This is a genomic window from Pseudomonas sp. Z2-11 (assembly GCF_054161305.1).
Window position 1 is genome coordinate 5,560,001 of record NZ_CP096395.1, and the last position, 115,343, is coordinate 5,675,343.

General features: G+C 60.9%; 101 protein-coding genes and 1 tRNA gene (2 of these 102 running past the window's edge). 57 read left to right on the forward strand and 45 right to left on the reverse strand.

Annotated elements, in window-relative coordinates:
* Nucleotides 1–302: the beginning of a tyrosine--tRNA ligase gene (tyrS, locus tag M1E16_RS24795; protein WP_305498438.1), read on the reverse strand. Its footprint begins 898 nt before the window's first position; the window shows 302 of its 1,200 coding nt (coding positions 1–302); it begins with the start codon at nucleotides 300–302; its stop codon lies off the left edge, out of view.
* Nucleotides 303–513: 211 nt separating this feature from the next.
* On the opposite strand from tyrS, the gene M1E16_RS24800 reads away from it, so the two are divergent.
* Together M1E16_RS24800 and M1E16_RS24805 are read left to right on the forward strand one after the other, a co-directional pair.
* Nucleotides 514–1,932: a peptidoglycan DD-metalloendopeptidase family protein gene (locus M1E16_RS24800; RefSeq protein WP_434658078.1), complete on the forward strand. Its 1,419-nt coding sequence runs from the start codon at nucleotides 514–516 to the stop codon at nucleotides 1,930–1,932.
* 3 nt (nucleotides 1,933–1,935) lie between these two features.
* A complete protein-coding gene (locus tag M1E16_RS24805; RefSeq protein WP_458128608.1) occupies nucleotides 1,936–3,027 on the forward strand; it encodes an anhydro-N-acetylmuramic acid kinase in 1,092 nt (363 codons plus the stop codon).
* Nucleotides 3,028–3,094: 67 nt separating this feature from the next.
* Here M1E16_RS24805 and erpA read toward each other — a convergent pair whose 3' ends face one another.
* Both erpA and argC read right to left on the reverse strand, forming a co-directional pair.
* Nucleotides 3,095–3,445 (reverse strand): iron-sulfur cluster insertion protein ErpA, encoded by a 351-nt coding sequence (erpA, locus tag M1E16_RS24810; protein ID WP_003177727.1) that lies wholly within the window; start codon nucleotides 3,443–3,445, stop codon nucleotides 3,095–3,097.
* A 149-nt stretch (nucleotides 3,446–3,594) separates the two neighbouring features.
* Nucleotides 3,595–4,629 carry an N-acetyl-gamma-glutamyl-phosphate reductase gene (gene argC / locus M1E16_RS24815; protein WP_305498436.1) on the reverse strand — a complete coding sequence of 345 codons (1,035 nt, stop codon included), beginning with the start codon at nucleotides 4,627–4,629 and terminating at the stop codon, nucleotides 3,595–3,597.
* Nucleotides 4,630–4,763: 134 nt separating this feature from the next.
* Between argC and hemJ the strand changes: the two genes are divergently transcribed.
* From hemJ to coq7, 6 genes are all read left to right on the forward strand, one after another.
* Nucleotides 4,764–5,195 (forward strand): protoporphyrinogen oxidase HemJ, encoded by a 432-nt coding sequence (hemJ, locus tag M1E16_RS24820; RefSeq protein WP_305498435.1) that lies wholly within the window; start codon nucleotides 4,764–4,766, stop codon nucleotides 5,193–5,195.
* Nucleotides 5,196–5,229: 34 nt separating this feature from the next.
* The gene (locus tag M1E16_RS24825; RefSeq protein ID WP_458128609.1) at nucleotides 5,230–6,198 is read left to right on the forward strand and encodes an NAD(P)H-dependent flavin oxidoreductase; all 969 of its coding nucleotides are present in this window, start codon (nucleotides 5,230–5,232) and stop codon (nucleotides 6,196–6,198) included.
* 39 nt (nucleotides 6,199–6,237) lie between these two features.
* On the forward strand, nucleotides 6,238–7,194 hold the full coding sequence (locus M1E16_RS24830; protein WP_458128610.1) for a DUF805 domain-containing protein: 957 nt from the start codon (nucleotides 6,238–6,240) through the stop codon (nucleotides 7,192–7,194).
* A gap of 62 nt (nucleotides 7,195–7,256) precedes the next feature.
* Nucleotides 7,257–8,042, forward strand: a complete 786-nt coding sequence (locus tag M1E16_RS24835; RefSeq protein WP_434696648.1) for an SDR family NAD(P)-dependent oxidoreductase — start codon at nucleotides 7,257–7,259, stop codon at nucleotides 8,040–8,042.
* Nucleotides 8,043–8,121: 79 nt separating this feature from the next.
* Entirely contained in the window at nucleotides 8,122–8,460 is a 339-nt protein-coding gene (locus M1E16_RS24840; RefSeq protein WP_458128611.1) for a histidine triad nucleotide-binding protein, read from the forward strand.
* 75 nt (nucleotides 8,461–8,535) lie between these two features.
* Nucleotides 8,536–9,183 carry a 2-polyprenyl-3-methyl-6-methoxy-1,4-benzoquinone monooxygenase gene (gene coq7, locus M1E16_RS24845; protein ID WP_458128612.1) on the forward strand — a complete coding sequence of 216 codons (648 nt, stop codon included), beginning with the start codon at nucleotides 8,536–8,538 and terminating at the stop codon, nucleotides 9,181–9,183.
* A 98-nt stretch (nucleotides 9,184–9,281) separates the two neighbouring features.
* Here coq7 and speD read toward each other — a convergent pair whose 3' ends face one another.
* The gene (gene speD, locus M1E16_RS24850; RefSeq protein WP_434571448.1) at nucleotides 9,282–10,076 is read right to left on the reverse strand and encodes an adenosylmethionine decarboxylase; all 795 of its coding nucleotides are present in this window, start codon (nucleotides 10,074–10,076) and stop codon (nucleotides 9,282–9,284) included.
* Between the two features lie 239 nt (nucleotides 10,077–10,315).
* Nucleotides 10,316–10,738 carry an OsmC family protein gene (locus tag M1E16_RS24855; protein WP_008061600.1) on the reverse strand — a complete coding sequence of 141 codons (423 nt, stop codon included), beginning with the start codon at nucleotides 10,736–10,738 and terminating at the stop codon, nucleotides 10,316–10,318.
* Nucleotides 10,739–10,975: 237 nt separating this feature from the next.
* Between M1E16_RS24855 and crp the strand changes: the two genes are divergently transcribed.
* On the forward strand, nucleotides 10,976–11,620 hold the full coding sequence (crp, locus tag M1E16_RS24860) for a cAMP-activated global transcriptional regulator CRP (RefSeq protein ID WP_434627751.1): 645 nt from the start codon (nucleotides 10,976–10,978) through the stop codon (nucleotides 11,618–11,620).
* Here the strand turns inward: crp and M1E16_RS24865 are convergent.
* The 4 genes from M1E16_RS24865 to M1E16_RS24880 are packed head-to-tail and all read right to left on the reverse strand — an operon-like array spanning nucleotide 11,617 to nucleotide 14,799.
* Nucleotides 11,617–12,309 (reverse strand): lipoate--protein ligase family protein, encoded by a 693-nt coding sequence (locus tag M1E16_RS24865; protein ID WP_458128613.1) that lies wholly within the window; start codon nucleotides 12,307–12,309, stop codon nucleotides 11,617–11,619. The genes crp and M1E16_RS24865 overlap by 4 nt on opposite strands.
* A 4-nt stretch (nucleotides 12,310–12,313) precedes the next feature.
* Nucleotides 12,314–13,150 carry an indole-3-glycerol phosphate synthase TrpC gene (trpC, locus tag M1E16_RS24870; protein WP_458128614.1) on the reverse strand — a complete coding sequence of 279 codons (837 nt, stop codon included), beginning with the start codon at nucleotides 13,148–13,150 and terminating at the stop codon, nucleotides 12,314–12,316.
* Nucleotides 13,147–14,196, reverse strand: a complete 1,050-nt coding sequence (gene trpD, locus M1E16_RS24875) for an anthranilate phosphoribosyltransferase (protein ID WP_434571441.1) — start codon at nucleotides 14,194–14,196, stop codon at nucleotides 13,147–13,149. The genes trpC and trpD overlap by 4 nt, the downstream gene beginning before the upstream one ends.
* Before the next feature lie 9 nt (nucleotides 14,197–14,205).
* On the reverse strand, nucleotides 14,206–14,799 hold the full coding sequence (locus M1E16_RS24880; protein ID WP_018928869.1) for an aminodeoxychorismate/anthranilate synthase component II: 594 nt from the start codon (nucleotides 14,797–14,799) through the stop codon (nucleotides 14,206–14,208).
* 413 nt (nucleotides 14,800–15,212) lie between these two features.
* Between M1E16_RS24880 and estP the strand changes: the two genes are divergently transcribed.
* Entirely contained in the window at nucleotides 15,213–17,120 is a 1,908-nt protein-coding gene (gene estP / locus M1E16_RS24885) for an esterase EstP (protein ID WP_458128615.1), read from the forward strand.
* Between the two features lie 140 nt (nucleotides 17,121–17,260).
* On the opposite strand, the gene trpE is transcribed toward estP, so the two are convergent.
* The 10 genes from trpE to M1E16_RS24935 form a co-directional block, all read right to left on the reverse strand.
* On the reverse strand, nucleotides 17,261–18,742 hold the full coding sequence (gene trpE, locus M1E16_RS24890) for an anthranilate synthase component I (RefSeq protein WP_458128616.1): 1,482 nt from the start codon (nucleotides 18,740–18,742) through the stop codon (nucleotides 17,261–17,263).
* Nucleotides 18,743–18,812: 70 nt separating this feature from the next.
* Complete coding sequence (locus M1E16_RS24895; RefSeq protein ID WP_458128617.1) at nucleotides 18,813–19,631, reverse strand: phosphoglycolate phosphatase; 819 nt, start codon at nucleotides 19,629–19,631, stop codon at nucleotides 18,813–18,815.
* On the reverse strand, nucleotides 19,628–20,302 hold the full coding sequence (gene rpe / locus M1E16_RS24900) for a ribulose-phosphate 3-epimerase (RefSeq protein ID WP_458128618.1): 675 nt from the start codon (nucleotides 20,300–20,302) through the stop codon (nucleotides 19,628–19,630). The genes M1E16_RS24895 and rpe overlap by 4 nt, the downstream gene beginning before the upstream one ends.
* 78 nt (nucleotides 20,303–20,380) lie before the next feature.
* Nucleotides 20,381–21,529 (reverse strand): iron-containing alcohol dehydrogenase, encoded by a 1,149-nt coding sequence (locus tag M1E16_RS24905; RefSeq protein ID WP_434627729.1) that lies wholly within the window; start codon nucleotides 21,527–21,529, stop codon nucleotides 20,381–20,383.
* Nucleotides 21,530–21,733: 204 nt separating this feature from the next.
* A complete protein-coding gene (locus M1E16_RS24910) occupies nucleotides 21,734–22,558 on the reverse strand; it encodes an ABC transporter permease (protein WP_305498415.1) in 825 nt (274 codons plus the stop codon).
* Between the two features lie 12 nt (nucleotides 22,559–22,570).
* Nucleotides 22,571–23,821, reverse strand: coding sequence for an ABC transporter permease (locus M1E16_RS24915; RefSeq protein ID WP_434655234.1), 1,251 nt, complete (start codon nucleotides 23,819–23,821; stop codon nucleotides 22,571–22,573).
* Between the two features lie 226 nt (nucleotides 23,822–24,047).
* Complete coding sequence (locus tag M1E16_RS24920) at nucleotides 24,048–25,091, reverse strand: ABC transporter substrate-binding protein (protein WP_003206153.1); 1,044 nt, start codon at nucleotides 25,089–25,091, stop codon at nucleotides 24,048–24,050.
* 50 nt (nucleotides 25,092–25,141) lie between these two features.
* Complete coding sequence (locus M1E16_RS24925; RefSeq protein WP_305498413.1) at nucleotides 25,142–26,266, reverse strand: ABC transporter ATP-binding protein; 1,125 nt, start codon at nucleotides 26,264–26,266, stop codon at nucleotides 25,142–25,144.
* Nucleotides 26,267–26,626: 360 nt separating this feature from the next.
* The gene (locus M1E16_RS24930; RefSeq protein WP_003206156.1) at nucleotides 26,627–27,256 is read right to left on the reverse strand and encodes a response regulator; all 630 of its coding nucleotides are present in this window, start codon (nucleotides 27,254–27,256) and stop codon (nucleotides 26,627–26,629) included.
* A 123-nt stretch (nucleotides 27,257–27,379) separates the two neighbouring features.
* Nucleotides 27,380–29,773: a PAS domain-containing sensor histidine kinase gene (locus M1E16_RS24935; protein WP_458128619.1), complete on the reverse strand. Its 2,394-nt coding sequence runs from the start codon at nucleotides 29,771–29,773 to the stop codon at nucleotides 27,380–27,382.
* 74 nt (nucleotides 29,774–29,847) lie between these two features.
* On the opposite strand from M1E16_RS24935, the gene M1E16_RS24940 reads away from it, so the two are divergent.
* Nucleotides 29,848–30,843: an alpha/beta hydrolase family protein gene (locus M1E16_RS24940; RefSeq protein WP_458128620.1), complete on the forward strand. Its 996-nt coding sequence runs from the start codon at nucleotides 29,848–29,850 to the stop codon at nucleotides 30,841–30,843.
* Between the two features lie 153 nt (nucleotides 30,844–30,996).
* Here M1E16_RS24940 and M1E16_RS24945 read toward each other — a convergent pair whose 3' ends face one another.
* Genes M1E16_RS24945 through M1E16_RS24955 form a run of 3 tightly spaced genes read right to left on the reverse strand, consistent with a single transcriptional unit; the run spans nucleotide 30,997 to nucleotide 33,459 of the window.
* Nucleotides 30,997–31,764, reverse strand: coding sequence for a DnaJ domain-containing protein (locus tag M1E16_RS24945; protein ID WP_458128621.1), 768 nt, complete (start codon nucleotides 31,762–31,764; stop codon nucleotides 30,997–30,999).
* Between the two features lies 1 nt (nucleotide 31,765).
* Nucleotides 31,766–32,437, reverse strand: coding sequence for an N-acetylmuramate alpha-1-phosphate uridylyltransferase MurU (murU, locus tag M1E16_RS24950; RefSeq protein WP_458128622.1), 672 nt, complete (start codon nucleotides 32,435–32,437; stop codon nucleotides 31,766–31,768).
* A complete protein-coding gene (locus M1E16_RS24955; RefSeq protein WP_434627709.1) occupies nucleotides 32,434–33,459 on the reverse strand; it encodes an aminoglycoside phosphotransferase family protein in 1,026 nt (341 codons plus the stop codon). Before M1E16_RS24955 ends, murU begins: the two co-directional genes overlap by 4 nt.
* Nucleotides 33,460–33,589: 130 nt before the next feature.
* Between M1E16_RS24955 and M1E16_RS24960 the strand changes: the two genes are divergently transcribed.
* The 11 genes from M1E16_RS24960 (at nucleotide 33,590) to M1E16_RS25010 (ending at nucleotide 47,681) form a co-directional block, all read left to right on the forward strand.
* Entirely contained in the window at nucleotides 33,590–36,388 is a 2,799-nt protein-coding gene (locus M1E16_RS24960; protein ID WP_458128623.1) for an LPS-assembly protein LptD, read from the forward strand.
* Nucleotides 36,369–37,685, forward strand: coding sequence for a peptidylprolyl isomerase SurA (gene surA, locus M1E16_RS24965; RefSeq protein WP_305498405.1), 1,317 nt, complete (start codon nucleotides 36,369–36,371; stop codon nucleotides 37,683–37,685). Before M1E16_RS24960 ends, surA begins: the two co-directional genes overlap by 20 nt.
* Nucleotides 37,682–38,671: a 4-hydroxythreonine-4-phosphate dehydrogenase PdxA gene (pdxA, locus tag M1E16_RS24970; RefSeq protein ID WP_458128624.1), complete on the forward strand. Its 990-nt coding sequence runs from the start codon at nucleotides 37,682–37,684 to the stop codon at nucleotides 38,669–38,671. Before surA ends, pdxA begins: the two co-directional genes overlap by 4 nt.
* Nucleotides 38,668–39,486 (forward strand): 16S rRNA (adenine(1518)-N(6)/adenine(1519)-N(6))-dimethyltransferase RsmA, encoded by an 819-nt coding sequence (gene rsmA, locus M1E16_RS24975; protein ID WP_434627699.1) that lies wholly within the window; start codon nucleotides 38,668–38,670, stop codon nucleotides 39,484–39,486. Before pdxA ends, rsmA begins: the two co-directional genes overlap by 4 nt.
* A gap of 109 nt (nucleotides 39,487–39,595) precedes the next feature.
* On the forward strand, nucleotides 39,596–39,976 hold the full coding sequence (gene apaG, locus M1E16_RS24980; protein WP_305498400.1) for a Co2+/Mg2+ efflux protein ApaG: 381 nt from the start codon (nucleotides 39,596–39,598) through the stop codon (nucleotides 39,974–39,976).
* On the forward strand, nucleotides 39,976–40,851 hold the full coding sequence (locus M1E16_RS24985; protein WP_458128625.1) for a symmetrical bis(5'-nucleosyl)-tetraphosphatase: 876 nt from the start codon (nucleotides 39,976–39,978) through the stop codon (nucleotides 40,849–40,851). Before apaG ends, M1E16_RS24985 begins: the two co-directional genes overlap by 1 nt.
* Before the next feature lie 33 nt (nucleotides 40,852–40,884).
* Nucleotides 40,885–41,214, forward strand: coding sequence for a thiosulfate sulfurtransferase GlpE (gene glpE / locus M1E16_RS24990; protein ID WP_458128626.1), 330 nt, complete (start codon nucleotides 40,885–40,887; stop codon nucleotides 41,212–41,214).
* Nucleotides 41,215–41,513: 299 nt separating this feature from the next.
* Nucleotides 41,514–43,436: a PrkA family serine protein kinase gene (locus tag M1E16_RS24995; protein ID WP_305498395.1), complete on the forward strand. Its 1,923-nt coding sequence runs from the start codon at nucleotides 41,514–41,516 to the stop codon at nucleotides 43,434–43,436.
* Nucleotides 43,437–43,556: 120 nt separating this feature from the next.
* Nucleotides 43,557–44,828 carry a YeaH/YhbH family protein gene (locus tag M1E16_RS25000; protein ID WP_305498393.1) on the forward strand — a complete coding sequence of 424 codons (1,272 nt, stop codon included), beginning with the start codon at nucleotides 43,557–43,559 and terminating at the stop codon, nucleotides 44,826–44,828.
* A complete protein-coding gene (locus tag M1E16_RS25005) occupies nucleotides 44,825–46,390 on the forward strand; it encodes a SpoVR family protein (protein WP_434696629.1) in 1,566 nt (521 codons plus the stop codon). The genes M1E16_RS25000 and M1E16_RS25005 overlap by 4 nt, the downstream gene beginning before the upstream one ends.
* Before the next feature lie 64 nt (nucleotides 46,391–46,454).
* Nucleotides 46,455–47,681 carry a multifunctional CCA addition/repair protein gene (locus tag M1E16_RS25010; RefSeq protein ID WP_458128627.1) on the forward strand — a complete coding sequence of 409 codons (1,227 nt, stop codon included), beginning with the start codon at nucleotides 46,455–46,457 and terminating at the stop codon, nucleotides 47,679–47,681.
* Nucleotides 47,682–47,821: 140 nt separating this feature from the next.
* On the opposite strand, the gene folK is transcribed toward M1E16_RS25010, so the two are convergent.
* Entirely contained in the window at nucleotides 47,822–48,340 is a 519-nt protein-coding gene (gene folK / locus M1E16_RS25015) for a 2-amino-4-hydroxy-6-hydroxymethyldihydropteridine diphosphokinase (protein WP_458128628.1), read from the reverse strand.
* Nucleotides 48,331–48,684 (reverse strand): dihydroneopterin aldolase, encoded by a 354-nt coding sequence (gene folB, locus M1E16_RS25020; protein WP_434602017.1) that lies wholly within the window; start codon nucleotides 48,682–48,684, stop codon nucleotides 48,331–48,333. Before folB ends, folK begins: the two co-directional genes overlap by 10 nt.
* Before the next feature lie 75 nt (nucleotides 48,685–48,759).
* Between folB and plsY the strand changes: the two genes are divergently transcribed.
* Entirely contained in the window at nucleotides 48,760–49,329 is a 570-nt protein-coding gene (plsY, locus tag M1E16_RS25025; RefSeq protein WP_305498384.1) for a glycerol-3-phosphate 1-O-acyltransferase PlsY, read from the forward strand.
* Between the two features lie 7 nt (nucleotides 49,330–49,336).
* On the opposite strand, the gene tsaD is transcribed toward plsY, so the two are convergent.
* A complete protein-coding gene (gene tsaD, locus M1E16_RS25030) occupies nucleotides 49,337–50,362 on the reverse strand; it encodes a tRNA (adenosine(37)-N6)-threonylcarbamoyltransferase complex transferase subunit TsaD (protein ID WP_434631142.1) in 1,026 nt (341 codons plus the stop codon).
* Between the two features lie 198 nt (nucleotides 50,363–50,560).
* Here tsaD and rpsU point away from each other — a divergent pair, with 198 nt between their 5' ends.
* From rpsU to M1E16_RS25055, 5 genes are all read left to right on the forward strand, one after another.
* On the forward strand, nucleotides 50,561–50,776 hold the full coding sequence (rpsU, locus tag M1E16_RS25035) for a 30S ribosomal protein S21 (RefSeq protein WP_002551877.1): 216 nt from the start codon (nucleotides 50,561–50,563) through the stop codon (nucleotides 50,774–50,776).
* A gap of 477 nt (nucleotides 50,777–51,253) precedes the next feature.
* Nucleotides 51,254–53,212, forward strand: coding sequence for a DNA primase (gene dnaG, locus M1E16_RS25040; RefSeq protein ID WP_434602018.1), 1,959 nt, complete (start codon nucleotides 51,254–51,256; stop codon nucleotides 53,210–53,212).
* 67 nt (nucleotides 53,213–53,279) lie between these two features.
* Nucleotides 53,280–55,127, forward strand: coding sequence for an RNA polymerase sigma factor RpoD (gene rpoD / locus M1E16_RS25045; protein ID WP_434571396.1), 1,848 nt, complete (start codon nucleotides 53,280–53,282; stop codon nucleotides 55,125–55,127).
* Between the two features lie 121 nt (nucleotides 55,128–55,248).
* Nucleotides 55,249–58,992: a bifunctional diguanylate cyclase/phosphodiesterase gene (locus M1E16_RS25050; protein WP_458128629.1), complete on the forward strand. Its 3,744-nt coding sequence runs from the start codon at nucleotides 55,249–55,251 to the stop codon at nucleotides 58,990–58,992.
* A gap of 15 nt (nucleotides 58,993–59,007) precedes the next feature.
* Nucleotides 59,008–59,084 (forward strand) — tRNA-Ile (locus M1E16_RS25055).
* A 54-nt stretch (nucleotides 59,085–59,138) separates the two neighbouring features.
* Here the strand turns inward: M1E16_RS25055 and M1E16_RS25060 are convergent.
* Nucleotides 59,139–60,335, reverse strand: coding sequence for a type II toxin-antitoxin system HipA family toxin (locus tag M1E16_RS25060; protein ID WP_458128630.1), 1,197 nt, complete (start codon nucleotides 60,333–60,335; stop codon nucleotides 59,139–59,141).
* Nucleotides 60,335–60,586 (reverse strand): helix-turn-helix transcriptional regulator, encoded by a 252-nt coding sequence (locus M1E16_RS25065; RefSeq protein WP_458128631.1) that lies wholly within the window; start codon nucleotides 60,584–60,586, stop codon nucleotides 60,335–60,337. The genes M1E16_RS25060 and M1E16_RS25065 overlap by 1 nt, the downstream gene beginning before the upstream one ends.
* A gap of 140 nt (nucleotides 60,587–60,726) precedes the next feature.
* Here M1E16_RS25065 and M1E16_RS25070 point away from each other — a divergent pair, with 140 nt between their 5' ends.
* From M1E16_RS25070 to M1E16_RS25120, 11 genes are all read left to right on the forward strand, one after another.
* On the forward strand, nucleotides 60,727–63,162 hold the full coding sequence (locus M1E16_RS25070; protein WP_458130365.1) for a hypothetical protein: 2,436 nt from the start codon (nucleotides 60,727–60,729) through the stop codon (nucleotides 63,160–63,162).
* Nucleotides 63,163–63,197: 35 nt separating this feature from the next.
* Nucleotides 63,198–63,659: an Lrp/AsnC family transcriptional regulator gene (locus M1E16_RS25075; protein WP_434571390.1), complete on the forward strand. Its 462-nt coding sequence runs from the start codon at nucleotides 63,198–63,200 to the stop codon at nucleotides 63,657–63,659.
* Between the two features lie 272 nt (nucleotides 63,660–63,931).
* Nucleotides 63,932–65,614 carry a flavin monoamine oxidase family protein gene (locus tag M1E16_RS25080; RefSeq protein ID WP_434627676.1) on the forward strand — a complete coding sequence of 561 codons (1,683 nt, stop codon included), beginning with the start codon at nucleotides 63,932–63,934 and terminating at the stop codon, nucleotides 65,612–65,614.
* Between the two features lie 12 nt (nucleotides 65,615–65,626).
* Nucleotides 65,627–66,421 (forward strand): carbon-nitrogen hydrolase family protein, encoded by a 795-nt coding sequence (locus M1E16_RS25085; RefSeq protein WP_458128632.1) that lies wholly within the window; start codon nucleotides 65,627–65,629, stop codon nucleotides 66,419–66,421.
* Between the two features lie 48 nt (nucleotides 66,422–66,469).
* A complete protein-coding gene (gene pqqF, locus M1E16_RS25090) occupies nucleotides 66,470–68,908 on the forward strand; it encodes a pyrroloquinoline quinone biosynthesis protein PqqF (RefSeq protein WP_458128633.1) in 2,439 nt (812 codons plus the stop codon).
* Between the two features lie 157 nt (nucleotides 68,909–69,065).
* Entirely contained in the window at nucleotides 69,066–69,140 is a 75-nt protein-coding gene (gene pqqA / locus M1E16_RS25095) for a pyrroloquinoline quinone precursor peptide PqqA (RefSeq protein WP_003177660.1), read from the forward strand.
* Nucleotides 69,141–69,219: 79 nt separating this feature from the next.
* Nucleotides 69,220–70,131 (forward strand): pyrroloquinoline quinone biosynthesis protein PqqB, encoded by a 912-nt coding sequence (pqqB, locus tag M1E16_RS25100; RefSeq protein WP_434627667.1) that lies wholly within the window; start codon nucleotides 69,220–69,222, stop codon nucleotides 70,129–70,131.
* Nucleotides 70,132–70,324: 193 nt separating this feature from the next.
* On the forward strand, nucleotides 70,325–71,077 hold the full coding sequence (gene pqqC / locus M1E16_RS25105) for a pyrroloquinoline-quinone synthase PqqC (protein WP_458128634.1): 753 nt from the start codon (nucleotides 70,325–70,327) through the stop codon (nucleotides 71,075–71,077).
* The gene (gene pqqD, locus M1E16_RS25110; protein ID WP_458128635.1) at nucleotides 71,074–71,349 is read left to right on the forward strand and encodes a pyrroloquinoline quinone biosynthesis peptide chaperone PqqD; all 276 of its coding nucleotides are present in this window, start codon (nucleotides 71,074–71,076) and stop codon (nucleotides 71,347–71,349) included. The genes pqqC and pqqD overlap by 4 nt, the downstream gene beginning before the upstream one ends.
* Nucleotides 71,342–72,472, forward strand: coding sequence for a pyrroloquinoline quinone biosynthesis protein PqqE (pqqE, locus tag M1E16_RS25115; protein ID WP_370871052.1), 1,131 nt, complete (start codon nucleotides 71,342–71,344; stop codon nucleotides 72,470–72,472). Before pqqD ends, pqqE begins: the two co-directional genes overlap by 8 nt.
* Complete coding sequence (locus M1E16_RS25120; RefSeq protein ID WP_458128636.1) at nucleotides 72,438–74,264, forward strand: alpha/beta hydrolase family protein; 1,827 nt, start codon at nucleotides 72,438–72,440, stop codon at nucleotides 74,262–74,264. Before pqqE ends, M1E16_RS25120 begins: the two co-directional genes overlap by 35 nt.
* Nucleotides 74,265–74,396: 132 nt before the next feature.
* On the opposite strand, the gene M1E16_RS25125 is transcribed toward M1E16_RS25120, so the two are convergent.
* From M1E16_RS25125 to M1E16_RS25145, 5 genes are all read right to left on the reverse strand, one after another.
* Entirely contained in the window at nucleotides 74,397–74,555 is a 159-nt protein-coding gene (locus M1E16_RS25125) for a YqaE/Pmp3 family membrane protein (RefSeq protein WP_038436734.1), read from the reverse strand.
* Nucleotides 74,556–74,895: 340 nt separating this feature from the next.
* Complete coding sequence (locus M1E16_RS25130; protein ID WP_458128637.1) at nucleotides 74,896–76,674, reverse strand: acyl-CoA dehydrogenase C-terminal domain-containing protein; 1,779 nt, start codon at nucleotides 76,672–76,674, stop codon at nucleotides 74,896–74,898.
* 255 nt (nucleotides 76,675–76,929) lie between these two features.
* The gene (locus M1E16_RS25135; RefSeq protein WP_458128638.1) at nucleotides 76,930–78,726 is read right to left on the reverse strand and encodes an acyl-CoA dehydrogenase C-terminal domain-containing protein; all 1,797 of its coding nucleotides are present in this window, start codon (nucleotides 78,724–78,726) and stop codon (nucleotides 76,930–76,932) included.
* A gap of 91 nt (nucleotides 78,727–78,817) precedes the next feature.
* Nucleotides 78,818–80,107 (reverse strand): GGDEF domain-containing protein, encoded by a 1,290-nt coding sequence (locus tag M1E16_RS25140; RefSeq protein ID WP_305498358.1) that lies wholly within the window; start codon nucleotides 80,105–80,107, stop codon nucleotides 78,818–78,820.
* A gap of 391 nt (nucleotides 80,108–80,498) precedes the next feature.
* Entirely contained in the window at nucleotides 80,499–82,304 is a 1,806-nt protein-coding gene (locus tag M1E16_RS25145; protein ID WP_458128639.1) for a phenylacyl-CoA dehydrogenase, read from the reverse strand.
* A 53-nt stretch (nucleotides 82,305–82,357) separates the two neighbouring features.
* Between M1E16_RS25145 and M1E16_RS25150 the strand changes: the two genes are divergently transcribed.
* Entirely contained in the window at nucleotides 82,358–82,570 is a 213-nt protein-coding gene (locus M1E16_RS25150; RefSeq protein ID WP_458128640.1) for a hypothetical protein, read from the forward strand.
* 9 nt (nucleotides 82,571–82,579) lie between these two features.
* On the opposite strand, the gene M1E16_RS25155 is transcribed toward M1E16_RS25150, so the two are convergent.
* The 6 genes from M1E16_RS25155 to bioB form a co-directional block, all read right to left on the reverse strand.
* Nucleotides 82,580–82,876 (reverse strand): pyrroloquinoline quinone biosynthesis protein PqqE, encoded by a 297-nt coding sequence (locus M1E16_RS25155; RefSeq protein WP_458128641.1) that lies wholly within the window; start codon nucleotides 82,874–82,876, stop codon nucleotides 82,580–82,582.
* Between the two features lie 118 nt (nucleotides 82,877–82,994).
* The gene (gene bioD / locus M1E16_RS25160) at nucleotides 82,995–83,675 is read right to left on the reverse strand and encodes a dethiobiotin synthase (protein ID WP_434571368.1); all 681 of its coding nucleotides are present in this window, start codon (nucleotides 83,673–83,675) and stop codon (nucleotides 82,995–82,997) included.
* On the reverse strand, nucleotides 83,672–84,484 hold the full coding sequence (gene bioC / locus M1E16_RS25165; RefSeq protein WP_458128642.1) for a malonyl-ACP O-methyltransferase BioC: 813 nt from the start codon (nucleotides 84,482–84,484) through the stop codon (nucleotides 83,672–83,674). The genes bioD and bioC overlap by 4 nt, the downstream gene beginning before the upstream one ends.
* Complete coding sequence (locus M1E16_RS25170; RefSeq protein WP_434602029.1) at nucleotides 84,477–85,208, reverse strand: alpha/beta fold hydrolase; 732 nt, start codon at nucleotides 85,206–85,208, stop codon at nucleotides 84,477–84,479. The genes bioC and M1E16_RS25170 overlap by 8 nt, the downstream gene beginning before the upstream one ends.
* Nucleotides 85,201–86,379 (reverse strand): 8-amino-7-oxononanoate synthase, encoded by a 1,179-nt coding sequence (gene bioF, locus M1E16_RS25175; RefSeq protein WP_458128643.1) that lies wholly within the window; start codon nucleotides 86,377–86,379, stop codon nucleotides 85,201–85,203. The genes M1E16_RS25170 and bioF overlap by 8 nt, the downstream gene beginning before the upstream one ends.
* 161 nt (nucleotides 86,380–86,540) lie before the next feature.
* Nucleotides 86,541–87,596, reverse strand: a complete 1,056-nt coding sequence (bioB, locus tag M1E16_RS25180) for a biotin synthase BioB (RefSeq protein WP_039590691.1) — start codon at nucleotides 87,594–87,596, stop codon at nucleotides 86,541–86,543.
* A gap of 90 nt (nucleotides 87,597–87,686) precedes the next feature.
* Here bioB and M1E16_RS25185 point away from each other — a divergent pair, with 90 nt between their 5' ends.
* From M1E16_RS25185 to rarD, 5 genes are all read left to right on the forward strand, one after another.
* Nucleotides 87,687–88,427, forward strand: a complete 741-nt coding sequence (locus M1E16_RS25185) for a double zinc ribbon domain-containing protein (protein ID WP_458128644.1) — start codon at nucleotides 87,687–87,689, stop codon at nucleotides 88,425–88,427.
* Nucleotides 88,428–88,483: 56 nt separating this feature from the next.
* The gene (locus tag M1E16_RS25190) at nucleotides 88,484–89,248 is read left to right on the forward strand and encodes a TOBE domain-containing protein (protein ID WP_434696608.1); all 765 of its coding nucleotides are present in this window, start codon (nucleotides 88,484–88,486) and stop codon (nucleotides 89,246–89,248) included.
* 67 nt (nucleotides 89,249–89,315) lie between these two features.
* Entirely contained in the window at nucleotides 89,316–91,217 is a 1,902-nt protein-coding gene (locus M1E16_RS25195; protein WP_458128645.1) for a PhoX family protein, read from the forward strand.
* A gap of 230 nt (nucleotides 91,218–91,447) precedes the next feature.
* Complete coding sequence (locus tag M1E16_RS25200) at nucleotides 91,448–92,422, forward strand: serine/threonine protein kinase (RefSeq protein WP_305498345.1); 975 nt, start codon at nucleotides 91,448–91,450, stop codon at nucleotides 92,420–92,422.
* Between the two features lie 223 nt (nucleotides 92,423–92,645).
* The gene (gene rarD, locus M1E16_RS25205) at nucleotides 92,646–93,533 is read left to right on the forward strand and encodes an EamA family transporter RarD (protein WP_434696606.1); all 888 of its coding nucleotides are present in this window, start codon (nucleotides 92,646–92,648) and stop codon (nucleotides 93,531–93,533) included.
* 217 nt (nucleotides 93,534–93,750) lie between these two features.
* On the opposite strand, the gene M1E16_RS25210 is transcribed toward rarD, so the two are convergent.
* Nucleotides 93,751–94,269 (reverse strand): glycine cleavage system transcriptional repressor, encoded by a 519-nt coding sequence (locus M1E16_RS25210; protein WP_434571355.1) that lies wholly within the window; start codon nucleotides 94,267–94,269, stop codon nucleotides 93,751–93,753.
* 524 nt (nucleotides 94,270–94,793) lie between these two features.
* On the opposite strand from M1E16_RS25210, the gene M1E16_RS25215 reads away from it, so the two are divergent.
* Entirely contained in the window at nucleotides 94,794–96,971 is a 2,178-nt protein-coding gene (locus tag M1E16_RS25215; protein ID WP_458128646.1) for a malate synthase G, read from the forward strand.
* 221 nt (nucleotides 96,972–97,192) lie between these two features.
* Here the strand turns inward: M1E16_RS25215 and M1E16_RS25220 are convergent, their stop codons facing one another.
* The gene (locus M1E16_RS25220) at nucleotides 97,193–97,639 is read right to left on the reverse strand and encodes a response regulator (RefSeq protein ID WP_434571351.1); all 447 of its coding nucleotides are present in this window, start codon (nucleotides 97,637–97,639) and stop codon (nucleotides 97,193–97,195) included.
* A 252-nt stretch (nucleotides 97,640–97,891) separates the two neighbouring features.
* Here M1E16_RS25220 and M1E16_RS25225 point away from each other — a divergent pair, with 252 nt between their 5' ends.
* The 8 genes from M1E16_RS25225 to M1E16_RS25260 all read left to right on the forward strand — a co-directional run bounded on the left by M1E16_RS25225 (nucleotide 97,892) and on the right by M1E16_RS25260 (nucleotide 107,255).
* Entirely contained in the window at nucleotides 97,892–99,832 is a 1,941-nt protein-coding gene (locus M1E16_RS25225) for a putative nucleotidyltransferase substrate binding domain-containing protein (protein WP_434627617.1), read from the forward strand.
* A complete protein-coding gene (locus tag M1E16_RS25230) occupies nucleotides 99,829–100,536 on the forward strand; it encodes a 3'-5' exonuclease (RefSeq protein ID WP_458128647.1) in 708 nt (235 codons plus the stop codon). Before M1E16_RS25225 ends, M1E16_RS25230 begins: the two co-directional genes overlap by 4 nt.
* A gap of 209 nt (nucleotides 100,537–100,745) precedes the next feature.
* The gene (locus M1E16_RS25235) at nucleotides 100,746–101,264 is read left to right on the forward strand and encodes an RNA polymerase sigma factor (RefSeq protein WP_458128648.1); all 519 of its coding nucleotides are present in this window, start codon (nucleotides 100,746–100,748) and stop codon (nucleotides 101,262–101,264) included.
* On the forward strand, nucleotides 101,261–102,241 hold the full coding sequence (locus M1E16_RS25240; protein WP_458128649.1) for a FecR domain-containing protein: 981 nt from the start codon (nucleotides 101,261–101,263) through the stop codon (nucleotides 102,239–102,241). The genes M1E16_RS25235 and M1E16_RS25240 overlap by 4 nt, the downstream gene beginning before the upstream one ends.
* Before the next feature lie 218 nt (nucleotides 102,242–102,459).
* Complete coding sequence (locus tag M1E16_RS25245; protein WP_458128650.1) at nucleotides 102,460–104,898, forward strand: TonB-dependent siderophore receptor; 2,439 nt, start codon at nucleotides 102,460–102,462, stop codon at nucleotides 104,896–104,898.
* Nucleotides 104,899–105,122: 224 nt separating this feature from the next.
* Entirely contained in the window at nucleotides 105,123–106,253 is a 1,131-nt protein-coding gene (locus M1E16_RS25250; protein WP_458128651.1) for a PepSY-associated TM helix domain-containing protein, read from the forward strand.
* Complete coding sequence (locus M1E16_RS25255; protein ID WP_434655136.1) at nucleotides 106,250–106,429, forward strand: hypothetical protein; 180 nt, start codon at nucleotides 106,250–106,252, stop codon at nucleotides 106,427–106,429. Before M1E16_RS25250 ends, M1E16_RS25255 begins: the two co-directional genes overlap by 4 nt.
* Before the next feature lie 196 nt (nucleotides 106,430–106,625).
* Nucleotides 106,626–107,255 carry a glutathione S-transferase gene (locus tag M1E16_RS25260; RefSeq protein WP_458128652.1) on the forward strand — a complete coding sequence of 210 codons (630 nt, stop codon included), beginning with the start codon at nucleotides 106,626–106,628 and terminating at the stop codon, nucleotides 107,253–107,255.
* A gap of 197 nt (nucleotides 107,256–107,452) precedes the next feature.
* Here the strand turns inward: M1E16_RS25260 and creD are convergent, their stop codons facing one another.
* The 3 genes from creD to creB all read right to left on the reverse strand — a co-directional run bounded on the left by creD (nucleotide 107,453) and on the right by creB (nucleotide 111,151).
* Nucleotides 107,453–108,826 (reverse strand): cell envelope integrity protein CreD, encoded by a 1,374-nt coding sequence (gene creD / locus M1E16_RS25265; RefSeq protein WP_434696597.1) that lies wholly within the window; start codon nucleotides 108,824–108,826, stop codon nucleotides 107,453–107,455.
* Between the two features lie 226 nt (nucleotides 108,827–109,052).
* Nucleotides 109,053–110,471 carry a two-component system sensor histidine kinase CreC gene (creC, locus tag M1E16_RS25270; protein WP_458128653.1) on the reverse strand — a complete coding sequence of 473 codons (1,419 nt, stop codon included), beginning with the start codon at nucleotides 110,469–110,471 and terminating at the stop codon, nucleotides 109,053–109,055.
* A complete protein-coding gene (gene creB, locus M1E16_RS25275; RefSeq protein WP_434696594.1) occupies nucleotides 110,471–111,151 on the reverse strand; it encodes a two-component system response regulator CreB in 681 nt (226 codons plus the stop codon). The genes creC and creB overlap by 1 nt, the downstream gene beginning before the upstream one ends.
* Nucleotides 111,152–111,330: 179 nt before the next feature.
* Here creB and M1E16_RS25280 point away from each other — a divergent pair, with 179 nt between their 5' ends.
* Nucleotides 111,331–112,368 carry an RHS repeat-associated core domain-containing protein gene (locus M1E16_RS25280; RefSeq protein ID WP_458128654.1) on the forward strand — a complete coding sequence of 346 codons (1,038 nt, stop codon included), beginning with the start codon at nucleotides 111,331–111,333 and terminating at the stop codon, nucleotides 112,366–112,368.
* Nucleotides 112,369–112,483: 115 nt separating this feature from the next.
* On the opposite strand, the gene rloA2 is transcribed toward M1E16_RS25280, so the two are convergent.
* Complete coding sequence (gene rloA2 / locus M1E16_RS25285; protein WP_434602050.1) at nucleotides 112,484–112,990, reverse strand: retropepsin-like aspartic peptidase RloA2; 507 nt, start codon at nucleotides 112,988–112,990, stop codon at nucleotides 112,484–112,486.
* Nucleotides 112,991–113,187: 197 nt separating this feature from the next.
* Here rloA2 and M1E16_RS25290 point away from each other — a divergent pair, with 197 nt between their 5' ends.
* Complete coding sequence (locus M1E16_RS25290; protein ID WP_458128655.1) at nucleotides 113,188–114,075, forward strand: acyltransferase; 888 nt, start codon at nucleotides 113,188–113,190, stop codon at nucleotides 114,073–114,075.
* Here the strand turns inward: M1E16_RS25290 and M1E16_RS25295 are convergent, their stop codons facing one another.
* Nucleotides 114,076–114,645, reverse strand: a complete 570-nt coding sequence (locus M1E16_RS25295; RefSeq protein ID WP_458128656.1) for a DUF2780 domain-containing protein — start codon at nucleotides 114,643–114,645, stop codon at nucleotides 114,076–114,078.
* 159 nt (nucleotides 114,646–114,804) lie between these two features.
* On the opposite strand from M1E16_RS25295, the gene M1E16_RS25300 reads away from it, so the two are divergent.
* Nucleotides 114,805–115,343, forward strand: partial view of a hypothetical protein gene (locus tag M1E16_RS25300; RefSeq protein WP_458128657.1) — the 5' portion only. The gene runs 40 nt beyond the window's last position; only the first 539 of its 579 coding nucleotides appear in the window; it begins with the start codon at nucleotides 114,805–114,807; its stop codon lies off the right edge, out of view.

Consider the following 115,343-nt stretch of genomic DNA (forward strand, 5'->3'; position numbering starts at 1 on the left):
GCGTTGTCGAGAACCTGCTCACGAGTCAGCGGAGGACGCGTGGCACTTTTGCCGCTCGGATCACCGATCATGCCGGTGAAGTCGCCTATAAGGAAGATAACCTGATGCCCCAGGTCCTGGAACTGACGCAGCTTATTAATAAGCACGGTATGCCCCAGGTGCAGATCGGGCGCCGTCGGATCGAAACCGGCCTTGATACGCAGCGGCTGCCCGCGCTTGAGCTTTTCGATCAGCTCGGACTCGACCAACAGTTCTTCCGCACCACGTTTGATCAGCGCTAGCTGCTCTTCAACCGACTTCATAACAGACCCGCAAGGCTCAGATTCAAAGGGCCCCAACCATACAAGATCACGCACCAAATACAAGGTTTGCCAGGTGCACGAACGCCAATCCCATAGACAGAGCGTCCGCGGGCTTGCTTCGCAGGGGTTTTGGTTATATTTTATACAGTTATTTCATCTTCATCATGTCATTCATCTTTTCCAATTCATCTTTTCAAAAGTCAAATTACCTATGACCACCGAACCGTCTAAAGCGCCGCCGCTTTACCCAAAGACCCACCTGCTCGCCGCAAGTGGTATCGCCGCCCTCCTTAGCCTGGCGCTCCTGGTATTTCCTTCCAGCGATGTCGAAGCCAAAAAGACGACTCTGAGTCTTGAACTGGAAAGTCCCGCTGAACAACTGACACAAGAACAAGACGCCGCCGAAGCCGTTCAAGCCACAAACGAACCGGCCGCCTCGCCTTTTGCGCAGATTGAAGAAAGCGCGAAAGACACTGCAAACGCCACTGCACAGGTAGAAGCTCCTGTTGCAGAAGAGAAGAAAGGACCGGATCACCGTGAAGTGATTGTTGCCAAGGGCGACACACTCTCCACCCTCTTCGAAAAGGTGGGCCTGCCCTCAACCTCAGTCCATGAAATCCTGGCCAGCGACAAGCAAGCCAAACAGTTCACTCAACTGCAACGTGGCCAGAAACTCGAATTCGAACTCAATCCAGACGGGCAGTTGACCAACCTGCACACCAAGCTGAGCGATCTGGAAAGCATCACCCTGACCAAAAACGAAAAGGGTTATGTATTCAACCGCGTCACCACCAAACCTACCGTGCGCTCCGCCTATGTTCACGGCGTCATCAATAGTTCGCTGTCCCAGTCGGCCGCCCGCGCCGGCCTTTCCCACAGCCTGACCATGGACATGGCCAGCGTGTTTGGTTATGACATCGACTTCGCGCAGGATATTCGCCAGGGCGACGAGTTCGACGTCATCTACGAACAGAAAGTGGTCAATGGGAAAAGCGTCGGCAACGGACCGATCCTTTCCGCGCGCTTCACCAACCGCGGCAAGACCTATACGGCGGTGCGCTACACCAACAAGCAGGGCAACAGCAGCTACTACACCGCTGACGGCAACAGCATGCGCAAGGCGTTTATCCGTACTCCAGTCGACTTCGCCCGCATCAGCTCCAGGTTTTCCGCAGGCCGCAAGCATCCTATCCTGAACAAGATCCGCGCCCACAAAGGCGTCGACTACGCAGCTCCGCGCGGCACGCCCATCAAGGCTGCCGGCGATGGCAAGGTACTGCTGGCCGGCCGTCGTGGCGGTTATGGCAATACCGTGATCATCCAGCACGGCAACACCTACCGCACGCTGTACGGCCACATGCAAGGTTTCGCCAAGGGCGTGAAGACCGGCGGCTCCGTCAAGCAAGGCCAGGTTATTGGCTACATCGGCACGACTGGCCTGTCCACCGGCCCGCACTTGCACTATGAATTCCAGGTCAACGGCGTTCACGTCGATCCGCTCGGCCAGAAGCTGCCGATGGCCGATCCGATTGCGAAATCCGAGCGCACCCGTTTCCTGGCTCAGAGCCAGCCTCTGATGGCTCGCATGGATCAAGAGAAAGCCACCCTGCTGGCTTCGAGCAAGCGCTAAGCCATGGCGCTCTATATCGGTGTGATGTCCGGGACCAGCCTGGATGGCCTGGATATCGCGCTGATCGAACTTGCCCCGGCGATCAAATTGATCGCCACGCATTACATACCCATGCCCACGCCCCTGCGCACCGAGTTGCTTGCACTGTGCAGCAGTGGGCCCGATGAGATCGCCCGCTCCGCCATCGCCCAGCAGAACTGGGTAAAGCTGGCCGCGCAGGGTATCCATACCTTACTCGACGAACAAAAGCTCAAGCCTGAAGACGTCACCGCGGTTGGCAGCCACGGCCAAACCATTCGCCATGAACCGGCCCGCGGATTTACCGTGCAGATCGGTAACCCGGCACTCTTGAGCGAATTGACCGGCATCACCGTTGTCAGCGATTTCCGCAGCCGTGATGTCGCCGCCGGAGGACAGGGGGCGCCTCTGGTTCCGGCATTTCACGAAGCACTGTTCGAAGAACGAGTCGGTCCTCGTGCAGTGCTGAATGTCGGCGGCTTCAGCAATCTCAGCCTGATAGAGCTGGCAAAACCCGTATCAGGTTTCGATTGTGGCCCAGGCAACGTATTGCTCGATGCATGGATACACCAGGAGCGAGGCGAGCCTTTTGATCGTGACGGCCAATGGGCAGCCAGCGGAAAAGTAGAGCCGACTTTGCTCAAGACGTTGCTTGGAGACCCCTTCTTTGTAACCAAGGGCCCGAAAAGTACCGGACGAGAAGTATTCAACCTGTCCTGGCTGACCCGTCATCTATCGCAATTGCCAGCCTTCACCCCTGAAGATGTGCAGGCGACACTACTTGAACTGACTGCCCTGACCATCGTCGAATCACTCCAGCATGCCCAGCCGAACACGCAGGAGTTGCTGGTCTGCGGCGGTGGCGCACACAACCAGACACTGATGAAGCGCCTGGCTGACTTGCTACCAGCTACCAAAGTCAGCAGTACGGCAGCGTACGGCGTGGACCCGGATTGGGTTGAAGCAATGGCCTTTGCCTGGCTCGCCCATTGCTGTCTTGAGGGTATTCCAGGCAACCGTCCAAGTGTCACTGGGGCCCGTGGCCCGCGCGTACTCGGCGCCATTTATCCGGCCTGAGATCAATAATCGCGGACAAAAAAACGCCGCAGGGCCGTAAGGCTCTGCGGCGTTTTTATTGAAGCGATCAGATCGAAAACGAAGAACCGCACCCACAAGTTGTGGTGGCGTTAGGATTCTTGATCACGAAGCGCGATCCTTCCAGGCCTTCCTGATAATCCACTTCGGCACCCGCCAGGTACTGGAAGCTCATCGGATCGACCACCAGGCTGACGCCTTCGCGCTCGACGATGGTGTCATCCTCGGCCACTTCCTCATCGAAAGTGAAGCCGTACTGAAAACCTGAACAACCGCCGCCCGTCACGAACACGCGCAGCTTCAAACGATCATTGCCCTCTTCATCGACCAGGCTCTTCACCTTGTGCGCGGCACCGTGGGTGAATTGCAAAGCCGTGGGGGTGAAGGTTTCGACGCTCATGCTGAATATCTCCCGGCGCTTACGCCGCCATAATGCGTGATGGCGGGCATTATCCGCTTCTCCGACAAAATTGGTCAACTATTTGCGCAGCAGCTGTAAGCCGCAAGCTATAAGCCACGGGCTCGTAGCTTACAGCCTGCATCTCTTAATCAAGGCAGCATCCCAGCGTGGGACAGGCCCAGCCGCTCATCGAGCCCGAAGAGGATGTTGAGGTTCTGTACTGCTTGGCCGGAAGCGCCCTTGACCAGGTTGTCGATTACCGACAAGACCACGACCAGGTCGCCATCCTGCGGGCGATGCACAGCGATCCGGCATACGTTCGCGCCGCGGACACTGCGGGTTTCCGGATGGCTGCCAGCCGGCATCACGTCGACAAACGGCTCATCGGCATAACGCTTCTCGAACAGCGCCTGCAGATCCACGGAGCGATCGGTCACGGTGGCGTAGAGGGTGGAATGGATACCACGGATCATGGGCGTCAGGTGCGGCACGAAAGTCAGGCCGACGTCCTTGCCTGCCGCGCGACGCAACCCTTGGCGAATCTCCGGCAAATGACGATGCCCCTTGACCGCGTAGGCCTTCATGCTCTCCGATGTTTCGGAGTACAACGAGCCAACGCTGGCACCTCGACCGGCGCCGCTGACGCCCGACTTGCAGTCGGCGATCAAGCGCGACGCATCGGCGAGACCGGCCTCCAGCAAAGGCAGGAATCCCAACTGCGTCGCGGTCGGATAGCAACCCGGCACCGCGATCAGCCGTGCCTGCCTGATTTTTTCACGATTGACTTCCGGCAAGCCGTAGACCGCCTCGTCCAGCAGTTCCGGTGCGCCGTGAGGCTGACCGTACCACTTGGCCCATTCGTCTGCGTCCTGCAGACGGAAGTCTGCCGACAGGTCAATGACCTTGGTTCCCGCGGCCAGCAGCTCACCCGCCAGAGCGTGGGCGACACCATGGGGGGTGGCGAAAAATACTACGTCGCAGGCCCCGAGGGTCTTGACGTCAGGGACGCTGAACGCCAGGCCGTCGTAATGGCCACGCAAGTTCGGATACATGTCGGCGACGGCCAGGCCGGCCTCGGATCGGGAGGTAATGACCACCACCTCAGCTTGCGGATGCTGTGCCAACAGACGCAGCAGTTCGACACCGGTGTAACCCGTGCCGCCGACGATACCGACCTTGACCATGAACCTGCCCTCAACGAACCACTGGAAAGCCGTCGATGATAGGGCGCCCGCAGCGCTGCGACAACCGCCAAGGTGACGTGTGGCCGCGCTAACCTCTACTATCGAAGCTACCGTGAACCTGGGAATAATCAAAAATGCTCTATCTATGGCTCAAAGCGCTTCACATTGTCAGCATGGTCTGCTGGTTTGCCGGCCTGTTCTACCTGCCTAGACTGTTCGTCTACCACGCTCAAAGCGAAGACAGCGTCAGCAAGGAACGCTTCTCCATCATGGAACGCAAGTTGTATCGCGGCATCATGGGCCCGGCGATGATCGCCACGCTGGTGTTCGGCATCGGCTTGCTCAGCCTCAATGCCAGCGCCTACTTCACCCAAGGCGGCTGGATGCACGCAAAGCTGACTCTGGTCGTCCTGCTGATCGGCTATCACCATATGTGCGGTGCCCAGGTTAAGCGCTTCGCCCGTGGCGAAAACACCCGCAGTCATGTCTTTTATCGCTGGTTCAATGAAGTGCCGGTCGTGATATTGCTGGCTATTGTAATTCTGGTCGTGGTCCGGCCGTTCTAATTCCAACCGCATCCATTGATGAGAGGGACCTCCAATGTCGCTGCCCGCTCTGCTTGAACAACGTCTGCGGCTGCCTGTCGTGGTCGCACCGATGTTCCTCATTTCCAATCCGCAGCTGGTACTGGCCTGCTGCCGCAACGGTGTCGTCGGGAGTTTCCCGGCGTTGAACCAACGTGAAAGCAGGGGCTTCAAGGCGTGGCTGGAGGAAATCGAAGCGGGCTTGGCGACTCTGGAAAAGCCGGCGCCCTACGCAGTCAATCTGATCGTCCATCACAGCAACCCGCGACTCCAGGCCGACCTGGCAATCTGTATCGAGCACAAGGTGCCGATCGTCATCACCAGCCTGGGGGCGGTGAAGGAATTGGTGGACGCGGTTCATGGCTATGGCGGCCTGGTATTTCACGACGTGACCACTCGCCGCCATGCCGAAAAAGCCGCCGAAGCGGGCGTCGACGGTTTGATTGCCGTTGCGGCCGGTGCGGGTGGGCACGCAGGAACCTGGAGCCCATTCGCACTGATTGCTGAAATCCGGCAGTTCTTCGATAAAACCCTGTTGCTTGCAGGATGCCTTAACCACGGCCATCAGATTCTGGCTGCGCAACTGCTTGGCGCGGATCTGGCCTACTTCGGAACGCGTTTTATCGGCACGACGGAAAGTCACGCGTCCGACGCTTATAAAGAGATGTTGCTCACATCCAGAGCCGCGGACATCGTGCATACTCCCGCAGTGTCCGGGGTGCCGGCCAGTTTCATGCGTCAGAGCCTGGAAAGTGCCGGCTTCGACCTGGCTGCTCTGCAAGGCAAGGGCGTGGCGGATGCGGGGGCGAAACTCAAACCGCTCAATGATGAAGCCAAGGCCTGGAAGACCGTATGGTCCGCCGGCCAGGGTGTAGGTGACATCAATGATTTGCCCGGTGTCGATCAATTGATCGCGCGCCTGGATGAAGAATACCGGCAGGCGCAAGCCCTAGCGACACAACTTGGCGGCCATTGGCCGCGCTGAACCCACAATAAACCAACCAGAAAGACAAGGATGCCAGGCATGAGCGAAAACCGTTTCAACATTGTATTCGACGGGGCCCTGCTGCCAGGCGTAGATACCACTACCGCCAAGCTCAACCTCGCCGAACTGTTCAAAAGTGATGTGAGCGCCATTGAACGACTGTTCAGCGGTCGCAAGGTGTCCCTCAAGAACAACCTGTCCCAGAATGAAGCGCAACAGTACCTGGACGCGCTTCATAAAAGCGGCATCGATGCACGAATCGAAGCCGAACCGTCCATCCAGCTCAATCTCGGCGAAATCCAAGAGCAGCCGGGCGGCCGCCAGCCGGACTCTGTGATCGATCCTGTTTCTCCTTATGCGCCTCCACGGGCAGCAGTGGGTGAAACGTTCGCCGAGTACGGCACGCTCAAACCCTTCAGCTTCGAGGGACGTATCGGACGCCTGCGTTACCTGGCCTGGACCATGGTCCTGACCCTGGCCATGCTGCCGTTGGTAGGCCTGGGCTTCTGGGTCGCCACGAACTGGCTGCTCGCTTCCGACTCGATAGCAGGGTTGGTCGTCGGTGGTCTGATCGCTGTAGTCGTCGTGCTTGCCTTCGCGTTCGTGAGCATCCAGTTCAACGTCCAGCGTCTGCATGACCTCGGCTGGTCGGGGTGGTTGTGGCTGATCAACCTCGTGCCATTCGTAGGCAGCATCTTCCCGTTCATTCTCATCATCGCCCCAGGCAATACCGGCGCCAACCAGTACGGCCCACCACCGCCGCGCAATACCACGGCGGTCAAGCTGCTGGCGTCGCTGTGGCTGGTGATGATCGTCCTGATTTTCGTGGCCACCTTCGCCGGCATCTTCGGTGCTCTCCAAGAGGACTTCGATAGCGGTGCCTCGAGCAGCTACGAAAGCAGCGAATACAGTGACCAGACCAGCGAAGAACCAGCCGCTGATGCAGCCGAGCCCGCCTCGCCTTCTGTAGACTACGAAGAAGAAGAGGAACAATAGGCCCGCTTCATGCCAGTGACAGCCCAGTCCACTGGCGACGGGCTGTTGCGATGGAGAACTGCATGACCCGTTACGCCCTGATCACTGGCGCTTCCAGCGGAATCGGCCTGGCCCTGGCTGAAGCACTGGCCCGGCGCGGGCGCAACCTGATACTCGTGGCGCGACAGCGTGATCGACTGGAAAGTATTGCGATCGAACTGACCCAGCGATTTGGCGTGGAAGTATTGTTCCGGGCTTGCGACCTGAGCGAGCCCTTGCGGCTTTCAGGTTTCCTGCTGGAACTGGAAGAAGGCGAACGCCAGATCGACCTGCTGGTCAACTGCGCCGGCATCGGCACCTTCGGCCCGTTCCTGGGCCAGGACTGGATGACCGAGCAGGACCTCATCGAAGTGAATATCCTGGCCCTGACCCGCCTCTGTCACGCCGTGGGCAACAGCATGGCGCTGCATGGAGGCGGCCAGATCCTGAACGTCGCGTCGACTGCCGCATTCCAGCCGGGCCCCTGGATGAGCACCTACCACGCCAGCAAAGCGTACGTATTGCACTTTTCCGAAGCCCTGCGAATCGAGCTGAAGAAATGTGCGATCAAAGTCTCGGTACTTTGCCCTGGCCCGACCCGCACCGGTTTTTTTGCCGAGTGGCAACGGGACGAGAAGCCCAGCGACGATAAGAAGCTGATGAGCCCTGAAGAGGTTGCGCTGTACGCTGTCCGCGCGCTGGACAGGGACCGGGCCATTATCATTCCCGGACGCCGCAATCGCTGGATCGCCGCCCTGCCCCGACTCGGGCCGCGCTGGCTGGTGCGAATTCTTAGCGGCATGTCCAATAAAGCCTACTGTCCACGCTAGATTTGCGGATGGTTAACCCGGGCTTGCCAACCGAGCCTTCAATACACTCGACCTCAAACAACCCAACGGAGCAGCAGCCGTGGACACTCTGTTTACCAAGATCATCAACCGGGAAATTCCGGCCAGGATCATTTATGAAGACGATCAGGTTCTGGCTTTTCACGACATCGCCCCCCAGGCTCCAGTGCATTTCCTGGTGATTCCGAAAAAACCGATCCGCACCCTCAATGACCTGACCGAGGAAGACAAAGGGTTGGCCGGACATATCCTGTTTACCGCCCAGCGCCTGGCGCTTGAGCTGGGCTGTGAGGAAGGCTTCCGCGCGGTGATGAACTGCAATGAACTTGGCGGGCAGACCGTCTATCACATTCATATGCACGTGCTGGGGCAGCGCCAGATGAACTGGCCACCGGGTTGATACCGCTGACCCAGCGCAAATCTTCAGCGGCCGATTGGGTTAAACTGGCTGCCGTGATTTTTTCCGGAGGTAAGCATGACTACCCAACGTCACTACTCGCCCATTGACCGCCTGCTGCTGCAAGCCGATACCGCGATGCGCACGCTACTGCCCTTCAGTGGCCAGCCGTACCGTCCGTCGCCGGCAATCGTGCAGCCGGACGTACAGATGAGTGACGAAGAGACTCGCCATGTCGCGGGCCTGATGCGCATCAACCATACCGGTGAGGTTTGCGCCCAGGCTATGTACCAGGGCCAGGCGCTGACGGCGAGATTGCCGCAGGTACGCGAGGCGATGGAGCATGCCGCCGAAGAAGAAGTCGACCATCTGGTCTGGTGCGAGCAGCGCATTCGCCAGTTGGGTAGCCATACCAGCGTCCTGAATCCGTTGTTCTACGGGATGTCATTCGGCATCGGCGCGGTGGCCGGACTGATCAGCGACAAGGTCAGCCTGGGTTTCGTCGCGGCAACCGAACATCAAGTGTGCAAGCATCTGAATGAGCACCTGGAGCAGCTGCCGGCCGAAGATGAAAAGTCCCGGGCGATTCTTGAGCAGATGCGCAAGGATGAACAACAGCATGCCGAAAGCGCTCTCGATGCGGGGGGTTTTCGTTTCCCGGCTCCGGTGAAATTCGGCATGAGCCTGTTGGCGAAGGTCATGACCAAGAGCACCTATCGGATCTGACCGCGATACGGAGCCTGTCCCACAGACATATCGGGTTTCCCAGAACTGAAAAAGGCGACTACCGCACAGGTAGTCGCCTTTTTTTGTAGCCTTGATCTTCAGCGCGGCATGTTGCGCGCGTAGAAAATCTCCAGCATCTCGTGCTTCACACGCTCTTCCACCTGGCCACGCTGCTCAACGGACAGGTTGCTGGTGGCATCACCGAACAGGTAGTTGTCCAGTTCGAAGTCCTTGAGCAGCATCTTGGTGTGGAACAGGTTTTCCTGGTACACGTTCACGTCGGTCATCTGATACGCGTCGCGAGTGTCTTCGGAGAGATAGTTCTGGATCGAATTGATCTCGTGATCAATGAAGTGCTTGTGGCCCTCCACGTCCCGTGTGAAGCCACGCACACGGTAATCCACGGTCACGATGTCGGAATCGAATTGGTGAATCAGGAAGTTGAGTGCCTTGAGCGGTGAAATGACGCCACAGGTCGACACATCGATGTCCACTCGGAACGTTGCAATACCGTCCACCGGATGGATCTCCGGATAGGTATGTACCGTGATGTGGCTCTTGTCGAGGTGGGCCAGGATAATTTCAGGCAACGGGCCCGGGGACTCTTCGATCTGGCTTTCGGTCGGTGTCACCGGCTCTTCCGAGATCAGAATGGTCACGCTGGCGCCTTGGGGTTCATAGTCCTGACTGGCGATGTTCAGGATGTTGGCACCAATGATATCGACAACTTCCGTGAGGATCTGCGTGAGGCGCTTGGCGTTGTACTCTTTATTGATGTACTCGACGTAGGCCTGCTGGTCTTGCGGGGTTTCCGCATAGCAGATGTCATAGATGTTGAAGCTCAAGGTCTTTGTCAGGTTATTGAACCCATGGAGCTTGAGTTTGCTTTTCACCGTTTGAAAACTCTCTGTGTATTGCGGCCCGGCCGCGTGATCAAGCATGCCCGTCAGATGCGAACGACGCACCTGCGTAGGACGGTTAACACCTCTTCGCGATGGCGATTTTGGTTGTCTGTCCAGGCAATGGATCAGCCCGCGAGCCGATCATTGCCCTGAAAAAAGTGGCGCATTATGCAGATGTCGGCTTCTGACCGCCAGAGCTTGCACTGCATTTGTGATGGTTGGATGTCGATTCAACCCAACTCGATGATTTCATAATCGTGAGTGATTTCAACACCGGCAGCACCGAGCATGATCGAGGCCGAGCAGTATTTCTCGGCGGACAGCTCAATGGCGCGCTTGACCTGGGCTTCCTTCAGTCCACGGCCTTTGACCACGAAGTGCATGTGGATCTTGGTAAACACTTTCGGATCCTCTGTCGCGCGCTCGGCTTCAAGGAACGCTTCGCAACTTTCGACGGCCTGGCGTGACTTCTTGAGAATGCTGACCACATCGAAGTTGCTGCAGCCGCCGACACCGAGCAAGAGCATTTCCATTGGCCGGACACCCAGGTTCCGACCGCCGGCATCCGGTGGGCCGTCCATGACGACCACATGACCACTGCCTGATTCACCGAGGAACATGGCTTCGCCAGCCCATTGGATGCGTGCCTTCATCGCCAAGACTCCACTGTTCAAAAAAAGGGGGCGCCAGCTTAGCACAGCGCCCGTTGATGGCAGCGGGATGCCTGATGCCTCTTACGCCAGCGCCTGTAGGTAAATTCTCGAATCTATTACGAATGCCTCTGTTAAGCTGCGCCATCTCGCTGGCGTATGGCCAGCTTTTGGCGATAACCATTCGCCCTCACCCAAAAAACCAAACCACCACACCGCGCAGTCTTTCGGGATACAACCATGGTTGCCATTACTCCCACGTCCAAGATCAAGAACCTCGACAAACTCTTGATGCATTGCCAGCGTCGCCGCTACCCCGCCAAGCACAACATCATTTGCGCAGGCGACCGCTCCGATACGCTGTTTTTCATCATCAAGGGCTCCGTCACTATCCTGATCGAGGACGATGACGGCCGGGAAATGATCATCGCCTACCTCAACTCCGGGGATTTTTTCGGCGAACTGGGGTTGTTCGAGCAGGCGGGCAAGGAGCAGGAGCGCAGTGCCTGGGTGCGAGCCAAGGTCGAATGTGAAGTGGCGGAAATCAGCTATGGCAAATTCCGAGAGCTGTCGCAGCAGGATCCGGACATTCTTTACGCCCTCAGCGGACAAATCGCGCAGCGTCTGCGCAATACCACCCGCAAAGTCGGTGACCTGGCGTTCTTCGACGTGACCGGTCGCGTCGCCCGCTGCCTGCTGGAACTGTGCAAGCAGCCCGACGCCATGACCCATCCGGATGGTATGCAGATCAAAGTGACCCGTCAGGAAATCGGCCGCATCGTTGGCTGCTCCCGAGAGATGGTCGGACGCGTGCTCAAGGACCTGGAAGAGCGCGATCTGGTCAGCGTCAAAGGCAAGACCATGGTCGTGTTCGGGACGCGCTAAAAGCTGCTCAACAGTTCCCGGTAGAGCGCCTCGAGCCGTTCCAGCGCATGAGGCGCCGGGAATTTCTCATGCAGGGCAATGTGGCTCTCGGCACGCACACGCTGCTCCAGGCCACACGTCTCGTTGAACCGATTGACCGCCGCAACCATGGGATCGCGCTCGTCATCCAGCAATAGGGCGCCATGCACCAGACCCACCGGCCTCTGGCCACCCTTGCTTTGCCGCCAGCGCTGGGCGGTACCGACCATTTTTCGGCCGTCCAGATTGACGTTGAAGCGCCCATCACAAAACGCGCCCTCCACTTCGCCAAGGGAAGCCACCCCGCCCAGCTCATCGAGCAACTGGCAGATCGGATCGCACAGACGCCGATAAGCAGTCTCGATCCGGCCATGGTCACCTTCACTTCGCGGTGGCGCATAGACCAGCGCGATATTGACCGTAGCGCCCGATTGAGGCACTGGCTCGCCACCGGTTTCACGCAGCAGCACCGGCCAGCCGCTTGCGGCCGATACCTCACAGGCAAGTTCAAAACCTGGCAGGCGACTCAAGCGACGCGGCATGACCAGGGCACGATCGCTGGGTTGCCAGAACAGCAAGCCGGATTCAGCGTCACCGGCGCAAACGCTGGCCAGCAGATCCTGTTCGGCCTGCAGGCCGCTTTCAACCGTGAAGGCAATGGCTGAAGGCATCGATTCAGTCCAGCGTCGAGCCGGTTACCGGAACGCCGCGCTCGGGGAAAAACAAGCGCTGCAGTTCTGTACCCGGGCTTTCGGCCCGCATGAAAGCCTCGCCAACCAGGAATGAATACACATCGCTGACTTCCATCAACTCGACATCGGCTCGGTTGAGAATGCCGCTCTCGGTGATGACCAGGCGATCACGTGGAATTCGCGGCAACAGGTCAAGAGTGGTTTCCAGGCTGACTTCAAACGTATGCAGGTTGCGGTTATTCACGCCGACCAGCTTGGTATCCAGAGTTTTCAGGGCGCGCTCCAGCTCGTCGCCGTCGTGGACTTCCACCAACACATCCAGGCCCACCTCTTTAGCGACTGCTGCCAGCTCGGCCATTTTCACGTCATCCAGGGCGGAAACGATCAACAGCACGCAATCGGCACCCAAGGCCCGCGCCTCGACGATCTGGTACGGATCGATCATGAAATCCTTGCGGATCACCGGCAGCTTGCACGCCGCCCGCGCCTGTTTTAGATAGTCATCGGCGCCTTGGAAAAAATCGACGTCGGTGAGCACCGAAAGGCAGGTCGCACCGCCCTTCTCGTAGCTCCTGGCGATGTCGGCGGGGACGAAGTCCTCACGGATCACACCTTTGCTGGGGGACGCCTTCTTGATTTCGGCGATGACTGCAGGCTGCTTTTTCTTCGCCTGATCGATCAGCGCCTGGGCAAAGCCGCGAGGCGCGTCTGCTGAACGTGCAAGACTTTCCAACTCGGCGAGGCTGACCCGGGCCCGGCGCTCGGCCACTTCTTCAGCCTTGCGAGCCAGAATGTTTTCCAGAACCGTTGGCACGCTCATCCTTCATTCTCCACTTTGAATACGGCGGTAAACGCGCCCAATTCTTCCAGTTTTTCCCGGGCCAGGCCGGTGTGCAACGCATCATGCGCGAGCTCGACACCTTGCTTGAGGCTGCTGGCGTGATCGGCGGCATACAACGCGGCGCCCGCGTTGAGCATGATCATTTCCGCAGCCTTCTGGCCATTCTCGGTTTTACGCCGCCCCAAGGCATCGCGGATCAACTCAAGTGACTGGGCTGGCCCATCCACCGCCAGTCCATGCAGGCTCTGGCTCTTCATGCCGAGATCTTCAGGTTCGACCCAATATTCGGTGATCTGATCATTTTTTAGCTCGGCCACGAAAGTAGGCGCCGCCAGGCTGAATTCATCCAGGCCGTCTTTTGAATGGACGACCAGCACGTGCTTGCTACCTAAACGTTGCAGGACCTCTGCCAATGGCCGGCACAGCGCCTGGCTGAACACGCCGACCACTTGATGCTTCACACCGGCCGGATTCGTAAGCGGGCCGAGCATGTTGAACAGCGTACGCAAGCCCAGCTCGCGACGCGGCGCCGCGGCATATTTCATGGCGCTGTGGTGGGTCTGGGCAAACATGAAGCCGATGCCGACGCTATCGATGCAACGAGCCACCTGGACCGACGTCAGGTTGAGGTAGATACCGGCGGCTTCGAGCAGATCGGCGCTGCCGCTCTTGCCCGACACCGCACGATTGCCATGCTTGGCGACCGTGCAGCCGGCCGCCGCAACGACAAATGCCGAGGCGGTGGAAACGTTGAAGATATTGGCACCATCACCACCGGTCCCGACGACATCCACTACACCGTCGAGGGTCTTGAGTTCGACCTTGTCCGCCAACTCGCGCATGGTCGTGACCGCACCGACTATCTCGTCGATGCTCTCGCTCTTCATGCGCATGGCCATCATGAACGCGCCAATCTGCGCGTCCGTGCACTGGCCAGTCATGATCTCCCGCATCACGTCGCGCATCTCGTCGGTGCTCAGGTCGAGCTGGCCGACGATACGGTTCAGGGCTGTCTTGATGTCCATGGAGAGTCCTTAGCGCGTGCCGCCGGTTTGTTTGAGGAAGTTGGCGAACAGTTCGTGGCCCTGCTCGGTGAGGATAGACTCGGGGTGAAATTGCACACCCTCGATGTTTAACGTCTTGTGACGCAGACCCATGATTTCGTCCACCGAGCCGTCTTCGAGCTGGGTCCAGGCGGTCAGCTCAAGGCAGTCGGGCAGGGTTTCGCGCTTGACGATCAACGAGTGGTAGCGGGTGACGGTAAGCGGGCGATTCAAGCCTTCGAACACGCCCTTGTCTTCATGGAATACCGGGCTGGTCTTGCCGTGCATCACCTGGCGGGCCCGCACGACATCGCCACCGAACGCCTGGCCGATCGACTGGTGCCCCAGGCAGACGCCGAGAATCGGCAGCTTGCCGGCAAAATATTTGATGGCTTCGATGGAGATGCCCGCTTCGGTCGGCGTGCAAGGGCCGGGCGAGACGACGATGCGTTCGGGCTTGAGGGCCTCGATTTCGGCAATGGTCAGCTCATCGTTGCGCACGACCTTGACCTCGGAGCCCAGCTCGCCGAGGTACTGCACAACGTTGTAAGTAAAAGAGTCGTAGTTATCGATCATCAGCAACATGGCGTAAACAACCTATTGAATACACTGACTTGGAATACAGCCTTCGAAGAGTGACCCGCACGGTGCTGCGCTGGACAGGCGAATGATGCGCCTGCGAAGCGGTTTCCAAACGGGTAAAGAAGGCAAATCGGTACAGGTCCGGCGAGGCCGGCATGGAGCGTTCAGGCGCGCCAACGCCAACGGGCGTGAGCCTTGATCAATTGATTCAGAAGTTTGCTGACAATCGACACGGGGGAAGTCTCGTTCATACGTTCCGGCACAGTAACTTAGCTGGGCGGAGCACGCAATAAGACGGACCCGAAGGGCCCGCAAACAATCTCTACGCTCCGGGATTGGGTGGCAGACCGCCGGAAGCTTTTGGTACTGTCGTTTCGTTTCTTCCGATAAAAAACAAGATTGAAAAGGACCTTCTCATGATCAAGCCGACGTTGTTCATCCCCATCGCCAGCTGCCTGCTGACCATGGCCTGCGCTCAGGCGATTGCCGCCCCCAATCCCTACTCCAATTTCATCGTGTTCGGCGACAGTCTAAGCGACGCCGGTCAGTTCACCGATCCCGACGGCCCGCCCGGCTCAACCTTGCGTTTTACCAACCGCACCGGCCCGGTCTACCTGGATGGCAGCGGCGAAGCCTATTCTGCAAACGCGACCCAACTGCTCGGTGGGCGGTTGGGCTTTTCCGCCGATGAAACCGCCGCGTCCACTTCGGCAGTGCGTGCCCGCGAAGGGCTGGCGGACGGCAACAACTGGGCTGTAGGCGGTTATCGTACCGATCAGATACTGGAATCGATCACCAATATTTCCGCCACTGGCGAGCGCAGCCGGGCCGGTTATCTGCCCGCCAATGGCCTGCGTGCCGACCCGAATGCGCTGTATTACTTCTCCGGTGGCGGCAATGATTTTCTTCAAGGCAGAGTGTTGAGCATCGCCCAGGCGGATGCCGCCGCGGACCGCCTGGCTGACAGCGTGCAAGTGCTGCAAACCGCCGGAGCCCGCTATGCGATGGTCTGGTTGCTGCCGGACCTGGGCCTGACGCCGGCCCTCAATAGCACCCCCTTGCAGGGAACGGTCTCGCTGCTCAGCAATCGGTTCAACCAGCAACTGGTCACACGGCTGCAGGGCATCGATGCCGAAATCATTCCGCTGAACGTTCCGCTATTGCTGCAGGAAACCTTTGCCGATCCTGGACGATTCGGCCTTGCCACCGGCGAGAACCTTACTGCCACTTGCTTCAGCGGCAACAGCTGTACGGAAAACCCTACCTACGGCATCAACAGCGCCACGCCTGATCCGAGCAAGCTGATCTACAACGATGCGGTTCACCCCACCGAAACCGGGCAGAAGCTGATTGCCGACTATGCCTATTCCCTGCTCGCAGCGCCGTGGGAACTGACCTTGCTGCCGGAAATGGCCCACTCGACCTTGCGCGCCCACCAAGATGAATTGCGCAGCCAATGGCAATCGGACTGGGAGGATTGGCAGGCGGTAGGTCAATGGCGGGCGATTGTTGCCGGCGGCGGCCAGCATCTGGACATTGATAGCCAAGGCAGCGGTGCAAGCGCCGACGGCAGTGGCTACAACCTGAACATCGGCGGCAGTTACCGCCTCAACGAAGCCTGGCGCATCGGCGTGGCCGCCGGTCTGTACCGCCAGGACATGGACGCAGGCCGCAACGATTCGAACTACAAGCTCAACAGCTACCTCGCCACCGCGTTCGCCCAGTTCCAGCAGAACCGCTGGTGGGCCGATGCCGCGCTGACCGGCGGCAAGCTCGACTACGACAACCTGGAGCGCAAATTCGACCTGGGCGTCAGCCAGGCGCAGGAAAAAGGCGATACCGACGGCCATCTCTGGGCATTCAGCACGCGCGTAGGCTACGACATTGCCCAGCCGGGCAGCCAATGGCACCTGTCACCGTTTGTCAGCGCCGATTATGCGAAGGTCGAGGTCGATGGTTACTCGGAACAGGGCAGCCGCTCCACGGCGCTGACTTTCGACGACCAGACCCGCGATTCAAAACGTCTGGGCATCGGCTTGCAGGGCAAATACAACTTTACCCGCCAGACCCAGGTGTATGGGGAGTATGCCCACGAGCGCGAGTATGAGGACGATACGCAAAAGGTGAACATCGCCCTCAACAGCTTGCCGGTCAATGACTTCACGCTGGAGGGCTACACCCCACAAAGCCACCTCAATCGCCTGAGCCTGGGGATCAGCCACAAGTTGACCAGCGATCTGGCGTTGCGGGGCGGTTATACGTTGCGCAAGGATGATGATTTCACCCAGCAAGGGGTGAGCCTGGGGGTCAGCCTGGACTTTTGACGCGGCCTCTGTGGGAGCGAGCTTGCTCGCGATGGCGGACTGTCAGTCAACCTATTGGTTGAGCCTTAGGGCCTCATCGCGAGCAAGCTCGCTCCCACATGGACCAAGTTGCCCTCGCCACAGTTGTTCGGCAAAAGCCTTCAGTCGTTCGAGGTCTGCTCGGCCAGGGCTACGGCACGGAACATTGCCCGACGCTTGTTCAGGGTTTCCTCCCATTCCAGCGCGGGCACCGAGTCGGCGACGATGCCGCCGCCAGCCTGCACGTGCAGTTCACCGTTCTTGATCACGGCGGTGCGGATGGCGATGGCCGTGTCCATGTTGCCGTTCCAGGCGAAGTAGCCGACGGCTCCGCCGTACACACCGCGCTTGACCGGCTCCAGCTCGTCGATGATTTCCATGGCGCGGATCTTCGGCGCGCCAGACAAAGTGCCCGCCGGCAGGATCGCTCGCAAGGCGTCCATCGCCGTCAACCCGGCCTTCAATTGCCCGGTGACGTTGGACACGATGTGCATCACGTTGGAGTAGCGCTCGATGACCATTTTCTCGGTGAGCTTTACCGAGCCCACTTCGGAAACCCGGCCAGTGTCGTTGCGCCCCAGATCGATCAGCATCAGGTGCTCGGCGATTTCCTTGGCATCTGACAACAGGTCCTCTTCCAGCGCCCGGTCCGCTTCCTCCGTGGCGCCGCGTGGCCGTGTGCCGGCGATCGGCCGCACGGTGATCAGGTTTTCCTCGACCCTCACCAGCACCTCGGGCGAACTGCCCACGACATGGAAGTCACCGAAGTTGAAGAAATACATGTAAGGCGTCGGGTTGAAACAGCGCAGCGCCCGGTACAGATCGATCGGCGCAGCCTTGAAGTCGATCGACATCCGTTGCGACGGCACGACCTGCATGCAATCGCCGGCCAGGATGTATTCCTTGATGGTGTCGACGGCTTTTTCGTAGTCACCCTGGGTGAAACTGGAACGGAACACCGGGTCGGCAGCCGACTGCTTGCTGAAGTCCAGGCCGGGACGCGGGGTGATCGGCTGGCGGAGTTTTTCCAGCAACGTCTGAAGGCTTTGTTGACCTTGCTCGTAGGCATCTTCACGGGACGGATCGGCCAGGACGATGGCGTGCATCTTGCCGGCGAGATTGTCGAAGACCACCACCGCATCGGAGACCATCAGCAGAATGTCCGGCACACCCAGCGGATCGGGGTTCGGACAGGTGCCCAGGCGTTTTTCCACATAGCGCACGCAGTCGTAGCCGAAATAACCCACCAGGCCGCCGTTGAAACGTGGCAGGCCGGGGATGGTCGGGACGTTGTAGCGGGCCTTGAAGGATTCAACGAACGCGAGCGGATCCTCGACTTCGTGGCTTTCGATTTCGACGCCATCGTAGGTCACGCTGATGCGATGGTCATGGACTCGCAGCACGGTGCGGCACGGCAGGCCGATCATGGAATAGCGACCCCATTTTTCCCCACCTTGCACCGATTCGAGCAAGTAGGAATTGGGTTGGTCGGCCAACTTGAGGTAGATCGACAGCGGCGTGTCGAAGTCGGCCAGGGTTTCGCAGGCAAGCGGGATGCGGTTGTAGCCGGCAGCGGCTAGACGCAGAAATTCTTCGCGGATCATGGGGTGCCTCGTGGCAAGAGGAGCTGACAGTCAGGTATGCAAACGCGCCGGATAACCGGCCAGGATCACGTCAGGCGCGCCAACGCCAGCGGGCCAGGGCCTTCATGACTTTCATCCAGAGTTTGCGAGTGACCACCACGATGGCGTTTCCAGAAGAGGATTGAACAGCGTCGGGCAACGTTATCTCAGCGGCCGGGTCCAGGCAACCGGGAATTAGCAGGCGCAGATCATCAATCACCAATGTCGGAAATTCCTCGGCTATCGGTCGGCCATGATTGTAGCCGTAGCTCAGGGCAACACATTTGACCCCCGCGGCTTTCGCCGCCAGCACGTCGCTGCGCGAGTCGCCGACAAACAACGATTGGGACGCCGGGACGTTGGCCATTTTCATGACAAAGAACAGCGCGGCCGGGTCGGGCTTTTTCTGTGGCAAGGTGTCGCCGCCGATGATCCAGCGGAAATAACGGCCGATCTTCATCTGATCCAGCAGCGGCGCGACAAAACGCTCCGGCTTGTTGGTGATCAGCGCCATTTCCACGCCCTGCTTGTGCAACCATTTGAGGGTGGAGCGCACGCCCGGATAAACCACGGTCAGTTCGTGGTTGCCTTCATAGGCTTCGTTGAACAGCTCCAGTGCCCGCTCGGCCTCGACCTCATCAACGCCCTGGGCATCAATGTGATTGGCCAGGGCCCGGCGCACCAGCATCGGCGCGCCGTTGCCGACCCACTGGCGCACAGCGTCGATGCCCGCAGGCGGACGCCCGAGTTGGAGCAGCATATTGTCCACGGCGGCCGCCAGGTCCGGGACCGAGTCGACGAGCGTGCCGTCGAGATCGAACATCACCAGACGCGGCAGGCTGCCGGGAAACAGCTGCTCGAAGCCGCTCATGGACGTGCCAGGGCCAGTTCGGCGCGCATCTTTTCGATCACTGCCTGGTAGTCCGGTGCGTTGAAGATCGCCGAACCGGCGACAAAGGTGTCGGCACCGGCCGCGGCGATTTCGCGGATGTTGTTCACGTTCACGCCGCCGTCGATTTCCAGGCGGATATCCCGGCCCGAGGCATCGATCAGGGCGCGGGCTTCGCGCAGCTTGTCGAGCGTGCCCGGAATGAACTTCTGCCCGCCGAAACCCGGGTTGACGCTCATCAGCAGAACCATGTCGACCTTGTCCATCACGTACTTGAGTACGTCCAGGGGCGTGGCCGGGTTGAACACCAGGCCGGCCTTGCAGCCGCCTTCGCGGATCAATTGCAGGGAGCGGTCGACGTGCAGCGTGGCTTCCGGGTGGAAAGTGATGTAGGTGGCACCGGCCTCGATGAAATCACCGACGATGCGATCCACCGGACTGACCATCAGGTGCGCATCGATTGGCGCGGTGACGCCGTATTTGCGCAACGCCGCGCAAACCATCGGGCCGATGGTCAGGTTGGGTACGTAGTGGTTGTCCATGACATCGAAGTGGACGATGTCGGCCCCGGCGGCCAGAACGTTATCCACTTCCTCGCCCAGGCGGGCGAAGTCGGCGGAGAGAATCGACGGAGCAATAGCGAAGGGCTGCATGACGCACCTGTTTTGAGCGAAATCACGATGGCGCGCATTGTATACCTCAAGATTTGGCGCGCCCACCGTGACGCGCGATCAATACGCCGCTCGGTAGATCTTCTCGATATCGCCGGCGCTCAGCTTGCGCGGGTTGTTGCGCATCAGCCGCTCTATACCCGCCGCCTCCGCCGCCATGGACGGAATCACCTCCTCGGTGACGCCTAGGCCACTCAGGCCCTTGGGAATTTCAACCGCGGCACACAACGCGGCCATGGCCTCCACGGCCTCGTCCGCGGCTTCGATATCACTCAAATGAGCCGTCTTGATGCCCATGGCTTCGGCAATATCGCGCATGCGCTCGACGCAGGCCATCTTGTTCCAGTGCATGACATACGGCAGCAACAAGGCATTGGCGACGCCATGAGAGACATGGAAACGCCCGCCCAGCGGATAGGCCAGTGCATGCACGGCGCCGACCCCGGCATTGCCGAACGCCATACCGGCCATCAGGCTGGCGGTGGCCATGTCTTCACGGGCCTGCAAGTGGGACGGGTTGGCGTAGGCCTTGGGCAAGGCGCGGGTGATCAGCTTGATCGCGCCGATGGCCAGGGCATCGGTGATCGGCGAGGCGTTGAGTGACAGGTACGACTCGATGGCGTGCACCAACGCATCAACGCCGCTGGCGGCGGTCACGCTGCGCGGACACGTCAGGGTCATCTGCGGGCTGACCAGCGCCACGTCCGGCAGCAGGAAATCACTGACGATGCCCTTTTTCAGCTGTGCGGCCTTGTCAGAGAGGATCGCCACGTTGGTGACTTCCGAACCGGTACCGGCGGTGGTGGGAATGGCAATCATGGGCGGACCTTTGCGCGGCACCTGATCGACACCGAACATATCCTGCAACTCACCGTGGTAACCGGCATAGACGCCCACACACTTGGCAATGTCGATGGCGCTGCCGCCACCCAGGCCGATGAGGCCGTCATGCCCGCCGTCGCGGTAGGCTTGCATGCAATCTTCGACGATGGCGATTTCCGGGTCGGGCATGACCCGGTCGAAAATCTCGTAGTCGCGCCCGCCCAAATGCTGCAGCGCCAACTCCACGGTGCCCGACTTGACCAGCGCCGCGTCCGTGACGATCAACGGGTTATCGACATCCAGCCGTGTCAGCTCCGCCGCCAGTTGCTCGATGGCAGCGGCGCCGGTGATCAGTTTGTGGGCGATCTTGAATGAGGAAAGACTCATGTGCGCGGCCTCTTGTTCGAGTGGGGGCTGGCACAAGGATAGCTCGGTATTGGGGGGTGGTCTGTCATTCAGCTTATGAATGCACCGAGGAGCGGATGTGGGAGCGAGCCTGCTCGCGAAAGCGGACCGTCAGTCAACAATTATGTCGACTGGTACACCGCATTCGCGAGCAGGCTCGCTCCCACACTGGTTTTGCAGGGGGCCTCAGACTTGGGTCGTACGCAGCTTCTCGCTACGCCCACGCAGCCATTCCAGCGTCAGCAGCAGGATCACCGAGAAGGCGATCAACAACGTAGCCGCGGCGGCGATGGTCGGGCTCAGGTTCTCGCGAATACCGCTGAACATCTGCCGTGGCAGGGTCGCTTGCTCCGGGCCGGCCAGGAACAGGGTCACCACCACTTCATCAAACGAAGTCGCGAAGGCGAACAACGCACCAGAGATGACGCCCGGCGCGATCAACGGCAAGGTCACGCGACGGAACGCGGTCAATGGCGAAGCCCCGAGGCTGGCAGCAGCGCGAACCAGGTTGTGGTTGAACCCTTGCAAGGTCGCCGAGACGGTGATAATGACGAACGGTACGCCGAGCACCGCATGGACGATGATCAGCGAGAAGAAGCTGTTGCCCATCCCCAATGGCGCGAAAAACAGGTAGCTCGCGACACCGATAATCACCACCGGCACCACCATGGGCGAAATCACCAGGGCCATCACCAGCGCCTTGCCCGGGAAATCACCACGAGTCAGGCCGATCGCCGCCAGCGTACCGAAGATCATCGCCAGCAGCGTTGCCGCCGGGGCCACGATGATGCTGTTCTTCAACGCCCGCATCCACTCGGCCGAAGCGAAGAAATCGTGGTACCACTGCAACGAAAAGCCCTGCAGCGGATAGACCAGGAAGCTGCCCGAGTTGAACGACAACGGAATGATCACCAGCACCGGCAGGATCAGGAACAACAGGATCAGCCCGCAGAGTATGCGCAAGCTGTAGAACCAAACCCGCTCGACGGGGGACATGTAAGGACTCAGCATTTCGATCTCCCCTTAGCTCAGGCGCAGGCGACTGGCGCCCACCAGCCAGCTGTAAATCAGATAAAGCACGATGGTCGCCAGCAACAGCAATCCGCCGAGCGCCGTGGCCATGCCCCAGTTGATACTGGTGTTGGTGTAGAACGCGACGAAGTAGCTGACCATCTGGTCGTTCGGGCTGCCCAGCAGTGCCGGGGTGATGTAGTAGCCGATGGCGAGGATGAACACCAACAGGCACCCGGCACCTACGCCGGCGTAGGTCTGCGGGAAATACACCCGCCAGAAACTGGCGAACGGGTGGCAGCCCAGGGAGATCGCCGCCCGCATGTAGGTGGGCGAGATGCCCTTCATCACGCTGTAGATCGGCAGGATCATGAACGGCAGAAGGATGTGGACCATGGAGATGTACACGCCGGTGCGGTTGAACACCAGCTCCAGCGGTTTATCGATGACGCCCATGGCCATCAGCGCGCTGTTGATCAATCCGCCCGATTGCAGCAGCACGATCCACGCCGCCACCCGCACCAGGATCGAGGTCCAGAACGGCAGCAGCACGAGGATCATCAACAGGTTGCTCTGGCGTGACGGCAGGTTCGCCAGCAGATAGGCCAGCGGATAGGCCAGCACCAGACAGATGGCGGTAATCACCAGGCCCATCCAGAAAGTACGGGTGAAAATATCCAGGTAGATCGCCTGGTCGGGGGTGGCCGGGGCCAGTTCACCTAGATCGTCGATGCGGTGATCGACGGCCGCCAGCAGGTAGTAAGGCGTGACATTGCTGGTGTTGCGCCGGATCACCTGCCAGTACGCGGGGTCACCCCAGCGTTCGTCGAGGCTCTCCAGTGCTTCTTTATAAGAGACCGGCTCGGTGGCGAACGGCAGCGCGCGAGCAGTCTTGGTCAGCAGGCTGCGGTAGCCGGCCAGTTCCATGTTCAGGCGCTTGGACAAATCGCCCAGGGTCTGATTCTTGCGGGCTTCGGCCAGATCTTCACTGGCAGCCTTGTACACCGGTTCGCTTGGCAAACCGCGTCCGTCCCATGCTGCGACGGCAGCGACAGTACGTGGCATGGCGCCCACCACTTCCGGGTTGCTGACGCTTTTGAACAGCAGCGCCACGATCGGCACCAGAAACACCAGCAACAGAAACAGCACCAGCGGCGCGATCAGGGCCTGGGCCTTCCAGCGGTTGAGCCGCTCGGCGCGCTTGAGTCGCTGCTTGAGGGTGGGGCTGGTGGTGCCCGCGTTCAGTGGAACGGCGATGGCCATGGCGAACTCCGCAAATCTCTTTGATCGTTACAGGGGCGGCGAGCCGCCTCTGTTCTTTTGAAACCGCAACCTGTGGTACGTGTGGTCGTGGCGAGGGAGCTTGCTCCCGCTGGGCCGTGAAGCGGCCCCAAAATTCTGTCGGCAATGCCAATTTTGTGAGTGCTGCGCACTCAAGCGGGAGCAAGCTCCCTCGCCACAAAAGCTCACCGCCACAGGAAGGCGCGGGTTACTTCGCCGCCCAGGAGTTGAAGCGCTGCTCCAGTTGCTCGCCGTTGTCGGCCCAGAAGCTGACGTCGATCTGCACCTGGTTGGCGATGTTTTCCGGGGTGGTCGGCATGTCTTTCAGCACATCCTTGGCCAGCAACGGCACGGCCTGGGTATTCGCCGGGCCGTAGGCGATGTTTTCCGAGTAGGTCTTCTGCTGCTGTGGCGCCACCGAGAAGGCGATGAATTTTTTCGCAGCTTCGGCGCGAGTCTTGTCCAGCCCACGCGGGATGGCCCAGGCGTCGAAGTCGTAAATGCCGCCGTTCCACACCACTTTCAGGTTGCTCTCTTTCTGTACCGCGGCGATCCGGCCGTTGTATGCAGAGCTCATGACCACGTCACCGGAAGCAAGGTATTGCGGTGGCTGGGCACCGGCTTCCCACCACTGGATGTTCGGCTTGAGCTCATCGAGCTTCTTGAACGCACGGTCCTGGCCGTCTTTGCCGGCCAGCACCTTGTAGACGTCCTTCGGCGCTACGCCGTCGGCCATCAAGGCGAATTCCAAGGTGTACTTGGCGCCCTTGCGCAGGCCGCGCTTGCCCGGGAATTGCTTGGTGTCCCAGAAGTCCGCCCAACTGGTCGGCGCGGTCTTCAGTTTGTCGGCGTTGTAGGCCAGCACGGTCGACCACACAAAGAAGCCCACGCCGCAAGGCTGAATGGCACCCTTGACGTAGTCTTCGGCCTTGCCGAACAGGGCCGGATCGAGTTGCTCGAACATGTCTTCGTCGCAACCACGGGACAATTCCGGCGACTCGACTTCAACCAGGTCCCACGAGACGCTCTTGGTGTCGACCATGGCCTTGACCTTGGCCATTTCACCGTTGTACTCGCCAGCCACGATCTTGCCGTTGCCGGCCGCTTCCCACGGTGCGTAGAAGGCTTTGACCTGAGCCGCCTTGTTCGCCCCGCCGAAAGACACCACGGTCAGGTCCGGGCCCGCCGCCATCGCGCTTGCCGCACCCATCATGCCCAGTGTCAGGGCTGTGAACTTCAGGGATCTCAACATTTATTGTTCTCTCCACGTGCAGGGTTGGTGTTGGTACAGCAGGGGGGCGATCAATTCGCCTCTAGAAGCGGATCGAGCGCACGTACGTGCTCGACCTGCCAGCCAAGCGGAACCACGTCCCCGACAGCAAGCCCGGGGTCGAGCTCGGCAATCGGTTGTTTCACGAAGAAGTCGTTCTTGCCGCAGACTTCGAGGCGAACCCGGACGTGGTCGCCCAGATAGATGAATTCCGCCACCCTCCCTGAGAAGCGGTTGATACATTGTTCGCTGGCGCCGTTGAGGCTCACCCGCTCCGGGCGGATCGACAAGGTCACGGGTTCGCCGGGCTTGCCGACATTGACCGCCAGGGCCTCGACCTTTTCGCCACGCCCCAGCTCCACCACGCAACGGTCACCGGTGTGACTGTGCAGACGGCCATTGAGGCGGTTGTTCTCGCCGATGAAGTTGGCGACGAAGGTGTTCTTCGGCTCCTCATAGAGCGTGCGCGGCGGGGCGATCTGCTGGATCTCGCCCTGGTGGAACACCGCCACGCGGTCGGACATGGTCAGGGCTTCCCCTTGGTCGTGCGTCACGTAGACCACGGTCACGCCCAGGCGCTGGTGCAGGTGTTTGATTTCCATCTGCATGTGTTCGCGCAATTGCTTGTCCAGTGCGCCGAGAGGTTCGTCCATCAGCACCAGTTGCGGCTCGAATACCAGCGCCCGGGCCAGGGCCACGCGCTGTTGCTGGCCGCCGGACAACTGTGCCGGATAACGCTGGGCGAAGGTGTCCAGTTGGACCATGCTCAAGACACGCTTGACCCGATCGCCGACGTCGCTTTTGTTCAGGCCACGGACGGTCAGCGGGAATGCCAGGTTTTCGGCGACGGTCATGTGCGGGAACAAGGCGTAGTTCTGGAACACCATGCCGATATCGCGCTTGTGCGGCGGCACATTGTTGATGGAGCGCCCGGCCAGCTGGATCTCGCCGGCGGTCGGGGTCTCGAAGCCTGCGAGCATCATCAGGCTGGTGGTCTTGCCGGAGCCGGAAGGCCCGAGCAGGGTCAGGAATTCGCCTTTGCGAATGTCCAGGTTGAGGTCCTTGACGATCAGGTTCTCGCCGTCGTAGCTCTTTTGCACACCACGAAAGCTGACCAGCACATCACTGGCCCCCGCGCTTGAATCCACCTGGCTCATACCCGCACCTTTTGTATTGATGACTGCTTGTGAGTCAAGCCTAGTGGAGCCCGACACCCACGCAAATCGGGCCGCAGGAGAGAATCGCCTCAGCCGGATGGAAGCGTCGGGGTAGGGATTGCCCTACAAGGATGGCGGGATTGGATAAGTGCGGCGGTGAGTTTCAAGCGGCGAGCTGCAAGCAGGGGCAAAGGCACTGTTGGGGTGTGTCGCAAACAGGTATGCCAACAGTTCACTCATGTGGGAGCGGGCTTGCTCGCGAAAGCGGTCTGACAGCCAAGCATTCGTCGACTGATACACCGCCTTCGCGAGCAAGCCCGCTCCCACACAGGCTCGCTCCCACCGGGAATGGCGGGAGGCTTAGAGCAACTTGTGCTCCATCGCGTATTTCACCAGCTCGGCCAACGAGGTGATGTTGAGCTTCTGCATCAGCCGCGCCTTGTGGGTGCTGATGGTCTTGCTGCTCAGGGCGAGTTGCTGGGCGATGTCGTTGACGTTGGCGCCTTGGGCCAGGCGTTCGAAAACCGAGAATTCACGCTCCGACAGCAGGGAGTGCAGCGGCCGTGTGTCGGTCAGGCCCACTTCGAAGACCATGCGGTCGGCAAGGTCCGGGTCAATGTAGCGTCCGCCCGCCGCGACCTTGCGGATCGCCATGAGCAGCAAAGCAGGATCGCTGTCTTTGGTGGCGTAGCCAGCGGCGCCGACTTTCAAGGCCCGGGCGGCCATTTGCGCCTCGTCATGCATCGACAACACCAGGATGGCCGGCGGATTGTTCAGCGCACGGATCCGTGGGATTGCCTCAAGGCCGTTGACGCCCGGCATGGAAATATCCAGCAGCACCACTTCGCAAGGCACGTGGCGCAGGGTCTCGAGCAGCTGTTCGCCATTGCTCGCCTCCCCTACCACCACCAGATCCTTGGCCAGACCGATCAATTGCTTGATGCCTTCGCGGACGATGGTGTGGTCTTCAGCTACCAGTACACGGATCACGGCTCTTCTCCAGATTCAGAATCTCATCGCGAGCAGGCTCGCTCCCACATTGATTGAGGCGTACACAAACCTTGTGGGAGCGAGCCTGCTCGCGATGGCGTCAGCCCAGGCAACAGAAAACCATCAGGCCTCACCCAAAGGCACCCGCACCGACAAGGTCGTCCCCTCCCCCGGCTCACTGTCCAGGGTCAATTGCCCGCCCATGATCAGCACCCGCTCACGCATGCCGACCAGGCCAAAGGACGTTGGCCGGCCCGTATCGGCAATAAATCCTACACCGTCGTCGCTGACCGTCAGACATAAATCAGCGCCTTGTTGAGCCAACGTCAACTCCACAGTATGCGCCTGGGCATGGCGCATCACATTGGTCAGTGCTTCCTGGAGAACCCTGAACAGGCCGATGGCCTTGGCGTCGCTCAACGCCGGCAGGTTGTCTGGCACCTGCACCAGGCACGGAATCTGTGTGCGCGCCTCGAAGCGGCGGGCCTGCCATTCGATGGCCGAGGCAATACCGGCATCGAGGATCGGCGGGCGCAACGCCGTCGCCACGTCCCGCACCAATTGGAACAACTGGGCAATCAGGCGCTTCATGCTGTTGAGCCGTTCTTGCAGGCCCGGGTCAAGTTGCGCGTAGGCCAGTTCGCACATCGACGTCTCCAGCTTCAACACCGTGAGCATTTGCCCCAGTTCGTCGTGGACTTCCCGCGCAATGCGCGCCTTCTCTTCTTCCCGTACGCTTTCCAGGTGCGCCGACAGTTCACGCAACTGCTCCCGGGAACTGGCCAATTCCAGCTCGACACGTTTGCTTTCGGTGATATCCCAGACAATGCCGTCCCAGACATAGGCGCCATCTTCGAGCCGACGCGTGATCGCCTTGATCTCGGCCCAGCGCTCCTGGCCTTCGCGAGTCAGGATGCGGCCTTGCCAGGACCAATCGCTGTCACTGTCCAGCGCCTGGTCCTGGGTGCGGTGATAATCGGCCTTGTCCTGCGGGTGCACCAGGCTGCGCAGCCCGGTATCGCTGCGGGCCAGTACCGCCGGGGCGTAGCCCACCAGGCTTTCGCTGCCTTCGCTGATATAGGCAAAGTCGATCTGGCCGGTCACCGGTGCCCGCTCCAGGCGAAAGACCAGGCCCGGCACATTGGCGGCGATGCCCTGCAGCCGCGCTTCGCTTTCACGCAGGGCTGCCAGCGCGCGGCGGCGCTCGGTTACATCATTGAGGTAGACCACCAGGTATTCCGCGTCACGAAAACGCAGGAAACTCAGGGAAACGTCCGCCGGCAGGATACTGCCATCGGCCCGCACGCATTCGGTTTCGAAACTCTGCGGTCCATCTTCGCTGGCACGGGCGCGCTTCCACAGGTTGAGCCAACGGTCCATGTGCAGGCCCGGTTCGAAGTCGATCAGCGGCCGATCGATGATCGCGCCTGGCGCATAACCCAGCATGGTTTCGGCGGCGCGATTGGCGTAGCGCACATGGCTGTCCCAATTCACCCAGAGGATCCCGACCGTGCTTTGATCGATGGAAAATTGCGTCAGGCGCAAGGCTTCTTCACTGGCGGCGCGCTGGGCGATGTCCTCGCGCGCCGAGCGCAGGCGACGTTCCAGCCCGCGTTGCTGGCGGCGCTGCCAGAACACGATGGAGACACTGCACAGCAACAAGGCGAGCATCAGCAGGGTCAGGTTCTGCCAGAAGCCAGGCGTCTCGGTCAGGCGTGGGTATTTGGGCTTGATCCAGCGGTTGTGCAGTTGCTCCAGCTCCTTGGCGGGAATCGCCTGCAAGCCCTTGTCGACGATTTCGGCCAACTGCGGCCAGTCCCGGCGCGTGGCGACCCTGAGCAGTTGCGGCAGGCCGATGTCTCCCACCACCACCAATCCGGAAAACTCCGGCTCGACCATCAGGCGCCCCAGCTGCGCCTCGTCGATCACGGCGTAGCGTGCCTGCTGGCTCAATAGAAGCTGCAGGGCCTGGCGCTCCATCGGCACGCCTTGCAGATTCAGCATCGGGTAGTTGCTGCGCAAGTAATCGGCCGTGACGCTGGGCATGCGCACGACAACCCGGGCCTGGGGGTCGAGCTTCTCCAACTCCACGCCTTCGGCGCCCTTCTGCTCGCCCACGATCAACTGCGGCACACGCATGTAAGGGTCGGAAAACTGCCAGAGCCGCAGGCCGGCCGGGGTCTGGGTCAAGCCCGGCGCGACATCCACTTCGCCGTTGCGCACCGCGGCTTCGAGTTGCGCGACATCCTGGAAGTTGCGCCAGGTCAGCTCGACGTTCAATGCCTTGGCCAGCCATTGCATCAGTTCGACGTGGGTGCCGGACAGACGCTGCAAGCGCCGGTCGTATTGTGCGTAGGGCGCCTGCAACACCAGGCCGACGCGCAACTGCGGATGCTCCGCCAACCATTGGCGCTGGTCCGCGCTCAACTGCACCGCCTGCGCCTGTGGCGCGGGTGCAGCCCACGCCATCAAGGGAAGCCATAGACAGCCGATAACCCACAGGCAAACACGCATCATCGAAATCTCACGCACTGACAAATACTGACCAACCCATTAGGCTGCCGGAAATACTTCTGGTCATGGAATATCCGATGTCCTTTGTTAACCGCCTGACACTGCCTGCATTGTGCCTGTCGCTGATCCTGCCGAGTGCATTTTCTGTACAGGCCGGTGAAACGACCCCCGCCGCGGCAGATCAACCCGCCGAGGCGAAACCGGCCGAGCGCCAGCCTTTGCTCGAGCGCAGCCAGGAAGAAGCGGCGGCGCTCGCGCGAAAAGTCCCAGCCCAGGAACAGCAACAGCTGCAAACCGGCAGCGATGCGTTCCTTGCCCTCTGGAAGCCGGCCAACACCAGCGAGCCCAAGGGCGTGGTCGTCATCGTCCCTGGCGCTGGCGAAACGGCTGACTGGCCTCAGGTCATCAGCCCGCTGCGCAAAAAACTGCCGGATGCCGAATGGAGCAGCCTGAGTATTACGCTGCCGGACATGCAGAGCGACGTTATCGCACCCCGCGCGGCGGAAACACCGCCGGAGACCAAGCCGGCCGACATCGCTGCCGCGGCCCCCGATTCAACCACCGCGGCGCCGATCGAGCAGGTCGCGGGCGGCGAGGCCGACGCGGCTGAGCCGGCCTCCGCCGAAACCGGCGAAGACTCCGACAAGGCCGACGCCGAACGGATTTTCGCCCGTATCGACGCGGCATTGGCCTACGCCGAGCAACAGAGCGCCCGCAGTATCGTCCTGCTGGGCCACGGCACCGGCGCCTATTGGGCAGCGCGCTATCTTGGCGAAAGACAACCCACGCAAATCCAGCGCTTCGTGATGGTCGCGGCCCAGACACCCGTCACCGCCAAGCCCGGCCTCGCCGAGCTGACACCGAACCTGAAGCTGGCAACGGCAGACATCTTTTATATGGACAAACCGACGGACCGCAACGCGGCCCTGGAGCGCCTGCAAGCCAGCAAACGACTGAAAGGGTCGAGCTTCAGCCAGGTTTCCCTCAAGGCACTGCCCAACGCAACGGCGCAGCAGGAACAGCTGTTTCGACGGGTTCGGGGGTGGTTGAGTCCGCAAAGTCCGGAGCAGTGAAACCCTGCAGCCTGCTTCTGTGGCGAGGGAGCTTGCTCCCGCTCGGCTGCGCAGCAGTCGTAATCCGCTTAGCATGATTATCTGGGAAGTGCGGCGCCTGGTTTGGGTCCGCTTCGCGGACCAGCGAGAGCAAGCTCCCTCGCCACGGGTGTACTAGCGAAAATCCCTGCGCTCGCGAATCACTCGATAGGCGTTGTGCAGCTCGCGGGTCTTGTCGGTTGCTTCGCGTACCTGCAAGGCTGTCGCCCCGCTGCCAGCGATCTTGTCCGGGTGATGACGACTGATCAGGCGGCGATAAGCGCGCTTGATTTGCGACGGTTCGCTGCTGGCCGAAACCCCTAACAGCCGCAACGCCTCCTGATACGTCAAGCCACTGCTGGGCAGCCCCGGTTTCTGCGGCTCGTAGTCCATCGCCAGGGCCTGGACCTGCTGCGGCGTCCAACCCAGCCACTTGCCCCACTGGGCGAGCAACTCACGTTCGGCTACACCGGCACGGCCGTCGGCCCAGACCATCCGCCAGCAGGCCCGAAGCACGCCTTCAGCCGCATGCGGCTGGGCACTCAGGCGACGCAGATAACCACGCAGCCGATCGTTTCCCGATTTGCCCCGATTAAAGGCCGCGATAGCCCGACGTTGCGCCGGTTCGCTCAAGTCCAGCGCGCGCATTTCCAGACGCGCCTGCTGGATGTGACCATCGACGACGCGCCCGTCGATCTTCGCCAGGCGACCGAGCAACACGAATAACAGTTCATCGTTGCGCAACGCCGGGCGCCCGCCCAGGCGTTCGCGCACCTGGGCCCAGCCGTGCAGATTCAGACGCCGGTCCAGCGCCTGCCCCAACAATGCGCCGAGCATGGCCCCCGGGATGCTGGCAATGGCAAAGCCCGCCCCCGCTCCAATCAGAGTCCCTGGCCACCACATATCAACAGCTCGCTTCTATCAGTTTTTCGACTTGCGATAAACGTTCGTGAGTACCCACATCGACCCAGCGTCCTTCCAGGCGCGAACCGCTGACCTGCCCTGCGGCCATGGCGCGGCGAAACAGCGGGGCCAGCTTGAATGCGCCATCGGCGCAGCCGGCAAACAGCTGTGGATCCAGCACGGCGATGCCGCTGTATGTCAGCTTATCGGCACCAGGTTCGCCGTCATTAACCTGGCCGCCAGCCAGAATGAAATCGCCCTCGGGGTGATGCTCCGGATTGTCCACCAGCACCAGGTGCGCCAACCCCTGGATCGGCCGACGCAGGGCGCTGAAATCGTAATCGGTCCAGATGTCGCCGTTGACCACCAGGAACGCCTCGTTACCCAGCAGCGGCAGCGCGCGGAAAATTCCGCCGCCGGTTTCCAGCGGCTCACCCTCCGGCGAATAGCGGATCTGCACGCCAAACCGCGAACCGTCGCCGAGGTGATCTTCGATCTGCTGGCCGAGCCAGGCATTGTTGATCACGATTTCGGTGAACCCGGCCGCGGCCAATGCCCGCAGGTGGTACTCGATCAACGGGATGCCGCCGACGCGAATCAACGGTTTGGGGGTAGTGAGGGTCAGGGGCCGCATGCGCTCACCCTTGCCCGCCGCCAGGATCATCGCCTTCATGCGCTCGCTCCATCCGCTTGGCGCAGGCTGCGGAGCAACTCGTCCAACGGTGCCAGTTCCGGACGACGGGCAATGACCGCTTCTATATAGGCAAAGAAACGCGGCACGTCAGCCAGGTAACGCGGCTTGCCATCGCGGTGGCAAATACGCGCGAAGATGCCGATTACCTTGAGATGGCGTTGCACGCCCATCAGGTCGCTGGCACGCAGGAAATCCTCGAAATCCGGCTGGACCGGAATGCCGAGCGTGCCGGCCTGCCGCCAATAATCTTCCAGCCAGCCGCGCACGCGCTCTTCCGGCCAACTGAGGAAGGCGTCCTTGAACAGGCACGTCACGTCGTAGGTCACCGGGCCATAGACCGCGTCCTGGAAATCCAGTACGCCTGGGTTGGGTTCGCTGAGCATCAGGTTGCGCGGCATGTAGTCGCGGTGCACCAGTACTTTCGGCTGGGCCAGGGCACTGTTGATCAGCAGGTCGGATGCCTGCTGCCACAGTTGCTGCTGGGCCGTATCGAACTCGATTCCCAGCTCACGCTTGACGTACCACTCGGGGAACAACTCCAACTCGCGACGCAATAACGCGACGTCGTAGCTGGGCAGCGGCGCGACCATCGGCAGTTGCTGAAAAGCCAACAAGGCTTGCAGGGCATCGCCGAACAGATCGTCGGCATTTTCGCCGTTGATCACGTCCAGATAGGTCTGGTTGCCCAGGTCATTGAGCAAAAGAAACCCGCGTTCGAGGTCTTCGGCATAAATTTTCGGCACGTTGATCCCGGATTTCGCCAGCAAAAAAGCAATATCCACGAACGGTTTGCAGTTTTCCTGGGGCGGTGGCGCGTCCATCACGATCAGGCTGCGGCCCTCACCCTGCCAGCGGAAGTACCGCCGGAAACTCGCGTCACTGCTGGCCGCGGTCAACGTGGCCGGGGGTACGGCGCCCCAGCCTTGTTGGGTGAAGAGGATTGGTAGCTGCTCATCGAGCCAAACTTTCAGGTGTTGCAAGCGTACATCTTGGTCAGGCATTGCAAGGGTCTCCGACGGCGCTAGCCGTCAAGCGGGTCATGCTTTATTATCCAGCATCTTTTTCAGACCATCGAGAGGCGTGCGGCCCACACCGCGGGCAGATGGCACGCAGGAAGCCCGGACTAATAAGATGGCATTGAAATCCCCCGCGTTTCGTAAAAAATTTCCGTTGCTGGTCACCGGCAGTCTGCTGGCTCTGCAACCCCTGGCCTCTTCATTCGTCGTCGCGGCGCAGCAGTATGACTGTTCCGTCTCCGCTTCGGGTGCCTGGGACTGTTCACCCAAAGCGCCGGCCGCTGCATTGCCGCCGCGCCCGGTGCATGAAGGCAGTGCGGTTGCCGACAGCGGCAGCGCTCCGGCCGACAGCGATTCGGGCGAGGTAGCCGGCGATAAGCCGATGCTCGTTACCGAATCCAAGGGCCGCGGCCTGAAGTCGCGCAGTGCAGACTACAGTCACCTGGACTGGGTTCCGCGCGAGAACCTCACGCCCGCGCAACTGGCTGAAACCGGCCCGTACTGCGCGGGCGCGTACATCGAGCCGTCTCGCCCAGGCATGAACGACAAGACCGCCAAGAGTGACGCTCCGACGTTCCTCGGCGCCAAGGCTTCGCGATACGAGCAGGAGCAGCAAGTGGCGACCCTGGCCGGTGACGTGGTCATGCGTCAGGGCAGCATGCAGGTCGAGGCCGACGAGGCCAGCCTGTACCAGGCCGAGAACCGCGGCGAGCTGAGCGGCAACGTGCGAGTCCGCGACAACGGTGCGCTGATTGTCGGCGACCACGCCGATGTGCAGCTGGACACCGGTGAAGCCAAGGTCGACAACGCCGAATACGTGATGCACAAGTCGCGCATCCGCGGTAACGCGCTGTACGCCAAGCGCGCCGAGAACGCGATCATCCGCCTCAAGGACGGTACGTACACCACGTGCGAGCCGGGCAGCAACGCCTGGACCCTCAAGGGCAACAACATCACCCTGAACCCGGCCACCGGCTTCGGCACCGCTACCAACGTGACGCTGCGGGTCAAGGACTTCCCGGTCCTGTATACGCCTTACATCTACTTCCCGATCGACGACCGTCGCCAGTCCGGCTTCCTGCCGCCGACCATCGGCAGCGGCAGCGACACCGGCTTCCTGCTGGTCACCCCGTACTACTTCAACCTGGCGCCGAACTACGACGCCACGTTGTACCCACGCTACATGAGCAAGCGCGGCCTGTTGATGGAAGGCGAATTCCGCTACCTGACCAAGTCCAGCGAAGGCCAGTTCGGCGCGGCGTACCTCAACGACGAAGAAGACGAGCGCGCCAAGCAGACCGACTACAGCAAGACCCGCTACATGTACAACTGGCAGCACAAGGGTGGGCTGGACTCGCGTGTACTGACAGAAGTCGACTACACCAAGATCAGCGATCCGTATTACTTCCAGGATCTGCAGACCGATCAGATCGGTGTTGAGTCCAGGGAGTACGTGAACCAGCAAGGTGCGGTCAGCTATCGCGGTGATACCTATACCGCACGGTTGAATGCTCAGGCATTCCAGATGGCCACGATTTCGGACATCACGCCTTACGACCGTTTGCCGCAAATTACCTTCAACGGTTTTCTGCCGCAGCATCCGTATGGACTGGATTTCGCCTATAACACCGAGTTCGTGCGGTTTGACAGGGACTTGAGGAACGGCAACTACACGGATGAAAACGGTAACACCGAGCTGTTTCTGGATGAGAACGTTCGCGGCCTGGCCCGCGCTACTGGCGACCGGATAAATCTGGCCCCGGTTGTCAGCCTGCCAATGACTGCAAGCTATGGCTTCATCAAGCCCTCGCTCAAGTACCAGTACACCCAATACGATCTTGACCTGGATAGCCAGGGCAAACAGGACATCGCCGCCCAGACCGCTGAAGGTGATCGCCTGAACGGTACCTACAGTGGCAGCCAGAACCGCGGCGTGCCAATTGCCAGCATCGACAGCGGCCTGTACTTCGACCGTGATACCCAGTGGTTCGGCAAGAATTATCGCCAGACACTGGAGCCGCGCCTGTTCTATCTCTACGTGCCGGAGAAAGATCAGAGTGACATTCCAGTCTTCGACACCAGCGAAAGCACCTTCAACTACGCCTCGCTGTTCCGGGACAACCGTTTCACCGGCTCTGACCGCGTCGGCGACGAGAACAAGCTGTCGCTGGGCGTAACCAACCGCTGGATCCAGGAAGACGGGTTCGAGCGCCAGCGCATCAGCGTCGGCCAAGCCTTCTATTTCAAGGACCGCGAAGTTCAACTGCCAGGTATCGACGCCAGGACTCGTGAAGACGCGCATTCAAGCGTTTCGCCTTACGCACTGGAATACGAATACCGCTGGAACCGCGACTGGCGCACCACGGCCGACTACAACTGGGACCCGGACACTCATAGCCCGCGCTCGGGGAGTGCCATGTTCCACTACCAGCCAGAGGACAACCCGAACAAGGTTATCAACGCCGGTTATCGTTATCGCAACGACCTGGTGCGTTATGACCAGACTACCGGTCAATGGCAAGTGGGCGGCGGCGACTACGGCACCCCGGGCCAACCTGGCTACGTGAAGGACTACTACAAGATCAAACAGCACGACTTCTCGGTCATCTGGCCGATCGTGCCGCAGTGGAACGCAATCAGCCGCTGGCAGTATGACTACAACCGCAACCGTACCCTGGAAGCCTTCGGTGGTTTCGAATACGACAACTGCTGCTGGAAACTGCGCCTGATCAACCGTTACTGGGTCGACTATGAAGAATTCAGTCAAGCCGCCCCGGAAAACGAAAAAGGCGACCACGGCGTCTTCCTCCAAATTGTTCTGAAGGGACTCGGCGGCCTCACCGGCGCCAAGGTAGAGAGCTTCCTCGACAAAGGCATTCAAGGTTATCGTGAACGTGAAGACCAAGCTTTCTGATTGTCTGCGCCCGCTGATGCTGGGCGCGCTGTTCCTGGGTACCGCGGCGAACGCCGCGGTACAGTCCATCGACAAGGTCGTGGCCATCGTCGATAACGACGTGGTCATGCAGAGCCAGTTGGACCAGCGGGTCCATGAAGTTCAGCAAACCATCGCCAAGCGTGGCGGTGGCTTGCCACCACCGGGTGTGCTGGACCAACAGGTGCTCGAGCGCCTGATCGTCGAAAACCTGCAGTTGCAGATTGGCGAGCGTTCCGGCATCCGCATCACCGATGAAGAACTGAACCAGGCCGTCGGCACCATTGCCCAGCGCAATAACATGACTGTCGACCAGTTCCGCGCTGCCCTGGCGCGCGATGGCCTGTCGTTTGACGACGCCCGCGACCAGATCCGTCGCGAGATGGTCATCAGCCGTGTGCGTCAGCGCCGCGTCGCCGAACGCATCCAGGTTTCCGAGCAGGAAGTGAAGAACTTCCTCGCGTCCGACTTGGGCAAGATGCAGCTTTCGGAAGAATTGCACCTGGCAAACATCCTGATTCCTACGCCGGAAAGCGCCAATTCGGAAGCGATCCAGAGCGCTTATCGCCAGGCAATGGACATTTACCAGCAGCTCAAGCAAGGCGCCGACTTCAGCCAGATGGCGGTAGCCCGTTCGGCCAGTGAAAACGCTCTGGAAGGCGGCGACATGGGCTGGCGCAAGGCCGCCCAACTGCCGCCTCCGTTCGATCGCGAGTTGAGCACCATGGCCGTGGGCGACATCACCCAACCAGCCCGCACGCCTGGCGGCTTCATCATCCTGAAGCTACTGGAAAAACGCGGTGGCGGTACCCAGGTGCGTGACGAAGTACATGTTCGTCATATCCTGATCAAGCCAAGCGAGATCCGCAGCGAAGCCGAGACCAAGCGCCTGGCCGAGAAACTGTACGAACGCATCACCTCCGGCGAAGACTTCGCCGAGCTGGCGAAGAGCTTCTCGGAAGACCCGGGCTCGGCCCTGAACGGCGGCGACCTGAACTGGGTCGACCCGAACGCGCTGGTTCCCGAGTTCCGCCAGGTCATGGCCGAAACACCACAAGGCCAGCTGTCGAAGCCGTTCAAGAGCCCTTATGGCTGGCATGTCCTGGAAGTCCTTGGCCGTCGCGCCACCGACAGCACCACCCAGGCGCGCGAACAACAGGCGCTGACGGTATTGCGTAACCGCAAGTACGACGAAGAGCTACAAACCTGGCTGCGCCAGATTCGCGACGAAGCCTACGTCGAGATCAAACTCCCTGGTGCAGACCAGGCAGCGCAGTGAAACCCAAGCGTTTCGCGCTGACTCCCGGCGAGCCTGCCGGCATCGGTCCCGACCTGTGCCTGCTGCTCGCCTCGCAAGTCCAACCACACCCCCTGATTGCGATCACCAGCCGCGACCTGCTCCTTGAGCGGGCCGCGCAGTTGGGGGTGGCCGTCGACCTGTTGCCGGTGACGCCGGACGCCTGGCCGGATGCCCCCGCTCCCGCCGGTAGCCTGTACGTATGGGATACACCGCTGGGCGCACCTGTCACCGCAGGCCAGCTGGACAAGGCCAACGCAGCATTTGTGCTGCAGACCCTGACCCGCGCCGGCCAAGGCTGCCTGGATGGGGCTTTCGCCGGCATGATCACGGCGCCGGTACACAAGGGCGTGATCAATGAATCCGGCATTCATTTTTCCGGACACACCGAATTCCTGGCCGACCTGACCCATACCGCGCAAGTGGTGATGATGCTCGCCACCCGTGGCCTTCGCGTGGCTCTGGTCACCACTCACCTGCCCCTGCGAGACATCGCCGACGCCATTACCCCGGAACGCCTCGAACGCGTTACGCGGATATTGCACGCCGACCTCCAGGAAAAATTCGGCATCGCCCGGCCCCGCATCCTGGTGTGCGGGCTGAATCCGCATGCCGGCGAAGGCGGGCATCTGGGCCATGAAGAAATCGACATCATCGAACCCACACTGGAGCGCTTGCGCAGCGAGGGCATGGACCTGCGTGGCCCGCTGCCTGCCGACACTCTGTTTACCCCCAAATATCTGGAGCACTGCGATGCAGTGCTGGCGATGTACCACGACCAGGGCCTGCCCGTGCTGAAATACAAAGGTTTCGGTGCGGCGGTCAACGTGACCCTGGGCCTGCCGATCATCCGCACCTCCGTGGATCACGGCACTGCCCTGGATTTGGCCGGCAGCGGCAGGATCGACACCGGGAGCCTGCAAGTCGCGCTGGAAACCGCCTACCAGATGGCCGAGACCCATTTATGACCGAGCAATACCAACACCGCGCGCGCAAGCGCTTCGGCCAGAACTTCCTGCATGACGCCGGCGTTATCGACCGTATCCTGCGCTCCATCAATGCCAAGCCCGATGACCGTATGCTCGAGATCGGGCCGGGCCAGGGCGCACTGACCGAAGGATTGCTTGGCAGCGGCGCGCAACTGGACGTGGTGGAGCTGGACAAGGACCTGGTACCGATTCTCAACCAGCAGTTCGCCGGCAAGAGCAATTTCAACCTGCATCAGGGCGATGCGCTGAAATTCGACTTCAACAGCCTGAATGCCGCGCCGGGCAGCCTTCGAGTCGTGGGCAACCTGCCGTACAACATCTCGACGCCGCTGATTTTCCACCTGCTGAACAATGCCGGCCTGATCCGCGACATGCACTTCATGCTGCAGAAAGAAGTGGTCGAGCGTCTCGCCGCCGGGCCTGGCGGAGGTGACTGGGGTCGTTTGTCGATCATGGTCCAGTATCATTGCCGGGTTGATCACCTGTTCAACGTAGGCCCCGGTGCGTTCAACCCGCCGCCGAAAGTCGACTCCGCCATCGTCCGGCTTGTGCCTCATGCGGTCCTGCCGCATCCCGCCAAGGACCATCGCCTGCTGGAGCGTCTGGTACGCGAAGCGTTCAACCAGCGCCGTAAAACCCTGCGCAACACCCTGAAACTGTTGCTCAGCAGTGCCGAAATCGAAGCCGCCGGCGTCGATGGCAGCCTGCGTCCGGAGCAACTGGACCTCGCAGCCTTCGTCCGCCTGGCCGACAAGCTCAGCGAACAGGTCGCGCCAGATACCGACGCCATCTGACGTTCAATGGTCGCTATCGGGCAGTACGCCAGTCTGGTCTACTACCCGATACTTGGCCTAGACTGATTCCCTCAGTTACGCCCGCGTCCCGCTTCCAAGGCCCTTTTGCATGTCCGATCCCCGTTATCAGGTCGACGTCAGCGTCGCCACCCGCTTTCTCGCTGAACAGTCGCAACCCGAGCACAACCGCTTCGCCTTTGCCTACACCATCACTGTGCGCAACAACGGCTCGTTGCCAGCCCGACTGCTGTCACGGCACTGGATCATCACCGACGGCGACGGGCACGTCGAAGAAGTCCGTGGCGAGGGCGTGGTCGGTCAGCAACCGTTGATCGACGCAGGCCAAAGCCACAGCTACAGCAGCGGCACCGTGATGACGACCAAGGTCGGCACCATGCAGGGCACCTACCAGATGCTGGCCGAGGACGGCAAACGCTTCGACGCGGTCATCAAGCCCTTTCGCCTGGCGGTGCCAGGAGCGTTGCACTGATGGCCACGTACGCGGTCGGCGACCTGCAAGGCTGCCTCGACCCGCTCAAGTGCCTGCTGGAGCGGGTCGCCTTCGACCCACGTGAAGACACCCTGTGGCTCGTGGGCGACCTGGTCAACCGGGGGCCGCAATCGCTTGAAACCTTGCGCTTCCTCTACGGCATCCGCGATTCGCTGGTTTGCGTGCTGGGTAACCATGACCTGCACCTGCTGGCAGCCTGGCAGAACATCGAGCGCTTGAAGAAGTCCGATACCCTGAAGGAAATCCTCGACGCGCCTGATTGCGTCGAGCTGCTCGAATGGCTGCGCCAGCAGAAGCTCATGCACTACGACGAGGCGCGCAACCTGGCGCTGGTCCATGCCGGCATTCCGCCCCAATGGTCGTTGCGCAAGGCGCTCAAGTGCGCAGGCGAAGTGGAGCAGGCGTTGCGCGATGACAACCTGTTCGGCCCCTACCTGGATGGCATGTACGGCAACGAACCGGTGAAGTGGGACAACGACCTCACCGGCGCCGCCCGACTCAGGGTCATTACCAACTATTTCACCCGGATGCGCTTCTGCACCCGTGATGGCAAGCTTGATCTCAAGGGCAAGGAAGGCATCGAAACCGCTCCGCCCGGCTATGCGCCCTGGTTCAAGCACAAGGAGCGCAAGACCCGTAACCTGAAGATCATCTTTGGCCATTGGGCCGCGCTTGAAGGCCAAAGCGACGAGCCAGGGGTCTTTGCCCTCGATACCGGCTGTGTCTGGGGCAGCGCGCTGACACTGATGAACGTCGACAGCGGCGAGTTGCTGCGCTGCGATTGCGACGAGAAGGGGCATGCCAAACCCCATCAACCGACCACCGTATCATTGCCGGCCGGCACTGCCATTTGATCGGCTTTGCCCTCAAGGCCACAGGAGTCCCGTATGACCGAATTCAAACGCATCTCTCCCGAACAAGCCCAGGCCCTGCGTAAACAGGGTGCCGTCGTCGTCGATGTGCGCGACCCAGCCACCTTTGCGGCTTTGCATATCAGCGGCTCCAAGCATCTGGACAACCATTCGCTGGCCGACTTCATCCGTGCCGCCGACCTCGATGCACCTACCGTTGTGGTCTGCTACCACGGCAACTCCAGCCAGAGCGCAGCGGGTTACCTGGTCAGCCAGGGCTTCAGCAATGTCTACAGCCTGGACGGCGGCTTTGAGCTGTGGCGCACGGCTTATCCTGACGAAACAGCGCAAAGCACTCACGAATAATTTTTTATGACAGCCAAGCCCACGAGAACCGCGGGCTTGGGCGATGGCAGACGAACGGTCTGCCATAACTAATTACGTATTCCACCTTTACCTCTCGGATTCCGAACTATCCTTAGCCTCAGGCCATCCAAAACAGGGGAGAGCCGGTACACCGGCGCGCGGGTCATCGGGAGTCAGCTTTCAGGAGCCAGCGTTCTTGAAAGCATTCTGGGGGGTAAACGGCAACTGGGTTCCCAGCGGCTGTCCAGCATCGACTGATTGATCCGACACCGGCTCCACGTATCGAGCGAGGTGACGTCATGAGTATTTTTAGCCACTTCCAGCAACGTTTCGAGTCCACGCGGCAGGAGGAGTACTCGCTGCAGGAATACCTCGAACTCTGCAAGCAGGACCGCAGTGCCTACGCATCGGCCGCGGAGCGTCTGTTGCTGGCAATCGGAGAACCGGAACTGCTGGATACCTCGACCAACTCGAGGCTCTCGCGGATCTTTTCCAACAAGGTGATTCGCCGCTATCCGGCCTTTGCGGACTTCCACGGGATGGAAGAATGCATCGAACAGATCGTTTCCTATTTCCGCCATGCCGCCCAAGGCCTGGAGGAGAAAAAACAAATCCTCTATCTGCTCGGCCCTGTCGGTGGCGGTAAATCGTCCCTGGCCGAGAAGCTCAAGCAACTGATCGAAAAAGTGCCCTTCTATGCCATCAAGGGTTCGCCGGTGTTCGAGTCCCCACTGGGGCTGTTCAACGCTACCGAAGACGGCGCGATTCTCGAGGAAGACTTTGGCATTCCCCGGCGCTATCTCAATACCATCATGTCGCCATGGGCTACCAAGCGCCTGGCCGAGTTCGGCGGCGATATCAGCCAGTTCCGGGTGGTCAAGCTCTACCCCTCGATCCTTAACCAGATCGCAGTGGCCAAGACCGAGCCCGGGGATGAAAACAACCAGGATATCTCTGCCCTGGTGGGTAAGGTCGATATTCGCAAACTGGAGGAATTCCCTCAGAACGACGCCGACGCCTATAGCTATTCGGGCGCACTGTGCCGGGCCAACCAGGGCCTGATGGAATTCGTCGAGATGTTCAAGGCGCCCATCAAGGTGCTGCACCCCCTCCTGACTGCTACCCAGGAAGGCAACTACAACAGTACCGAAGGGCTGGGAGCGATCCCGTTCAGCGGCATCCTGCTGGCCCACTCCAACGAGTCGGAATGGCATACCTTCCGCAACAACAAGAACAACGAAGCCTTCATCGACCGGATCTACATCGTCAAGGTGCCGTACTGCCTGCGGGTGACCGATGAGATAAAAATCTACGACAAGCTGTTGTTCAACAGTTCGCTGTCCAAGGCCCATTGCGCCCCCGATACGCTGAAGATGCTGGCCCAGTTCACCGTGCTGTCGCGTCTCAAGGAGCCGGAAAACTCCAACATCTATTCGAAAATGCGCGTCTATGACGGTGAAAACCTCAAGGACACCGATCCGAAGGCCAAGTCGATCCAGGAATACCGCGACAACGCGGGCGTGGACGAAGGCATGAATGGTCTTTCCACGCGTTTCGCATTCAAGATCCTGTCCAAGGTCTTCAACTTCGATCCTCACGAAATTGCCGCCAACCCGGTCCATCTGCTTTATGTACTTGAACAGCAGATCGAGCAGGAGCAGTTCCAGGCTGAAACCCGTGAGCGGTACCTGCGCTTCCTCAAGGAATACCTGGCTCCACGTTATATCGAGTTCATCGGCAAGGAGATCCAGACGGCCTACCTGGAGTCCTACAGCGAGTACGGCCAGAACATCTTCGATCGTTATGTGCTTTACGCGGATTTCTGGATCCAGGATCAGGAATACCGCGACCCGGAAACCGGCGAAATCCTCAACCGCGTGGCACTGAACGAGGAACTGGAAAAAATCGAAAAACCGGCGGGCATCAGCAATCCGAAGGATTTCCGCAACGAAATCGTCAACTTCGTGCTGCGCGCCCGGGCCAACAACAACGGCAAGAACCCGACCTGGCTCAGCTACGAGAAGCTGCGGGTGGTTATCGAGAAAAAAATGTTCTCCAACACCGAAGACCTGCTGCCAGTCATCAGCTTCAATGCCAAGGCCAGCAAGGAGGACCAGCAAAAACACAACGACTTCGTTACACGCATGGTCGAACGTGGCTACACCGACAAACAGGTACGCCTGCTTTCCGAGTGGTACCTGCGGGTCCGTAAATCACAGTAGCGCAGCCACAAGCCACAAGCGACGAGCTGCAAGCCAGAATCGCCTGAACTCCAGGTTCCGAGCGACCCCTTCTACTTGCAGCTCGTAGCTCACCACTTGAAGCTGCCCAGAGGGTCACCTATGAGCTATGTGATCGACCGACGCCTGAATGGCAAGAACAAGAGCACGGTGAACCGCCAGCGTTTCTTGCGGCGTTACCGTGACCACATCAAGAAAGCCGTCGAAGAGGCGGTCAGCCGTCGTTCCATTACGGACATGGAGCATGGCGAGCAGATCAGCATCCCTGGCCGCGACATCGACGAGCCGGTGCTTCACCACGGCCGTGGTGGCAAGCAGACCGTCGTGCACCCGGGAAACAAGGAATTCACCACTGGCGAGCACATCCCGCGTCCGCAGGGGGGAGGCGGCGGCAAGGGGCCCGGCAAGGCCGGCAATTCCGGCGAAGGCATGGACGAGTTCGTATTCCAGATCACCCAGGAGGAATTCCTCGAATTCATGTTCGAGGACCTGGAACTGCCGAACCTGGTCAAGCGCAACCTGACCGGTACCGACACCTTCAAGACCGTGCGCGCCGGCATCAGCAACGAGGGTAATCCGTCACGCATCAATATCATTCGCACCCTGCGTTCGGCCCATGCCCGACGCATCGCGCTCTCAGGCAGCAGCCGGGCGAAACTGCGCGAAGCCAAGGAAGAGCTGGCTCGCCTGAAACGTGAAGAACCCGACAATTTTGGCGATATTCAGGACTTGGAAGCGGAAATCGAGAAGCTCAGCGCGCGTATCCATCGTGTGCCGTTCCTCGACACGTTCGACCTCAAATACAATCTCCTGGTGAAACAACCGAATCCCAGTTCGAAGGCCGTGATGTTCTGCCTGATGGACGTTTCCGGCTCCATGACCCAAGCCACCAAGGACATCGCCAAGCGCTTCTTTATCCTGCTATACCTGTTCCTGAAGAGGAACTACGACAAGATCGATGTGGTGTTCATCCGTCACCACACCAGCGCCAGGGAAGTCGACGAGGAAGAGTTTTTCTATTCCAGGGAAACCGGCGGCACGATCGTGTCCAGCGCGCTGAAACTGATGCAGGAGATCATGGCCGAACGTTACCCCGCCAATGAATGGAACATCTATGCGGCCCAGGCGTCCGACGGCGATAACTGGAACGATGACTCGCCAATCTGCCGTGACATCCTGATCAACCAGATCATGCCGTTCGTCCAGTACTACACCTATGTGGAAATTACTCCACGCGAACACCAGGCCCTGTGGTACGAATACGAACGCATCGCCGAAGCCTTCTCCGACACATTTGCCCAACAGCAACTGGTCTCGGCCGGGGATATCTACCCGGTCTTCCGTGAACTCTTCCAGCGCAGGTTAGTGACATGACCGCCAAAAAAGAGCAGAAGCGCCAGCCCATTTCCACCGGCTCCGAATGGACATTCGAGCTGATCCAGGCCTATGACCGCGAAATCAGCCGTATCGCGGACCGTTACGCCCTGGACACGTACCCCAACCAGATCGAAGTGATCACCGCCGAGCAGATGATGGACGCGTATGCATCCGTAGGGATGCCCCTGGGCTACCACCATTGGTCCTACGGCAAGCATTTCCTCAGTACGGAGAAATCCTACAGCCGCGGCCAGATGGGGCTGGCCTATGAGATCGTGATCAACTCCGATCCCTGCATCGCCTACCTGATGGAAGAAAACACCATCTGCATGCAGGCGCTGGTGGTGGCGCATGCCTGCTATGGCCACAACAGCTTCTTCAAGGGCAACTATCTGTTCCGCACCTGGACCGACGCCAGCTCGATCATCGATTACCTGGTGTTCGCCAAGCAGTACATCATGCAGTGCGAGGAACGCCACGGCATTGATGCGGTGGAGGACCTGCTGGACTCCTGCCACGCCCTGATGAACTATGGTGTGGACCGCTACAAGCGGCCGTATCCGATTTCCGCCGAGGAAGAGCGCCGACGCCAGAAGGACCGTGAAGAACACCTGCAGAAGCAGATCAACGATCTTTGGCGGACCATTCCCAAAGGCGCGGACAAGTACAGCGAGAAAGACAACGCGCGGTTCCCTGCCGAACCCCAGGAGAACATCCTTTATTTCATCGAGAAACACGCGCCGCTGCTGGAACCCTGGCAGCGCGAGATCGTACGCATCGTGCGCAAGATCGCCCAGTATTTCTACCCTCAGCGCCAGACCCAGGTGATGAACGAGGGCTGGGCAACATTCTGGCACTACACGTTGATGAACGACCTGTACGACGAGGGCCTGGTCACCGATGGCTTCATGATGGAGTTCCTGACCTCCCATACCAGCGTGGTATTCCAGCCAGGCTTCGATAGTCCCTACTACAGCGGCATCAACCCTTATGCCCTGGGCTTTGCCATGTACCGCGACATTCGCCGCATGTGTGAAGACCCTACCGAAGAGGATCGCCGCTGGTTTCCGGAAATCGCCGGCTCGGACTGGCTTTCCACGATCAAATTCGCCATGAGCAGCTTCAAGGACGAGAGTTTCATCCTGCAGTACCTTTCGCCCAAGGTGATCCGCGACCTCAAGCTGTTCAGCATCATGGACGATGATCAGAAGGATGACCTGCTGGTGCCGGCCATCCACGACGAGAGCGGTTACCGGATCATCCGTGAAACCCTGGCAGCGCAATACAATCTCGGTAATCGCGAGCCCAACGTGCAGATCTACAGCATCGACCGTCGTGGTGATCGTTCCCTGACCCTGCGTCACCAACAGCACAACCGCAAACCGCTGGGCGATTCCACCGACGAGGTCCTCAAGCACCTGCATCGGCTTTGGGGGTTCGACATCCACCTGGAAACCCTGCAGGGCGACCAGGTGATGAAAACCCACCATGTGCCGCCGCGCGGCGAACAAGGCGAAGGGGATTACGGACGCCTGGACCTGGCCGTCATTCATCTTTGATAGCGTTTTCGCCTCCGAAGGTCCGGCTTAAAGGTTTATCCTGTCGGCCCAACGGAGGTTTTTTATGCAGATCTACAAAGTCGGCGGCGCTGTTCGTGATCGCCTGCTCGGCATCCCCGTCACCGACATCGACCGGGTAGTCGTGGGTGCCACCGCCGAGGAAATGCTGGCCAAGGGATTCCGTCCCGTGGGGGCTGATTTTCCGGTCTTCCTTGACCCGAAGACTGGCGAGGAATACGCCCTCGCCCGCACCGAACGCAAGAGCGGCAGGGGTTACGGTGGCTTCGTGTTCCATGCCAGCCCCGAGGTGACGCTCGAAGAAGACCTCATCCGCAGGGACCTGACAATCAACGCCATGGCCGAAGACGACCATGGCAACCTCACCGATCCCTACCACGGCCAGCGCGATCTCGAAGATCGCCTGCTGCGGCACGTTTCCCCGGCGTTTGCCGAGGATCCACTGCGGGTTCTGCGAGTTGCCCGCTTTGCCGCACGTTATGCCCCGCTGGGTTTCAAGGTGGCGGACGAAACCCTCGCGTTGATGCGCAAGCTCAGTGAATCTGGCGAGCTGGAAGCTTTGACTGCCGAACGCAGCTGGAAAGAGATCTCCCGCGCCCTGATGGAGGATCAGCCACAAGTGTTTATCCAGGTACTGCGCGACTGCGATGCCCTCAAGGTATTGATGCCCGAAGTCAATGCGCTGTTCGGGGTCCCGCAGCCTGAGGCTCATCACCCGGAAATCGACAGCGGCGTCCATACCTTGAGCGTGCTGGAACAGTCGGCGCTGCACAAACAGCCACTGACGGTCCGCTGGGCTTGCCTGTTGCATGACCTCGGCAAAGGTTTGACACCCGAGCACGAATGGCCAAGGCACATCGCCCATGAGCACAAGGGCCTGAAGCTGATCAAAGCAGTCAACGAACGCTTCAAGGCGCCCCGTGACTGCCAGGAACTGGCGCTGCTGGTAGGTCAATACCACACCCATGGACACCGCGCGCTGGAGCTCAGGGCAACCACTTTGCTTGAGCTGCTGCAGAGCTTTGATGTGTACCGGCGCCCCCAGCGTTTCGAGGAGTTCATTGCCGCATGCGAGATGGATGCGCGAGGGCGCAAGGGGCTTGAGGAACGAAGTTACCCACAGGCTGATTACCTGCGGGGCGCTGCGTCAGCGGCCCGCGGCGTGGCGGTGCAGCCGTTGCTGGAGAAGGGTTTCAAGGGGCCGGAACTGGGTGAAGCGATCAAGCGAGAGCGCCTCAGGGCGCTGAAAGCCTACAAGGAGGCGGCGAGCTGACGGAAATGATCTCCGTTGAATCTTCGCTGAATATCCTGCCGTCTTCGCGAGCAGGCTCGCTCCCACATTGGCGCTCGGCTGGGCCACAATCATGTGTCCACTGAATTCTAAGGAGCGAGCTCGCGATGACGGCAGGCGCGTCACAGCAGCTCTGATGGCGTAAGCGGCTGACCTCGCCACTCGAAAGCCACCGGCGCCAGCACCTGATCAATCTGTGCTTCTTTCCACAACGTGGAAAAGCTCTTGCCCACGCCTGGATGAATCCGGTCCGGCGCAATCAATGACAAAGGCCACAAGACAAAAGCATTCTTGAGAATTTCCGCGCGCGGCAGGATCAACCCATCGAAGTTGCCGACCTGCTCGCCATACAGCAGCACGTCGATATCCAGCGGCAAACCCTTGCGGTCCGGCGCGTAGCGGCCATTATCGGCCTCGATGAACTTGAGGCGGCGGTCCAGTTCCATCAGTGGAAGATCGGTGAACGCCGACACGACGAAATTGAAGAACGGCCCGCTCTTGATACCCACCGGCTGACTTTCGAACACGGCCGAACAGCGCATATCCACCAGGAAAACGGCCAGAGCCTCAAGCCCCGCGCACAAATGGATTTCACGCTCGATATTGCTGCCGAGCCCGAGAAAAACCTGAGTCAGCGACATCCGCGCTCGATCTCCACGCCAACGCCGGTAGCGGCCGGCACGGCCCCTGGCTTGGTCACTTTCAGGCGCAGCCAGGTGATCCTGAACTCATCCATGAGCTCTTGGGCCAGTCGCTCGGCAAAGGTCTCGACCAATTGGAACTGCGCCTGCTCGGCAAATGCCTGGATGCGGGCCGATACGCTGGCGTAGTCGAGGGCCAGGCTCAGGTCGTCGCCCGCAGCCGCCGGACGATTATCCCAGGCAAAACTCAGATCAAGCCGCAGGCACTGTCGGATGCCTCGCTCCCAGTCGTAGGCACCAATCACCGTGTCGACTTCCAGGCCTTCGATAAACACTCTGTCCAAGCTCTCTTCTCCGCAGCACGACAAGGGCGCGTTGCGCCGTTAGAATCAGGGGCTTCCTCGCCCGGAATAGCTAGCATGTTTTGGTCATTGGCGATCCTCGCCTACCTGCTCGGCTCACTGTCCTTTGCCATTTTGCTCAGCCGCCTGACCGGTCGCCCGGATCCGCGAATGAGTGGCTCAGGCAATGCCGGCGCCACCAACATGCTGCGCCTGGCCGGACGCAAGCTTGCCGTCCTGACCCTGCTTGGCGACCTCTGCAAAGGCCTCGTGCCGGTTCTGCTCGCCAGCCTCGCAGGGCTTTCGTTGCAGCAACAGGCCTGGGTCGGCGTCTGCGCGGTCATCGGCCATCTGTTCCCGCTGTACTTCCGCTTTCGCGGCGGCAAGGGTGTCGCCACCGCCGCCGGCATGCTGCTGGGCCTGTATCCGCCTGCCGCCCTGCTTGCCGTGTGCGCCTGGCTGCTGACCTTCTACCTGACCCGCACCAGCTCCCTGGCCGCATTGATCGCCACGCCACTGACCCTGCCTTTGCTGGCCTGGCAGGAACCGGCGGCGTTGCTGCCGATGACGACACTCGTTGCGCTGATCGTCTGGCGCCACCGGGGCAATCTACGCGACCTGTTCGCCGGGCGCGAACGGCATTTCTGATAACGCCTCACAGCGGTGAAAGTTGCTCCATGGGCCAGCGCGCCTGCACGCTGATCGCCAGGCTTTCCTGCTGCCCCGCCTGCAGGCGCTGGCAACCGGCAAAAGCAATCATCGCGCCGTTATCTGTGCAGAACTCCGGCCGAGCGTAGTAAACGTCGCCCTTCATATCGCCGAGCATTTTCTCCAGGGATACCCGCAAGGCCTTGTTCGCGCTCACCCCGCCGGCAATCACCAGGCGCTTGAGCCCAGCCTGTTTCAGCGCGCGCTTGCACTTGATCGTCAAAGTCTCCACCACGGCCTGCTGGAACGCCAGGGAGATGTCGCAACGGGCTTGCTCACTGTCGTCCCCGGCATTGACGCATTGTTGCCAGGTATTCAGCGCGAAGGTTTTCAGGCCACTGAAGCTGAAATCCAGTCCAGGCCGGTCGCACATCGGACGCGGGAATACGAAACGCCCTTCAATGCCTTGAGCGGCAAGTCGTGCGATTTCCGGTCCGCCAGGATAATTGAGCCCCATCATCTTGGCGGTTTTATCAAAAGCCTCGCCCGCGGCGTCGTCGAGCGACTCACCCATGAGCTGGTATTGGCCGATTCCATCGACCCGCACGAGCTGCGTATGGCCCCCGGATACCAACAAAGCGACGAACGGAAACTCCGGCGGCTGCGGCTCCAGCATCGGCGCCAGCAGGTGGCCCTCCATGTGGTGCACGCCCAAGGCCGGAATGCCCCAGGCAAAGGCCAGCGCCTGGGCACAGGAAGCACCGACCAACAGGGCGCCCACCAGACCCGGCCCGGCCGTGTAGGCGATGGCGTCGATCTCGGTCGGCACGCAGCCGCCTTCGGCCAGGACCTGGCGGATCAAGGGCAGCATGCGCTTGACGTGATCGCGTGACGCAAGCTCCGGCACCACGCCGCCGTACGCGCGGTGCAGGTCGATCTGGCTGAACAGCGCGTCGGCCAGCAGGCCACGTTCACTGTCGTAGAGGGCGACGCCGGTTTCGTCGCAGGACGTTTCTAATCCCAGTACTAGCATGGGTTGCGCCTTGTAGAGGCTGAATTCGAAGGCGCGCATAATAGTCGTCGCGTTGTGCCCCGACCAGCGGTTTTCGATCAGAGGCTTTGCATTCCGAGCGTTGAGGGGTTAACATCCGCAACCCTTAAAAACCGACGTCTTCAAGTGCTCTTTTGCCGCGAGGATGTTGACCCCGGTAATGAATGAAGGTAGCTCTGGATGCCAGCCGTCAAAGTAAAAGAGAACGAACCCTTCGACGTAGCTCTGCGTCGTTTCAAGCGCTCCTGCGAAAAAGCCGGTGTTCTGGCTGAAGTTCGTAGCCGCGAATTCTACGAGAAGCCGACTTCCGAGCGTAAGCGCAAAGCAGCAGCCGCTGTTAAGCGTCACGCCAAGAAAGTTCAGCGCGAACAGCGCCGCGCCGTACGTCTGTACTAATACACAGACGCCCGTCGCAAGCTTCTTGCCAAGCCCGGCCTCCAAGCCGGGCTTATGGCATTTGCGGAACAACGCTTGATGCTTCACCGTCAAAGTCGCAGACGCGACCAAGACGACCTGCTTTATCGCGTCAGACCTGGCTCTTTTGCCAGCGGTGCACGTCTCTTCTGACGAGCCTTCCAAGGCTACTGACGAGCACACCCTGATTCCTCTAACGACGATCAGCCCAAGGCACCGCTGCGTGCCCGCTTCATGAGCTATCCGAGGCCTGACCGGCCGTTACCGGACTCAGCGCAACACATTTCGTACAGTCGAATACTGATAGCCATTAACGTCAGTGGATAATCGGCAGATACACTTCCCGACAGCAATGATGCAGACGACCCGGTCGAGCCACCATTTTCCGTGCCTCAGGACCAGGAACCGACTCCGCGGCTGATTTTGGGCCCTATTTCGCGCAGTGATGATGAGAACGCCATGGCCGGGCTAATTCCCCAGAGCTTTATTGACGACCTCCTGAACCGCACCGACATCGTCGACGTGGTCAGCTCTCGCCTGCAAATGAAGAAAGCGGGCAAGAACTACACAGCCTGCTGCCCGTTTCACAAAGAAAAAACCCCCTCCTTCAGCGTCAGCCCCGACAAGCAGTTCTATTATTGCTTCGGCTGCGGCGCTGGCGGCAATGCCCTCGGCTTCATCATGGACCACGACAACCTGGATTTCCCCCAGGCTGTCGAGGAACTGGCCAAAGCCGCCGGCATGGAAATTCCTCGCGAGGAAAGCGGACGACAACACAAGCCTCGCCAACCCACCGATTCGCCGCTGTACCCGCTGCTCACGGCAGCAGCCGACTTTTATCGCCAGGCACTTAAAAGCCATCCGGCCCGCAAGGCGGCGGTGGATTATCTCAAGGGCCGCGGCCTGACCGGTGAGATTGCTCGCGACTTCGGCCTCGGCTTCGCCCCGCCGGGCTGGGACAACCTGTACAAACATTTGAGCAGCGATACGCTGCAGCAACGCGCCATGATCGACGCCGGCCTGCTGATCGAGAACGCCGAGACGGGCAAGCGCTACGACCGCTTCCGTGACCGGGTGATGTTCCCGATCCGCGATACCCGCGGGCGGATCATCGCCTTCGGCGGCCGGGTGCTGGGGGACGACAAGCCCAAGTACCTGAACTCCCCGGAAACCCCGGTTTTCCATAAGGGCCAGGAACTCTACGGCCTGTACGAGGCGCGCAAGAACAATCGCAACCTCGATGAAATCATCGTTGTCGAAGGCTACATGGATGTCATCGCCCTGGCCCAGCAAGGCTTGCGCAACGCCGTTGCGACCCTGGGCACGGCCACCAGCGAAGAACACATGAAGCGCCTGTTTCGCGTCGTGCCGAGCGTGCTGTTCTGCTTCGACGGCGACCAGGCCGGACGCAACGCCGCCTGGCGCGCGCTTGAAGCGACGCTGCCATGCCTGCAGGACGGGCGGCGCGCACGTTTTCTGTTCCTGCCCGAGGGCGAGGACCCGGACACCCTGGTGCGCTCCGAGGGCACCGATGCGTTCCGTGCGCGGATCAACCAGCACGCACAGCCGCTGGCCGACTATTTTTTCCAGCAACTGACCGAAGAAGCCGATCCTCGCTCCCTCGAAGGCAAAGCCCATATGGCCACGCTCGCGGCACCGCTGATCGACAAGGTGCCCGGCGCCAACCTGCGGACCTTGATGCGTCAACGCCTGACGGAAATTACCGGGCTGAACAGCGAAGCGGTCAGCCAGCTGGCCCACAGTGCCCCCCAGGAGGCACCGCCGGCTTATGACCCGGGCATCGACTACGACGCGATACCCGACTTCGCCGACTATCATCAAACCCAGCAGGACTACGCGCCGCAGCAGGAATGGACACCGAAGAAACCCGGTGCCGGCGGCAAGAAATGGGACAAGAAACCCTGGGACAAGAACGGCAAGCGCGGCGATCGCGACCAGCCACGTGCCCCGCGCGTGCCGGCCGCCGTCGAACCACCAACACTGGCTGCCCTGCGCACCCTGCTGCACCACCCGCAGTTGGCTGAAAAGGTAGAAGATGCCGGGCACTTCGCCGCCGAGGACCACAGCAATACACAATTGCTGGTCGCGCTCCTTGAAGCTGTGCAGAAGAATCCCAAGCTAAACTCATTCCAGTTGATCGCGCGGTGGCACGGCACCGAGCAGGGGCGCCTTTTGAAGGCATTGGCCGAGAAGGAATGGCTGATAGAGGGAGATAACCTTGAACAACAGTTTTTCGACACCATTACTAGCTTGTCCGCCCGCCAACGCGAGCGAAACCTGGAACAACTTCTGCGCAAAGCTCGCCAGAGCGAGTTGACCAGCGAAGAGAAAAACCAATTGCGCGACTTACTCAGCCGCAATGTTTGCGCATCAAACCCGACCTCAACTGGCGCGTGAGGTCACAGCTCAGGTATAATCCTCGGCTTGTTTTTTGCCCGCCAAGACCTTCAGTGGATAGGGTGTTATGTCCGGAAAAGCGCAACAGCAGTCTCGTATCAAAGAGTTGATCCTTTTGGGTCGTGAGCAGGGCTACCTGACTTACGCGGAGGTCAACGACCACCTGCCGGAGGATATTTCAGATCCGGAACAGGTGGAAGACATCATCCGCATGATCAACGACATGGGGATCAACGTATTCGAGGTTGCTCCAGATAAGGATGCCCTTATGCTGGCCGACGCCGATACCGACGAGGCGGCCGCTGAAGAAGCGGCCGCAGCGTTGGCAGCGGTCGAGACCGACATTGGTCGCACCACCGACCCCGTGCGCATGTACATGCGTGAGATGGGTACGGTAGAGCTCCTCACGCGTGAAGGCGAAATTGAAATCGCCAAGCGTATTGAAGAAGGCATCCGTGAAGTGATGGGCGCAATTGCGCACTTCCCTGGCACGGTCGACCATATTCTCTCCGAATACACCCGCGTCACCACCGAAGGTGGGCGCCTGTCTGACGTCCTGAGCGGTTACATCGACCCGGACGACGGCATCGCGCCGCCTGCCGCCGAAGTGCCGCCGCTGGTCGACCCGAAAGCCGTCAAGGCCGACGATGAGACCGACGATGACGACGCCGAAGCCAGCGACGACGAAGAAGAAGCCGAAAGCGGTCCGGACCCGGTCATCGCCGCCCAGCGTTTTGGCGCCGTGGCCGACCAGATGGAGATCACCCGCAAGGCGCTGAAAAAGCACGGTCGCAACAACAAGCAGGCAATTGCCGAACTGTTGGCGCTGGCTGAGCTGTTCATGCCGATCAAGCTGGTGCCCAAGCAGTTCGAAGGCCTGGTCGAGCGTGTTCGCAGTGCCCTGGATCGTCTGCGTCAGCAAGAGCGCGCGATCATGCAACTGTGTGTGCGTGACGCCCGCATGCCGCGTGCAGATTTCCTGCGCCAGTTCCCTGGCCATGAAGTCGACGAAAGCTGGACCGATGCACTGGCCAAAGGCAAGAGCAAATACGCCGAAGCAATTGGCCGCCTGCAACCGGACATCATTCGTTGCCAGCAGAAGCTGAGCGCGCTGGAGGCCGAGACTGGCCTGAGCATCGCTGAAATCAAGGACATCAACCGTCGCATGTCTATCGGCGAGGCCAAGGCCCGTCGCGCGAAGAAAGAGATGGTCGAAGCGAACTTGCGTCTGGTGATCTCGATTGCCAAGAAGTACACCAACCGTGGCCTGCAATTCCTCGATCTGATCCAGGAAGGCAACATCGGCCTGATGAAGGCGGTGGACAAGTTCGAATACCGTCGCGGCTACAAATTCTCGACTTATGCCACCTGGTGGATTCGTCAGGCGATCACTCGCTCGATCGCCGACCAGGCCCGCACCATTCGTATCCCGGTGCACATGATCGAGACGATCAACAAGCTCAACCGTATTTCCCGGCAGATGTTGCAGGAAATGGGTCGCGAACCGACGCCGGAAGAGCTGGGCGAACGCATGGAAATGCCTGAGGACAAGATCCGCAAGGTATTGAAGATCGCCAAAGAGCCGATCTCCATGGAAACCCCGATCGGTGATGACGAAGACTCCCATCTGGGTGACTTCATCGAAGACTCCACCATGCAGTCGCCGATTGATGTCGCCACCGTTGAGAGCCTCAAGGAAGCGACTCGCGAAGTACTTTCCGGCCTCACTGCCCGTGAAGCCAAGGTACTGCGGATGCGCTTCGGCATCGACATGAACACCGACCACACCCTCGAGGAAGTCGGTAAACAGTTCGATGTGACCCGTGAGCGGATTCGTCAGATCGAAGCCAAGGCGTTGCGCAAACTGCGCCACCCGACGCGAAGCGAGCATCTGCGTTCGTTCCTCGACGAGTAACCTTCAAACCCCCGGCCCTGCCGGGGGTTTTGTTATGTGCAGATAACTCTTCCTTCTTGCTCCCCCGCCCTGTTGTCCGTCTACACTCGAATCATCCTTTCCCAGCCATGACGAGACCGTGATGCCCAGACTGACGGCCGTGCTTTTGCTGTCACTGATGACCTGGACCGCAACGGCCGGCGCGTTGACGCTTACGGAGGAAGAACGCCGCTGGCTCAAGGACCACCCCGACCTGCGCCTGGGCGTCGATGCGTCATGGCCGCCGTTCGAATTTCGCGACGACAACGGCCGCTACCAAGGCCTGGCCGCCGACTATGTCGACATCATCCGCGAGAAACTGGCCGTCACGCTCACACCCATCGAACCCGTCAGTTGGACGGAGGTGCTGGAACAGGTCGTGCAGGGCAAGATCGACCTTCTACCGGGCATCATGTCCACCCCCGAACGCCAGAACTACCTGTCGTTCACCCGCCCCTACCTCGATTTTCCAATTGTGATCCTGGCCCATAAAGGCGGTCCCCGACCCCATAAGCTCGAAGACCTTTACGGGCTGAAAATCGCCGTGGTGGAGAACTATGCCCCCCACGAACTGCTGCGCAACCACCACCCCGACCTGAACCTGGTCGCGCTGCCCAACGTCAGTTCGGCGCTGCAGGCCTTGGCGACCGATGAAGTCGATGCGGTGGTGGGCGATCTTGCTTCCAGCGTGTGGAGCTTGCGCCAGCTCAAGCTTGACGGGCTCTACGTCAGCGGAGAAACGCCCTACCGCTACCAGTTGGCGATGGCCGTCCCACGGGAAAACAAGATATTGGTGGGCATCCTCGACAAGGTCCTGGCGGACATGACGCCGATGGAGATCAGCGAAATCCAGGAAAAATGGGTTGGCAACGTGCGGGACCATCGCCAGCTCTGGTCAGACCTGCTGCTTTACGGCCTGCCCGGGCTGCTGCTGTTGATCGCCATCCTGGCGGTGGTGATTCGCATCAACCGTCGCCTGAGTTCGGAAATAGCCCGACGCGTCGACCTGGAACAGGAGTTGCGCAGCAGCGAGTACCATTATCGCGGGCTGGTAGAGAGCCTTTCGGCGATAGCCTGGGAAGCCAGGGTCAGCGACTTCACCTACAGCTATGTATCGCCTCACGCCGAAGAATTGCTTGGCTATCCCCTCGCCCATTGGCTCATCCCCGGGTTCTGGCGCAACATCATTCACCCGGCGGACCTGATCCGCGCGCAGACATATTGCGATCACGAAGTCCTTGCCGGCCGCGACCATTGCATCGATTACCGGGTGATCACCGCCGACGGTCGCTGCCTGTGGGTGCGGGACATCGTCAGCCTGATCCAGCATGGCCATGAACCGTTGATGCGCGGACTGATGATCGACATCAGTGAAGCCAAACACACCGAGGAAGCGCTGCGCCTTTCCGAACAGAAGTTCGGCTCGGTATTTCGCCAGTGCCCGGACATCCTGGTGATTGCGCGCCTGCTGGACGGTTGCCTGCTGGAGGTCAATAAAGCCTTCGAAGAGCAGATTGGCCTCAGCGCCGCAGAGGTGGTCGGCAAAAGCGCTACCGACCTGGATATCTGGGGCATACAGGGCGTCGGCCCGAGTTTGCTCCAGCGGTTGCAGGCCGGGAGCATTCGCAATCTGGAAATGCCTTTTCAACGCAGCAACGGCGAAGTGTTCACCGGGCTGATATCTGCCGAACCCTTTGATCTGGACACCACCCCTGCCCTGGTCGTGGTGGTGCGCGACATCAGCCAGCTCAAGGAGACCCAGCAGCAATTGCAGACCTCCGAAGAAAAATTCGCCAAGGCTTTTCACGCCTCGCCCGACGGCTTGCTGCTGTCCAGGCAGAGCGATGGTCTGCTGATTGAAGTCAACGACGGTTTCAGCCGCATTACCGGTTTCAACAGCGCCCTGTCGGTTGATCGTTCGACCCTGGACCTGGGAATCTGGGTCAATCTCAACGAGCGCAAGCAGATGCTCGACCTGCTGCAGCGGGACGGTTTCGTAAAGGATTTCAGCTGCCATATCCGCCGTAACGACGGGCAGATACGGCTCTGCGAGGTGTCCAGCCGTCCGCTGCCCATCGGCAACGAGGACTGCATGCTGACTATCGCCCGGGACATCACCGAACGCCACTTCATGCAGGAGAAACTGCAGCAGGCCGCCACCGTATTCGAAAGCACCGCCGAAGGCGTACTGATCACCGATACACAACAGCACATCAGCGCCGTGAACCGAGCCTTTACCGAAATCACCGGCTATAGCGAAACCGAAGCCCTGGGCCATACGCCTCGGCTGCTGGCTTCCGGGCTGCACGACAGCGCGTTTTATGCCGCGATGTGGCATCAGTTGACGGCGGAGGGCCACTGGCAGGGTGAAATCTCCAATCGACGCAAAAATGGCGAGCTGTATCCCAGCTGGCTGACCATCAGCGCCGTGCGCAACCAGGAACAACAGACCACCCATTTCGTCGCGGTTTTTGCCGACATTTCAAGCCTCAAGCACGCCCAGGCCCGACTCGACTACCAGGCGCATCACGACCCGCTCACGGGCCTGCCGAATCGCACCCTGTTCGAAAGCCGTTTGCTCTCGGCGCTCAATAGTCAGCAAGAAAATGGCGGCCAAGGCGCGGTGTTGTTCCTGGACCTGGACCGTTTCAAACACATCAACGACAGCCTCGGGCACCCGGTCGGCGATCTGCTGCTCAAGGGCATTGCCGTGCGCCTGCGCGAGCAACTGCGTGATATCGACACCGTGGCGCGCCTGGGCGGTGACGAATTCATCATCCTGCTGCCCGGCCTGCAGCAGCCCAGCGATGCCGAGCACATTGCGCAGAAGCTGTTGAACTGTTTCTGCGCGCCGTTCCAGGCCGGCGAGCATGAGTTTTTCATCAGCGCCAGCATCGGCACCAGCCTCTATCCGCAGGATGGCTGCGATGTCGCCACGCTGGTCAAAAACGCCGACGCGGCGATGTACCGCTCCAAGGCCAAGGGTCGCAACCGGGTGGAAAGCTACACTCGCGACCTCACGGCCCAGGCCAGCGAGCGCGTGGCACTGGAACACGAGCTGCGTCGGGCGATCGAGCGCAACGAACTGTCGTTGTCGTTTCAGCCGAAAATCAGCCTCATCGACAACCGGCTGGTGGGCGCCGAGGCATTGATTCGCTGGACCCATCCGACCTTTGGCGACGTACCCCCGGAGCATTTCATCCCCCTGGCCGAAGAAAACGGCATGATCCTGCAAATCGGCGATTGGGTACTGGAAAACGCCTGCCGGCAACTGCACGCATGGAACAGCTGTCACGAAAGCCTCGGGCCACTGTCAGTAAACCTGGCCGGCGCCCAACTGCGTCAGCCCAACCTGCTGAATCGGATCGAACAATTGCTGCGGGAAAACCACCTTGAGCCTGGTTTGTTGCAACTGGAGATTACCGAAAACTTCATCATGAGCCAGGCCGAAGAGGCCCTGACGGTACTGTATCAACTGAAAAAACTCGGCGTGCAACTGGCCATCGACGACTTCGGCACCGGCTATTCCTCGCTGAGCTACCTCAAGCGCCTGCCGCTGGACATCCTGAAAATCGACCAGTCTTTCGTCCGCGGCCTGCCCGACGACCCCCACGATGTGGCCATCGTGCGGGCAATCATCGCCTTGGGCCGGAGCATGCAATTCAGCATCATCGCCGAGGGCGTCGAAACCCTCGCCCAACAGCAATTTCTCGCCGAGGAAGGCTGCGAGCAGATCCAGGGTTACATCGTCAGCCTGCCCCTGTGCGCCGCGGAATTTGCCGCGACGTTTCTGCATGTGACCGTATCGGATTTTTCGGATAGCACAGCCGAGAAACCGTCGCTATAATCCGCGGCCTACTGAGGGCCTATAGCTCAGTTGGTTAGAGCAGAGGACTCATAATCCTTTGGTCCACGGTTCGAGTCCGTGTGGGCCCACCAAATTGAAAGCCGCGCATTGCGCGGCTTTTGTGTTTCTTGGCGCAAGCGCTGCGCCTATCCAAAGGTTCTCAAGAACGGCTCCGCACACTGCTTGATCGCCGCGACCACATGCGGGGCCTGCTCACCAAGCTCGGTTGAGCGAGCCACTACTCGTTCCAGCGCTTGCAGTTGCAAGCGGATTACCTCTTCTGGCTGAGCAACATCACACACCTGAGCAAAGTCCAGCAGACCCTGTCGAGAAGCGAATAGCGATTTGTTGCCGGCGAGATCAAGGGCCAGCACGTCTTCCGGGATGTAAGCGGTGGTATTAACGATGTCGTACGCCGGAGCCAGCCGGGCGTCGCGCTGGGTAGGGTTCGTGTAGAGCAATCCGAAGTTCTTGAGATGGGCGTCACCGTTACCTACGATGCAGCTTAAAGCCACCACGGCAAACAGTTGAGCCAGGGAATCCTTGACTTGCTCGGGGGAACAGTAAAGTCGAATCGCCTTGGCGATTGCCGAGTAGCTTTTGCTGTATTTCTGCTGCGCGGCGAGCCCCATCAGCGCAGCCATGTCCTCAAAACCGATGGGATTGAGTTGGCTGTCCCGGTCGAAACGACGCATGACGAACAGTTTGGCGTTTTTGGAAAGAAAGAACTCCGGTACCGCAATCCCGGCCTCCCTGGCAACGGACATACAGAGAAACTCATTGATTGCGAGTCCCGGAAGCTCCTCCCGACCGCTCTTGATAATCAGATCGGAGGTTTTTGAAGTGAATCGCTGAGGTGCAGAAGCCTCCTGTTCGGGCACAAGAACCTTAGGCTGCACGCCCGAAATCCCCGCCCGCAGGATATAGCGATCGACGAGGCCGGTAAAAATATCCTCGGCACCGTCCCACGCCAGGATTTCTTCCAGCTTTTCTCTTGGAAATTGTTGACGCTGCAATAACGCATCGACTTCAGGGGAACTCACTACTACCCGCCCGATGGGCGAACTGCTGCCCGACAACGCAAGGAGCAGCATGGGATCGACATCAGCTACCTTGGCCAGGCGGTTGCGCAGCTGCTCTAAAACGTACCCTTCGGGCAGATTCATTTGAAAGATCGGGTGCAGCTCCCTATGACGATACTCATCCAGGCGCACAGGCATGAGCAGGCTTATTGCAGCCTGGGCCTTCGCCTCGTCGTGATAACGGAACCGGTAATCCCCGGCACCGCCAACGATCCTTCCGCTGGTACCTTCAGGAGTTGCCACCTGCAACACAGCTGCCATCAGTCGAATACCCCTTCAATTTCATCCAGTGTCGGCATCGCGGCTGGTATCACGGCCAACTCGCAATCCAGTGCTCCCAGGACTCGCGCATAAGCGGCCATGCTTACCGACATGTCACCCTTCTCGATGGCAATCACCTTCTGCCGGGGGATGCCGGCCAAGGCGGCCAGATTAGCTTGGGTCAGCCCGCGATTTGAACGGCGTTGCCTGATCTGTACGCCGAGGCGGGTAGTAATGAGGGAGTAGTCCATGTTTCGTATACGCGACAAAATGATTGAGATGTAACGTATACCCAACACGCCAAATAATCAAAAGAACGAGCAGCGGGACGTTGTCTTTTTAAACGTCCGCTCACTTACAATCAGATTTCCAATACCCCGCCGAGACGCCCATCATCGCCAGCCCCAGCCTTCCCCGCCTGTTCCTCGAACTCTTCTGGCAACTCGGCATCCTGGTGGTGCCAGCCTTTTTCATCACGATACTGCCGCCGCCGCTGGCCTTGCTGGGGGTGGTGTTGCTCGGTTTGCTGATGGGCCTTGCCGCGCGGCTGGGCTTTTTGGCGGCGGGTCGGGGCATTGCCCGGCTGACTGTCGGCGCGGTGTTTGGCCTGGGTTTCAGTCTGGGACGAGCATTGCCTGAGTGGTGGGGAATTCTGGTGGCGATCGTCGCCATCGTTGGCGGGCTCGCCTGCGTGAGCAAGTGGGAGCGCCGCCTTGGGTTGGCGCCGGTCTCCTCTGCGGGCCAAGGACCGAGTGCCTGGGGCACAAACGAGCCGCTGCTGACGCCCGAGGGCGAGCCGATCCGGGTGTTCAACCACAGCGAAATTGCCATGGGCGGCCCCGTTCATTGCGATTATCTGTTTCCTGATGGCGTGCTCTTGCAAGGCCTTGGCTCCTCGGCGGTGTTCTCCAGCGACGGTCGCTATTTCGCCGCGCCGGTACCGTCACGCCAGGAATGGGGACTGGTCGTGCTCGACCGGGAGCAACGCAAGCTGTACCGCTGTGCCGAAAGTGAGTTCTGGGAGCTGGATGCCCTGGACCTGGATCAACTGAGCGGCCGCCATAGCCCCTTGGTTGACAACAGCGTTCGTCAGGCCCGACTGGATGAACTGTTGCAGGCTGCCGAAGTAGCCGAGCTGATCCCGTTTGCGGACCTTTGGCTGGAGCCTGGCTGGAATCCGGACAGTGTTGCGCGCAGCTTCGAACGGGCTTCCAATGATGGCGGGCAAATCCTGCAGGGCGACATCTTGTTGCCCAAGACCTTTCGCGATCTGGCCCAGCCATTGGAGCCACTGTATTCGCCGCGCTACGCCATCAGCCTCAATGGGCAACCATCGGGCCTGGTCATGGCAGCCGATGCGCCACTGGTCTGGAGCGGCGATAACCGCGCCCTGGTCTGTCTGGCCCGGGAGCAGGCCAACGAGGCGGATGGCAATCAGTACTGGTTGTGGCAAGCGGATCATGGCTGGCGCGCCCTGCCCTCGCCGTGGGTGAAGAGCGACGCGGAGCCGTCTTTTTATTGGCATGAATTATTGAGCCTTGATGCGAGCCATGTCCGTATCGGCTCGTATCTCGATTATCCGCGACCAGGCGCCGGCCGTTATGGCTACCGCCTGGAGAGTATCCACGGCGATACCGAGACCCAGACCGGTCATGACGCTCAAGGTCGCGTGCAGGTCGGTGAGTTCAAGCTGACCCGCATGGCGATCATGCTGCCGCTGGACAGCACGGGGCGGCGAGGCGACTCGTGCGTCGAGACGCAACCGTTGCAAGGCGATGTGCGCGCTGTCCTGACCTGGCTCGGTGACAATCCCCAAGGCCTGGGTGGCTATCGCTGCCGGATCGGCGACTGGTCGTTGCCGGGGGCTTGGCTGCTGGACCATCGGGTTTCCGATTGCGGACGCTATCTGGCGCTGCTGCCCTTTGAAAACTCAACGACAGTCACCAGCCATGCGCTGGTGGCGGATGTGCAGGAGCAACGTCTGCTGGAAGGGCCGCCCATGTGGGTGGAACGGATACTGGATTTCCGCGATGGCCGATTGAACCTGGCAGTGATCCAGGGCCGTCTTGATCAAGACAGGGAAAGCAGCCCGTTGCAACGTTTCAACATCGCCGCGCCAGAGGTTGGCGGCGACGCGTCGTTCTTCCGTCCCAACGAGCAATCCCGGCTGTTCTACAACACTGTGCAGTTGCAGCCGACAGACTCGCAGCTCAAAGCCGTCCCGCCTTGGCGTCTGGTGGCTGGCCCGCAAGCGGCCACTGCCGAGGGAGATTTCATCCAGCCCGCGCCGAATGATCAGGATGCCGCCTGGCTGTTCGGCAGTGAGACGGAATACGCCGACAGTTGGGTGCGTACCGGTACGCCCCGTCTCGGCGGGCATTTGCTGACCGCCTCAGGCTGCGCGTTGGTTGATTTGGCGCCCTCGATGATCTGGTCGGCGGACAGCCGCTACCTGGCCCTGACCTGCATGGCGACCGATGTCACGGAACTGTGTGGCAGTTACCGCGGTTGGCAACTGCTGCTTCTTGATGTTGAGGCGCGCACGCTGCGTATATATCCACAGTGGCTGGGCAATCGGCCGCTATTTGAAAGCTTCGAAGAAGAGCAACTACGCCTACGAAGCTTCCAGCGCGACTGGGAGACCGAAGCCGACGAGGACCAGGGTTCGGTGCAGTCGTTCTCACCGGACGCTCTGCTGCAGTTGCCCACTGAGCAACTGATCTGCCAGGAAGGCGTCTGGCTCAGGTCTTCCCAGGCTCACCTGGCAGCCGCCTGGCGGGCGCTGGCTTTACCTGCCACTGGCTATTTCGAGCGAGGGAACCTGTAACATGCCCGCCATTGATGCCCGCGCCGGAGCCAACCTTGACTGAGATCCGCCCTCCCGTCCTCGACGAAATCGACCGCCAGTTGATCGCGGCCCTGCAAATCAACGCGCGGGAAAGCGTCGCCATGCTCGCCCGGCAATTGGGAATTGCCCGCACCACCGTGACTTCGCGCCTGGCTCGATTGGAGAAAGCCAAGGTGATTACCGGGTACGGCGTGCGTCTTGGCCAGCGGGTGATCGATGGCGGTCTACAGGCCTATGTCGGCATCAAGGTGCAGCCACGCTCCGGTAAAGAGGTACTGCGACGCTTGAGCGCCATGGCCCAGGTCCAGCAGTTGTGCGCAGTCAGCGGCGAATTTGATTATGTGGCGTGGCTGCGCACCGATTCGCCGGAGCAGCTGGATCAGTTGCTCGACCAGATCGGCAGCGTGGACGGGGTGGAGAAAACGACTACGTCGATCATTCTCAGCAGCAAGATCGATCGGGGCCAGCCGGTCTGAAGCCTTGCACCTTATCCTGTGGGAGCGAGCCTGCTCGCGAAGCGGTTGTCAGAACGAACTGTTCCCACTGGCCCACCGCATTCGCGAGCAGGCTCGCTCCCACAGGATAAGGTTTCGTCATTACGCTTCCCAGACACGACAAAATGATTTGCAACCACGCAAAACGACGACACATTGCGTCTTATTAACGTGTTTCACCCTCTCTAGAATGGCTGGCATCTTTCCTATACTCAGACGCGAACGCCGCGTCGAGTCGCCCATCAAGGTCAGCCATGAACAAGCACAATCGCCACCCAGCAGACGGCAAGAAGCCCATCACCATTTTCGGGCCGGACTTTCCTTTCGCCTTTGACGACTGGATCGAGCACCCGGCCGGCCTGGGGGTCATTCCCGAGCACAACCACGGGGCTGAAGTGGCGATCGTCGGCGCGGGGATCGCCGGTCTCGTAGCCGCTTACGAATTGATGAAGCTGGGCCTCAAACCGGTGGTCTACGAGGCGTCGAAGATGGGCGGACGTCTGCGCTCCCAAGCGTTCAACGGCGCCGAAGGCATCGTTGCCGAACTCGGTGGCATGCGTTTTCCGGTGTCGTCCACGGCGTTCTACCACTACGTCGACAAACTCGGCCTGGAGACCAAACCGTTCCCCAACCCACTGACCTCGGCCTCGGGCAGCACCGTCATCGACCTGGAAGGGCAGACTTACTACGCCGAAAAAATGGCCGACCTCCCTGCGCTGTTCCAGGAAGTCGCTGACGCCTGGGCCGATGCCCTGGAGGATGGCTCGCGTTTCAGCGAGATCCAGCAGGCGATCCGCGAGCGCGACGTGCCGCGTCTCAAAGAGCTGTGGAACACCCTGGTACCGCTGTGGGATGACCGCACATTCTACGATTTCGTCGCCACCTCCAAGGCGTTCGCCAAGCTGTCTTTCCAGCACCGCGAAGTGTTCGGCCAGGTCGGCTTCGGCACGGGCGGCTGGGACTCGGACTTCCCCAACTCGATGCTGGAAATCTTTCGCGTGGTGATGACCAATTGCGACGACCATCAGCACCTGGTGGTTGGCGGCGTGGAACAGGTGCCGCAGGGAATCTGGAGACATGTGCCGGAGCGTTGTGTGCATTGGCCGGAGGGCACCAGCCTGAATTCGTTGCACCTGGGCGCGCCACGCAGCGGGGTGAAGCGTATCGCTCGCGCCGACGACGGCCGATTCAGCGTGACCGACGTCTGGGGCGACACGCGCGAATACGCCGCCGTGCTGGTCACCTGCCAGACCTGGCTGCTGACCACCCAGATCGAGTGTGAAGAAGCGCTGTTTTCGCAAAAAATGTGGATGGCCCTGGATCGCACCCGCTACATGCAATCGTCAAAGACCTTCGTGATGGTCGACCGGCCGTTCTGGAAGGACAAGGACCCGGAAACCGGCCGCGACCTGATGAGCATGACCCTCACCGATCGCCTGACCCGTGGCACCTACCTGTTCGACAATGGCGACAACAAGCCGGGGGTCATTTGCCTGTCGTATTCCTGGATGAGCGATGCACTGAAAATGCTCCCGTACCCGGTGGAAAAACGCGTCAAGCTGGCCCTGGATGCCCTGAAGAAAATCTACCCGAAGGTGGACATCGCCGCGCGGATCATTGGCGAACCGATCACCGTGTCCTGGGAAGCCGACCCGTATTTCCTCGGCGCCTTCAAGGGCGCGCTACCCGGCCACTATCGTTACAATCAGCGCATGTACGCGCATTTCATGCAGGACGACATGCCGGCCGAACAAAAAGGGATCTTTATCGCCGGCGACGACGTCTCATGGACACCCGCCTGGGTTGAAGGCGCGGTCCAGACCTCGCTCAATGCCGTGTGGGGAATCATGAAACACTTCGGCGGTGAAACCCATGCCGAGAATCCGGGTCCAGGGGATGTGTTCGACGAAATCGGTCCGATCGCCCTGCCCGAATAAAAGGAGTTGTCGATGCGCGTAGCCCTCTACCAATGTCCACCGCTGCCAATGGATCCGGCCGGCAACCTGCAGCGTCTGCACCAAGTCGCGCTGGAGGCCCGAGGCGCTGACATATTGGTGCTGCCGGAGATGTTCCTGACCGGCTATAACATCGGCGTCGATGCGGTGCATGTACTGGCCGAGGTCTACAACGGCGAATGGGCCCAGCAGATTGGCCGCATCGCCAAGGCGGCCGGCCTGGCGATTCTTTATGGCTACCCCGAACGCAGCGAAGACGGACAGATCTACAACGCCGTGCAACTGATCGATGCCCAAGGCGAACGCCTCGCCAACTATCGCAAGAGCCACCTGTTCGGCGACCTCGACCATACGATGTTCAGCGCCGGGAATGCGATGCTGCCCATTGTCGAGCTCAACGGCTGGAAGCTCGGCTTCCTGATCTGCTATGACCTGGAATTCCCGGAGAACGCCCGCCGGCTGGCCTTGGCCGGTGCCGAGCTGATCCTGGTGCCGACCGCCAACATGCAGCCCTACGAGTTCATCGCCGACGTCACCGTGCGGGCACGGGCCATTGAAAACCAGTGTTTCGTGGCCTACGCCAACTACTGCGGCCACGAAGGTGAATTGCGCTATTGCGGCCAGAGCAGCATCGCCGCCCCGGACGGCAGCCGCCCGGCCTTGGCGGGGCTGGACGAGGCGTTGATCGTCGGCGAGCTGGATCGACAGTTGATGAATGACTCGCGCGCGGCCTACAACTACCTGCACGACCGTCGCCCGGCGCTATACAGCGACTTGCATAAACACTGATCCGGGCTAATCCGCTAGCATGAGCACATCCTTGTCCTGGAAGCGCTCATGCCGGCCCCCGATTCCCTCCGCCCCCATACCGAAACCCTGGCCAACGGCCTGCAAGTGACGTTGCGCCATGCACCCGACCTCAAGCGCAGCGCTGCGGTATTGCGCGTGGCGGCCGGCAGCCATGATGCGCCCGAGGCCTGGCCGGGCCTCGCGCACTTTCTCGAACATCTTTTTTTTCTCGGGACAGAACGCTTTCCAACGGGGCAGAACCTGATGGCTTACGTGCGGGACCACGGTGGGCAAGTCAACGCGCGTACCAGCGAGCGCACCACGGATTTTTTCATCGAGCTGCCGCCTGCCGCCCTGGCCGACGGGTTGGAGCGCCTGGCAGACATGCTCGCTCATCCCCGATTGGATGAAGCCGACCAGTTACGCGAGCGGGAAGTGCTGCACGCCGAATTCATCGCCTGGTCCCGGGACGCCGTCGCCCAGCGCCAGGTTGCCCTGTATGACGGATTGTCGGCGGCTCATCCGCTGCGAGGTTTTCACGCCGGCAATCGCGACAGCCTCGGCGTATCACAGCCTGAATTTCAAACGGCGCTGCGCGGTTTCCATCAGCGTTTCTACCAGAGCGGTCAGATGACCTTGAGCCTCGCCGGCCCGCAAAGCCTCGAAACAATGAAGGCGCTGGCCGATCAATTCGCTACAAGCATGCCCATCGGAAAAGCGGCGACCAGACAATCGCCGCCGAGGCTAATGAGGTCCCCAGGCATCGCTTATCAACAGGTCCGGGAAGGCTGCCTCGACTTGCTCTTCGCCCTCGAACACTTGCCTGGCGCCTCGCCTCAAGCATTGGCCTTCCTGTGTCACTGGCTGAACTCCAGCAAACCGGGCGGCTTGCTTGCGACGTTGCGCCAACGCGGTCTCGCCGACAGCCTCAAGGCTTCGCCGCTGTATGAATTTGCCGGTCAGGCACTGCTGCACATCGAGCTCAAGCTCGACAGCGGCCAGGTACCGTCGGCTATCGAGCCGTTGCTGCGCGACTGGCTGGGGTTCTTTGCCGCCCATGACGACTGGGCCCCCTTGCGCCAGGAATTCAACGCCCTGCTGCAGCGCCGTCAGGAAACGGCAACCGCCCTGCAACTGGCGCGTTGGGAAGGCGAAGGATGTGCCGGGGCTCTAGCGGAAAACGACTTGATGCGGATTCGAGAAATCCTCAAACAACTGCACCCTGCGAATCCGGTCACCGAACAATGGCAACTGCCCTCGCCCAACCCGTTCCTGCAAGCGCCAAGCGAGCCGCCCCGCGCCGGTTTGATACGCGGCCAGACCAGCGCCCACCGTGGTCTGCGTACCTTCGCACAAGACCGCAGCCGGGGCCGGCGGGAACGCTCGCCCATGCAGTTCAGCCAGGCATTGCCGGACTCCCGGGAAAGTGCGGTGTATGTGCGCTGGCAACTGGAGACCCGGGTACCGCTCGATTTTCAACCCAGACTCGATCGGCACCTGGCGGATGTGTGCGAGGACGCCCGGCAGGCAGGCGTGGACATCACTTTCGAAACCTGTAGTGATCGATGGCTGCTGAAGCTGGTCGGTTTGCAAGCACCGATGCCGTTGGTGCTTGAGCACCTGCTGACGAAGCTGGAGGAGCCGCTGCCACCCGTTCAGGCCAGGAACGAAACGCCCCTGATGCCGATTCGACATTTGCTGCGGGAATTGCCGGATCACTATCAGCAGAACCTGCAGCATGCAGAGCTGCCACCGCCCGGCAGTGAACAAGACGTCTGGGCAAGCGCCCGCTGGGACGGCCTGGCCATCGGTCTGTCGGCTGCTTCCCAAGCGGCTGTGGGCCCATTGTTGGCCCGAATTCCTGGCGTGGCCCGTGAGGCGACGGCGCCAGCAGTGACGCCTTCACCAGGGCGGATCTGGCATACCCTCGAGACCCATGGCGACGAACAGGCCGTGTTGCTGTTTTGCCCCTCGCCCACGTTGGACTTGCCCGACGAAGCTGCCTGGCGATTGCTGGCTCATTTGTGCCAGACCCCGTATTACCAGCGCTTGAGGGTCGAGCTGCAGTTAGGTTATGCGGTGTTCAGTGGCTTGAAGCAAATCGATGGGTGGACCGGCTTGTTGCTGGGTGCGCAATCGCCCAAGACGTCAGCCGCACAGTTGGTCAGCCATATGGAGCAGTTTCTGAACGAGCTCCCTGCAATGGTCGAGAAAACCGACGATGCAACCCTGGCCAGCCAACAACAAGCCCTGGCCCGCCAGATCCGGATTGCAGCGTTGCCCTGCGCCCAGGCGGCCGAGCTACTCTGGCAAGGAAAACTGGCCGGCCACCCGGCGGACTTCCCCGAGCGACTGGCCGACGCCATCCTGGGCATGCAGCGCATAGACCTGGTGGATGCCGCCCGCCGCTTGATCGATGCGCAGGGAGGACGTTACTGCCTCAGCAACGCGCCGAGCCCGGGCGCCCCTTGGCGAGCGACCGAATGATCATTACAGGCGCTGCAATGAGCTTTCTCAGAGAATCGCAGCGAACCAAATTGTCAGATTTAGTAACATAGTCACCTGAGCATCTGAACATCTCCGAACGGAGGTGGACTATATGTATAGCTTTAAACCGATCCACCCCAACCAAAGGAGTATTCCCATGTCCTGGTCCAAACCCGCATATATCGACCTGCGTATCGGCTTCGAAGTCACCATGTACTTCGCCAGCCGTTGATGATTGCAGGCAGTTAGTACGCGACACAACGCCTCGGTCATCCGGGGCGTTTTTATTTCGGTTTGCAGATGGAGCGAGCATGTTCGTCCAGATTCTAGGTTCCGCCGCCGGCGGGGGCTTTCCCCAGTGGAACTGCAACTGCGCCAATTGCGCAGGTTTTCGCGACGGCAGCCTCCGAGCGCAGGCGCGCACCCAGTCGTCCATTGCAATTTCCGATGATGGCGTGAGCTGGGTCCTGTGCAACGCCTCGCCGGACATCCGCGCGCAACTCCAGGGTTTCGCCCCGATGCAGCCTGGCCGGGCGCTACGGGACACCGGCATCGGCGCGATCATCCTGATGGACAGCCAGATCGATCACACCACCGGCCTGCTCAGCCTGCGCGAAGGCTGCCCGCATCAGGTCTGGTGCACCGACATGGTCCATGAAGACCTGAGCACCGGTTTCCCGCTGTTCAACATGCTGACCCACTGGAACGGCGGCCTGAGCTGGAACCGCATCGAGCTGGACCAGAGCTTCACCGTCCCGGCCTGCCCGAACCTGCGCTTCACCCCGCTGCCGCTGCGCAGCGCCGCGCCGCCCTATTCACCGCACCGCTTCGATCCGCATCCGGGTGACAACATCGGGCTGATCGTTGAAGACCTGCGCAGCGGCGGCAAACTGTTTTATGCGCCGGGCCTGGGCAAGGTCGACGAACCGTTGCTGCAGATCATGGCCGACAGCGACTGCCTGCTGGTGGACGGCACGATGTGGGACGACGACGAAATGCAACGCCGTGGCGTCGGCACTCGCACCGGTCGGGAGATGGGTCATTTGGCGCAGAACGGTCCCGGAGGGATGCTGGAGGTGCTGGAGCAATTGCCCGAGCAGCGCAAGGTGCTCATCCATATCAACAACACCAACCCGATACTGGACGAAGATTCGCCCGAGCGGGCCGAGCTGGTGCGACGCAGGATTGAAGTGGCCTATGACGGGATGAGTATTGAGTTGTAGGAATGGGCAGACGAATGTGTGAGCAGCTTTGCGGTGTGCCATATCTGGCCTCTTCGCGAGCAGGCTCGCTCCCACAGTAGTCCCGAGTCGTACCGGATATCTGCTTTAGCACCACCCAATGTGGGAGCGAGCCTGCTCGCGAAGAGGCCGCCCAGGCAACCCATCCGCCAGCGGTTATCCAAGGAGAACCGAAATGACTGACACCCCCCTGTCCATCGCCGAGTTCGAGGCGGCCCTGCGTGCCAAAGGCGCGTACTACCACATTTATCATCCCTATCACGTGGCGATGTATGAAGGCCGTGCCACGCGCGAGCAGATCCAGGGCTGGGTCGCGAACCGCTTCTACTACCAAGTGAATATTCCGCTCAAGGACGCCGCGATCCTGGCCAACTGCCCGGACCGGGAAATCCGTCGCGAGTGGATCCAGCGCCTGCTCGACCATGACGGCGCCCCCGGCGAAGACGGCGGCATCGAAGCCTGGCTGCGACTGGGCCAGGCAGTGGGCCTGGACCCCGATCAGCTGCGCTCCCAAGAGTTGGTGCTACCCGGCGTACGCTTCGCCGTGGATGCCTACGTCAACTTCGCCCGCCGGGCCTCCTGGCAGGAAGCCGCCAGCAGCTCATTGACCGAACTGTTCGCCCCGCAGATCCACCAATCGCGCCTGGACAGCTGGCCGCAGCACTACCCCTGGATCGACCCGGCCGGCTATGAATATTTCCGCACCCGCCTGGGCCAGGCTCGGCGTGATGTGGAGCATGGTCTCGCGATCACCCTGCAGCACTACACCACCCGGGCAGGCCAGGAGCGCATGCTGGAAATTCTCCAGTTCAAATTGGACATTCTCTGGAGCATGCTCGACGCCATGAGCATGGCTTACGAATTAAAACGCCCGCCCTATCACAGCGTGACCGATCAACGGGTGTGGCATAAAGGGATTACCTTATGAGCTTCGACCGCAGCAAAACCCCTCAGTGGCGTCCCGGCTATCGCTTCCAATACGAACCGGCCCAGAAAGGCCATGTGCTGCTTTATCCTGAAGGCATGATCAAGCTCAACGACAGCGCTTCGCTGATCGGCGGCCTGATCGATGGTGAACGGAATGTCGCGGCGATTATCGGCGAGCTGGAGAAGCAATTCCCGGACGTGCCGGAACTCGGTGACGACATCGAGCAATTCATGGAGGTCGCCCGTGCACAGCACTGGATCACCCTTGCCTGAGAAGCCCGCCGTCGGCTTGCCGTTGTGGCTGCTGGCCGAGCTGACCTATCGCTGCCCGTTGCAATGCCCGTACTGCTCCAACCCGCTGGACTTTGCCGAGCAAGGCAAGGAGCTGAGCACCGAGCAGTGGTTCAAGGTCTTTCGCGAGGCCCGGGAAATGGGCGCCGCGCAACTGGGCTTTTCCGGTGGAGAGCCGTTGGTGCGCCAGGACCTCGCCGAGCTGATCGGCGAGGCGCGCAAGCTAGGCTTCTACACCAATCTGATCACCTCCGGCATCGGCTTGACCGAACAGAAAATCAGCGATTTCAAGAAGGCCGGCCTCGACCATATCCAGATCAGTTTTCAGGCCAGCGACGAGCAGGTGAACAATCTGCTGGCCGGTTCGAAAAAAGCTTTCGCGCAAAAACTGGAGATGGCCCGAGCGGTGAAAGCCCATGGTTATCCGATGGTGCTGAACTTCGTCACCCATCGGCACAACATCGACAAGATCGACCGCATCATCGAGCTGTGCATCGCCCTGGAAGCCGACTTTGTCGAACTCGCCACCTGTCAGTTCTATGGCTGGGCACACCTCAACCGCGTCGGCCTGCTGCCCACGCGGGAACAACTGGTGCGTGCCGAGCGCATCACCAATGAATACCGGGCCAGGCTCGAGGCCGAAGGTAACCCGTGCAAGTTGATCTTCGTGACCCCGGATTACTACGAAGAGCGTCCCAAGGCCTGCATGAACGGCTGGGGCAGCATCTTCCTGACCGTTACCCCGGATGGCACGGCATTGCCTTGCCATGGCGCCCGGCAGATGCCGGTGCAATTCCCGAATGTGCGTGACCACAGCATGCAACACATCTGGTACGACTCGTTCGGCTTCAACCGTTTCCGGGGTTATGACTGGATGCCCGAGCCCTGCCGCTCGTGCGATGAAAAAGAAAAGGACTTTGGCGGCTGTCGTTGCCAGGCGTTCATGCTCACCGGTGACGCCAGCAATGCCGATCCGGTGTGCAGCAAATCCGCGCACCACGGGATGATTCTCCAGGCTCGCGAAGACGCCGAGCATGCCACGCAAACCATTGAACAACTGGCCTTTCGCAATGAACGAAACTCGCGCCTCATCGTTAAAGGCTGAACCTTTCAGCGCCGCCCAGGCCGTCGCGGCAGGCGTCGACTTTGCCGAACTGCAACTCGGCCCCCAGGGTCTTTTCTGGAACGAATACCGCCCCGAAGATGGCGCTTGCCGGATCTGGCATTGGCGAGACGGCAAGGCGCGTTGCCTGACCCCGGACGGTTTCAGTGTGCGCAGCCGGGTGTACGAATACGGCGGCGGGTCGTTCTGTCTGAGCGACGACGGCGTGCTGTTCGTCAACGAAAGCGACCAACAGTTGTATCACCAATCGCTGGGCGACCAGTGTCCGGTAGCGCTGACCGCGGGCGATTGTCGATACGGCGATCTGCACTTCGCCACAGGGCACGTGCTGGCCGTGGAGGAACAGGCCGACCAGCATCGATTGGTATCGATCGGACTGGCGGATCACCAGCGGCGCGTATTGGCCGAAGGCGCGGACTTCTATGCCGCGCCGATCTTGAGCCCCGACGGAAAACGTCTCGCCTGGATTGAATGGAGTCGCCCCCACCAGCCATGGACAGCGACGCGGCTGATGCTCGCCGAACGCAACGATTCAACCTGGGCAGCGCCACGCTGCGTGGCGGGCGATGATGGCGAAGAATCCATCCAGCAACCTCGCTTCGATGCTTGCAGTCGCCTTTATTGCCTGACCGACAGAGACGGTTACTGGCAGCCCTGGAGTGAACGCGCCGGCGTCCTGAAGCCAATGGACGCCGCCGAAGCCGATCACGCCCCGGCGCCTTGGCAACTGGGCGGGTGTACATGGTTGCCGGTGGATGAAAGCACTTACCTGGCAAGCTGGACCGAGGCCGGCTTCGGGCGGTTGGGGCTGCGCTGCGGCGGCGTGCCGGAAGATTTCACCGGCACTTACAGCCGCTTCCGCAGCCTCGCGCTGGATGAGCAATTCGTCTATGCCATTGCCGCCTCGCCAGCCAGCCCCTCGGCGGTCATTGCGATCGAGCGGCGCAGTCATGAAGCGCTGGTGCTGGCCGGAGGCATCGCGCCGTTGCCTCCCGAGCAAATCAGCCGCCCCAGGACGCTGCGTTATCCCAGCGCTTCAAGCGAGGCCCACGGTTTCTTTTACCCAGCCATGGACGCCAACGCGAAACCGCCGCTGGTGGTGTTCGTCCACGGCGGGCCCACTTCGGCTTGCTACCCGATGTTCGACCCGCGCATCCAGTATTGGACCCAGCGCGGCTTCGCCGTCGCCGACCTCAACTACCGTGGCAGCAGCGGTTATGGCCGCGCCTATCGGCAAGCGCTGCATTTGAGTTGGGGCGTGGTGGATGTCGAGGATGCCTGCGCCGTGGTTGCTTATCTGGATGAGCAAGGCTTGGTCGATGGCCGCTGCGCCTTCATCCGTGGCGGCAGCGCAGGTGGCTATACCAGCCTCTGCGCCCTGGCGTTCCGGGACGTGTTCCGCGCTGGCGCCAGCCTCTACGGCGTCAGCGATCCCGTTGCCCTGGCCCGCGCTACGCACAAATTCGAAGGTGACTATCTGGACTGGCTGATCGGCGACCCGCAACTGGACGCCGAACGCTACCGGGCCCGCACGCCGTTACTGCACGCCGAGAGGATTCGCGCGCCGGTGATTTTTTTCCAAGGCGAGCTGGACGCTGTGGTCGTGCCGCAGCAGACCCGCGACATGGTCAAGGCGCTGGAGGACAACGGTGTTGCGGTCGAGGCTCATTACTACCCGGATGAGCGCCATGGCTTTCGCAAGGCCGCGAACCAGGCACATGCGCTGGAGCATGAGTGGTTGTTCTATCGCAGGGTGATGGATGCTCGCCTCTAGAAGCGGCAAGTACTTGTGGCGAGGGAGCTTGCTCCCGCTGGGTCGCGGAGCGGCCCCAGGCTTTTGCGATTGCTGCACAATCGAGCGGGAGCAAGCTCCCTCGCCACAGAGGTCGTAGTCATTACATTAACTTCAACGCTTGGCGATGATGTACACCGCATGCACGATGCCGGGGATATAACCCAACAGCGTCAGCAGAATGTTCAACCAGAAAGCCCCGCCGAACCCGACTTGCAGGAACACACCCAGCGGTGGCAACAGAATGGCGATGATGATTCGAATGATATCCATGGACAGCTCCTGATGGTCGATGGCCACATTGCCATATAGCTCATGGACAGCTGACCGCTCGTCAGGGTTCAGTGCGCGTCCAAAGAGGCGGGCCGCAGGGAGAAGATACGCAGGCAAAAAAACGCGGGCAAAAGAAAACCCCGCCGAAGCGGGGCTTTGCAGACTGTTTCCCTGACATCCATTTCACTCCGCCTTCCTGGCAGAATCCTACGTGTCCGTGTTGTAACTTTGCGCGTCCTGCGCTACGTCCATGGAAGCTAGATTAGCCGTGGATCCAATCGGCCGATAGAGGGAAATCGCCAGCACGTCATGTAAGCTTTTTCCTACATAACGTCTTCTTTTAGAACTGACCGGGTTCCAGCAGGAACAGCGACTCGCTACCCGCCCTTACCGAAGCGCTCAAGGAATGGATTCGTGGCAACAGGCGGGCGAAATAGAAACGTGCCGTGCCCAGTTTGCTCGCGTAGAAATCGTCCTGCTTTTCCTTGCCCAGGGCCGCCCGGGCCATGAGCGCCCACATGTAGGCATACGCGGTGTAGCCGAACGCCTGCAGGTACTCCACCGAAGCCGCACCGATTTCATGGGGATTGTTTTTCGCCCGGTCCAGCAGCCAATCGGTCAGCTCGTCCAGCGTGCCGACCGCATCGTTCAACGGCTGGGTGAACTCCGTCAGATCGCTGCCAGCGGTAGCGGTGAAATGACGAATCTCGTCGGCGAACAGTTTGTAGAACGCCCCGCCGTTGCCGACGATCTTGCGCCCCACCAGGTCCAGTGCCTGGATGCCGTTGGTGCCTTCGTAGATCTGGGTGATGCGCACGTCGCGCACCAACTGCTCCTGACCCCATTCTCGAATGTAGCCGTGGCCGCCGAAAATCTGCTGGCCGTGAATGGTGGTTTCCAGGCCCAGGTCGGTCAGGAATGCCTTGGCAACCGGCGTCAGCAAGGCCACCAGATCTTCGGCGCGCTTGCGAGTCGTCGGGTCTTCGCTGAACTTGGCGGTGTCCAGTTGCATCGCCACGTAGGTGGAGAATGCCCGGCCACCTTCGTTCGACGCTTTCATGGTCAGCAACATCCGGCGCACATCCGGGTGGACGATGATCGGGTCGGCGATCTTGTCCTTGTTCTGCGCGCCGCTTGGCGAACGGCTTTGCAGGCGATCACGGGCGTACTCGACAGCGTTCTGGTACGAACGCTCGCCGGAGGCCAGGCCCTGGATCCCCACGCCCAGGCGTTCGTAATTCATCATGGTGAACATCGCCGCCAGGCCTTTGTTCGGCTCGCCGACCAGGTAACCCACTGCTTCGTCGAAGTTCATCACGCAGGTGGCGGACGCCTGGATGCCCATCTTGTGCTCAATCGAACCGCAGTTGGCCGCGTTGCGTGCACCCAGGCTGCCGTCGGCGTTGACCATGAATTTCGGCACCAGGAACAGCGAAATGCCTTTCGGGCCCGCCGGTGCGTCGGGGAGCTTCGCCAGCACCAGGTGAATGATATTTTCGGTGAGGTCGTGTTCGCCACCGGTAATGAAAATCTTCGTGCCGCTGACTTTGTAGGTGCCGTCAGCCTGGGGCTCAGCCTTGGTCCGGATAATCCCCAGGTCGGTGCCGGCGTGGGGTTCGGTCAGGCACATGGAGCCGGCCCAGACGCCGGCGTACATGTTTGGCAGGTACGCGGCTTTCAATTCCTCACTGGCGTGGGCGTTGATCGACAGGCAGGCTCCTGCAGTAAGCATCGGGTACAGACCGAAGGACAGGCTGGCGGAGTTGACCATTTCCTCGACCTGGGCCGAAACCGCCTTGGGCATGCCCATGCCACCGTACGTTGGATCACCGCCGACGCCGACCCAACCGCCTTCAGCGAAGGTGCTGTAGGCCTCAGGGAAACCCGCCGGTGTGGTCACGGCGCCGTCAGCCCAGTGGCAGCCCTCTTCGTCAGCTGCACGGCTGAGGGGCGCGATGCTTTTACCGGTGACTTTGCCCGCCTCTTCGAGGATCGCTTCGACGGTTTCAGCGTCTACGGTTTCGGCCAACGCCGGCAGTTGAGCCCAGAGTTTCGCGACCTCGAACACTTCATTGAGGACGAAGCGCATATCGCGCAGGGGCGCTTTGTAGTCAGCCATGGCAAACCTCGCAGGATCTAAACAATTGGTTCGTAGGAAAGCGGTTCTCGCAATGGCCCAGAGTGTACCTCAACAACTTTTGAGACACATAGGGTCAACCTGTGACTGTCTTGTTATTTTTAGTCAACCCCGAAGCTCTGTTTTTCCGTGGCGAGGGAGCTTGCTCCCGCTTGAGTGCGCAGCGCTCACTAGAAGGGCTGCTGCGCACCCCAGCGGGAGCGAGCTCCCTCGCCACTGAGAAAATGTTTCAGCCTGTCAAAGCGCAAACAACTCCGCCGGCAACCTCATCAGGCAATCGCTCCCTGCCTCTATTGCAGCCCGATGGGCGGCCGTACGCGGCAGCAGGCGCTTGAAGTAAAACTCGCACGTCGCCAGCTTGGCCCGGCAGAAATCGCTTTCTCCAGTGCCGCTGTCGAGTTGCGCCTGGGCCACCAACGCCATGCGCAACCACAGGTAGGCCAGAATGATATAGCCGCTGTACATCAGGTAATCCACCGAAGCGGCGCCCACCTCATCCGGATTTTTCATGGCGGCCATGCCGACCTGCGTCGTCAGTTCGCCCCATTGCTGGTTGAGCCCGTCCAGTTGCGCAATGAAAGCCTGAAGCTGCGGATGCCCGGCATTGGCAGCGCAGAATTTGTGAACGATCCTGGTGAAACCGCGCAACAACTTGCCCTGGCTACCCAGCACTTTGCGCCCCAGCAGGTCCAGGGCCTGGATGCCGTTGGTGCCTTCATAGATCGGCGCGATCCGGCAATCACGCACCAGCTGCTCCATCCCCCACTCACGAATGAAGCCATGACCGCCAAAGACCTGCATGCCGTGGTTGGTAACTTCCAAACCCGTGTCGGTCATGAAGGCCTTGCAGATCGGGGTGAGGAAGGCCAGCAGGTCTTCCGCCTCCTGGCGGGCGCTTTCGTCGCGGCTCAAATGCGCGGTATCGAGCAGTTGCGCGGTGAAATAGGTCAGCGCCCGGTTGCCTTCGTTGAAGGCTTTCATGGTCAGCAGCATCCGACGTACGTCGGGATGGACGATGATCGGGTCGGCGACTTTTTCTGGCGCCTTGGGGCCGGTCAAAGAGCGCATCTGCAGGCGATCGTTGGCGTATTTGATCGCACCCTGGAAGCTCGCTTCGCCGAGGCAGAGGCCCTGCATGCCGGTGCCGAGGCGGGCATGGTTCATCATGGTGAACATGCAGTTGAGGCCCTTGTTCGGTTCGCCGATCAGGAAACCCTTGGCCCCATCGAAGTTCAGCACGCACGTGGCCGACGCCTTGATGCCCATCTTGTGCTCGATCGAACCGCAGGAAACACCATTGCGCTCACCGGCCTCGCCCGCTGCATCGGGCAGGAACTTGGGCACGATGAACAACGAGATGCCTTTGGTCCCGGCGGGAGCATCCGGCAATTTGGCGAGCACCAGGTGAATGATGTTGTCGCTCATGTCGTGCTCGCCGGCGCTGATGAAGATCTTGCTGCCGGTCACCGCGTAACTTCCATCCGCCTGAGGCACGGCGCGGGTCTTGATGATGCCCAGGTCCGTGCCGCAGTGGGCTTCGGTCAGGCACATGGTGCCGGTCCACTGGCCGGCGGTGAGCTTGTTGAGGTAGGTCTGTTTCTGCTGTTCGGTGCCGTGAGCGTGGATGGCCGACATGGCGCCGTGGGTCAGGCCGGGGTACATGCCCCAGGAGGTGTTGCTCGACCCGATCATCTCGCTGATCACCAGCCCCAGCGAGCTGGGCAGGCCTTGGCCGCCGTAAGCCGGATCCGCTGCCAGGCCGTGCCAGCCGCCCTCTACATACTGTGCGAAAGCTTGCTTGAAGCCTGTAGGTGTAGTGACCACGCCGTTATCGAAATGGCAGCCTTCTTCGTCACCCGGACGATTGAGCGGAGCCAGCACGTTCTCACAGAATCGGGCACCTTCTTCGAGGATGGCGCTGACCATGTCCGGACTGGCGTCGCTGGCCCCCAACTCGGCATAGCGGCCATGGAAATCAAAGACGTTGTCGATCAGGAAACGCATGTCGCGCAGCGGGGCTTTGTACTCGGGCATGGTGGTTTTCTCCGGTAGCAGATCATCCCAACCTACTGCCGGCCGCCAAGGCCCACAATCAATCTCCAGACGCTGAATGCGCCGTCATCACTCAACCCGCGGCGGCCTCCATGCGCACTGCGCCGCGACGATTCTGGCCGAAGGCAATTACACAATTGCGCCCCGCCCCCTTGGCGTTGTAGAGCGCCTGGTCGGCGGACTTGAGCACTTCCTCGGGCGTGCGCTGGTCCACGCGTTCGGCCACGCCGATGCTGACGGTCACCGATACGCTGGTGGCGCCGCTGCCGGAGCGACGCTGGCGACCTTGCTGATCGTCCTGGGGGCGATTGTCGGGATTACGCAGTTGAATGGCGTACGTCTCGATGGACTGGCGGATGACTTCCAGATGAGGCATGCATTCATCAATGGTCTTGCCGGCAAACACCAGCGCAAACTCCTCGCCGCCGTAACGATAAGCCCTGCCGCCGCCACCGATTTTCGACAGCTTGCTGGCCACCAGGCGCAGCACCTGATCGCCAACATCGTGACCGTGGGTGTCGTTGAATTTCTTGAAGTGATCCACGTCGCTCATCGCCAGCACGTAGTTTCGACCCAGGCGCTGCATGCGTTCATTCAGCGCCCGGCGCCCCGGCAGGCCGGTGAGCTCATCGCGGAAGGCCATCTGGTAGGCCTCGTGAGCAACCGCGGCGGCGATCATCAGCATCACCTGGCTGCACATGATGTTCAGGGTGAACGGCAAGATGAACGTCTTCGGCAGCATCCAGAACAGCCCAACCAACCCCACCAGCTGCGCCGCATGCAAGGGTCGTGGGTTACGCCAGTATTGCCAGGCCAGCAGCACGAACGCAGCGGCAAACACCGGGTATGACAATTGGATCAGGCTCATCCAGGCGCCATGCAGCGCCGGCCAGCGTATTTCCGAAAGCCACAGCAGCAGGGCCTGGGGAAAGCTTTGCTCCAGGGCCAGGGCCACGCCACCAAAGGCCAGCAGCACCGCGAAACGCGCCACCATGTCCTGGAACAGATGCGTACGCTCCTGCCACGCCGCGAACAGCCCGAACAACAGCGGCAGCAGCAGGCAGACCAGATGGAACACCACCGCCGCGTCTTCGCGCACCTTGCCGTTATCGCGATAGAAGTCGGTCTGGGTATCCAGCAAAAAATAAGCGATGTACACCGTGACCATCAGAAACAGTTCGCGCTGACGTCGGTAAACGGAGCAGTACGCCCCGCCCAACAACAACACCAGCGTAGGAAGCACGTTGAACAATGAGGTGAAGAAGACGTTCAGGTCCTTGACGTAGGCAGCCGCGAGCCCCGCCAGTAAAAGCACTGTCGACGGTAGGAAATGGCTGAAGCGCATTACGGAAAGACGCGGCAAGGGTAAAGCTCCGACCCGGCTGATCAAAGATGGCATTGTGCCTGCAACTGGAGCAGTAAGGCACGCGAGAGGTGACAGATGTCACACTGCCATCGCTGTAACGGCAGGGCAGGAAGTTTTCTTAGGGTCCGGTTGGATGAATATTGTTTCAGGATCGCCATGGTTCCCCTGTGGCGAGGGAGCTTGCTCCCGCTCGGCTGCGAAGCAGTCGTAAGCCGGCGGGCGCGGTGTGTCTGATGCTGCGTATTGGCAGGTTTTGGGCCGCTTCGCAGCCCAGCGGGAGCAAGCTCCCTCGCCACGGGTTTGTCGATGGCCTGACTGGGGTTATAACAAACATGAAAAAGCCGCTGCTCCCGAAGAAGCAGCGGCTTTTTGAAGAAATGCTTAAGGCTTAGTAGCCCAGCGCGAAGTCTTCTTCTTTCATGTCCATCAGGTTGTTGGCGCCCGACAACATGGTCGCCACGTGGGTGCGGGTGCGCGGCAGGATGCGCTGGAAGTAGAAGCGCGCGGTCTGCAGCTTGGCGGTGTAGAACGCTTCTTCGCTGGTGCCGGCGGCGAGTTTTTCCGCCGCCAGGCGCGCCATGTCGGCCCAGAAGTAAGCCAGGCAGGCGTAACCGGAGTACATCAGGTAGTCCACCGAGGCCGCGCCGACTTCTTCGCGATCCTTCATGGCGGCCATGCCGACCTTCATGGTCAGTTCGCCCCATTCCTTGTTCAGTGCGGCCAACGGCTCGACGAATTCCTTGACGGCTTCGTTGCCTTCGTTGCCCTGGCAGAACTTGTGGACAATCTTGGTGAAGCCCTTGAGCGCCTCGCCCTGGGTCATCAGCACTTTACGGCCCAGCAGGTCGAGCGCCTGGATGCCGGTGGTGCCTTCGTACAGCATCGAGATGCGGCTGTCGCGCACGTTCTGCTCCATGCCCCACTCGGCGATGAAGCCGTGGCCGCCGTAGATCTGCACGCCGTGGTTGGCCGATTCGAAGCCGACTTCGGTCATGAACGCCTTGGCGATCGGGGTCATGAACGCCAGCAGGGCGTCAGCCTTCTTCTTCTCTTCTTCATCCACGCCGTATTTGACGATGTCGACCTGCTTGGCGGTGAAGTACACCATCGCCCGGTTGCCCTCGGCGAAGGCTTTCATGGTCAGCAACATGCGACGCACGTCAGGGTGCACGATGATCGGGTCGGCGGCCTTGTCCGGTGCTTTCGGGCCGGTCAGGGAACGCATCTGCAGGCGGTCGCGAGCGTACTTCAGGCCACCCTGGAAACCGATTTCGGCGTGGGCCAGGCCTTGCAGCGCGGTACCCAGGCGAGCGGTGTTCATGAAGGTGAACATGCAGTTCAGGCCTTTGTTCGCCGGGCCGATCAGGAAACCGGTGGCCGCGTCGAAGTTCATCACGCAGGTGGCGTTGCCGTGGATGCCCATCTTGTGTTCCAGGGAGCCACAGCTGACCGCGTTGCGCTGGCCGATGGAGCCGTCCGCCTCAGGCAGGAATTTCGGAACGATGAACAGCGAGATACCTTTGGTGCCAGCCGGTGCGTCCGGCAGGCGCGCCAGCACGATGTGGACGATGTTGCCGGCCATGTCGTGTTCGCCGGCCGAGATGAAGATCTTGGTGCCGGTCACTTTGTAGGAGCCGTCGGCCTGAGGTTCGGCCTTGGTGCGCAACATGCCCAGGTCGGTGCCGCAGTGCGGTTCGGTCAGGCACATGGTGCCGGTCCATTCGCCGGATACCAGCTTGGTCAGGTACGCCTCTTGCTGCTCGGGGGTACCGTGCTCGGAAATGGTGTTCATCGCGCCATGGGACAGGCCCGGGTACATGCCCCACGACCAGTTGGCTTCGCCGACCATCTCGCTGACTGCCAGGCCCAGGGATTCCGGCAGGCCCTGGCCACCGTGCGCCACGTCATGGGCCAGGCTCGGCCAGCCGCCTTCGACAAATTGCTTGTAGGCTTCCTTGAAGCCGGTCGGGGTCTTCACGCCGGACTCGCTCCAGGTGCAACCTTCGAGATCACCCACGCGGTTCAGCGGCGCCAGCACCTGCTCACAGAACTTGGCGCCTTCTTCGAGGATGGCGTCAACCATGTCCGGAGTTGCCTCCTGGCACGCTGGAAGGCTCTGATAATGCGCTTCGTAGCCGAGCAGTTCGTCACGAACGAAGCGAATATCACGCAAGGGGGCCTTGTAGTCAGGCATAGCGATAAACCTCTGCTGATGTAACCGGGAATGAACGACCGCGTGGATTTGTTATGGCGATCAAACAGCTGTTTGAAACATACGTTTACGCTCAAACCTTGTCAAGCGGCGATCTTTTGCCGTTCGTCATCGTCCTGCAGGAATTCAGCCGTGAAAAATCCAACGCCATGCAGAGGCACGGCGCGCGCAGAGAAAGATTAGTTGAGGGAGAAGGAGTTAGAGACGAAAACGCCGCGAATGAATCGCGGCGTTTTCACTACATCTGAACGGCAGAGTCAGGCGAACGTATCGATCAACGTTCCGAGCATTTCGTCGGAAGCCTTGGCAACGTTCACCCCCAGTTGCACCTGGAACTTGCCTTGGGCCATTTCGACCATGTTGCTGGTCAGGTCCGATTGCTGACTGCGATCCACCGAACGCAGGCGATCCACCTGAACGTCGGAGGACTGGCTGGTGACCGAGCGCTCGATCGTGTTGTTGGCAATCTGGCTGGAGGCCTGATCAACGCGGTGCTGCCCTGTCTGAATCGTGCTCAGACCGGCATAGAACGCGGTGTTTCCTGAGATTTCCATGGCAGGGAGGGTCTTCTTGAAGGGTCGACACGGGCATTGAACCAGATGCTCGGGGAAAAGGCTCGACAAAAACACTAATGGCACAGTGCCGCGTCATAGCCAAAACCTTGGTTCGAGGTCAGTCCAGCAGATCCAGTTGCAGATGTTCGGCCACCGCTTCGGCCGTCACGTCCTTGATTCGCGCGACTCGGCCCAGGCAGGGCGCCGGCAAGCGTTCGGCGAGGGTCGCGAGGTTTTCTTCCATGCGCGACGTGGCCGGATCAATGATGTTTGCTACCCAGCCGGCCAACGGCAAGCCGTCCCGGGCGATGGCCTCGGCGGTCAGCAGCGCGTGGCTGATGCAGCCCAGGCGTACTCCTACCACCAGGATCACCGGCAGGCCCAACGCTATCGCAAGGTCGGAAAGATTGTCTTGCCCGGCCAGCGGCACACGCCAGCCGCCCGCGCCTTCGATCAAGGTGAAATCCGCATCCAGAGCCAGCACCTCGCGCATCGGCCCGAGCAAGGATTGCACGGTCAATGCCACGCCAGCTTCCCGGGCGGCCAGGTGAGGTGCGATCGCCGGTTCGAATGCCACCGGATTGACCTGTGCATAAGTCAATGGCACCGAACATTCGGCCAACAGGGCCAAGGCATCGGCGTTGCGCAGGCCCTTGGGCGTCACTGCGCAACCAGAAGCTACGGGCTTGCCCGCGGCGGTGCTCATGCCGGCCCGCCTGGCCGCGTGCAGCAGCCCCGCCGCAACAGTGGTCTTGCCCACGTCGGTGTCGGTGCCGGTGATGAAATAAGCCTGGCTCATAGCGGTTTCTCCAGCACGGCGTAGACCACCTGGTAAGTGGCCGGCAGGCCCTGGGCCTGGCGATACTTTTCATAGGCCTGGACCAGCGCGAAAATTCTCGCCCTGCCCGTCAACCCACCGGGACGACCAGGATTCAGATTGTGCGCACCCAATGCTTTCAATTCGTGGGTCAGGGCACGTACATCGGGATAATGCAGAACATGCGGGCGATTCTCCAGGCTGACGACGCGCAACCCGCTGGCGTCGGCCAGCTGTCGATAGGTATCGAATGCGCGGAAACGGTTGACGTGTACCAGGCCATCCACTTCACGCCAGCTGTCGCGCAACTCGTATAACGTGCCGACACACAGGCTGGTGGAGGCAAACATCCCACCGGGTTTCAGAACACGATAGGCCTCGCTCAATACCGAGGCAAAATCGCCACACCATTGCACAGCGAGGCTGGAATACACCAGGTCACAGCTGGCCGACTGCAACGGCAGCCGCTCGGCATCACCGGCGATGAAATGCGCGGCGCCGCCTTGAGGACGGGCGTGGTTGAGCATGCCTTCGGCGATATCCAGCGCAACACCCGCCCTCTCACCGAACCGCGCACCAAGGGCGCGGGTGAAATAACCGGTGCCACAACCCATGTCCAACCAGCGTCCCGGCATAAACGAGACGGGCAGCCGCGACAGTAATTGCTGTCCGACGTCGCGCTGCAGTTCAGCGACGCTGTCATAGCTGGCTGCCGCCCGGGAGAACGAGGCCGCGACCTGACGTTTGTCGGGCAAGGCGCCCGGCAACTTCACAACAGATAAATCAGTCATCACCGGACTCATGCAGAAAAGCCTGGATCGCCCCCGCCACGCCGTGGGGGTCCTCCAGTGGGAATCCGTGGCCGGCCTGTTCAATCAGACCGATTTCGACATCTGGCAGCATCGCCAGCAGTTCTCCCGCAGCCTCGGCAGGCACCAGCGCGTCGAGCCCGGCAAACAGATGTAATTGCGGGCCTCGAAAACCCTGCAAGGCAACCCCCGTGTCCAGTCGCGCCAGCAGCTCGAGCCCGGCCATCAATACCTCAGGCGAGGTGTTCGGCGCGCCGGCCAGCAGCAATCGCGACAATCCGCGCGGGTCGCCACAGCCTTGCGCACACAGCAAGCTGAAGCGTTTGAGGGTCTGCCGCGGATCGGCGGCGCATCCGGCGAGAAATCCATCGAAAGTGTCAGCGGGCATCGCGCTCGGCCAATGCTGGTGGGCTACAAAAGACACGTTGCTCGCCAGGGTCAGCAGGCCACAGCAACGCTCGCCCCGACGTGCCGCCAGTTCCGCGGCCAGCATCCCGCCCAGGGACCAGCCGCCCAGCCAGGCATCCTGGGGCAACGTGGCATCCAGCTCATCGAGCCATTCACCGAGGTCGCTCGACACCAGTGCAGGCAATGGCTCGATTTCCACTTGCAAGTGCTCATCGAGCCCTTGCAGGGCCGCCGCCAGCGGTTCGAGGGGCGAAACGCCCAAGCCCCAGCCGGGCAGCAATATCAGTCGATCACGCATGGCTTGGCTCCGCTCCCAGTTGCGCAAAACAGTCGGCCAGTGCATTCAACAATAGTTGTACCTGGGCTTCGCTGTGGGCAGCGGTCAACGTCACACGCAGCCGAGCGCTGCCGGCCGGCACGGTGGGTGGGCGGATCGCGGTGACCATCAGCCCGCGCTCGCGCAGCATCTTCGACAGCCGCATCGCCCGTCCCGCGTCGCCGATCAGGATGGGCTGGATCGGCGTGAAGCTGTCCATCAATTGCAAGCCGATCTGCTCGGCACCGTGGCGGAACTGGCGGATCAGCAATTGCAGATGCTCACGCCGCCAATGCTCGCTGCGCAGCAACTCAAGGCTCTTGAGCGTGGCGCAGGCCAACGCCGGTGGCTGGCTGGTGGTGTAGATGTAGGGGCGCGCGAACTGGATCAGGCTTTCGATCAATTCTTCGCTGCCGGCAACAAAAGCCCCGGCGGTGCCGAACGCCTTGCCCAGCGTCCCTACCAGGACCGGTACGTCTTCCTGGCTCAGGCCGAAATGCTCGACGACACCGCCGCCGGTGGTACCCAGCGTGCCGAAGCCATGGGCATCGTCGACCATCAGCCAGGCGCCCTTGGCCCGTGCTGCGCGGGCAAGAGCCGGCAGGTCGGCGATGTCGCCGTCCATGCTGAACACGCCGTCAGTGACCACCAGGGTATTGCCGATGGCTTTTTCCAGGCGGGTCGCCAGGCTTTGGGCATCGTTGTGCAAGTAACGGCTGAAACGGGCACCGGACAACAGCCCGGCGTCGAGCAACGAGGCGTGGTTGAGCCGGTCCTGCAACACCGTGTCGCCCTGTCCGACCAGCGCCGTGACGGCACCAAGGTTGGCCATGTAGCCGGTGGTGAATAACAGTGCCCGGGGCCGGCCGGTCAAGTCGGCCAGCGCTTCTTCCACGGCGTGATGAGGGCCGCTGTGGCCGATCACCAGATGCGACGCACCGCCACCGACGCCCCAACGCGACGCGCCGGCACGCCAGGCCTCGATCACCTGCGGGTGATTGGCCAGGCCCAGGTAGTCGTTGTTGCAGAACGCCAGCAACGGCTGGCCGTCCACCACCACTTCCGGGCCTTGGGGGCTTTCAAGCAGCGGACGCTGGCGATAGAGGTTTTCGGCACGACGGGCAGCCAGGCGTGCGGCAAGATCGAAGGGCATGCAGGCCTCAACTGTTAAAGACTGGCCAAAGATCCTTGTAGGAGCGAGCCTGCTCGCGATAGCGGTGAGCCAGTCGACATGAATGTTGAATGTTCCATTGCCATCGCGAGCAAGCTCGCTCCCACAGCGTCTTGCATTCCAGTCAGGGAATCGGTGAGCAATCAAACAGCGGCGTTATAGAACTGCTCGCTGCTCTTCTGCTCCACCAGCGCCTGCTCGATGGCCGCCTGATGCACTTCATCGGCATGCTCTTCGCGAGCTTCCGGCTGGATGCCCAAGCGCGCAAATAGTTGCATGTCCTTGTCGGCCTGCGGGTTGGCGGTGGTCAGCAGTTTGTCGCCGTAGAAAATCGAGTTGGCACCAGCGAAGAACGCCAGGGCCTGCATCTGCTCGTTCATGGCTTCGCGGCCAGCAGACAAGCGCACATGGGATTTCGGCATGAGGATGCGCGCCACGGCGAGCATGCGGATGAAATCGAACGGGTCGACGTCCTCGGCATTTTCCAGCGGCGTGCCGGCGACTTTCACCAGCATGTTGATCGGCACCGACTCTGGATGCTCCGGCAGGTTGGCCAGCTGGATCAGCAGGTTGGCGCGGTCGTCCAGGGACTCGCCCATGCCCAGGATCCCGCCGGAACAGATCTTCATCCCCGAATCACGTACATACGCCAGGGTTTGCAGGCGCTCGCTGTAGGTGCGGGTGGTGATGATGCTGCCGTAGAACTCCGGCGAGGTGTCGAGGTTGTGGTTGTAATAATCCAGGCCGGCCTGGGCCAGCGCTTCGGTCTGCTCCTGGTCGAGACGCCCCAGGGTCATGCAGGTCTCCAGGCCCATGGCCTTGACCCCCTTGACCATCTCCAGCACGTAGGGCATGTCCTTGGCCGACGGATGTTTCCACGCCGCGCCCATGCAGAAACGGGTCGAACCGATGGCCTTGGCGCGCGCGGCCTCTTCAAGGACCTTCTGCACCTCGAGCAACTTCTCTTTTTCCAGCCCGGTGTTGTAGTGGCCGGACTGCGGACAATATTTGCAATCTTCCGGGCAGGCGCCGGTCTTGATCGACAGCAGGGTCGAAACCTGGACGCGGTTGGCATCGAAGTGCGCGCGGTGCACGGTCTGCGCCTGGAAGAGCAGGTCATTGAATGGCTGGACAAAGAGTGCTTTGACTTCGGCCAAAGACCAGTCATGACGCAGGTTGGCAGTGGTGCTGGCGCTCATGGGCATTTCCTTGATTATGCTTGGCAAGCGCCTGGGGAACGGAATAACCACAGGCGCGACACGGATGTTCGGCATATTTAAGGAAGAGCCATGCGCTGTCAACCACGATACAAAGGTCCGGTTTACATCTGGTTAAAAAACAAACAGATCTGTCTGTTGTGCGGCGAATCCACCGACACCTTGCAACCCATCTGCACCCCTTGCGAAAGCGAACTGCCCTGGCTCGGCGAGCATTGCGCCGTTTGCGCCCTGCCGCTGCCCATGGCCGGGCTCCGTTGCGGCCAATGCGCCGCGCGGCCTCCGGCCTTCGAGCGGGTCCTGGCGCCATGGGCCTACGACTTTCCGGTGGACAGCCTGATTACGCGCTTCAAGCACCAGGCAAAATGGCCCCTCGGTCGACTGCTTGGCGAGTTGCTGGCGCAATCGCTGCAGCATCATTTCGACGAAGGCCTGGAGCGGCCCGATGCGCTGGTGCCAGTGCCGCTGGCGGCGCGCCGCTTGCGCCAGCGCGGCTTCAACCAGGCGACATTGCTGGCCCGCTGGCTCAGCGCAGCGCTACGGATCCCTTGCGAAGACAACCTGCTGTTGCGCGTCCAGGACACCCCGGCCCAACAGGTCCTGGACGCCCGGGCCCGGCGCCGGAACCTGCGCCAGGCCTTTGCCTTAGCGCCCGGTGCGGTGTTGAACAACCGTCACCTGGCGCTGGTCGATGATGTACTCACCACCGGCGCCACGGCCCAGGCACTGGCCCGGTTGCTGCTCGATGCCGGTGCAGCGCGGGTCGATGTGTATTGCCTGGCGCGCACGCCGAAACCCGGTGATCCGGCTTGACGCGCAGTGGCCGAGGCGCCAACGTCCTGCATCCGTCCCGTACAGGGTTTGCACCCATGTCATTGCCTACGCTGTTGAGCCAACATATCGTCCGCCGCCCACAACGCATCGCCCTGTTGCAGCACATCGCCGAACAGGGTTCCATCACGCGTGCCGCCAAAAGCGCCGGGCTGAGCTACAAGGCGGCCTGGGATGCGATCGATGAGTTGAACAACCTGGCGGACCGGCCGTTGGTCGAGCGCAGCGTTGGCGGCAAGGGTGGCGGTGGCGCGAAACTGTCGGAAGAAGGCCTGCGCGTGCTGCGTCTGTATCAGCGCTTGCAGGTATTGCAGGCGCAGTTGCTGGAAGCGAGCGAGGACGCCGGTGACCTGGGCCTGCTCAGCCGCCTGATGTTGCGCACCAGCGCGCGCAACCAACTGCATGGCAAGGTCGTCGGCATCCAGGCCCAGGGCCACAACGACCGGATACACCTGGAACTGGCGCGCGGCTTGCTCATCGACGCGCAGATCACCCACGACAGCACGCTGCGCCTGGAGCTGGGCCTCGGTACCGAAGTGGTGGCCCTGATCAAGGCCGGCTGGCTGGCGTTGTATCCACTCGACCAGCCGGACGATTGCTCGGCCAACAGTCTGCAAGGCGTGATCGAGCACATCGCGGTCGCTGCGGATGGCCCCAATGAAGTGCGCATCGGCTTGCCCAACGGCCAGACGTTGTGTGCCCTTGCAGACCCGCTTGAGCTGGTTGAACGAAACCTCGACGCCGGCTCACCGGTGCAAGTACGTTTTTCCCCTGCAAATGTGCTGCTCGGCACACCGTTGTAGCGCGCTGAAACATAAACTTCATCGACCCGCTTTAAGGTGACTGCCAAAACCAGCAGGGAGCCTGATGATGAGCCTATTAGAAGAAAACCAATCCACCGACCTGGAAAAGATCGTCGGCCTGAGCCGTCGCCGCTTCATCGGCGCAGGCGCTCTGTGCGGCGCGGCGATGTTCCTGGGCGGCAACCTGCTGAGCCGCAGCGTCATGGCCGCCGCCGTGAGCGAAGGCAACAAAAGGTTGCTGGGCTTTGACAGCATTGCCGCCGCCACGATCGACACCATTACCTTGCCGCCAGGCTACAAAGCCTCGGTGCTGATCAGTTGGGGCCAGCCACTGCAAAAAAATGCCCCGGCATTCGACCCCAGCGGCAATGGCACCGCCCGCGCACAGGAAATGCAGTTCGGTGACAATAACGACGGCATGAGCCTGTTCCCGTTTCCCGGCGAGGACAACCGGGCGCTGATGGCGATCAACAACGAATACACCAACTACCGCTACCTCTTCCCCCATGGCGGCCAGCCGCAGTCCGCCGAAGACGTGCACAAGGCCCAGGCCAGCGAAGGCGTGTCGGTCATCGAGATCCAGCGGCGCCGGGGCCAGTGGCAGTTCGTCCAGGATTCACGCTACAACCGCAGGATCCATGGCAACACGCCGATTCGCCTGGGCGGCCCGGCTGCCGGTCACGATCTGATGAAAACCAGCGCCGACAAGAGCGGCAAAAAAGCGCTGGGGACGTTCCAGAACTGCGCCAACGGCATGACGCCGTGGGGCACCTACCTGACCTGTGAAGAAAACTTCACCGACTGCTTCGGCAGCAGCAACGCTGATCTGACGTTCGATGAGGCGCAAAAGCGCTACGGCGCTACCGTCACCAGCCGCGAAATCAACTGGCACCTGTTCGATCCGCGTTTCGACCTGGCGAAAAACCCCAACGAGCTCAATCGTCACGGCTGGGTGGTTGAAATCGACCCGTTCGATCCGAAGTCCACGCCGGTGAAACGCACCGCCCTGGGCCGCTTCAAACACGAAAACGCCGCGCTGGCGAAAACCCGTGACGGGCGCGCCGTTGTGTACATGGGCGATGACGAGCGTGGCGAGTTCATCTACAAGTTCGTCAGCCGCGATCGCATCGACCGCCGCAATCCCAAGGCCAACCGCGACCTGCTGGACCACGGCACGTTGTACGTGGCGCGCTTCGACGCCGGCGACGGCAACCCGGACCATCCGAAAGGCAAGGGCCAGTGGATCGAACTGACCCATGGCAAGAATGGCCTCGACGCCGGCAAGGGCTTCAACGACCAGGCTGAAGTGTTGATCCATGCGCGCCTGGCCGCCACCGCCGTTGGCGCCACCCGCATGGACCGCCCGGAGTGGATCGTGGTGAGCCCGAAGGATGGCCAGGTCTATTGCACCCTGACCAACAACTCCAAGCGCGGCGAAGAAGGCCAACCGGTGGACGGGCCCAACCCTCGGGCCAAAAACGTCTACGGGCAGATTCTGCGCTGGCGCACCGACCGCGACGATCACGCCTCCAAGACCTTCGAGTGGGATCTGTTTGTGGTCGCCGGTAACCCGACGGTGCATGCCGGCACGCCCAAGGCCGGATCGTCCAACGTCAATGCGCAGAATATGTTCAACAGCCCCGACGGCCTGGGCTTCGACAAAGCCGGCCGGCTGTGGATCCAGACCGATGGCGACTCAAGCAATGCCGGGGATTTCGCCGGCATGGGCAACAACCAGATGCTCTGCGCCGACCCCAACAGCGGTGAGATCCGCCGCTTCATGGTCGGACCGGTGGGTTGTGAAGTCACCGGGATCAGCTTCGCGCCGGACTACAAGACCTTGTTCGTGGGCATCCAGCACCCTGGGGAAAACGGCGGTTCGACTTTCCCCGAGCACCTGCCCAATGGCAAGCCACGGTCGTCAGTGATGGTGATTACGCGCGAGGATGGCGGGATCATCGGCGGCTGACGCTGAGCGTTCCCACGCTCTGCGTGGGAACGCAGCCGTCTTTGTGGCGAGGGAGCTTGCTCCCGCCGGGTTGCGCAGCGACCCCATTTTTTTGTGGGCGCTGCGCACCCAAACGGGAGCAAGCTCCCTCGCCACGAAGAGCGACGCAACTCCCACCGACCCAATCATGACTGCTTTGCGCTACCATGCCGGGTCGGACGCGGCAGCCCTGCCGCTGCGCAGGAGTCAGCATGTCCCATCCGTTTGAAACCCTTACGCCCGACCTGGTACTCGATGCCGTTGAAAGCATCGGCTTTCTCAGCGACGCCCGCGTGCTGGCGCTCAACAGCTACGAAAACCGTGTCTATCAGGTCGGCATCGAAGACGCCGAGCCGCTGATCGCCAAGTTCTATCGCCCCCAGCGCTGGACCAACGAAGCGATCCTGGAAGAACACCGCTTTACCTTCGAGCTGGCCGACTGCGAAGTGCCGGTGGTGGCGCCGCTGATCCATAACGGCGCCAGCCTGCATGAGCACGCCGGGTTTCGTTTCACCCTGTTCCCCCGTCGCGGCGGGCGGGCGCCGGAGCCGGGCAATCTCGACCAGCTCTATCGTCTGGGCCAGTTGCTCGGAAGGCTTCACGCGATCGGCGCGACCCGGCCATTCGAGCATCGCGAAGCGCTGGGCGTGAAGAACTTCGGCCATGACTCGCTGGAGACCGTGCTGCAAAGCGGCTTTGTCCCCCGCAGCCTGCTGCCGGCCTACGAATCAGTGGCCAGGGATCTGCTCAAGCGTGTCGAAGATGCCTACGCCGCCACGCCCCACCAGAACATCCGCATGCACGGCGATTGCCATCCCGGCAACATGATGTGCCGCGACGAGGTGTTCCATATCGTCGACCTCGACGATTGCCGCATGGGCCCGGCCGTGCAGGATCTATGGATGATGCTCGCCGGGGATCGGCAGGAATGCCTCGGACAGCTATCGGAATTGATGGACGGCTACCAGGAGTTCCATGATTTCGACCCGCGCGAATTGGCCCTGATCGAACCGCTGCGCGCCCTGCGCCTGATGCACTACAGCGCCTGGCTGGCGCGCCGCTGGGATGACCCGGCGTTTCCGCGAAGCTTCCCCTGGTTCGGCAGCGAACGTTACTGGGGCGATCAGGTGTTGGCGCTGCGCGAGCAACTGGCGGCGCTTCAGGAAGAGCCGTTGAAGCTTTTTTGATTGGGCGGGGCACCAACGGCCACCTGAAACTCCTGTGGGAGCGAGCCTGCTGTCGAAAGCGATACGTCAGTCATATAAATGGCGACTGTTTCACCGCCTTCGCGAGCAGGCTCGCTCCCATAGCCGACTTTTGCTCGGATCAGTGCCTTGCAAGGTTTACAGCACAATCAGACAAATCTACTTACAATCACTTCTTTGTTAGCTGCCTAAGCAAGGATTCTGCATGCAAGCCGCCAACCCGCGTCGCGGGTATATCCTGGGCCTGAGCGCCTACATCATCTGGGGCCTGTTCCCCATCTATTTCAAAGCCATCGCCAACGTTCCATCGGTGGAAATCATCATCCACCGGGTACTCTGGTCGGCGCTGTTCGGCGCGGCCCTGCTGATGGTCTGGAAACATCCGGGCTGGTGGCGCGAGCTGCGGGACAATCCGCGGCGCCTGGCGATCCTGGCCCTGAGCGGCACGCTGATCGCCGTCAACTGGCTGACCTACGTCTGGGCGGTGAATAACGGTCGCATGCTCGAAGCCAGCCTGGGCTATTACATCAATCCGCTGGTCAACGTGTTGCTGGGCATGTTGATCCTCGGCGAGCGGCTGCGACGCATGCAATGGGTCGCGGTGGCGTTGGCAGCCATTGGCGTGGCGCAACAGGTCTGGCAGGTGGGCAGCCTGCCGTGGGTGTCGCTGATGCTGGCGCTGACGTTTGGCTTCTACGGGTTGATCCGCAAGCAGGCGCCGGTCAAGGCCTTGCCAGGGCTGGTGGTGGAAACCTGGATGCTGGTACCGATTGCTATCGCATGGCTGCTGTTCAACCCGGCCGCCACCAGCGCCCAGGCGGCTTTCTGGACGACTTCCGAAGCCTGGTGGCTGGTGGCGGCCGGTCCCGTGACGCTGGTGCCTCTGGTCTGCTTCAACGCGGCGGCGCGGCATCTGCCCTACACCACGCTGGGCTTCTTGCAGTACATCGCGCCGACGCTCGTGCTGCTGCTCGCGGTGCTTCTGTTTGACGAACATTTATCGTCCAGCACGCTGGTGGCGTTCCTGTTCATCTGGGCCGGTCTGGCGGTGTACAGCATCGACGCGGTGGTCAGCATGCGCCGGCGCTCCTGATCAAAAAACCAACACATCTCTACAGGCCACGTCCGGCGTGGCCTGCGCTTATCCTTCCCAAGGTTATCCACAACGTGATCCCCGGCGTTTGTGCACAAGCCTTTGAAAACTGGTGATTTTTTGACCATCACTGGCTGAGGCACGGCGGGCCTGGGCTGGCGCCGGGTCTCTACAGGTTATCCACAGGCAGGCGCAGCTTTTCCTTGGATAACCTGCGTCAGCTTTCGTCGCTGAGTTTCAGCTCGACCATCAATTCATCAGCCAGGGTTTCCAGGCGCTCCTGCAGGGTGTCCAGCGACAAGGTCAGGGGCACTCCGAGAATCGCCTCGGCATGGAATAACAATTCGCTGCTCATCGGCGCGGGTCGAACATGGGTAACCAGCCGCTCGACGTTCACCCCCTGCTCGCTCAACAGGCGCGTGATGTCGCGCACGATGCCGGGACGGTCATTGCCCACCAGTTCCATGGCGATGGGTTTCCAGGTGCAGGATTCTTCGATCGCATTCTCGGCAATCAGCACACGAATGCCATGGGCCGCGAGCCCATGCAAAGCCTCGATCAGTTCTTCATGAGATTCAGCCGGGGCGCTGAGGCGCAGGATCCCGGCGAATTGCCCGGCGAGGTGCGACATACGGCTTTCCAGCCAGTTGCCGCCGTGCTCGGCAATACACTCAGCAATGCGCTCGACCTGCCCGGGTTTGTCCGGGGCGAAAACGGTGATGACGAGATGGTCCATGGCGCAGCCCTTCTGTTGATGGAACGGACAGTATAGGCAAGGCGGGAAATCCACACGGTCGCGCTTTTGGGTTGAGGAGCTTGCTCGCCTTGGACTGCGTAATGATCGTAAATCGCTGGATCAGTGCTGCGCACTGAAGCGGGAGCAAGCTCCCTCGCCACGGGGAAATGTGTACGAATCCTAGATTTATCTGGAACAATCTATCTGTTTTTTGAGAACATCCGATTCCGCGCCGTGACTGTAGTGCTTTAGTCGGTCGCGGAACGACGCAATTAGTCTGATTTTCACAACCGTAACTGATCATGTAGTATGCCGCAGCGGGCACTACATAACCGCAATGCCTAATGTTGCACCGATGTCTGCCCAGGCCAGTCGCATCCCTGAAAGCCCCGTCAGCAAGGCTTAACCCAGCCGCCAGCAATGGCATGTACTGGTCCAGGGGTTTGTGGTTTAAATGTCCCGAGGCTTCATTGTCCAAATCGAAGAGCTGAAAAGCGCAATAGCTGAGCAGAGTGAGGCAAGCAATGACTGAACACGTTCAAGTCGGTGGCCTGCAGGTCGCCAAAGTCCTGTTCGACTTCGTGAATAACGAAGCCATTCCCGGAACCGGCCTCACCGCCGACGCATTCTGGGCCGGCGCCGACAAGGTCATCCACGACCTGGCGCCGAAGAACAAAGCCCTACTCGCCAAACGCGACGATTTCCAGGCGCAGATCGATGCCTGGCACCAGGCTCGTGCCGGCCAGGCCCACGACGCCGTGGCTTACAAAGCCTTCCTGCAAGACATTGGTTACTTGCTGCCAGAAGCGGCGGATTTCCAGGCCACGACCCAGAATGTCGATGAAGAAATCGCCCGCATGGCCGGCCCGCAGCTGGTGGTGCCGGTGATGAATGCCCGTTTCGCCCTCAACGCCTCGAACGCCCGCTGGGGTTCGCTGTACGACGCGCTGTACGGCACCGATGCCATCAGCGAAGCCGATGGCGCGGAGAAAGGCAAAGGCTACAACAAGGTTCGCGGCGACAAGGTCATCGCCTTCGCCCGCGCCTTTCTCGACGAAGCAGCCCCGTTGGCGGCCGGCTCTCATGTCGATTCCATTGCCTACAAGATCGTCGACGGCAAGCTCGTCGTGACTCTCAAGGGCGGCAGCAACAGCGGTCTGCGCGACGATGCCCAACTGATCGGTTTCCAGGGCGATACGTCGGCGCCGAGCGCAGTGCTGCTCAAGCACAACGGCCTGCACTTCGAAATCCAGATCGATGCCAGCACTCCGGTCGGGCAGACCGACGCCGCCGGCGTCAAAGACATCCTGATGGAAGCCGCGCTGACCACCATCATGGATTGCGAAGACTCGGTCGCCGCCGTCGATGCCGATGACAAGGTGGTGATCTACCGTAACTGGCTCGGCTTGATGAAAGGCGATCTGTCGGAAGAAGTCGCCAAGGGCGGCCAGACGTTTACCCGGACCATGAACCCTGACCGCGTCTACACCGCCGCGGACGGGTCGAGCGTGACGCTGCACGGCCGTTCGCTTTTGTTCGTGCGCAACGTCGGTCACCTGATGACCATTGACGCGATCCTGGACAAGGACGGCAATGAAGTGCCGGAAGGCATTCTCGACGGGCTGATCACCAGCCTGGCCGCGATCCACAGCCTCAACGGCAACACCTCGCGCCGCAACAGCCGCACCGGCTCGGTCTATATCGTCAAGCCGAAGATGCATGGCCCGGAAGAAGCGGCGTTCACCAACGAGCTGTTCGGCCGCGTCGAAGACGTGCTGAACCTGCCGCGCAACACGCTGAAAGTCGGAATCATGGATGAGGAGCGCCGTACCACGGTCAACCTAAAGGCGTGTATCAAGGCGGCCAGCGAGCGCGTGGTGTTCATCAATACCGGTTTCCTCGACCGCACCGGCGACGAAATCCACACGTCCATGGAAGCCGGCCCGATGGTCCGCAAGGCCGACATGAAGGCCGAGAAGTGGATCGCCGCGTACGAAAACTGGAACGTCGACATCGGTTTGAGCACCGGTCTGCAAGGCCGCGCGCAAATCGGCAAGGGCATGTGGGCCATGCCGGACCTGATGGCCGCGATGCTCGAGCAGAAAATCGCCCACCCGATGGCGGGCGCCAACACGGCATGGGTCCCATCGCCGACCGCTGCCGCCCTGCACGCGTTGCACTATCACAAGGTCGATGTATTCGCCCGCCAGGCCGAGCTGGCCAAGCGTGCCCGCGCTTCGGTGGACGACATCCTGACCATCCCGCTGGCGGTCAACCCTAACTGGACGCCCGAGCAGATCAAGCATGAACTGGACAACAATGCCCAGGGCATCCTTGGCTACGTGGTGCGCTGGATCGACCAGGGCGTCGGTTGCTCCAAGGTGCCGGACATCAACGACATCGGCCTGATGGAGGACCGTGCAACGCTGCGGATCTCCAGCCAGCACATCGCCAACTGGCTGCGCCATGGCATCGTCACCCGGGACCAGGTGATGGAGAGCCTCAAGCGCATGGCACCGGTGGTCGACCGCCAGAACGCCAGCGACCCGCTGTATCGCCCGCTGGCGCCAGACTTCGACAGCAACATCGCCTTCCAGGCGGCGGTCGAGTTGGTGATCGAAGGCACCAACCAACCGAACGGCTATACCGAGCCAGTGCTGCACCGTCGTCGTCGCGAGTTCAAGGCAGCCAATGGGTTGTGATTGAGCGGTAATCGCGGCAAATAAAAAGCCCTGATCTTGCGATCAGGGCTTTTTCATTTGCATTATCCAACTGCTTTTTGTGGCGAGGGAGCTTGCTCCCGCTCGGTTGCGCAGCGACCGCAATACAGTCAATTAGATTCCGAGTTCTGGAAAAAGGGTCTGCGTCGCAGCCCAGCGGGAGCAAGCTCCCTCGCCACAAAAGCTATCTCCCACAGACGATCTTAAAGATCCATCCCCAACTCATGCTTGACCAGCCCCAGCAGCTTGTCGGTGTCGATCGGCTTTAACAGGAAATCCACCACACTCAGATGCATCGCCTCGATGGCGTCCTTCACGTCGGCATCGCCCGACACAATGATGATCGGCAGCGCCGCCCGCTCCGACTCGCGTACCAGGCGCACCAGCTCCAGGCCATCGACATTGCCCATGCGCAGGTCGGTGATCAGCAGGCCGATGGCGGGCTTGGTTTCCAGCATCCTGAGTGCGGTTTCACCACTGGCGGCGGTCATGCAGCGTATGCCATCCAATGCCAGGATTTCCGACAGCAGCTCACGGGCGTCCTTGTCGTCATCGACAATCAGGACTCGCTGCGGCGGCAGGTCGGGTTCCAGCATGACGGCACTCAGCGCCTCGCGCTCGGCGTCACTCAAAATATCGTGGTCGGACATGATGCTCTCTACGTTCTCGAATCGATCCCCTGGCACAGTGGTCAGACATCGTTCTGCGGCGCTTCAATGTGCACTTCGTCGGATTTTTTTCCAAGTGCATTCCAAGAAGAATTTTTCGACGCAAGGCGTGGGAGTTTTCCTTGGATTCGCTCCCATTGCCGCGACCTAGACTTACGTCCAATGGGCACCCTGCGCTCAGGGGCCGACCATGGGGAACAGATCCGACCACAACAATTCGAAAAAGACTGCGTAATGGTTATGAAAAAAGCGGACGCCTTCATCCAGGCAGGGAAAACCGCGGTGTTGCAGAACATCCAGGGTACGTTGCAGTTTCTTCAGCGTTTCCCCCCGTTCAACCAGATGGAAAATGCCCACCTGGCCTACCTGGTCGAACAATGCCTGCTGCGTTTTTATGCCCCGGGCGAAACCATCATCAAGCCGGCCGACGGTCCGGTTGAGCACTTCTACATCGTCAAGCAAGGCCGGGTAGTGGGCGAGCGACCGCACTCGGCCAAGGGCGGCACCGAGACCACCTTCGAGATCACCACCGGCGAGTGCTTCCCCCTCGCGGCCCTGTTGGGTGAGCGAGCGACCCGCACCGAGCACCGGGCCGGCGAGGACACTTTCTGCCTGCAGTTGAACAAACTGGCCTTCATCAAGCTGTTCGCCCTGTCCGGCCCGTTTCGCGATTTCGCCTTGCGCGGGGTCAGCAGCCTGCTCGATCAGGTCAACCAGCAAGTGCAGCAGAAATCCGCGCAGACCCTGGGCACGCAATATTCCCTCAATACCCGTCTGGGCGAGCTGGCAATGCGTCACCCGGTCAGTTGCAGCCCCGAAACGCCGTTGCGCGAAGCCGTCAAGCTGATGCATGAGCAGCAAGTCGGCAGCATCGTGGTGGTGGACGAACACAAGGCGCCGGTCGGGATCTTCACCCTGCGCGATCTGCGTCAGGTCGTGGCCGACGGTACCGGGGATTTTTCCGGGGCGATCACCATGCACATGACCCAGGCACCGTTTTTCCTGTCGCCTGACCACAGCGCCTTCGATGCGGCCATCGCCATGACCGAGCGCCACATTGCCCACGTCTGCCTGGTCAAGGACCAGCGCTTGTGTGGCGTGGTCTCGGAGCGGGACCTGTTTTCCCTGCAGCGCGTCGACCTGGTGCACCTGGCCCGGACGATCCGCAACGCCCCCAGGATCGAGAACCTGGTGACCTTGCGCGGCGAAATCGGTCAACTGGTGGAGCGCATGCTGGCCCATGGCGCGTCATCGACCCAGATCACCCACATCATCACCCTGCTCAACGACCACACCGTATGCCGGGTTATCGAGCTGACCCTCGCCGAGAAGGGCGACCCGGGCGTTGCGTTCAGCTGGCTGTGCTTTGGCAGCGAAGGCCGCCGCGAGCAGACCCTGCACACCGACCAGGACAACGGTATCCTGTTCGAAGCCCGGGACGCTGCCCATGCGGCGCAGATTCGTGGTCTGCTGCTGCCCATCGCCCAGCAGATCAACCAGAGCCTGGCCTTGTGCGGCTTCACCTTGTGCAAGGGCAATATCATGGCCGGCAACCCCGAGTTGTGCCTGTCCCGCGCCGAATGGGCACGCCGCTTCGCGGCCTTCGTCCGTGAGGCGACGCCCGAGAACCTGCTGGGTTCGAGCATCTATTTCGATTTGCGGGTGGTGTGGGGCGACGAGCAAGGCTGCGAGCAATTGCGCCGGCAGATCCTCGATCAGGTGGCCGACAATCGTCTGTTCCAACGCATGCTGGCCGAGAACGCGCTTCGCCATCGCCCGCCCGTCGGCCGCTTCAGGGATTTTGTGTTGAGCCGCAAGAACGGCGAGAAGGCGACGCTCGACCTCAAAGTACAAGGCCTGACCCCCTTCGTCGACGGCGCCCGCCTGCTGGCGCTCGCCAACGGCATCGAGGCCAACAATACTCTGGAGCGCTTGCGGCAACTGGTCGTCAAGGAGGTGATCGAGCCGCTGGACGGCGCGGCTTATGAAGAGGCCTATCACTTCATTCAGCAGACGCGCATGCAACAGCATCAGCTGCAAACGCGGGAGAACCAGCCCTACTCCAACCGCGTCGACCCGGACAGCCTCAACCACTTGGACCGGCGCATCCTGCGTGAATCCCTGCGCCAGGCCCAACGCCTGCAAAGCAGCCTGACCGTGAGGTACCAGCTGTGAGTCTGTTTTCCTGGTTGCGCCCGGTCCAGCCGATGCTCTCGGACGCATTGCAGCAGCGCCTGAACAATCTGCCCGCCGCCGCGCCGTTGACGGAGCGCAGCCTGCGGGAACAACGGTGGGTGGTGGTTGACCTGGAAACCACCGGCCTCAACCTGAACAAGGATCAGGTGCTGTCCATCGGTGCGGTCGTCATTGAAGACAGCGCCATCGACTTCAGCCAGCAGTTCGAGCGGACCTTGCAATGCGACAAGCAGAAGCTTGGGCCAAGCGTACTGATCCATGGGCTGGCACCCAGTGCCATCGCTGCCGGCAGCGACCCGGCCGAAGCGCTGGTGGCGTTCATGGAGTTCGTCGGCGACAGCCCGTTGCTGGCGTTCCATGCGCCGTTCGATTCGCACATGCTCGGACGCGCCATGAAAGACTATCTGGGCTGCCGACTGCTGCATCCGTTCCTGGACGTGGCTGACCTGGCCCCGATGCTTTGCCCGCAAGCCAATCTGCGCAAGTCAGGCCTGGACGAGTGGATCGACTGGTTCAAGCTGCAAGTCTTCGAGCGCCACAACGCCAGCGCCGACGCCCTCGCCACTGCGGAACTGGCGCTGATCCTGTTCAGCCGCGCCCGCCAGCAGGACATCCACAGCGCTCTCGACCTGCAACAGCGCGTGGGGCAGTGGAAACGGCGGCAGCAGGCGCCTTCGCTTTAATTAAAGCAACAAGGCTTTTGTGGGAGCGAGCCTGCTCGCGAAGGCGGTTTGTCAGCCGGCACCAACGTATTGGATGGACCGCTTTCGCGAGCAGGCTCGCTCCCACAGGAGTGCACAGTTTTATCCCGACCAGCGCCAATTGCTTTCCAGCCCCCGCCTCTGCCACAATCGCGAACAATTCTCGTTACTTAATGCGTCGGTGATGCTCCGTGTCGTCAGTTCCTACTCCTAACGGTGATCTGGTTGGTGCGTTGTACCGCGACCATCGCGGCTGGCTATTGGCATGGCTACAGCGCAACGTGGCATGTCCACAGCGGGCGGAAGACCTGAGCCAGGACACTTTCGTGCGGCTGCTGGGGCGTGACGGGTTGCATCCACCGCGCGAGCCCCGGGCGTTTCTGCTGGCGATCGCCAAAGGCCTGCTGTTTGATTATTTCCGCAGGGCCGCGCTGGAGCAGGCTTACCTGACCGAGCTGATGCTGATTCCCGAGGCTGAGCAACCTTCGGTAGAGGAGCAGCAGATGATCCTCGAAGACCTCAGGAACATCGACCGTCTGCTTGGCAAACTGTCGAGCAAGGCGCGCGCGGCCTTCCTCTATAACCGCCTCGACGGCCTCGGCCACGCTGAAATCGCCGAGCGCCTGGGAGTTTCGGTGCCGCGGGTGCGCCAATACCTGGCCCAAGGCGTGCGGCAGTGCTACATCGCCCTTTACGGTGAGCCGACATGACCCTGGCCTCTTCCAAGCCAGTCTCGGCGCGGGTGTTGGACGCGGCCATCGCCTGGCAATTGTCCCTGGACTCAGGCAATGGCAGCCCTCAGGAGCGTGAAGCCTTCGCTCAATGGCACGCCGCCGATGAGGAGCATGCACGCGCCTGGCAGCAACTGGGCATGCTCGACCAGCGTTTCAGCGTCGCCAGCGGCCCGGCGCGTGCGGCGCTGCTGCAATCGCGGGTCAGCATCCGGCGGCGGGTACGCAAGGTCGGCAGCGGCCTGGCCAGCGTCGTCGCGGTCATCGGCCTGGCGCTGTTCGCTGGCGAGCGTTACCTGCCGCTGGATTATTGGCTGGCCGACCAGCGCACCGCCACCGGTGAACAGCGCACGTTGCGCCTGGCCGACGGCACGCTGATCAACCTCAACACTCACAGCGCGTTGGATGTGCGTTTCGACGACAAGCAGCGGCGCGTCATCCTGCAGGAAGGCGAGATCCTGGTGGAAACCGGCCACAACGATCCGCGCCCGTTCATCGTCGAGACTCGCGAGGGCAGCATGCGCGCCCTGGGCACGCGCTTTCTGGTCAGGCTCGAAGACCAAGGTACACGCCTGAGCGTGTTGAAATCCGCGGTGGCCGCGCATCCGCAAGCGATCGCTGAAGAGCAGATTCTGCGCGAAGGCCAGCAGGTACTGATGCGCCGCGACGGCCTCGGTCCAACCTTGGCCCTGAGCCCCGGCGCCGATGCCTGGACTCGCGGCATGCTGGTGGTGGACAACGCGCGACTCGAAGACCTGGTCCGTGAGTTGGCGCGCTATCGGCGCGGCTACCTGGGCGTCGAGCCCAAGGTGGCGGACCTGCGCATTACCGGCAGTTTCCCGCTGCATGACACCAACCTGGCGTTGACCGCTTTGCTGCCGACCTTGCCGGTGCAGGTCGAGCATCACACGCGTTGGTGGGTGGTGGTGGCGCCGCGGGTCGAGGCCAAGCGCTAGAGAATGTTGCGTCTCTGAGGACGCCTTCGCGAGCAGGCTCGCTCCCACCAGGTAATGCGTACCCCTGTGGGAGCGAGCCTGCTCGCGAAGAGGCCAGTTGCATCACCACCCAACCGCTCGCAATCTGAATCTAAATTATTTTCATCCACCCCTATCACTTTTCGGTTTTCATCCGGCACACAGGCAATTGAGAAATATTTCCATTCAGGAGCCGCCGTATGTCCCGCCCGCTAGACACCCTGTTGCGCCCCAGCCTGTTGGCCGTTGCCATCGCCTTCGCCACCCCGCTGGCCAGCGGTCCGTTGCTGGCCGCCGAGCAGGCGTCCAGCGTGCGCGCCTACAACCTCCCCGCCGCGCCATTGGCCAGCACCCTGAACCAGATCGCCAGCCAGGCCGGCCTGGCCCTGAGCCTTAACCCGGCGCTGGCTTCGGGTAAAACCTCGGCACCGGTCCAAGGCCAGTTCGACGCCACCGGTGCGCTGCGTGAAGCCTTGCGCGGCACCGGCCTGCAACTGGAACAAAGCAGCGCCGGCACCTACAGCCTGGTGGCCGTGCCAGAGGGCGTCATGGTGCTGCCGGAAACCAGCGTGATCGGCGCCGGCGTCAGCGAAACCGCCTGGGGCCCGACCGAAGGCTATGCGGTCACCCGCACCGCCGCCGGCACCAAGACCGACACGCCGATCGTCGAACTGCCGCGCTCGGTCTCGGTGGTCACGCGCCAGCAGATGGACGACCGCTCCGTGCTCAACCTCAACGATGCCCTGCGCTACACCGCCGGCGTGCAGAGCAGCGGCTACGGTTCGGACTCGCGCAATGACTGGCTGCTGGTGCGCGGCTTCGTGCCGACCCAGTTCCTCGATGGCCTGCCGCTGCCCAAGGGCAACTACATCACCCCGAAGATCGAGCCGTGGAACCTTGAGCGCATCGCCGTGCTTCGAGGCCCGGCGTCGTCGGTCTACGGCCAGACGCCACCCGGCGGCATGCTCGACATGGTCAGTCGTCGCCCGCAAGCCGAGAGCAGCAATGAAGTGGAGTTGCAGGCCGGCAGCCACGAGCACAAGCAGATCAACTTCGACAGCACCGGCAAGGTCGACGACGAAGGCCAGTTCCTCTACCGGCTCAGCGGTACCGTGCGCGACAGTAACTCCCAGATCGATCACATCCCGGACAAGCGCTACAACATCGCCCCGAGCCTGACCTGGAACATCAACGACGACACCCGCCTGACATTCCTGTCGCAATACACCCGCGATGACACCGGCATCACCGGGCAATTCCTGCCCCTGCAAGGCACCAAGCTGTCGTCGCCGGCGGGCAAGATCTCCCATCACAAGAACCTCGGTGACCCGGATTGGGAATTCTACGACCGCACCTACTACGCGCTCGGTTATGCCTTTGAACACCGCCTGAACGACACCTGGCAGTTCCGCCAGAACCTGCGCTACACCAAGAGCGATCTGGAAACCCAGGGCATCTCCGCCGGCGGTCAGTTCTCGCCGGATGGCCCGGACCAATCGGTGGACGCCGACGGCAACGTCAAGCGCAGCGCCAGCGTGATCGACGAAGACATCAGCCAGTTCGCCGTGGACAACAACTTCCAGGCTGACTTCCAGACGGGTGATCTGAGCCACACCTTGTTGCTGGGCCTGGATCACCAGCGCTCGAACAGCAATTCGCGTTGGGATTGGGGTTCGACTGGCGTGCCGACCAGCAATATCAACAACCCGACCTACGGACAGGATTTTTCCAACGTCCAGTACTTCACGATGTATGACTACAACCAGAAGACCAACCAGACCGGCCTGTACTTCCAGGACCAGATTGCCCTGGACAAGTGGCGCCTGACCCTTGGTGGTCGTGAAGACTGGATCCACACCGGCACCGTGTTCCACAACCAGAACAATGTCACCAACACCCAGCGCGACAAGAAATTCAGCGGCAACGCGGCGTTGAGCTACGTCTTCGATAACGGTGTGACGCCCTACGTTTCCTTCGCCCAGTCGTTCCAGGCGGCGGCGGGCTCAACCGTCAACAGCACCGAAGCGTTCAAGCCGACGGAAGGCGAACAGTACGAGGCGGGTATCAAGTACCAGCCACCCGGCACCAAGACCTTGTTGACGGCTGCGGTGTTCGACCTGACCCAGAAAAACAACTCCGTCACCGAAAACAACGTCACCCGCCAGGTCGGTGAGGTCCAGGTGCGCGGTCTTGAGCTGGAAGCCTCGGGCGACGTTACCGACAACCTGAAGCTGGTCGGTTCCTACACCTACAACGACAGCGAAATCACCAAGGGCACCGCGGCCGAAGAAGGCAAGCGCATGGCCCAGGTTCCGCGTAACCAGGCCACCGCATGGGCTGACTACACCTGGCACAACGGCTCGCTGGACGGGTTCGGCGTGGGTGCCGGCGTGCGTTATGTCGGCGACACCTACGGCAACACCACCAACACCGATTGGGGGCATGTCGGCTCCTATACGGTGTATGACGCCTCGGCCCATTACGACCTGGGCCGTTTGAACAAGACTCTCAAGGGCGTCACCGTGGCGGTGGACGCGAAAAACATCTTCAACAAGGAATACCTGTCCACCTGTGACGGCTTCTATTGCTACTACGGAGACCAACGCAACGTCGTCGCCAGCGTGAATTACAAATGGTAAACGGTTAGCATTTGCAAAATCTTTTAGGCCGCGCTGTCGGGCAATGCTGTTCGTATAAGGAAAACCGTGGCGAGGGAGCTTGCTCCCGCTGGACTGCGCAGCGGTCCTAAGCTTTTGGGGCTGCTACGCAACCCAGCGGGAGCAAGCTCCCTCGCCACGATGGATACTCAATCCAAAATGAACAGAGTTGTTGCTGCAGGTGCCCTTTTGCATTCGGATCGATCATGAAAAGCAAAACCATTCGCCGCTGGTCCTTTGTCCACACCTGGAGCAGCCTGATCTGTACGGTGTTCCTGCTGATGCTGGCAATCACCGGGCTGCCGCTGATTTTCCATCATGAAATCGAGCATCTGTTGGGCGATGCCCCGGAGCTGCGGGAAATGCCGGCCGGCACGCCGCCGTTGGATCTTCAACAACTGGTGGAAAAAGCCAAGGCTCATCGTCCGGGTGAAGTGGTCCAGTATTTCGGCTGGGACGAAGACGACCCCAACGGCGTGATCACCATCATGGCGCCGACACCGGGTACCGAACCCAATTCGTCCCATACCTTCATGCTCGACGCGCGCACCGGCGAAGCCCTGGAAATGCCTTCGGCCAACGGCGGTTTCATGATGATCATGCTGCGCCTGCACGTGGACATGTTCGCCGGGCTGCCGGGCAAGTTGCTGCTGGCGTTCATGGGGTTTCTGTTCGTGATTGCCATCGTCTCCGGCGTGGTGCTGTACTTGCCGTTCATGCGGCGCTTGAACTTCGGCACGGTGCGCCAGGACAAATCCACCCGCCTGCGCTGGCTCGACCTGCACAACCTGATCGGCGCCGTCACCCTGGTCTGGGCGCTGACCGTGGGCGTGACCGGCGTGATTGCCGCCTGCGCCGACCTGATCATCGCCGCGTGGCGCAACGACAGCCTCAGCGCGATGGTCGAGCCGTACCGCAACGCCCCGCCATTGACACAACTGGCGCCGGCGACCCGCCTGCTCGACATTGCCAAGGAAGTCGCGCCGGGCATGGAGCCCAGCTTCATCGCCTTCCCCGGCACGCTGTTTTCCAGCGAGCATCACTACAGTGTGTTCATGAAGGGCGACACCCACCTGACCTCGCACCTGCTCACTCCGGTATTGATCGACGCCAGCACCTTGGACGTCACCGCCGTGGCCGAGCGGCCGTGGTACATGGACGTGATGAGCCTGTCCCTGCCTCTGCACTTCGGCGACTACGGTGGCCGGCCAATGCAGATTTTCTGGGCAACCCTGGATGTGCTGACCATCATCGTCCTGGGCAGTGGCGTTTATCTGTGGGTGGTGCGACGTAAAGCCGCCAAGCGCGCGACCGTCGGCGCGGAGGTAACCTCGTGAGGCCTCGGCAGTCGAATTTCTGGAAGGTGTTTGGCATTCCCGTGGTGATCGGCGCATTGAGCGCGGCGGGGCTGTTCAGCGCATTGCTCGGTGACGGCGCCTGGGATGCGCTGAGCTGGGTTGGATTGGGAATCCCGACCCTGCTTGGGACCTGGGGCTTGATCAAACGCGGATAACCCCAGCCAGGCGCAGCCCCTGTGGGAGCGAGCTTGCTCGCGATAGCGGAAGTTCAGTTGCATTGATGTTGACTGACACGCCGCCATCGCGAGCAAGCTCGCTCCCACAGTGGAATACACCTATCGATTCGTTACTCGCCAGCAGACCCGCAACTGTCTAGGCTAAGCCCAGCCCGCCCAATCGAGGATGTTCTGCATGTCCACCCCCAGCATGACCCTGTTCCACAACCCCGCTTCGCCCTTCGTCCGCAAGGTCCTGGTGCTGCTCCACGAAACCGGCCAGCAGGATCGCGTCGCCTTGCAGCTCAGCCAACTCACGCCGGTCAAGCCGGACCAAGCACTGATCCATGACAATCCGTTGAGCAAGATCCCGGCCCTGCGCCTGGCCAACGGGACGGTGATCCACGACAGCCGCGTCATCCTCGACTACCTCGACCACCAACACGTCGGCAACCCGCTGATCCCGCGCGATGGCGCCGCGCGCTGGCGGCGCCTGACCCTGGCCTCCATGGCCGACGGGATCATGGACGCGGCGGTGATGATCCGCTACGAGACAGCCCTGCGTCCTGTGGAAAAACACTGGGACGAATGGCTCGATGCGCAGCGGGACAAGATTCGTCGCGCCCTCGCCACGCTCGAATCCGAGGCGATTGCCGAACTGGCCAGCCATTTCGACGTCGCGTCCATCAGCGTGGCCTGCGCCCTGGGTTACCTGGACCTGCGCCATGCCGACCTGGAATGGCGCGAGAACAATCCGCAGCTGGCGGCGTGGTTTTCCGAGGTCAGTTTGCGGCCTTCGATGGCCGAGACGGTGCCCCGGGTCTAAAACTGTCTTGGCTCACCGGCCTCTTCGTCGGAACGCCGCCCGGAGCAGGCTCGCTCCCACATTTGATTGTGTTGCGCTCTTGTGGGAGCGAGCCTGCTCGCGAAGGCCGCGCACCGGATCCAAAGGAAACAACCCGACAATTCGCATCACCAGCATATCCCCCACCCGCTGGTCCTCCCGCAACCCCAACGACCGGCTCATTTCACCTCTCCCAGATCAAAACTCATCGCAGCCGCCGGCTTCGCGCCCACCCCGTACCAATCCAGCTTGCGGGTCAGCACCATGAACACGCCCAGCAGGCCGAACAGCAGCAACGAACCCATCAACAGCGCGTAGTCTTCGGCGCTCAACAGGCCGTAAAGCAGTCCATACAACCCCGCCAACCCCGCTGAAAATCCCAGGCCGTGGCTCACGCTGCGCAGCACATGGCAGACGTAGAAGCCGATCAGCACCACGCAGGCACTGGCCGATACCAGGTACGCCAGGGTGAAGCCGATGTGCTCCGACAGCGACAACAGCAGCAGGTAGAAGAACGCCAGCGCCACGCCGACCAATGCGTACTGGACCGGGTGCACCGCGAGGCTCTTGAGCACTTCGAAGAGGAAGAACCCGGCGAAGGTCAGCGCGATGAACAGCAGCGCATATTTGATCGCCCGATCGCTCTTCAGGTACTGGTCCACCGGATCGACGAAACTCACCCCGAACGCGCGGCTGCGGAACGCTTCGCAACCATCGCTGGGATCGCAGGCTTGCAGCGTTTCCAAAAGGTTGGTGGAGAAAAACGAGGTCTGCCAGTCGGCATTGAAGCCCTGTTCATTGATCTCGCGATTGACCGGCAGGTAGTTGCCGATGAAGCTCGGGTGCGGCCAATCGGCGGACAGATGCACTTTGGTGGACTTGCCCACCGGCAGGATCTGCAGCTCGCCGGTGCCTTGCAGGCGCAGGTCGAAACCGAAGGTCAGTTCGGGGCTGCCCTGGGCGGTGATCATCGGCAACGGCACGTGTACGCCCTGCCCCAGCCAGCCAAGCCGCGAACCGGGAAGGAAGTCGACCGTCTGCTGGTTCAGCGTCAGGGTCAACGCGTTCTCGATGCCGCGAATGTCGCTGATTCCGACGCTCAGGTACGGCTCGTCAAAGCGGTAATCGGCGAAATCCTTCGAGGCGACGCCATAACGTTCCGGCACTTTGAAGCGGCCATCGATCCGGTTGTCGGCATGAAACAAGCGCGCTTCGTAGATGCCCCGGGCACGTGTTTCGGTGCGGATCTGGCCGTCGAGCTCAAATTGCTCCGGGAGAAAATACAACTCGCCCGTTTGCTCGACGGTTTCGAGGAAACGCACGCCGGTCTTCTCGTTGGTATTCCAGACCTTCACGTCCTTGCGAAACGGCACCACGATCATCGGGCCGATCAACTGCTGGCTGTGGCTGGAACTGCGGGCGATGTCCTGCAACACCCCATCGCGCAGCTCCTGGCGCTCATCGATAAGGCCGTTGATCATCAACAGCGGGATCATCAGCAAGAGAATCAACAGGGCAATCATGCCCAGTTTTATAGCGAGGCTGCGGTTCATGTGGGGCTCTCCCTGTTCGAATGGGGAAGAGTCTGGCGCGGCTGTGTGGGCGGTTTATGAGGGGAATGTGGAGATTGTGTGGAAACAGGCCCGACGGCAACTCAACTGTGGGAGCGAGCCTGCTCGCGATAGCGGACTGTCTGGGCGATGATGTTGGATGTGCCACTGTCTTCGCGAGCAAGCTCGCTCCCACAAGTGCCTGCTTTTTCAGATGGACTTTGAGGTGTCAGGGCAACCGCAGCACCACTTCCACCCCACCCTCGACATTGCCAATGCAAAATTCCCCCCCATGCAACTGCACCACTTCCTCGACAAAGTTGAGCCCCAGCCCTGTGCTCTTGCGCCCGGTGCCAGGGCGCGGCAAGGAATAAAACCGCTCGCTCAGGCGCGGTAGTGCGTAGTCGGGAATCGGCTCGGCCTGGTTGAAAAGACGGATCTCGACGCGGCTGCCCAGGCGCTCGGCGTTGATGCGCAACAGGCCTTCGACAGGGGTGAAGTCCAAGGCATTTTCCAGCAAGTTGCCCAACGCCTGGCGCAACAGGAAGGCCTCCCCGGTCAGCGTCAGATCAGCGGCGATGTATCGCTCCACGCGCAATTGACGACTTTCGATCCAGCCGCCGCGAGCTTCCAGCAATTCATCGACCAACGCCGCCAACGGCACCGCGACAATATCCTCCAACCCCTGGCGCTGCTCGACCTGGGCCAGGTTGAGCAGGCGCTCGATCAATTGCTGCATGCGCACGCTTTCGCTGTCGATGTTGCTGACAAAGCGCTGGTGCTGGGCGGCGGGCATGTCGCTCTGCAGGAGCTCGGCGGCGCCGCGAATCGCGGCCAGCGGGCTCTTCAGTTCATGAGTCAAGGTGTGCACATAACGCTCGACGTAGGCCTTGCCTTCGAGCTGGGTGCGCATGTGTTCGACGGCGCCCGCCAGTTGCTCGAATTCGCCGCCGCGATAATGCGGCACTTCCACCCGCCGCCCCTGGCTCACCGCCTGGGCATAACGAGTCAACCGACGCAAAGCCGCGCTGAGCCACCAGGACAGCAAGGCGCCCAGCAACAGGCCCAGGCCGATCAACCCGGCACCGTACGCCAGCAGGCGCCGCTCCGTGCGGTCGATGTAAGGTTGCAACGAGCTGTTGGGCTTGGCCACCGTGACCACGCCGATGATTCTTCCGTTGTCGCGGATCGGTGCCCCGACATGCATCACCGACGACGCCGGATCGTCCGGATCGTTGCGGGTCGAACGAGCGCCGTAATGGCCGCGCAGGGTCAGGTAGACGTCATTCCACCGCGAATAATCCTGGCCCACCGCCACGCCACTGGAATCGAGCACGACGATGCCATTGGCATCCGTGACGTAGATGCGATGGTTGACCTGGTTTTTTGGCAATCCCCAGATCGTCGCCGCCGGCTGGCGCTCGCCATAGGACCTGAGCAATTGCGGCCAGCGGTTCTGGCTGAGTGTCCCGGCCTTGAAATCGTCCCGCAGGATCTCGGCCATCAGGTTGGCCGTGTCTACCAGGGTTTCCTCGGTGGACTGGCGCACACCGGGACGGATCTCCTCCATCACCGTGTTGAGCACGAAATACCCGGCCAGGCCGATGAACAGCACGTAGGCCAGGAAAATACGGATACCCAGCGACATCAGCTGTGGCCCGGGCTGTAGCTGTAGCCAAGGCCCCGGTGGGTCTGGATCGGTTCGGCCTCGGCCCTGACCAGGCGCAACTTGGCGCGCAGGCTCTTGATGTGGCTGTCGATGCTGCGCTCGTAGCCGGCATCGCTGGCCACGCCCAGGGCGTCGAGCAATTGCTCGCGACTGAAGACCCGCTCAGGCTGCTCCAGCAGGCAGTTCAACAGGCGAAACTCATGACGAGTGAGGTTCAACGGCTTGCCGCGATAGCTGATCTGCACGCGCTCGCTGTCCACCTGGAACAACGCCGAAACCGCTTCCGCGAAAGGCCGCGGCGCCACGCGCTTGAGAATCGCGCGAACCCTGGCGGCAACCTCGCGAGGGCTGAAGGGCTTGACCACGTAATCATCAGCGCCAATCTCCAGGCCCACCACCCGGTCGATCTCGCCATCCCGAGCCGTAAGAAAAATTACCGGAACGTCGCTGAAACGTCTGAGATTCTTGCACGTCTCGAAACCGCTGATATCCGGCAGGCCGACGTCGAGAATAATCAGGTCCGCCGGAGTCTTTTGCTGATGCTCCAGGGCCGCGGCTCCCAGGCTCAACCAGGTGGTGTCAAAGCCCTCGCCCTGCAGCGCAAACACCAGCGTATCAGCGATGGCGGCTTCGTCTTCGACAATCAGAATATGAGGCATGGCGACCGGGCCCGACAGTAAAGTTGCCGGAACGGTGCCCCAAGCCTCGGGGCACGTCAATCGGTAGTCGAGCTGCTCGTTGCCAGGCTGTTCGGACTGACAGTTCTGATAGTGGGCAAGTAGTTGTAAACGGCGGATGCTCGAGGTCAGTGTTTTCGACTCCAAAGGGAGCTAGGTCGATGTCCGCGTCTTCCCGCGAAACTGTATTGTGCCGCTACCACTACGACCCGCTGGACCGCCTGGTCGATCGTGCGCCTTATGAACAGGCCGGCATCCAGCGCTTTTACTGCAAAAGCCGCTTGGCTACCGAGATACAAGGCGTAGTGCAGCGCAGCGTCTTCCAGCACGACGAACGGCTGTTGGCGCAACGGCGTCACGAAAATGCAAGGGTCAACACCGCCCTGCTGGCGACCGATCAACAGCACTCGTTGTTGAACGTGCTTGATGCAACCGGCCCCCATCCCTTCGCCTATACACCTTACGGCCATCGCCCAGCGGAAAATGGTTTGCTCAGCTTGCTGGGTTTTAACGGTGAGTCGCCGGATCCGGTGACAGGGCATTACTCATTGGGTAGCGGATACAGAGTGTTTAATCCGTTGCTGATGCGCTTCAACAGTCCGGACAGTCTGAGTCCGTTTGGGGAAGGTGGATTGAATGCATATGGGTATTGCGCAGGGGACCCGATTAACTGGACGGATCCCACGGGGCATATACCCATTAAGCCCGTTATGGATGCATTTCTTAAAAACCTGGCGAAGCAAGGATTACGCAAAATCCCAATGAAAAAATTAGCAGCGGCCCGCAGCTATCGGCAATCAATGAAACGCAAGGCCAATCTGATAGATCAAAATGAAAAGCTACTGAAAAATCAAAGCAGCTATAGCGTAAGCGATAATTTAACTGATCTAAAGACCAGCTTAGAAGGCTACAACAAAGCAAAACAAGGCTATCACTTTGATAGATATCCAGATCCGAACGTTAAATACGAATTCGAATATGGCGGACAAACTCTGCTCGATACAACCCCCTTTGATATAACCATTTCTCATTTTAAAAATCTTTATAACCGCTCGAAAACAAACAATTACAACAAACTCAACCCGGCCACACCCCTTAAACGGGCGCCGAACCATTACCTCCAGCAGGCAAAAATACATCGAGCAGAATATATAAAAAATTTCACCAATATCGACCTACTCAAGGAAATCCGCCAATAACCGACTGCCGCTAAATCAGCAAAATTCATTGCCGGCACTACACAACATCAACGCCGACCCAGCCCCGAAAACATCGACCATCTCCGGGGCCTCGTCCGCATCCTGAACAGCACCCTCAACAGTCCGGTTTATCCGCCGTAAACCGCCGAGCCGGGTTCACCGCCGCGTCGAACTCACGCAAGGCCTTGGCACCGATCAGCAGCGGGTAGTTGAAACTGCTGCGGTCGGTCAGGTTGACCTCGACAGTGCGCTTGACGTTACCCAGGCACATTTCCAGTTCCACCACCGGACGCTTGCTGGGGGCGACCTTTTCGTCGTCGTCCTCGTCCTCTTCGGAACGGGTCTTGATCTTGCTGATGCGGGCGATCTTGTGTTCGTAGATCTTGTTGCTCGCATCCTTGGTCGCCAGGCGGAAACGTACCCAGTCATCGCCGTCACGGGTAAACGTCTCGATGTCCTTGGCCGACAGCGAGGCGGTCAATGCGCCGGTGTCCATCTTGGCCTTGAGCACTTCGCCACCGATTTCCGGCAGCGCGATGTATTCGTAGCGCCCATAGAGGGTCGGTTCGGCGGCGAGCACGGGGAGGGCCACCAGGGAAAGCAGGGCTAAAACGGATTTCATGTAAGGGGCTTCCGTTGTGGGAGTGGGATTTTAGACAGTGGCCGATGAATTCGTTCGGTAAAGCGTACCGTGGCTCCCTCGCCACAAAAGCAGGTTCAGCCTATACAAGCCCAAGTGAAACTTTCGTCCAGGCCGATTTGGCCTGCCGCGCGAAGCTGCTTATCATGGCCCGCCCACCCCGTTTACAAGAGTCATCTATGCGCCGCCTGCTCACCGGCTGTTTCGTCACCCTGCTGCTACTGCTCAATACCCTGGTGCTGTTCGGGCCGCTGATGGTATTCGCATTGCTCAAACTGGTCCTGCCCGGGCGCCTTCGCGATTACGCCTCGTGGGCGGTGATGTGGATTGCCGAGACCTGGGCCGAGATCGACAAGTTGATCTTTGCCTGGTGCATCCCCACCCGATGGGACATTCGCGGCGGTGGGGGCCTGCGTAGCGACACTTCATACTTGGTGATCAGCAATCACCAGTCATGGGTGGATATCCCCGCCTTGGTCCAGACCCTCAACCGACGCACGCCGTTCTTCAAGTTCTTCCTCAAGAAAGAGCTGATCTGGGTGCCGTTCCTAGGGCTCGCGTGGTGGGCATTGGATTACCCTTTCATGAAGCGTTACACCAAGGCGTTCCTGGCGAAGAACCCGGAGCTGGCCGGCAAGGATCTGGAAATCACCAAGGCCGCCTGCGAGCTGTTCAAGCGCCAACCGGTCACCGTGGTGAATTATCTCGAAGGTACGCGCTACACCTCCGCCAAAAGCCAACAACAGCAGTCGCCGTTCAGCCATCTGCTCAAGCCCAAGGCCGGCGGCGTGGCGTTTGTGCTGGCGGCGATGGGCGAGCAACTGGATGCGATCCTCGACGTGACGGTGGTCTATCCTCAGCAGCGCATCCCGGGGTTCTGGGACTTGATCAGCGGCGCGGTGCCCAGGGTCATCGTCGACATCCAGACCCGCGAGCTGGACCCGGCGCTGTGGCAAGGCGATTACGAAAACGACCCGGTGTTTCGCCAGCATGTGCAGGACTGGGTCAACCAGCTCTGGCATGAAAAGGACCAGCGCATTGCTCATCTGCGCAACCAGAGCGCCTGATCAGATACCGGCGCCAGCGCCCCAGATACCGCCCAGGTTCTGCAACAGCGAACTGGCGACGCCCTGTTGGCCGAGGTACTGCAAGATGATCGGGGCAAACTGGCCGATCATGCCGCTGTCCATGCCCAGCGCGCTGAAGGCATTGTTCAGGTCACCGGTGTCCTTGACGTTGCCGAGCAAGCCGTCGAGCAAAGCGTTTTTGTCCGACCCGCCGCCCAGCAAGCCACCCAAGCCGTTAAGGCCACCGATGGCGTTGTTCCCGGCGATCTGATCGAGCCCCGGCACACTTTTGCTCAGCTCGGAGAACTGCGCCTCGCCGAGCTGGTTCCTGGCCAGCCCGAGCATCGCCCCGGCACCGCCCACGGCTTGCTCCGGCGTAATCTGGAGTTCCGAGCCGAGGGTATTGAGCAACCCGGCGGCTTTCGGCGCAGCCGCCACCGCCCCCTCCTGCTGGTTGCCCTGAATGGCCGAGATCACGCTTGTCGCATCAGCGAGGCTGAACTGTGCGAAGGCCGGGCCAGCTGCCAACGAGAGCAGGCAAGACAGTGCAAAACCGCGTGAAACCTTCATCGGGACATCCTCTGGAACATGAAAAAGCCGCCCGGAAAGGGGCGGCGCAAAGTCGAGCGTTGGACTGGGATAGCCGGGGTTTGTTCAACACCGCGCTTGCCGCGTGCAGCAATACCTGCCATCGAATACAGTGCAGGCTTCTTTCAGCAGAGTAACGCCATGAACGTACAAATCGGTGGGGGCGCCCTCGCGGTCATTCTGACGGGCATGCTCATCGCCTTCGGCGTCAGCGAGTGCCAGCGCGGCCCGTTGAACCCGGAACTTGCCGACGACGTCAGCGACGCGCAAAAGACCTGGCTGACCATCGAGCACCGCATCAAGCGTTATGATCCAGCCCTGACGCAGGTCACACGAGACCAGCAGGGCCTGACCGTTTTCTACCGCCCCGCCACGCCCATCGAGGCGGGTGACGATTGGGCGCCGGACATGCTGCGCATCGTCGGCCACGGCCTGGCGGCGCTGAATGGCGCGCCAGGAGGAAAGGCGTATACCCAAGTGACCGTGAAAGCGCGAATGCTTGCCGATGATGACGTCGAACTGATGTATGACATGCCGGGGTTCGATGCCATCAAGACCCAACAGGACGGCTACTTCGACTTCGCCAGCATGCCGCGCAGCCTGTCCTTCAGTCCGGCCGCCCTGGCGCAGATCAAGGACGATTGCCGTGGCATGAACGCCCAGGCGTTCTATCCGCAATT

Excerpts from the sequence above, each read along its gene's own strand:
- M1E16_RS24800 (WP_434658078.1), top strand. The coding sequence starts at position 514 with ATGACCACCGAACCGTCTAAAGCGCCGCCGCTTTACCCAAAGACCCAC.
- M1E16_RS24805 (WP_458128608.1), top strand. The coding sequence starts at position 1,936 with ATGGCGCTCTATATCGGTGTGATGTCCGGGACCAGCCTGGATGGCCTG.
- erpA (WP_003177727.1), bottom strand. The coding sequence starts at position 3,445 with ATGAGCGTCGAAACCTTCACCCCCACGGCTTTGCAATTCACCCACGGT.
- argC (WP_305498436.1), bottom strand. The coding sequence starts at position 4,629 with ATGGTCAAGGTCGGTATCGTCGGCGGCACGGGTTACACCGGTGTCGAA.
- hemJ (WP_305498435.1), top strand. The coding sequence starts at position 4,764 with ATGCTCTATCTATGGCTCAAAGCGCTTCACATTGTCAGCATGGTCTGC.
- M1E16_RS24825 (WP_458128609.1), top strand. The coding sequence starts at position 5,230 with ATGTCGCTGCCCGCTCTGCTTGAACAACGTCTGCGGCTGCCTGTCGTG.
- M1E16_RS24830 (WP_458128610.1), top strand. The coding sequence starts at position 6,238 with ATGAGCGAAAACCGTTTCAACATTGTATTCGACGGGGCCCTGCTGCCA.
- M1E16_RS24835 (WP_434696648.1), top strand. The coding sequence starts at position 7,257 with ATGACCCGTTACGCCCTGATCACTGGCGCTTCCAGCGGAATCGGCCTG.
- coq7 (WP_458128612.1), top strand. The coding sequence starts at position 8,536 with ATGACTACCCAACGTCACTACTCGCCCATTGACCGCCTGCTGCTGCAA.
- M1E16_RS24855 (WP_008061600.1), bottom strand. The coding sequence starts at position 10,738 with ATGAAGGCACGCATCCAATGGGCTGGCGAAGCCATGTTCCTCGGTGAA.
- crp (WP_434627751.1), top strand. The coding sequence starts at position 10,976 with ATGGTTGCCATTACTCCCACGTCCAAGATCAAGAACCTCGACAAACTC.
- M1E16_RS24865 (WP_458128613.1), bottom strand. The coding sequence starts at position 12,309 with ATGCCTTCAGCCATTGCCTTCACGGTTGAAAGCGGCCTGCAGGCCGAA.
- trpC (WP_458128614.1), bottom strand. The coding sequence starts at position 13,150 with ATGAGCGTGCCAACGGTTCTGGAAAACATTCTGGCTCGCAAGGCTGAA.
- trpD (WP_434571441.1), bottom strand. The coding sequence starts at position 14,196 with ATGGACATCAAGACAGCCCTGAACCGTATCGTCGGCCAGCTCGACCTG.
- M1E16_RS24880 (WP_018928869.1), bottom strand. The coding sequence starts at position 14,799 with ATGTTGCTGATGATCGATAACTACGACTCTTTTACTTACAACGTTGTG.
- estP (WP_458128615.1), top strand. The coding sequence starts at position 15,213 with ATGATCAAGCCGACGTTGTTCATCCCCATCGCCAGCTGCCTGCTGACC.
- trpE (WP_458128616.1), bottom strand. The coding sequence starts at position 18,742 with ATGATCCGCGAAGAATTTCTGCGTCTAGCCGCTGCCGGCTACAACCGC.
- M1E16_RS24895 (WP_458128617.1), bottom strand. The coding sequence starts at position 19,631 with ATGAGCGGCTTCGAGCAGCTGTTTCCCGGCAGCCTGCCGCGTCTGGTG.
- rpe (WP_458128618.1), bottom strand. The coding sequence starts at position 20,302 with ATGCAGCCCTTCGCTATTGCTCCGTCGATTCTCTCCGCCGACTTCGCC.
- M1E16_RS24905 (WP_434627729.1), bottom strand. The coding sequence starts at position 21,529 with ATGAGTCTTTCCTCATTCAAGATCGCCCACAAACTGATCACCGGCGCC.
- M1E16_RS24910 (WP_305498415.1), bottom strand. The coding sequence starts at position 22,558 with ATGCTGAGTCCTTACATGTCCCCCGTCGAGCGGGTTTGGTTCTACAGC.
- M1E16_RS24915 (WP_434655234.1), bottom strand. The coding sequence starts at position 23,821 with ATGGCCATCGCCGTTCCACTGAACGCGGGCACCACCAGCCCCACCCTC.
- M1E16_RS24920 (WP_003206153.1), bottom strand. The coding sequence starts at position 25,091 with ATGTTGAGATCCCTGAAGTTCACAGCCCTGACACTGGGCATGATGGGT.
- M1E16_RS24925 (WP_305498413.1), bottom strand. The coding sequence starts at position 26,266 with ATGAGCCAGGTGGATTCAAGCGCGGGGGCCAGTGATGTGCTGGTCAGC.
- M1E16_RS24935 (WP_458128619.1), bottom strand. The coding sequence starts at position 29,773 with ATGATGCGTGTTTGCCTGTGGGTTATCGGCTGTCTATGGCTTCCCTTG.
- M1E16_RS24940 (WP_458128620.1), top strand. The coding sequence starts at position 29,848 with ATGTCCTTTGTTAACCGCCTGACACTGCCTGCATTGTGCCTGTCGCTG.
- M1E16_RS24945 (WP_458128621.1), bottom strand. The coding sequence starts at position 31,764 with ATGTGGTGGCCAGGGACTCTGATTGGAGCGGGGGCGGGCTTTGCCATT.
- murU (WP_458128622.1), bottom strand. The coding sequence starts at position 32,437 with ATGAAGGCGATGATCCTGGCGGCGGGCAAGGGTGAGCGCATGCGGCCC.
- M1E16_RS24955 (WP_434627709.1), bottom strand. The coding sequence starts at position 33,459 with ATGCCTGACCAAGATGTACGCTTGCAACACCTGAAAGTTTGGCTCGAT.
- M1E16_RS24960 (WP_458128623.1), top strand. The coding sequence starts at position 33,590 with ATGGCATTGAAATCCCCCGCGTTTCGTAAAAAATTTCCGTTGCTGGTC.
- rsmA (WP_434627699.1), top strand. The coding sequence starts at position 38,668 with ATGACCGAGCAATACCAACACCGCGCGCGCAAGCGCTTCGGCCAGAAC.
- apaG (WP_305498400.1), top strand. The coding sequence starts at position 39,596 with ATGTCCGATCCCCGTTATCAGGTCGACGTCAGCGTCGCCACCCGCTTT.
- M1E16_RS24985 (WP_458128625.1), top strand. The coding sequence starts at position 39,976 with ATGGCCACGTACGCGGTCGGCGACCTGCAAGGCTGCCTCGACCCGCTC.
- glpE (WP_458128626.1), top strand. The coding sequence starts at position 40,885 with ATGACCGAATTCAAACGCATCTCTCCCGAACAAGCCCAGGCCCTGCGT.
- M1E16_RS24995 (WP_305498395.1), top strand. The coding sequence starts at position 41,514 with ATGAGTATTTTTAGCCACTTCCAGCAACGTTTCGAGTCCACGCGGCAG.
- M1E16_RS25000 (WP_305498393.1), top strand. The coding sequence starts at position 43,557 with ATGAGCTATGTGATCGACCGACGCCTGAATGGCAAGAACAAGAGCACG.
- M1E16_RS25005 (WP_434696629.1), top strand. The coding sequence starts at position 44,825 with ATGACCGCCAAAAAAGAGCAGAAGCGCCAGCCCATTTCCACCGGCTCC.
- M1E16_RS25010 (WP_458128627.1), top strand. The coding sequence starts at position 46,455 with ATGCAGATCTACAAAGTCGGCGGCGCTGTTCGTGATCGCCTGCTCGGC.
- folK (WP_458128628.1), bottom strand. The coding sequence starts at position 48,340 with ATGTCGCTGACTCAGGTTTTTCTCGGGCTCGGCAGCAATATCGAGCGT.
- plsY (WP_305498384.1), top strand. The coding sequence starts at position 48,760 with ATGTTTTGGTCATTGGCGATCCTCGCCTACCTGCTCGGCTCACTGTCC.
- tsaD (WP_434631142.1), bottom strand. The coding sequence starts at position 50,362 with ATGCTAGTACTGGGATTAGAAACGTCCTGCGACGAAACCGGCGTCGCC.
- rpsU (WP_002551877.1), top strand. The coding sequence starts at position 50,561 with ATGCCAGCCGTCAAAGTAAAAGAGAACGAACCCTTCGACGTAGCTCTG.
- dnaG (WP_434602018.1), top strand. The coding sequence starts at position 51,254 with ATGGCCGGGCTAATTCCCCAGAGCTTTATTGACGACCTCCTGAACCGC.
- rpoD (WP_434571396.1), top strand. The coding sequence starts at position 53,280 with ATGTCCGGAAAAGCGCAACAGCAGTCTCGTATCAAAGAGTTGATCCTT.
- M1E16_RS25050 (WP_458128629.1), top strand. The coding sequence starts at position 55,249 with ATGCCCAGACTGACGGCCGTGCTTTTGCTGTCACTGATGACCTGGACC.
- M1E16_RS25060 (WP_458128630.1), bottom strand. The coding sequence starts at position 60,335 with ATGGCAGCTGTGTTGCAGGTGGCAACTCCTGAAGGTACCAGCGGAAGG.
- M1E16_RS25065 (WP_458128631.1), bottom strand. The coding sequence starts at position 60,586 with ATGGACTACTCCCTCATTACTACCCGCCTCGGCGTACAGATCAGGCAA.
- M1E16_RS25080 (WP_434627676.1), top strand. The coding sequence starts at position 63,932 with ATGAACAAGCACAATCGCCACCCAGCAGACGGCAAGAAGCCCATCACC.
- M1E16_RS25085 (WP_458128632.1), top strand. The coding sequence starts at position 65,627 with ATGCGCGTAGCCCTCTACCAATGTCCACCGCTGCCAATGGATCCGGCC.
- pqqF (WP_458128633.1), top strand. The coding sequence starts at position 66,470 with ATGCCGGCCCCCGATTCCCTCCGCCCCCATACCGAAACCCTGGCCAAC.
- pqqB (WP_434627667.1), top strand. The coding sequence starts at position 69,220 with ATGTTCGTCCAGATTCTAGGTTCCGCCGCCGGCGGGGGCTTTCCCCAG.
- pqqC (WP_458128634.1), top strand. The coding sequence starts at position 70,325 with ATGACTGACACCCCCCTGTCCATCGCCGAGTTCGAGGCGGCCCTGCGT.
- pqqD (WP_458128635.1), top strand. The coding sequence starts at position 71,074 with ATGAGCTTCGACCGCAGCAAAACCCCTCAGTGGCGTCCCGGCTATCGC.
- M1E16_RS25120 (WP_458128636.1), top strand. The coding sequence starts at position 72,438 with ATGAACGAAACTCGCGCCTCATCGTTAAAGGCTGAACCTTTCAGCGCC.
- M1E16_RS25125 (WP_038436734.1), bottom strand. The coding sequence starts at position 74,555 with ATGGATATCATTCGAATCATCATCGCCATTCTGTTGCCACCGCTGGGT.
- M1E16_RS25130 (WP_458128637.1), bottom strand. The coding sequence starts at position 76,674 with ATGGCTGACTACAAAGCGCCCCTGCGCGATATGCGCTTCGTCCTCAAT.
- M1E16_RS25135 (WP_458128638.1), bottom strand. The coding sequence starts at position 78,726 with ATGCCCGAGTACAAAGCCCCGCTGCGCGACATGCGTTTCCTGATCGAC.
- M1E16_RS25145 (WP_458128639.1), bottom strand. The coding sequence starts at position 82,304 with ATGCCTGACTACAAGGCCCCCTTGCGTGATATTCGCTTCGTTCGTGAC.
- M1E16_RS25150 (WP_458128640.1), top strand. The coding sequence starts at position 82,358 with ATGGCGATCAAACAGCTGTTTGAAACATACGTTTACGCTCAAACCTTG.
- M1E16_RS25155 (WP_458128641.1), bottom strand. The coding sequence starts at position 82,876 with ATGGAAATCTCAGGAAACACCGCGTTCTATGCCGGTCTGAGCACGATT.
- bioD (WP_434571368.1), bottom strand. The coding sequence starts at position 83,675 with ATGAGCCAGGCTTATTTCATCACCGGCACCGACACCGACGTGGGCAAG.
- bioC (WP_458128642.1), bottom strand. The coding sequence starts at position 84,484 with ATGACTGATTTATCTGTTGTGAAGTTGCCGGGCGCCTTGCCCGACAAA.
- M1E16_RS25170 (WP_434602029.1), bottom strand. The coding sequence starts at position 85,208 with ATGCGTGATCGACTGATATTGCTGCCCGGCTGGGGCTTGGGCGTTTCG.
- bioF (WP_458128643.1), bottom strand. The coding sequence starts at position 86,379 with ATGCCCTTCGATCTTGCCGCACGCCTGGCTGCCCGTCGTGCCGAAAAC.
- bioB (WP_039590691.1), bottom strand. The coding sequence starts at position 87,596 with ATGAGCGCCAGCACCACTGCCAACCTGCGTCATGACTGGTCTTTGGCC.
- M1E16_RS25185 (WP_458128644.1), top strand. The coding sequence starts at position 87,687 with ATGCGCTGTCAACCACGATACAAAGGTCCGGTTTACATCTGGTTAAAA.
- M1E16_RS25190 (WP_434696608.1), top strand. The coding sequence starts at position 88,484 with ATGTCATTGCCTACGCTGTTGAGCCAACATATCGTCCGCCGCCCACAA.
- M1E16_RS25195 (WP_458128645.1), top strand. The coding sequence starts at position 89,316 with ATGAGCCTATTAGAAGAAAACCAATCCACCGACCTGGAAAAGATCGTC.
- M1E16_RS25200 (WP_305498345.1), top strand. The coding sequence starts at position 91,448 with ATGTCCCATCCGTTTGAAACCCTTACGCCCGACCTGGTACTCGATGCC.
- rarD (WP_434696606.1), top strand. The coding sequence starts at position 92,646 with ATGCAAGCCGCCAACCCGCGTCGCGGGTATATCCTGGGCCTGAGCGCC.
- M1E16_RS25210 (WP_434571355.1), bottom strand. The coding sequence starts at position 94,269 with ATGGACCATCTCGTCATCACCGTTTTCGCCCCGGACAAACCCGGGCAG.
- M1E16_RS25215 (WP_458128646.1), top strand. The coding sequence starts at position 94,794 with ATGACTGAACACGTTCAAGTCGGTGGCCTGCAGGTCGCCAAAGTCCTG.
- M1E16_RS25220 (WP_434571351.1), bottom strand. The coding sequence starts at position 97,639 with ATGTCCGACCACGATATTTTGAGTGACGCCGAGCGCGAGGCGCTGAGT.
- M1E16_RS25225 (WP_434627617.1), top strand. The coding sequence starts at position 97,892 with ATGGTTATGAAAAAAGCGGACGCCTTCATCCAGGCAGGGAAAACCGCG.
- M1E16_RS25240 (WP_458128649.1), top strand. The coding sequence starts at position 101,261 with ATGACCCTGGCCTCTTCCAAGCCAGTCTCGGCGCGGGTGTTGGACGCG.
- M1E16_RS25245 (WP_458128650.1), top strand. The coding sequence starts at position 102,460 with ATGTCCCGCCCGCTAGACACCCTGTTGCGCCCCAGCCTGTTGGCCGTT.
- M1E16_RS25250 (WP_458128651.1), top strand. The coding sequence starts at position 105,123 with ATGAAAAGCAAAACCATTCGCCGCTGGTCCTTTGTCCACACCTGGAGC.
- M1E16_RS25260 (WP_458128652.1), top strand. The coding sequence starts at position 106,626 with ATGTCCACCCCCAGCATGACCCTGTTCCACAACCCCGCTTCGCCCTTC.
- creD (WP_434696597.1), bottom strand. The coding sequence starts at position 108,826 with ATGAACCGCAGCCTCGCTATAAAACTGGGCATGATTGCCCTGTTGATT.
- creC (WP_458128653.1), bottom strand. The coding sequence starts at position 110,471 with ATGTCGCTGGGTATCCGTATTTTCCTGGCCTACGTGCTGTTCATCGGC.
- creB (WP_434696594.1), bottom strand. The coding sequence starts at position 111,151 with ATGCCTCATATTCTGATTGTCGAAGACGAAGCCGCCATCGCTGATACG.
- M1E16_RS25280 (WP_458128654.1), top strand. The coding sequence starts at position 111,331 with ATGTCCGCGTCTTCCCGCGAAACTGTATTGTGCCGCTACCACTACGAC.
- rloA2 (WP_434602050.1), bottom strand. The coding sequence starts at position 112,990 with ATGAAATCCGTTTTAGCCCTGCTTTCCCTGGTGGCCCTCCCCGTGCTC.
- M1E16_RS25290 (WP_458128655.1), top strand. The coding sequence starts at position 113,188 with ATGCGCCGCCTGCTCACCGGCTGTTTCGTCACCCTGCTGCTACTGCTC.
- M1E16_RS25295 (WP_458128656.1), bottom strand. The coding sequence starts at position 114,645 with ATGAAGGTTTCACGCGGTTTTGCACTGTCTTGCCTGCTCTCGTTGGCA.